We start from the raw sequence: 115,343 nt of genomic DNA on the forward strand, positions 1-115,343 counted from the left end.
GCTAATTGTTCGAATGAACCACTTAGTAAGAATAGAACTGTAATAATACCTGAAACGATAATGGCAACGAATGGAGCGCCTTTTTTATTTTGTTTAGCAATAATTTTTGGTAACAATCCTTCGTCAGAGATAGAAGCTCCATAACGAGGGATCATCAGTGAATCACCCATATTCAATCCAGCAATTGAGATCAATGCACCGATTGAAATAATCCACTTACCAGCAGGTCCTATCATTTCTACGAAAGCATCTTGAACAGGAGCGTTACTTTGTAAGATCCCTGTTCCTAGCATTGCGATGGTTCCGGCAATAATCATGAAGTAGAATAATGAAACGATACTGATCGATCCGATAATAGCCTTAGGAACATTTTTCTTTGGATTACGCATCTCACCAGCAACAACTGGCAAGGCTTCGAATCCGATAAATGCATAGAACACTGTCAACGCAGTTGAAGATGCAGCCTTAGAAATCGTCATTCCAGGACTCAATTGTACGAACGGTGTGAAGTGTCCAACTTTGATACCATGTTTAATGAAAAAGATTGTAACAAGAGTAAATGCAATAATTGGAATAATCTTAGCGATAGTAATTGTAATTGTAAAAACCTTTGAAGTTTTAATACCAGTACTATTGATAATTGATAAGAACGTTACTAATAAGATACTTATAATTGTGTTTTTTCCTTCTAACGAAGGGAATGTTTGAATCAATAATTTAGCAAAACCAGCTGCCATAGCAGCCCAAGCTACGATAGTAACGAACCAACCTAGGATACCAACGTTGAATCCAACGAAGTCACCAAATGCTGTTTTAGCATATTGGAAAGCTCCACCGTTCTTGTTGAAATATCCAGAAACTTCAGCGAAACAAACCGCTAGCATCAGAACCAGCAATACATCCAGTAACATGGCGACCAATGAAGCTGGTCCCAAGTCCTTGTAGATGTCCTTTGGTAGAAGGAAGATCCCTGATCCGATAACAGCATTGATACCATAGAGCGTGGCTCCATTAAGACTGAACTTTGCGTCTTCGCCGACCTTATCTAATTCCTCGATATCTTTGATATCTGAATCTTCAGGAATTTGGCTTTTACTTTTCATGTTTGATTCTCCTCTCAGTGTTAAACCTGTTCTTGAAGCGCAATTCTTATTTTGATTCCTTCTCACTTGTCCAAACTAAAATGGCCATAGGATTTATTGAAGAACCTGCCGCACTTGTCACAAACATTGTCGAGGTTGAATTTGTTTTAAAATATAATGATTCATTTTTACTAACGAATTTACTTTGCATTGATTCGTCGTCTTTAAAAATCACTGAGCATCCATGTAAGAAATAACAAATGTATTCTGTATCTTCCTTAAGCTTCAAAGATTTATTATCGATTAGAAAGTTTATATGTCCTTCAAGATCAGAACGATATATCAAATTAAAATCAACACATTTGCCATGACTAGTAATCTTGTCATCTCCTGCAAAATAATATTTTTGAAATGGATCCAGAGTAATCGTCTTAGTTCCATTCTCCAAAGTTAATTGATTTTGCAGCGGTAATATTATTCGGTTATAACCCGGCAAGGGTGTAAATTCTGTCGTATCTAATTCAACTGTCGCACTAGAAATCCGATAGTCAAAATTGCCTGGTCGATATTGTCCATTGGTTGGGGATAGATAAAATTGCTTTGTCTGACCCCCACTCCAATTTGAAACTTGGTAGTCATCCTCTGTTACTTTAAGTAATTTCATTTCTAGAATAGTCCAGAGATATTTCCATTCTCATCAACATCAATACGTTCTGCAGCTGGTGATTTTGGTAATCCTGGCATTGTCATAATTGCCCCAGTTTGAGCAACGATAAATCCGGCACCGGCAGAAACTTTCAAGTTACTGATCTTAACTGTGAAGCCTGTTGGTGCACCTAACTTCTTAGCATCGTCAGAGAATGAGTATTGTGTCTTAGCCATACAGATTGGATAGTCATTAAATCCTAATCTTTCTAATTCTGATAGTTGTTTACGTGCTCCGCGTGTTAATTCAACACCTTCACCGCCATAAACTTTTTGTACGATCTTGTTTAATTTCTCTTCAATTGAATCTTCCAAATCATAGACAAAGCTGAAGTTATTTGGTTGGTCAGCGGCTTCAACTACTGCATTAGCTAGTTCAACAGCACCTTCTCCACCTTTACCCCATACATCAGATAAGGCAACTTTGACACCAATATCTTCACATGCTTGTTGTACAACAGCTAATTCAGCATCGGTATCGTTAGGGAATTTGTTAATAGCCACAACTACTGGCATTCCATAAACATTTTGGATGTTATCAATGTGCTTCTTCATATTTGGTAATCCAGCTTCTACTGCTTCAACATTCTCTTCATTCAAGTCTGTCTTCTTGACGCCACCATGCATCTTTAAGGCACGAACTGTTGCTACAAGAACAACTGCATCTGGTTGCATATCAGCTAGACGACACTTGATATCGATGAACTTCTCAGCACCAAGGTCAGCACCAAATCCTGCTTCTGTAACTGCATAGTCTGAATACTTCAAAGCAAGTTTTGTAGCTAAGATACTGTTACATCCATGGGCAATATTAGCGAATGGTCCACCGTGAATGAATGCTGGTGTGTGTGCTAATGTTTGGACAATATTAGGATTGATAGCGTCTTTCAATAAGGCTGTCAATGCTCCTTCTGCCTTCAAGTCACCAGCTGTAACAGGATCACCATCCATGTTATAAGCAACGATCATCTTACGTAATTTTGATTTGAGTTCAGTAATATTATTTGATAGGCACAATACAGCCATAACTTCTGAAGCAACTGTAATATCATAACCATCTTCACGAGGAACACCGTTCACACGTCCTTGCAATCCATCCACAATATGACGTAATTGACGATCATTCATATCAACCACACGTTTCCATGTAATCTTACGAGTATCAATGTTCAAGGCATTTCCTTGATGAATATGATTATCTAATAAGGCAGCTAATAAGTTATTTGCGGCACCGATAGCGTGGAAATCGCCTGTAAAGTGAAGATTAATATCTTCCATAGGAACAACTTGAGAATGTCCACCACCAGCAGCTCCACCTTTGATACCAAAGACCGGTCCTAATGATGGTTCACGAACAGCAATCGCTGCTTTTTTACCAATATTTGATAATGCATCAACTAATCCAACTGATACAGTTGTCTTACCTTCTCCGGCAGGTGTTGGCGTGATGGCTGTAACTAGGATAAGTTTTCCACGTTGGCTAGCATCATCTAGGTCTTTCATGTTGTTAATATCGATCTTAGCTTTGTATTTTCCATACATTGATAAATCATCTTCAGGAATACCAACTGATTCAGCAATTTTTTGGATTGGTTCCATTTCAACTTGGTTTGCAATTTCAATATCAGATAAACTTGCCATAATATTTAATTCCGCCCTTCTCATCAGTATTAACAGCTATACAATTTTCAAAATTTCTTCGTAGATCTTATCTGCCAAAGGACATCCTTCTTCTAATAAGGCTGTTCCTTTTTCTTTGTAATCTTGTACGAATGCTTCGTCTTTGATGCCTGATAAGTTGATCAATACGTTCAGCCATGCGCCTTGAAGTGCTGACTTCAAATTCAAAGCAGCAACTCCTAAGTCACTGGCTGCATTAGTATTTGACTTACCAATAATCGATTCAGTAACTCGCAATGCTTCGACACATTTCTCCATAATGTCAAATGGTGCTTTAGTAGCGCCTTGAAGTGCTTGTTGCATGGCACTTCTACGTGCAGCTTTTTCTTCATCAGTCGACTTAGGCATGGAGAACACGGCTGACACTTCATTGAATGCTTCCGTATCCTTATCGATAGCGTCAAGCAATTCCAGTTGTAATTTTCCAGCTTCTTCACGAGTTTCTTTGGCAATATCTTCAAATTCTAAATATTTCTTCTTGCCAATCGTAAGTTCAGTCACCATCTTAGTTAACGAGATTCCCATTGAACCGGCAAGTGCAGATGCTGAGCCACCGCCTGGTGCTGGTTCATCCGAACCAAGAACAGTCATGAATTCACGTACTTGCATGTCAGTTAATTTCATTGGTCGTTCTCCTTAAATTAAGTGGTTTTCTAGAACTTGTTTGTTGTAGTCGAAGTCCTCAACTTGTAAGTAATATTCAGCAACATCTACGAGAGCTTTAGCAGGTGTTAATCCAATAACTTCACTACCAATAATATTTACTCCATAACGTTTAGCTTCGAATTTGATTGTTTCGAATGTACGATATAATGGTGTTCCTTCGTAATTGACCATGTTCATGGAGACTTGAGCAATATTACGATCTTCAAGCATTAATCCGATACCCTTGCAATACTTGAAACCGCCACTTGAACCACGAACGATCTTGGCAATCTTCTTGGCAATAGTTACATCATCTGTATCAAGGTTTACGTTGAATGCTACTAGCGGCATACGTGCACCAATAGCTGTAACTCCGGCTGTTGGGTGAATCTTTCTCTCACCATAATCAGGTGCCCATTCATCTTGGAGGAGCTTTTCAGGCATACCCTCAAATTGGCCTTTTCTTACTTTGGCAAGATTTCTACGTGCTGGTGTAGATGCTGAATCCTCGTACAAGAAGATTGGAATATCTAATTCATCATTAACACGTTTAGCAACTTTCTTTGAAATTTCAACACATTCATCTGCGGTAATGTTCTTGATTGGTACAAATGGCACTACATCAGTTGCGCCCATACGTGGATGACCACCTTCGTGCTTAGTCATATCAATATGTTCACTTGCATATTTAACGAGTTGGAATGCTACTTCTTGAATTCCATCTTCGTCACCAACTAATGTAAATACACTACGATTATGATTTGTATCTGAAGAATGATCTAATAGTGTGACACCTTGGACACCCTTGGCTGTCTCAACTAAACCATCAATTGTTTCTTGATTTCGGCCTTCGCTAAAATTTGGAATACATTCAATTAATTTGTCCATGATCAAACATCCTTTCAAATTTGTGTACTTGATTGCTTTAATAAAAGACAACAAATCCAGATTTCCATGGGTCACAATTGTGGATTTTCATCACCTCGATCTGTATAAAAATCATCCACGACTTCTGGATATCCCCCGAAATGTTTTTCAAAACCTGATTTATCTGTTATCGCTTTCATTAACCGCTATTAACTTATCATGGTAGTTAAAACCGGTCAATAGCGCCCGTAGCAAGGGTTTCAGCGATTTTAATATTTCAATCATATATAATTTTTTTAGTTTTATAAAATAATGTTTAAACACATTTTTATAAAATCCAAAATTTGACACTTTTTTGACAGTGGTTTTTTAAGCTGATATTTTCAAAAAAGTTATAGCTATCAGTGATTCAATTAATTTTATCGATACAAACTATTAGGATTACTAATAGAAATCAAGTTACGATAGGTTGGCTAAAAAAGTCAGAATATCCGCCTAAATATTTGTCAAGTGAACTATTTCTCAATATCACTTCTTTTGACGTTTAATAGATTCAAACATTAAAAAATATCAGCTAAAATTAATTTTTTCTAATCATTCAAAAAAACAGAAAAGGCGCTAAAAATAACTAATTTTGTCATTTTTAGCGCCTTACTCTATATTATTTTTTTAATTTATTAACCATTCTTGATCGAATCAGATCCGTCAAAAATTCCGTCTAAATATTGCAGTTCAAAACGATCACGATACTGACTCAAGTTCTCTTTGGCTTTTTCAAAGTAAAAAGCTTCATTTTGACTAAGTAACTCATGTAATGATGGATCATTGATCAAATGGTCATTGATCATTTTTTTAACAATTGCTTGAATAAAGTAAACTATTCCCATATCTCTGGGATTGGATAAATGCGTGTAGTATTCGTTAAAACTCAATAAAAATCTCAAAACTGATTCATAATCTCCATCGTGCAACTCATTCAAGGCTAGATACGCATTGAGTTGCGTCCGTTTCCATGGAGACGTCAAATTATCATATAATCCACGTGCCTTTTGAAGATATACTTTTGATCCTTCATAATCTTTCTTGGCGTACAGTGAAATCCCCATATCAACATAAAAAATAACCAAACTAGTTTTTAAGCCTGTTGCTTCGCATAACTCAATAGCTTTCTTCTCATAGTTGACGGCTTCGTCGTAATTTTCACGTAATCGTTCGATTTCAGCTAGATAATCGTACGCTGCCGCAATATTGCTTGAATATTTCTCTTTGACTTCATCGGAAATGGTAAATATTGTCACTGACTCGACTAATAGATGCTCAGCCTCCGTCAGATTACCGACCATTAAATAATAAAGTCCTTTGAGACGCAATAAAATACCAATAGATTGATGGTCATTTGATCTGATCGAAATATTCATCGCTAAATCTATGTAATGCACCATATCATCTGCATTGTCAGTTTGAATGTAGTAATAGATCATCTGACGATAACCACGAATCAAGAAGTCATCATGATGGAACTCTTTGGCCTTAACGATCACACGTTGAATGTTCTCAATTCCTTGATTGTAATTTCCATAATTAATGTAGTACCTACCTTCGAAGTATAGGTACTTCATCAACAACAGTTCATATGTCTGATTTCCTTCGTACTGATATTCGATTGCCTTGAGACGCTCACCAATTTGTTTGAACTTAGCCAGTTCGTCATGCCACTCGATACTTTCTAATTCTACTGATTCCTTGTTGTATTCAGTATAAATTGGAAATAATTCGTGTTGGAACTTCAGTGATATTTGGAGATGTGATAACTCATAATCCAGTGACTTCAATTCTTGATTAGCGTATTTGTAATGATAGGCAATCTGTGACAACAACGTTGACTCGTCGTCCACAGTTCGTAACTTCTGTTCTAACAATACAGCAATTTTTTCATGGATCACTCGTAACTTTGATGGTGCTTGTTGTGAATAAATAAATTCACGAAACTTGTTATGCGTGAAGCTCAGCTGAATCTCACCTTCAACCATATTCTCATTTAATAGTTGATGATCCTTGATCGTGGCAATATCACGAGCAATACTGTCCTCGGTACGATTCAACAATGTAGAAATGATTTTTACCGGTGCTTGCTTAGGAAAGTAAGAAGCCACTTCTAAGATTTCTTCTTCACCTGGTTCTAAATCTTGTAAGATAAACTTCAATTCTTTTTGAATCTTTGGTGTCATGTAATCTGGTCGCAAACCGAGTTTGATCTGTCTAACGTATTCCATCAAAAAGAACGGATTCCCTTCTGACTCAGAATACAATTCATTGACTGTCGCAAAATCTAACTCATTACAAGGCATTTGTTTGGCAAGAAAAGCTGTCATAGAATCACGATCAAAGGGCTTTAGATCAATAATATTGAGTTTTCCATAATGACTAACAGTATTGATAAAGTCATCGATACTCGTCTGATAATTAGATCTGAGCGTTAGTAAGAATAACGTCTGATCATCGTGCAACATCAGACTAGTTAATAGTCTCAGACTCCATTCATCCATCCACTGTAAATTATCAATATTGATTATTAGTTTATTATCTTTTTCGATTATTTTTAGAACTTCCAGAATAATCTGTGATAAGTAATTGATATCATCATCGGTCAAATTATCATCAAAGTTTCTTAAACTGTCATCTGAAAAATACGGAAAGAATTTTTGACACGTCTTCTCGAACGTATTCGAAGTTACGATCTCGTTATCTTTGATGATCATTTCGATTTTTTGAAGGATCTCTCGCCATGGTCGTAACGTAAAGAATCTTTCTGAGTGGAAACAAGTAAAGTTCAATAATATGTGTTTCTTACGTATGTTACTAATGACTAAATCGGACAATGCCGTCTTACCCATCCCGGCATCCCCTTGAATAATGATTGACTTGAAATTGTGATCATGAAAGAACCCGTCGAAGTTAGCTTCAAGCGTTTCGATTTCCTGTGTCCGTCCAAAAAACTTAAAACTCTCAACGTTCTCTTCATGATTCTTTTTACGATTAACTATTTCTAGAGTTTTTTCGTAAATCTTACGTGTTTCTTCGCTAGGTTCTATTCCTAGCTCTTCTTTTAAGGTACTAACTAATTCATAATACGCTTCGATGACCTTACCGTTGCGATGGCTATCTTGATAAAATCGCATCAACAATTGATAATTTCGTTCATCGTATTCATCGATCGCAATCAAACGTTGAATATTTCTCTCAACATCATCAAATTGATTGTTAGCAATGTCATTGGAAACTTTGTGGTAACAGTTTTGGACAAACTTCTGCTCATAAATATTGCGCATTCTTGTTGTCCACTGATCAAAGTTCTCAGAATCCTTCAAGAAAAATCCTTTTAAGAACTCTCCTTGATACTCACTTAAATATTCATTCGGATCTGAAACAAATTCTTCAACATCACTTTGAACAGGTAATTCATCATTTAACTGTAAAACAGACTTGTTTGGTGAAACGACATAATCGTCGCCAAGAACTTTATTAGCCTGATAAATCGTATTGCGGAGGTTTTTTCTAGCACTCTGTTCGGATTTATTCGGCCACAACAAACCAGCAATTTCATCTCTGCTGATAGATTGATTGACAGCTAAATAATACAAAAGAGCATTGATTTTGGAGAATGAGAAAAAAATCTGTTGGTCGGCTAAATAGATCTTGGGATTACCAAACAATTGAAATTTTAGTGTTTTCTTCATATTATGCTCACCCCACAATTACTATACGTCAAAAAAATGTCAAAAGACACAGTTTTGTGAAACCGATAACAAAAAAATCGGTTCTCAATCATATTTTGAGAACCGATTCATTAATTTTTTAATTAAACTCTTTGTCTATCTTGCACTACTAGATTACCGTTCTTATACACTTCACTAACTAGATTGCTGGCGAAGAAATAGAATGGATAGTCAATGTTTGGTGAGTCAAAAATAGTAATGTCCGCATTCTTGCCTTCGTCAAAACTACCGATACTTTCATTGCGACATACAGAATAGGCAGCATTGATCGTCACAGCATTAAGAACTTGGATCGGTGTCAACTTCATCATAAATGTCCCTAACTGCATAATGAATTGTAAGTTTGACGTTGGGCAACTACCTGGATTGCTGTCAGTTGTTAGAGTGATTGCCATACCACGTTCAATCATTTTTTTAGCTGGTGCATAAGTATCTTGCATCAAGCTGAAAGTTGTACCAGGAAGTAAATTACCAATAACATGTGCTTGGCTTAACTTATCGATACCTTCATCCGTTATGACCATTAAATGTTCTGCACTAACTGAGCCTAATTCTGCAGCTACATCAACCCCACCGATCGAATCGATTTCATCTGCATGAATTCGTAATTTGAAGCCTTGATCCTTGGCAGCTTGCAATAAACGTTTGGATTGTTCAGCTGTGAATACACCTGTTTCGCAGAAGATGTCGCAGAACTCTGAAAGATGTTCTTCTTTAACCTTTGGCAACATTTCATTGATAATCATATCAATGAATTCATCTGATCTACCTTTATATTCTGGAGGAACAGCGTGAGCTGCCATAAATGTCGATACTAGATCCATATCATGATCATCATTGATCTGTTTGATTACTTCTAGCTGTTTCTTCTCTGTTTCCCAGTTTAATCCATAACCACTCTTAGCCTCTACGGTAGTGACTCCGTGAATGATCATGTCGTCAACTAATTTTGATGTCTTATTGTATAACGTCTCAAAACTGGCATCACGAGTTGAATTAACGGTACTAAGAATTCCTCCACCAGCTGCTAAAATGTCCAAATATGGGACACCGTTTAATTTTTTGGAAAATTCATTTTCACGACTACCACCATAGACCAAATGCGTATGACAATCGATCAAGCCCGGGGTTGCCATCTTTCCAGTATAATCAACCACTTCAGTAGTAGGAGCAATGAGTTCAGAATCCGGTTGTCCTTCCCCGATTGCTAATATTTTGCCATCCTTAACAGCGATATATCCATGTTCAATGATCTTTGCATCGGACATTTCTTCACCTCTTAATGGATGACCAATGTCTGAGGGACAAAAAATCTGATTAAAATTCTTCAAAATCTTATCTGCTTTCATTTTGCACACTCCATCAATTATGACTTTTCTTCATTCTAAATACAGCCTGTCAAATTTGTGTCAAAAAAACCGTAAGCGTTTCATAGCTTGATACGACAATAATTATTTCCCAGTATAGACTCTCAATTGACACATTCTTAATATACTGAACGTGCAGTATTAAATAACACAGTCTAAGTCACAGAAATAGAGTACATAACTAGGAGGCTATTAAAATGATCGATTACAAAGAAATGGAAGCAGCAATGACAATCAAGTTAGACGATGAATTACCTGAAAAGACCGTCTTTCAAGAAGGAATCAGACGTGCTCCTGATCGTGGATTCCGTTTAACTAAAGAGCAAACCGAACTAGCTTTGAAGAATGCACTTCGCTATGTACATCCTAAGTATCACGATGTAGTTATCCCAGAATTTCTAGAAGAACTAAGAACTCGCGGACGTATCTATGGATATAGATGGTATCCAAAAGAAAAAATCTACGGCAAACCAATCGATGAATATGAGGGAAATTGTACAGCCGGTAAAGCCATTCAAGTTCAAATCGATAATAATTTGAACTTCGACGTTGCCCTATATCCATATGAACTAGTTACATATGGTGAAACCGGATCAGTTTGTCACAACTGGATGCAATATCGTTTGATCAAAAAATACTTACAAGCTATGACCGATGAACAAACATTAGTTGTAGAATCAGGACATCCTCTTGGTTTATTCAAATCAAAGAAGAGCGCACCTCGTGTAATCATCACAAACGGCTTAATGGTTGGTGAATATGACAACATCAACGACTGGGAAGTTGCTGAAGAAATGGGCGTTACTAACTACGGTCAAATGACTGCTGGTGGTTGGATGTACATTGGACCACAAGGTATCGTTCACGGAACATTCAATACTCTTCTCAATGCTGGTAGATTAAAACTTGGTATTCCCGATGACGGAGATTTAACTGGCAAATTATTTATTTCATCAGGATTAGGTGGAATGAGTGGTGCTCAAGGTAAGGCAGCTGAAATTGCTAAAGCTGTAGCCATCATTGCTGAAGTCGATCGTTCAAGAATCGAAACTCGTAAGAGCCAAGGTTGGATCAGTCAATTAGCTGAAACACCTGAAGAAGCTGTCAACATGGCCGAAGATTACATGAAACGTGGCGAAAGTACATCTATCGCCTTCCATGGTAATATCGTTGACTTACTAGAATACGTTAATGAACACAATATCCACGTAGATCTACTATCTGACCAAACATCTTGCCACAATGTTTACGAAGGTGGATACTGCCCTGTTGGCTTAACATTCGAAGAAAGAACAGCCATGCTAGCTGAAGACAAAGACAAATTCCACGGCTTAGTAGACAAGACTTTGAGACGCCACTTTGACGTAATCAAGTCATTAGTTGCTGACGGAACTTACTTCTTCGATTATGGTAACTCCTTCATGAAATCAGTTTATGACTCTGGTGTTACTGAAATTTCTAAGAATGGTCATGACGACAAGGACGGTTTCATCTGGCCTTCATACGTTGAAGATATTATGGGACCAATGTTATTCGACTACGGTTATGGACCATTCCGTTGGGTATGTCTAAGTGGCAAACACGAAGACCTCATCCAAACTGACCACGCAGCAATGGAAGTCATCGATCCTAACCGTCGTTATCAAGATCGTGATAACTATAACTGGATCCGTGACGCTGAAAAGAATGCTCTAGTTGTTGGTACACAAGCACGTATCCTCTATCAAGATTGCTACGGCCGTGTAAATATTGCCCTTAAGTTCAATGAATTAGTACGTGAGGGCAAGATTGGTCCAGTTATGCTAGGACGTGATCACCACGACGTTTCTGGTACAGACTCACCATTTAGAGAAACATCAAATATCAAAGATGGTAGTAACGTTTGTGCTGACATGGCTACACAATGCTACGCTGGTAATGCTGCCCGTGGTATGACACTCGTTGCCCTTCACAACGGTGGTGGTGTTGGTATTGGTAAAGCCATCAATGGTGGATTCGGATTAGTTCTAGATGGTTCCGAAGAAGTTGATGAAATCATCAAATCATCAATTGCTTGGGACACAATGGGTGGCGTTGCTCGTCGTAGTTGGGCACGTAATCCACATGCTATCGAAACATCAATTGAATACAACAAGATGAATGCAGGAACAGACCACATTACAATTCCTTATCTTGCTGATCAAAACGCAGTTGATGCTGCTGTAAATTCAATGTTCGAAGAATAAATTAAAAAATATATTTTAGCCATACAAAACAAATGGGGTTGTGACATAACTACCCTTTTGCATAAACGTGCAACAAAACATAACTTTTTCCGCTTAAACCAAAGGAGCCTAGCAATCCAAAATTGGATTACTAGGCTCCTTTGCCTTAATACTCGAAAGCTGACCATGTTTTGTCACACTCTTGTTTGTTTCTATCATTATTTAAAAATACGAACACCAAATGATGGTGCAAAACTAGAAGAGATCGAATCGATCTTGACATTTGTTCCGGGACGTAATGCATTTAGATATTGATTATTACCTAGATATAGTGCCACATGATAGCTAGCACCGGCTGGTCCCCAGAATACTAGGTCGCCACGTTGTAATGCATTTATCGAAACCTTTGTACCAGCAGTTTCCTGAGGTACTGTCCATGAACCGATATTTTGACCAGTTGCTTGACGAAATACATATTGCATCAAGCCTGAACAATCATAACTATCAGGACCCTTGGCATTCCATACGTATGGTTTACCCAATTGTGACTTAGCCGCAGAGATAACATCATCGATCATTTGATTCTTAGTCTTACCATTCAACGAAACCGGTGCACGATAACTAGTTATTTGTGTTGATACACCTGCTGGAATAAATCCACCGCTACTCAATTCATACCAAATTCCATCGCTCTCCTGCAAAGTAGATGAAACTTGAAGCAGAGCACCAGCAGACACACCGCCACGACTACCTGAACCGTAATTATCATTGTTGTAGACCAATGTATCTTTATTAACCCTTATTGCAGCAAAATTAGGATCCCATGTGTTGGCGGCATTTTGGTCAAAAACATCGTTAGTTATCTTCGTATAAGTACCTTCGATCCATTGATCGCCACCGATGCGATACCAAGAATCTCCATTACTATCAACTACTCTCTCAGAGAATTTCCACTCTGTACCATTAGTAAGCTTTTGTCCAGATGCTACTTTGTTAACGCCATATCCGTTCCACAAATCAATTCCACTGTTGGGCGCATAACTGATCGTGGCAGTACCAGTATTATCTCGTTGCAATGTAACATCACTAGTTTTTACAAATTCATGTGTTGCTACTCGATAAAATTCACCTTTATTACCAATCGTAACTTTTTTATCAGTTTGCCAAGGTGTGTTAGCAGCCAAAGCACGATTAGTAACTAACTTGCCATTATCATTATAAATTGATGTTATCTTACTAGTCATAACTACCTTATTAGTTGCAGCATCAACCGTAGTTTGATTCGTACCCACAGCAATTCCGACGATAATGCTTGCACTAATTAAAAGTGTCGTTAATAATTTTTTGTCCATAATATCTAATCCCCATAAGTTGTTTTGTTTACACCACTTAAGACTATCATCTAGCTTGTTTCTATTCAATTCAAAAAATGATTTAAACTAAAAAATCAGGCAAATTTGCCTGATTATTATTTATTCAAATATTTATCTTTTTCAGCTAAAATCTTTCTAACGTCATCAGTCGACTTCGTATCCATCATTGCGTTTCTCAAATCAGTTGCACCTAACTCCGGTCGTGCATAGATTTTGAAGAAACGCTTAAGCGATGGAAAACGTGGATAATCATAATGTTGTGAAAAATCATCAAATAAACTTAACTGCATTTGTAACAAATCTAATAACTCGTCTAAAGAATGCTTCTTAGGTCCTTTCTCGAATGCAAAGGGATTGGCGAACACCCCACGGCCGATCATGATTCCATCTAGTCCGGGATGCTCTTGATACAGCTGCATCCCTGCTTGGTAATCGGCAATATCACCGTTGATCTGAATCAAGGTTCGAGGTGCAATTTCATCACGCATCTTGATGATCTCATCTATAACCTCTAAATGTGCGGGAACCTTACTCATCTCCATCTTCGTACGCAAGTGAATTGTTAGCACTTCAACATTTTGATGCAACAAGAATGGAATCCAATCTCTGAACTCTTCAACTTTGCTATAACCAAGACGAGTCTTAGCGCTAACAGCAAGTCCTGACGTTTTTGCGGCCGCAATCACATCCTGTGCCCACTGATGATTTCTGATCAAATCACTGCCGCCATGATTCTTAATAACCGTCCCATCAGGACAACCCATATTAATATCTATTGCTTGGAATCCTCGTTCTGCTAAAGTAACTGCAGCAGTTTCGAAGTCAGCTGCACCGTTACCCCACAGTTGAACGACTGGTAAAGACTTCTCTCTTGGATCAACGTAGAGCCGTCCGTGAATTGGGAACTTAGTATTTGGATCAGTGATTGCCTTTGCGTACACAAATTCACTAAAGAACGTATCCGGTGGACACGCCTTAGTAATTACTTGACGAAAGACCGTATTACTAACAGCTTCCATTGGTGCCATAGTGAAAAATGGACGATTTTCTGATTTAGCTTTGGTTGAAATATCTTGCCAAAATGTTGATTCTGTCAAACTAGTTTACCTCTTTAATTGTGAAAATTTCATATCATTAATATATTACTAGTATATGACTTGAGAATCTAATAATGTGCTGGATTAATTTTCACAAAATAAAATGAGTTATAGATGCAGTTGCTGGTCAAGATATGGTCTTTGTTGCCGTGGTGGATCACGACAGTGATAATGCTATGACTCATAATATTATCGATGCTATGAAAAATAACAACGTCGATCGTGTAGCCTTCACCAATATTCTTGGACTCTACAATGAAGTTCCTGGTGAATTCGGTCGTTGGAATCATCAACAAGTCTCTGGAGGATTGCAGGCAGCTATCAACTCCGACAAACTCCTTGAAGCATCTGGATTAACTTACACTACCCTTCGCCTACCATGGTTGAATGACCGTGACGAAGTGAAGTATTCAGTTACCAACAAGAATGAACAATATGATGGTGTCTCAGGTTCACGTCAAAGTGTTGCCGATGTCGTATTGCATATTGTTAAGGATCCTAATTTTGGTGCCAATGATAGTCTTGGTATGGCTGATCCTGATACACAGGGATTGGATCGCCCAGTATATTAAAAAAAGTCATTCGTTAAATTTAACGGATGGCTTTTTTGTAATAATCAATTAAATATCGAAACATTTTCCATTAACTCTTTCAGCTTCAAAGCACTCCAAGGAAGATATTCAGCAATCGTCAATCCAACAATATCATTATCGGAACCAAGCCTATTAAGGATTTTAATTGCTTTGTCAGGATTTAACTTTCCACCGGATACTCCATAATCAGCCACTCCCGGTTTATCAAAATACTGATCAAAGAATAGATTCCGATCTAAAACATCGATATCAAAGTGAACTAAAATTTTTGAAAAATGATGCTGGTCGATCCATTTTTGAATTTTTTTAACATCAACTTGTTGATTATCCTCTAGTTGATAATCTAATCCTAATTTCGGCAATATTTTTTTCTCATCGTCAGTTGGTTTCTGTAATCCTACATACAAAATTGAGTCATTTAAGAATGGATGTTTAACTAATTTTGATAAATCAGGATCCCCCTTCCCCATCAAATTAGCCAAAACCATCGCATGTTCATTGGGAAATATTTCTGGATTAGAAATATCTGGATGAGCATCGATCCAAATTATCCCGACATCATCACCATATTTATCGTGCAAGTACGAGAACGGCACTTGGGAAACCATACAATTACCACCCAAAGTAATAATTCTATCTGGCTGTTCTGCATCGACAATTTTCTGTGCTTGATGAACATTGTCTAATACCGCTGACTGAGCTGTAACGCCATTTTCTATTTCTAATTTTGATTGATTTTTTTGTGGCGCAGCAACTGGAACCTGAATTGATTTTTGTTGTGAGTTTTTCGGAGCCAGCCAGTTGAGTAATTGCGCTCCGAAATAGTAAACCGGATTATCACCAGATTGCCAGTCTGGGTACATCATTCTTATTGTTTTGGTCATATGTATTACCTCTTTTTCGTTTATGAGATAATCATAAAGTCTATACTAACAATAGGGTCAAGGAGGTAATCATGAAAAAATTTTCTATTGGTGAAATGGCAAAAATTTGTAACGTCTCTATTCAAACTCTCAGATATTATGACAAGATCAATCTAATCAAACCAGCACAACGCAATCCTGAAAACAACTATCGTTATTACTTGATTCAACAAGTGTTTCAAATTAATATCATTAAATACTTGCAATATGCGGGATTATCAATTGAAGAAATACGTCGAGCTATCAATCTGAAAGGCGATCTCTTAGCGAATTTTTTAACTGATCAATCACATAATATTGACAATCAGATACAGCAACTTCGAAATAGTCAGCGACTGATCAATGGACAAATAACTCAATTACATGAGCTGAAAAGCATCACGCAGTATCCCTTAGAAACCGTTTATCAGCGCTACATCAACGAACAAAATATTATTCAAATCCCTACTCAACAAATCATCACGCCCTTAGATTATCCCGATAAAGAAACTAGCGAGCTGGATAAAATATTAATTAAAAATAAAACTATTGGAAATTTACAATACGGCTTCAGCTTTCCATTGAAGAATTATCAATCATTAGAAGATATCCACTATCAAGAAATACTGACTCAAGTATTCACTGACAGCAATCCAAAACTGAAGCAAGACATAAAAAAAATCCCTGAAGGAAATTATTTGTGTATCTCCTTTTACTGGGATCGTAGTAAGTACTTTGGTTATTATCAAAAACTTCAACAAGAATTTAATCAGCAATATCCAAATGCATCAGGGACTGTATACGAGATTTCATCAGTTGATTATTATGGTTACCACGATGAAAATGACTTTATTAATGAACTTAGGATTAAGTTACCTGAAAAATAAAATCTTTTGCAGTACAATGCGTTAGCTTTTTATTAAATGTATAGCTAGCTAAAATAATTTTTTATTCAAATTGAATACGTAAATCTCCTAATCCCGTACTGCTCCATTTATAACCCGCTAGTCGAGCAATTCTTGTTAACTCTGAAATATCTTGGCTAACTTCTTGTCCGAAATTTTCATCAATATGTGTCAAAATATATAAGCTAAAACCATTGACCGTTTTAGTGGCAACAATCTGTGGTGGAACACCATTATTCAATGCGGCGGCCGCTTTCAATAATATGTTCAATATTCGTTGATCCTTTTTATCTTTATATAGTCGATTATACATTGAATCAATTATTTGAAATGTTTCTGTTTCAAGATCTTCTCCCATGGTGTAACCCCCCTTTGAATTCAGAGTAATTATAAATGATTTGAATTTTTTAAACAATAAAATCCCCTAATTGTCCTTGGACAAAGTGATATTCTGAGTCGACTGTTTAGGAAATTATGGACTTCAGAGATAAAGGCATCTGTGTAATTCTTCATGGATTTTCCCTTTGGCATAAAGTTACACATGATTCGACAATTCGTTACATAAAAAAATCCATATTTTATTCGACACTTAAGCTGCATATTTAAAGACAATAGAGAATTATCGAATTTCTATCACTTATAAAATATTTATTTTTCTACGGACATTATTCTATTACTATGGACCGTTGCCATGACGAATCGAGCTAATGGCTGGGCAATGAAAACTTCCACAATTAAAGCAATTGTGAAATTGCGAGGTCAAGTGTATGGAAAGTTCCTAAAAGTTGCCATTGAAACATGGTTTGTTCCAATCCAAGCTCCTAAAATAGTCAATACCAACGACATTAAAAAGACATTACATACGGCTGTTATAAGCATAGCACTGCGAAAATTTAAAGATGAAAAGCTCGACGAAGTGCTCGCTGCAGCAACGATCAAACCAGCGATCATGCAAGTGGAACTGCGCCCATACTTCCAACAAGCGGATTTGAAGGCGCGGCTGGCACCTTATGGGACACGGCTTGAATCGTGGTATCCATTGGGACACGGTGATGCAGGAATCTTGAACGAACCACTGTTCACTGAACTTGCCGCCAAATACCAGAAGTCTAACGCCCAGATCATCTTACGCTGGCACGTTCAGTCTGGGCATATTGTCTTCCCAAAGACAACGAACCCGCTGCACATGGCCGATAACATCGCCCTGTTTGACTTTGAGCTCACCAATGAAGAGATGGCACAAGTGAGCGCCTTGAATAGCAACACCCGATATTACCAACGTGTCCTATGAAGAAGAAGCAGAGCACGTCAAATCCTGGCACCCAGCAGACTAAGCTTGTGCTTTATGAAAGCGTCGACTCAGTAGAAGACAATTTAACCAATCAATAAATTTAAGAAATGGATCACTTAATAAGTCATTGGCCAATGCTGGTGACTTTTTGTGTGACGTTTATTTGATAGCACCAACAAAATTCAAATCTATGTTCCTACACATGTTTACATCTGATTTGTATCTGTCAACGTCAACATCTACCACTAGGATCTAGCAAAACATGAAAAACAAATATAACCACCAAAGTATGCGCAGTTCTAATCATTGAGGTGACATATTCCAACAGCATTATATTTGATATTAGTACCGCAATAGATTACAGAAAGCGTGTTGGTACTGGATTCCCCGAGTTAGTCGAACGAATGGATGATTTCTCATGTGGGTCTCACTTTTTAATACTCCGATCTTATTCCACAATTTCCGGAATTGGTGACTTTCATGTGTGATATATTGTTGACATTGCAAACAATCTGTTTTAGTATTTAGTTTGCAATGCAAACTAAATGCGGAGGTTAGTTATGGAAACTACACAATTTATTAACAAATATCGTCTTTTTAACCGTTATTATGCGGATTTGCTTTCGGGGTTTGACCGAACGTTATACGGTGACCCTTTTACCCTGGTCGAAGATCGGGTTGTGACCGCAATCTGGAACGGTGAGCCGATCAGTCCGATTGAAATTAGCAATCAATTAAACCTGAATAAGAGCCAACTCAGCAAAATTCTGAGTAAGCTGGATAAGCAAGACGTAATCAAGCGCACTACTAACCCTTCAGATAAACGCTCAATGTTGATTAGTTTAACGAAATCTGGAAAAAAACGGCAAAGTCAACAAGTGAACACGGTCCAAACGGGATTAAGTCGCTTTGTGGCGACCTATACCGAAGGGCAGTTACAACGCGTTGATAATGCTATGACAGTCTTACAGCATACGTTAACCAATCAGCATGATATTCAAATTAAACGTACTGGGATAGCCGATATCGGTTATATCGCAGATTTACACGCCCGTGTTTACACCGACCGCGGTTATCATGCGATTTTCCAGTACTACGTGTTGTCCGCACTAGCAAAGTATGCCCAATCAGACATGGACGGGGTTTCGTTTATCGCGACCGTCGATGGTCAAAGAGCAGGTACCGTGAGCCTTGTCGAAGCGGAAGATGGTTATTGGCAAGTTCGATGGTTCGTCGTTGATCCAGCGTATCAAGGACACGGCCTTGGCAAGAAGTTAATCAAGACATTGATTGATTATGCTAAGCAACACCAGATTACTAAGATGTACTTATGGACAGTCAGTGAGTTAGAGGCAGCAAGAAGCATTTACAGACGCAACGGATTTAAGTTGATCGAATCAAAGCAGAATCACGAGTGGAAGGACGAACTGATAACAGAGGAACGTTGGAATTATCAAGATTAGCACGATGCGAAGAATGATTAGAAACATTGACTAGTGGTAACGCGTCCAGAGTTGCCGTGTCCTCTAAACAATAATGCGTCGGCAAGAGATAGTTTCTTCTAAAAGTGTAAGAAAAAACTGCCACGTATCGTAGCAGTCAACCAAGTATATTCGCGTACCACTTCATCCAAATTTGGCCAATTTCAACTGTTTCAAACGCATCAAGAATGCCATAAAATCAGCAATCCGACGTCATTCAAACCGTTCACTTACAACTCACGGTTAAGGCCGCGTGGAAATTTTCTGCGGATGGTATTTTAGTGAGTTACGTATGTCCCGGCGTCGTTGCAACACACCTAGCATCAAGTGACTTCGACCGCCCAATACCAGATGGCGCATGAAGCATTGCTGGGCAGCAACGTTACCAGACGACAGTCCTACGAATGGATTCTTCCGTGATGGTCAACCGAACCACGAAAAGCAAAACAAGCGCATGCCAAACAATGGTTTGCGCTTGTTTTGGTTATAGGGCCTGATGTGCTGAACTTGATACCACAGACCTACTGATTGGTGACTGATTAACTAGTTGAGGGTGGCAAATCTGTGGCACATTCCGTCAGTGCATTATATGCCGTTACTGCGGTAAAACGTCCGCAAACGCGCGTTACACCACAATTTTAAATTTTAGTCATTTGACTGATTTATTTCCCAAATATAAGCCGGCGTTACGTGATATGCGGCTCCAAAATACTTAAAAGCTTCTTCCGAGGTCACTAACAGACGTTGCTTCTCTGGTATTTGTAAGTATTTTGATTCAACCTCCTGATGTAATCTCTCTAATTTAGCAATATACTCGGTGGCATTGTCTTCATAAAAACTAGCATTCTGTGGATCTTTTTATTTCAAAACATTTGTAATCGTCCGCACGTATTTTATTCCATTAGCCAGATCTAACCATGCATGCGGATCTTCTTCAGTTTGATTAAAGGGCTGCCAAAATATTCTTTCCATTATACGAATATCCCAAAGCCGTTTCATTGTAGCGACGACCATTGCATTCTTCACAAATCACTTCCACAGAATCCGCAAAAGCCATATCATATTTAATTTTTCCCTTACCTTTACATACTGGGCAGGCTCCTTTTGAATTGAAGCTGAACCAAGAGGCTGCAAATTTATTTACCTTACTAAAGACTTCACGTATTTCATCCATTACTCCAGTGTATGTCGTCGGTGTTGAATGTATCGAGGTCCCGATTGGACTTTGATCAATAACAATTGATCCTGGATATTGTTCAGCAAAATCACCTCTGATAAGAGATGTTTTACCAGATCCAGCAACTCCCGAAACAGTTGTTAAAATATTTTTGGGAATAGTAATATTTAAACTTTTCAAATTATTTTTAGTGGGCAAATTTTATAATCAAGTTAGCTACTTGAAAAAGTTACACTTTATTTCTTGATACCCAAACCATCAATTTCCTTAGCATAATTACTCAGCAGACTGACTACCTCTTGCATGTTAATTCCATGATTAGCAAAAGGAATCTTGACGAGTTTTGCTTGCCCACCTGCCTGATTAAGCTTGCTGACAAATTTTTCAGATCCGGTAATACTTACCAAACTATCTTTTTGACCATGAATGATATAAACGGGAGGAAATTTATCGTTAATATAGTTTGTCGGTGACACTGCCCGCAGTCTATCTTTGTGTATTGTTAAATTCCCACCGAGATACTTTTCAACGATTCCAGGAATAACATTGCTACTTAAATAACGCCCATTTTTAGCTGTCCACGTCATATCAATAGCAGGGTACATTACACCGACTGCATCTGGAAGTGGTGCTTCTATCTTGCCACTTGAAACTAGGCCAGCATAAAGCAATGCAAGTTGACCACCCGCCGATTCACCCGAAAGGAAAATGTGTTCACCATCACCACCATACTCAGCAGCATGACTTTTTATCCATTTAATTGCATCGACTACATCATCAGTTGCAGTTCGCCAATTTGGATGGTTACCTGTTGCTAATCGATAGTTGATGCTAAAAGCGACATATCCTTTGTCAGCCATTGAACGATGAAGCCAAGCTGATGATTCTGAATCGCCAGAAGCCCAGCCACCACCATGAATATAGATATAGACTGGCTGTTTTTGTTTTTTCGCTATCCCTTTATTTTTATAGACAGACACTTTCAAATCTTTACCTTCCCGATGAGCAAAACTAACTTGTGTATCCGGTTTTGCACTTGTAGAAATACTTTTATCTCCCATTAAACTGATCTGACCGCCATTTTCACGAACAACATTTCTTTCTATCAGCCATTCGGTTCCACCAGTAAACAGTGCAATTATAGATACTAAAGTTAACGTGATTAAAAATTTTCCTGGCTTCCGTTTTTGTTTAATTATCCATCCAATGAATCCCAGCGACACTAAGGTTAAGAGAATCAACAAAACTAAAAGACGACCAGCAGCCAACGGGAAAAAAATACTACCAATTTGAGTTGTTAATAAGTGATTGGGACCTAAAACAAAGACAAACAATAAGAGGCACAATGAGGCCAATATGATCCCAAAAAATTTCACTACTGTAAACATAATTTTTTTCATTTTGATTTCTATCCCCTCCTCAAATTTTATCCAAGCAGCTTTGACACTGTTTAAAGTAATTTCGAATAAAGAGCATGCTACCTATCGTGAATATTAAATTCCCTTATTCGATGTTACTATCTGTTCATTCACGACTTTACAAGTGTAACATTACTTGGTAGTATTTTTAGAAAGTATCGCTCCAAATTGCTAAAATGAAACAATCAAAGGGGTTTTGTAAAGACATGAATAATGCAGAAAAGCAGACCTTTGCCAAAGATGAATTGACAAAGGCCCTTTTACAATTACTTAAAGAAAAGAAATTAGATCAAATTTCTGTCAGCGAATTATCCAGAGTATCACAGATAAGTCGAGTTTCCTTCTATCGAAACTTCCAAGACATGGAAGCAATCTTAGCCAATTATTGCAACAAAATCATGATGGATTGGTACCTTGAGAACGAGGCAAATTTCGATCAAGAGCGACGAGACTTTGGCCGAAATGACTCACTCTTGGCTGGCATATTTTGCCATTTAAACGATAATAAGGAATTTTATAATTTGCTAAATCGGCGCGGCTATTTACGGTTGATCGTCCCAGTTCTCAAAAAAATTCTCTTGAACAAACATGCTGACAACAATTATGAAATTTATTTAGAATCATTTTACCTATATGGAATGTATGGATGGATTAAGGAGTGGCTAGATAGAGGTTCAGTGGAGTCTCCTGAAGAAATAGAAACTTGGTTAAAAGTGAGAACAATCAAATTTTAACGAGTCATCTTTATATGACATGGATACTGAATCTAAACTTCCATTTTATGTACGAAAACAGCATATCGAAGTTTATTGCAAATTTATCGAGCAATTGCGGTAACCGCACCAACCAAAAGAAGATAAAGCTGAATTCGAATACCACGCAGATGAAAAAAACATTTATGTCGAAGATTTCAACAACAAACTTGATGATATCCTCGCCGATGCTGAAAACTCAGCAGTTGCTTACCTTGAAACTATTACTGTAGAACACTTGATAAATTCTGTGAAAATGATCTAAATTCACTTTTACGTATAGTTAAATATTTTTAAACTAACAAATTAAAAACAACACAAAAAATCCTCTTAGTTTTGATTTACATATCTTAACTAAGGGGATTTTTTTATCAAATTTTAGAGTCAAACAATAGTTATTAAATGTAAATTTGTCATTTCACAAAAATCATTTTCTGGACGTGATACCCAATACCTCATAAGGAGACAAATACAATGCTCTCATAATAATTTTAGACAATTCTTCTTCTGATAATGAGTCAGAATCATCCCCCAACCATGTTAATACCACTGACATTATTGCATTAGTCACGATACACAAGGCATAATTCTTGGGCAAATCACTCCGAAAAGTTGCTGTTCCTTTGACTCGTTTCAGTTCTCCTAAAATGGCCTTTTGCAATTTATCAGTGATAATCGATGCAAATGCAGGATCTCCGTTTGAACCAAAAAGAAAGCCAAGCAAGGCTTTATTGTCAGACACAAATGCAACAATTTTTTCAATCATTGGATAGAGCTGACCGCTGCTCAGTTCCTGATAATTCATGGTATCGTCGATTCCGGTATCTAATAATATCTGAAACTTAGAAGAAATACTGTTCTTCACCTTTGTCATCAAATCTTCTTTATCAAGATAGTGTAAGTAAAATGTTCCCCGACTAATGCCACTGATACGTGTCAAATCACTGACGGTAATTTGATCTAAAGACTTTTTTTTACCCACTGTAACTAGCGCATCCACAATAGATGTTTCAGTCTGAGTAATACGTTCCTGATGTGTTGCCATATTAACCTCCTGATTTAAATAGACACTTTTTTAAAAAATGTGCATAGAATTTGTTGCTGAATGTGCTTAAATGGATTTGTAATTTGATTAACACGTTGTCTATTATATTCTTTAGGAGGAGAAACGCAATGCCAAATTTCATCTCAGTTAAAAACGAAACTAAAACATATGGTAGTGGTGATCACGCTGTTACCGCCAACAAAGACATCAGCTTTAACATCAAACCTGGTGAACTGACTATTATTCTCGGAGCTTCTGGTGCTGGCAAATCCACTCTACTCAATGTCTTGGGAGGTATGGATAAACTGACCACTGGTTCTGTCAACGTCAATGGAGTTGAACTTGGGGGCCTTGACAAACGCGGACTAACAACATTCCGTCGTAAACAGATCGGCTTTGTTTTCCAGTTTTACAACTTGGTACAAAACTTAACCATTCAGGAAAATGTTGAATTAGCAGCCGAAATCGCAGATCAAGCTATGCCAGCAGAAGAAGCTCTTACCGCTGTTGGCCTTGGAAAAAGAACGCAAAACTTCCCGGCACAATTGTCAGGTGGTGAACAACAACGTGTCGCAATCGCCCGTGCAATTGCGAAAAATCCTGATCTGCTCTTGGCGGATGAACCTACTGGTGCGTTGGATTATAAAACTGGAAAGAAAATTTTACAGTTGTTTCAAGACTTCACTCGCCAATCTGGAAAAAACGTCATTATTGTCACTCACAATTCAATGATTCGATCGATGGCCGATCACGTAATTGAAATTGCCGATGGACAAGTTAAATCCGACACTCGTAATGAAAATCCAACACCGGTTGCAGAACTAGAATGGTAGGTGACAGAAAATGAAAACACTGAATAAAAATATCGCCCGCGAATTTAAAATGTCGCTTGCTCGTTACATCTCAGTCTCAGCTTTAATAATGCTCGGTGTATTTGTGTTAATTGGATTAAATGTTACAGGACCAAATATGCGTAAAACTGCTCAAACAGCTTATACTACCGAACACCTTGCTGATGCAAAGGTTTCCTCAACTGTTGCTTTAGACAAGAAAGATCAATCCACGATTCGCAATCTTTCTGGAATAAAAACTGTTGAATTTGGATATACAACCGATGCTTTAATCAAAAACACTAAAAATGCCATCCGGATTCAAAGTAATCCCCAATCACTATCTAAAATGACCATTACCAACGGTCATAAAGCAACTAACGCCTCACAAATTGTCTTAAGTAACAAATTACGTGGGAAATACCATCTAGGTGAAAGTATCACCCTCGAAGCTGGTAAAAGTGGTTCCAACATAGGATTGGAACATAAGAAATTTAAGATAGTTGGTTTTGCAACCTCAACTGAATATCTTAAAAAAGATAAAATTGGTTCTACCAGTTTGGGTAGCGGTACTCTGTATGGTTTTGCTTATACCACAAAAAATGCTTTTTCAAGTAACAATCCTAATGTTGCGCGGCTTTCATTCACTAATCCAAAAGGGGCTGCTTATTCATCATCTTATGAGCATCATGCCACCACTCTAGTAGACAGTCTCCAAGATAAACTTAATAAACGTAATCGTGCTCGGATCGTACAGTTACGTCAGGACTTAACGAAACAAATTAACACCGCCGAAACAACAATCGCACAAAATACTAGTGAAATTTCGAAAGCTAAAGAATCGTTGATTCAAGCTCAATCTCAACTAGATACACAAATGTCAGCAGCTAAAGCTGCCCAGTCGACAACAGCCATATCCGAACTAACTGATCAACAAAATACTCTAAATCAAAAGAAAAATGATTTGAAAATTCAGCAAGAAAAACTCAATTCAGCGAAAGAAAAATTAGCGACCGCTAAATCAACCAAGCGTCAGTTAAGTGATGTTACCCTCACAATTGCTAGTCGGAATGATTATAACGATGGCTACAATAACTACGGGGAAGACGCCGCTCGGATTGATGCTCTCGGTAAATCATTCCCTGCCTTCTTCTTCTTGATTGCCATTTTAGTCAGCTTTACAACTATGCAAAGAATGGTTGAAGAAAAACGGATTGAAATGGGAACTTTACGTGCACTCGGATATACCAAAGGCGAAGTAATGCGTGAATTCTTAGTTTACAGTGTCACTACAGCAGTCACTGGTACATTATTAGGTAGTGTGCTGGGATTAGTCGTACTACCAAAAATCATCTTCCGAGCCTACACGGCAAACTTCAATTTCTCCAATCTACAATTAGCTCTCCATCCAGAATTTATTGTCGCCAGCCTTGCATTAGCTTTATTCTCAACAGTCCTAGCTTCTTGGTTGGCAGCTCACTCATCATTGAAAATTAGACCAGCGGAGCTCATGCTTCCAAAACCACCGGCTAACGGTTCACGAATTCTTTTAGAACGAGTTACTCCACTATGGAAAAAAATGAGTTTCTCTCACAAAGTTACCGCACGTAACTTATTCCGGTATAAAGGACGCATGTTCATGACCATAATCGGTGTGGCTGGTGCTACAGCTCTAATGATTACTGGATTTGGTATTCGTGACTCCTTAAATACCATTGTTACCCGCCAGTTTAGTCAAATAAGCCAATATGATCTCGTTACCGTGTACAATCGTGATGCTGGCAAAAGTGAAGTTGCTGAAGCAAAAAACACCGTTAAAAATTCAGACTCTGTTAAAAGGTATACCGGTGCCTACTTTGCCAACATTTATTCGACTAATAGTAACTCGGATTCACATGAAAATATTTCATTGATGGTACCTAATTCAACCTCGCAACTTGATCAATATATAAAATTGAGAGATTACAAAACCCATCAAAAGATGACCTTGAGTAACGATGGTGCAATAGTTTCTCAAAAACTAGCTAAACTTCAAAACGTCGGTGTTGGGGACAGTTTCACTATCAAAGACAGTGATGGTACCAGTCATAAAATTAAGGTTGCTGGAATCACCACCATGTACGCTGGACATTACATTTACATGAACAAGACGTATTACAATCATGTTTACCATACCAAAGTTCATGCCAACGCCTATCTAGTCACTCTGAAACATGCAACCAAGAAATCCGTCAATAATTTCTCAGCAAAATTCAATAAAAAAGCTGCAGCGGTACAAACTGTTCAGTCTCAGGAAACTAAGTTAACCATCACTAATATCTTGAGTAATCTGAATAATCTGATCCTCGTTTTAGTATTAAGTGCTTCGTTACTATCATTAGTAGTGCTATACACATTGACGAACATCAATGTATCTGAAAGAGTACGAGAGCTATCCACTCTCAAAGTGCTAGGATTCTATCCAAACGAAGTCCTAATGTATATTTATCGTGAGACCAACATTCTTACCGGTGCAGGAATCATTGTAGGTATTGGTGTCGGTTATGCTTTCCACGCATACATCATGGATCTTCTCCCACCAGCAACAGCAATGGTCGCACCAGGATTGACATGGATGAATATTCTAATTTCAGTCGGCTTAACGATCATCTTCTCACTAATAGTAATGTTTATGATGAACCGTAAAATTCAAAGTGTCGATATGTTGGAAGCTCTAAAATCAGTTGATTAGATTGATTAAAGATGCAGATCAAAAAAAGGGGTTGTGACATAGCTACCTTTTTACATAAACATGCAGCATAAACGTGCAACAAAACATAGCTTTTTCCGCTTAAACCAAAGGAGCCTAGCAATCCAAAATCGGATTACTAGGCTCCTTTGCCTTAATGCTCGAAAGCTGACCATGTTTTGTCACACTCTCTATTTTTTTCAGTTTCCTTATATTTTACTATGATTCAGCGCTATCAGGATCAAACTGGAATCCGCCACTATATGGTGCATCGTCAATTGCGTTCATTTCAGTTTGTGTCAGTTCAAAATCAAAATCATCTAAATTAGCTTGCATGTGGTTAATGCTTGTAGACTTGGTTAATGGAATGATATCCTTTTGAATCAACCAACGAAGAATTACTTGTGAAGGTTGTTTCCCATATTTATCAGCAATTTCATTAACAGTAGCATCTTTTAAAACATCACTTCCGGGTCCACCAAAGGGACTCCATGCTTCGACTTGAACATTTTGAGATTGAGCATATTCAGCGGCTTCTGTTTGGGCAAAGCCAGGATGATATTCGATCTGATTAAGCATTGGTTTAATTTCACTATCTTCTATTAAAGCCTTTAAATGATGTGCCAAAAAGTTTGATACACCAATGGCTTTAATTTTTCCAGCTTTATATAAGTCCTCTAATGCTCTCCAAGTATCAGCATTCAATTCACGCCAGTCATCATGCCACTTAGCATTGGCAGGCCAGTGGATCAAGTAAATATCAACGTAATCTAATCCAAGTTTTCTTAATGATTCATTGAAAGCAGCAGTTGTTTTTTCATAGCCACGATGGGTATGCCATGCCTTAGTACTGACCAAGATATCTTCTCGTTTGAGATTGTTTTCGGCCATGGCTTCGCGGATTCCTTGACCAACGCTTGTTTCATTACCATATATCTCAGCAGTATCAATTAGACGGTAGCCACTCTTAATGGCATCTTTTACTGCTGAAATTGTCTGTTCTCCATCAGGAATAATTGTTCCAAAACCAACTACTGGAACTTTGTAGCCGTTATTTAATGTGTATGTTGAAGTTTTATCCATTTTTCTCACCTTTTACCTTTTCCTTATTCAACTGAAAATTGTTTTGACATATCTAACATATTTTGAAATCCTTTGGCATCTTCAGGCAGATTAAATCCATTGCCAGTATTTAAGGTCTTAATTTGTTCCATTTCTTGATCACTTAATTCGAAGTCAAAAATATCAAGATTTTCTTTTAAGCGATTGACATGAACTGTCTTTGGAATGGTAACAATATTTCTTTGTAGCAACCAACGCAAGATAACCTGTGCACTAGACTTACCATGCTTTTCAGCAATTTCATTTAAAAGCGGTATTTCGAAGACATTGTTATTACCTGAAGCAAATGGCGCCCAGGCTTCCATTTGGACATTGTAGTCGATCATTGCTTGCTGATCTTCTTCACGCTGATTAAAGACGTTTGTTTCAATCATATTGATAGCAGGACGAACGTCGGTAAAATTGATCAAGTCAACTAATTTTTGTTGTGTAAAATTGTCGACACCAATAGAACGAATCTTGCCATCCTTATATGCTTCACTGAGATAACGCCAAGCACCGTAATAATCACTTACGGGTTGGTGAATTAAGTACAAGTCTATATAATCCAAACCTAAATTGTTCAATGAACGTTCTAGCCCCGTCTTGGCTCCCTCATAAGAATTATCGGTAAGCCATAATTTAGAAGTAATGAATAATTCTGAACGATCAACACCACTTCTTTTAATTGCTCGGCCAACAGCTTTTTCATTACCATAAGCAGCTGCTGTATCAATCAAACGGTAACCTAACTTAATTGCTTGATAGACGGCCTCTTCAGCTTCATCTAAATTATCAACACGAAAAATTCCTAATCCTAATTTGGGCATCTTAATTCCATTATTTAAAGTAACGTATTCCATCTTTATAAATCTCCTTTTTTTATTTGAAATTTCAAATAGTCAATTGAAGCTATTTGTTTTTCAAAGTTATGAATTGCAGTTAATCTTTCACTTCTTTTTCTATTTAAAAGTTGTATCTGTTTGTTTGAAGTTTGCTTATCCTCTTGATTGGAATTAAAGTATTCCTCAATTTCCAAATGATTAAATCCGATAATATGTAATTGATTAATTAACCTTATAATTGGTAAATCAGCTTCAGAATAAACTTTGCTTCTTGTATTGCGATGTTGCAGTCGCCAACTATCGAAATCATCTAAAACCTGCTGACTAATTTGATATTTGATTTGCAGCTCATTTCGATTCACATATTTCACCTCGAGAAACAAATTTGATTGACATGTTGCTTGGCTAATCAATAACTGTAGTTTAGATGCTAAAGCGTGTTATGTAAAATACTTATTATATTCCATTAGTAATTCATTAAATGTATTTCTACTTTTGAATAAATTTTCTCAATTAAAAACAAATAAGGCCAACAATCAAATAATGATTGTTGACCTTATTTTGCGATAATATCTTAATTTTTTTCTTCACGTACAAAATCAATAAATGACTTTGTTACTTCTGAATGAGGTTGCTGTCCACGCCACGCTAATACAGAGCTTAATTCCAATTTGGGTTCTAATGGAATGTATTTTAAATCCTTGAAAGTTTGACTCGTTCTAAGACAAATGACGACTCCATGATTTTGTTGAGCCAACATAGCAGCGCTGTACAGTAAATTATAGCGAGCTTTGTTTTCCATCTGAACGGCATACTTTCCTGACCAATTAGCGAGTTCGTTTTGAACCACGCGATCCGAAATCGTAATTACCTTCGTCCCAACTAGTTCCCCTGGACGAATTGCATCGTAATCGGCGAACTTCGATTCTTTATGAGCCAGAATACCCCATTCTTCTTTGGTATTCATATGAACAAAATCATATTTATCGATACTAACTGGTTCAATTAGAAGTCCCATATCCAAAACTCCTTGTTCGATCCAACCTTTAATGTCGTTATTATTACCACTTCTTAAATTAAACTTTACTCCAGGATGCTGTTCTTGGAACTTGTCGATTAAATCCGCTAATTCTGCCATGCTCTGTAATTCACTACAGCCGATCTCAATAGTTCCGACTAGTTCTTCAGCTGATTGCAGTTCATCACGGGTATGTTCAAACATATTCACAATATCCTGAGCTCTTTGACGGAACAAAAGTCCCTTTTGAGTAAGATAAATACTGTGATTACTCCGTCGAAAAAGTTCAACATTTAATTCAGTCTCTAACCCTTTAAGCTGTCTTGACAGAGTTGGTTGAGTTAAATGTAATAATGCTGCTGCCTTAGTAATATTTTCCTCACGCGCCGTAATCAAAAAATAGTTTAAAACTCGAATGTCCATTTTCTTCACCAACTCATTAATAGTATTTTCTGACTAAAGTTTAACACAAATAGTAGTAATACATTAATAGCATAACTAATAATATAAAATAAGCATTTTAAATTACTAACCATTTAAATTATACTAACCATCGAAATGAAAAATAATTTAAATTTGAGGTGAATCAAAATGATCAGACATATCTTTATTGCAACTATCAAACCAAATGTTTCAGATAGTGATGTCGAAAAAACTATTCAAAACATGCGCAATCTGAAAAATCAAGTACCAGAAATAAAAGACATAACCGTGGGTCGTTCGTTAGGATGGCTTGGATCAAATAATACGGTAAGCATGATTGTTGACGTTGAAAATCAAGATGACTTTGATAACTTCATAAATAGTGAAGCACATCAAAAAATAAGCAGCACGGCTGGTGATGTTTTTCAAACAGACAATTTTGTAATATCACAAATTGAATTTTAATTTTAAGGAGAAAAATAAATGAAAATAGCTGTAATTGGAGCTTTCGGTAAAACTGGACAAGCAGTAATTAAGGAAGCACAACAAAGAGGTCACAGTATTGTTGGAATTGCTCATAAAAGCCATGAAGAAATCGATCTAGGTGTGGAACGATTAATAATCAAGGATATTATGGATCTGACTAGAAATGATTTGGAAGGTGTCGATGCCGTCGTTGATGCAATCAGTGCCTGGACACCGGAAACATTTTACGTTCATACTGATGGTATCTCCCACCTTGCCAACATCTTAAAAGACACCGACACTCGTTATCTAAAAGTAGGTGGTGCCGGAACATTATTTATAAATGCAGATCATACAAAGATGTTGAAAGATCGTCCTGACTACCCTAAAGATTGGATGCCTTTAGCTGATGCATTAGTCGAAAGTCTCGATCGATTACGTTCTTATTCAAATATTCGTTGGACATATGTAACACCTGCATTTAATTATGATCCTGAAGGTATTAGAACCGGTAATTACCAAATTGATGGCGAAGAATATCATGCTTCAGATGACAGCAAGCATTACATTAGTTATGCTGATTATGCTGTTGGAATGCTCGATATTATTGAAAAAGGGACATACGTGCGTCAGAGAATCACCTTAGTTAAAGGATAATTATTGGTGATGTTATAAATCGAGTACGAATTGTTGGCTTTTTAATTACATTAATTATTATTATCTCACTCCAAAAAAACCATCAACACTACAATTTGTAGTATCGATGGTTTTTTACTCAACAATGTCCTTATAAACTTGTTCGTCAGTATCACCCTCAGTATTAATCACTAGTACACGTGATGAAGAAGACAATTTTAATTTTTCTCGTAAATCATGATTCTGTAAAGAAGCATTAACAAATGCAAATGCTGCTACTCCTGATTCACCTGAAACTATTTTAGGATCATGCCCCCTTGGTCTAGCAAGAACTCTCATACCTTGTCGTGCAGCTTCGTCGGAAAGAGTCCCATAATAATTTGCTGTATCACGAATAACTGGGAATGAAATTAAACTTGGTGTTTGGCAATTCAATCCCGCCATAATAGTTTGAGGAGATCCTGGAACAGTATGACTTTTCCCATCCCCTTTTTTAGCAGAAAGGTAATAGCATGCTACTGTATCAGGTTCAACAATTGTTACCAGCGGTTGTTTTTCTTTGGGAATCGAGCTAAATAGTGCTTCAATTATTCCTGATGATAGTTGACCAACACCTGCCTGAAGAAATAAATGAGTTGGATATTCATCTTCAGGTAATTGATTAAGAATCTCATTGACGATAATTGAATAGCCACCAGAAATTTCTTGTGGAATTTCCGTATAATCCGGCCATGCCATATCTTGAATCAAAATTCCATCTGGATCTTGGTTGGCAAGTTCAGTAGCAAATTTCACGGTATCATCATAATTCTTAGAGGTTATCTCGACCTTCGTGTTATTAAAAGCGGCGATATGTTGCGCTCTTGTTTGGGTAGAATTAGCTGGCATTTTAACTACTGCATGGGTTCCTAATTGTTCAGCTGACCATGCAACACCACGACCGTGATTACCGTCCGTCGCAGTGTAAAAAGTAATTTTATCGGCGATTTTCTTAACTTCCGGTGCCTGTAATTGTGAATACCTAAGTTGATCAATTTCCAAACCAGCTTTTTTAGCAATGCAACATGCCATAGCATAAAGACCACCGGTAGCCTTAAATGATTTTAATCGATTATTAAACCGTTGAGATTCGTCCTTAACATATAATCCATCAATATTATAATCTTTGGCGTAATTGACTAATTTAGTTAATGGCGTCGGTTTGTAAAAAGGAACTGAATGATAAAATTGAGCGACTCGTTTAATCAAAGCTGAACTATCAAAAATTTTTCCCCCAATCACAAAGGGACTATTGATCAATTTAATTTCAGTCATAACGTAATGTCTCCTTTTTATAGTATTGACTATTTGTATAATAACTCAATCGATAAATAATCTCATACCAATTCAGTAATATAAACCTGATTCTTAAATGAAGTAGATACCAGCCACTGAGTACGAAATAGTTTCAATTTTTTAAACCCTTTATTATGACTGATTACAACATACGTAATCAGTCTTTTTTTATATTATAATTAATTTTTTCTCAAAATCTTAACAACAATTCTGCCAATATGTTTATTTTTAAATAATTATCAATTGGAAAATTTATAAAAGTGGGCTAAACTCTTAAGTTAGAAATATCAAGAGGGGTATCCTTATGAGTAAATTTTCAGTTTTAATAACGTTATTCGCTGCCTTGGCAACACCACTAATTATGGCCAAGTTTCGTATAACTAGAATTCCAGGTACTGTTGCCGAAATAATTATGGGTATTATTATCGGTAAGACTGGCTTCAACTTGATTCAGCCTAACTCGACTTTGACCTATTTAGCCAACCTAGGTGTTATTATGTTGATCTTCTTAGGTGGTATGGAAATCGACTTTTCCTTATTCGAAAAAAAGCCTAAAGGATCAGAAAAATCTCCATTAGGCTTGGCATTCGGAAGTTTCATATCAGTTCTAATCATGTCGGTTGTGTTAAGTGTTGCACTGTATTACACAGAGTTATTCGATAACATCATCTTAGCAACAATTTTAGTCAGCACGATTGCACTAGGAGTTATTATTTCATTGTTAACAGAGGTTGGTCTGCTTGATAACGAATACGGTCAGACAATGCTACTGATATCTGCCATGGGAGAATTCATCCCCTTAGTAGCATTAACAATTTATTCAGCTGTTCAACAAAAAAATTATTTTTCAGCCTTCTTGTTACCATTGATTTTTCTTGCTGCAATTTTCCTATTGAGACGTTTCAAAAGAATTTACGTCTTTTTCGAAAATATCGATAAGGCTACTACACAATTAGATATTCGTTTAGCCTTCTTCTTAATCTTCACCCTAGTTACCGTGGCTGAGCAGATTGGCGCTGAAAGTATCCTGGGAGCTTTCTTAGCCGGTGTCGTTATGAAATTATTGAATCCAAAAAAAGACACACAGGAAAAACTAAGTTCAATGGCATATGGATTCTTCGTGCCAATATTCTTCATTGTCACTGGTGTTAATTTGAATCTTAGAACTATGCTCAAAGATCAAAATGCTTTGATTCTTATTCCTGTCTTCTTCATTGCTTTCATCTTGGCTAAATCGATTATCTTCTTCGTACTTAGACACAAATTTGATAATAAGCATTCTTTTGGTGCATCTATTCTAATGTCAACAACGATTACATTGGTACTGCCTATTTTGCAAGTTGGACAAAACTTAAAAATAATCACTGAAGCCCAAAATGGTGCCATAACCTTAGCTGCCATTATCACTTGTATTGTCTGTCCGATGATATTTAATAAGATGTTAAGTTCTGAAGCGTAAAAAAACACGCCATCTCTGACGTGTTAAAATCAACCTAAAAATTGATCGATTATCTTGAGTGATTGATTGCGATAATTGCCAAGAAATTCATGTCCAGCACCCTTTAAGATTTTTAATTCTGCATTTGAAGATGATTCAAATGCTTTTTTTATACTCTCCAAAGGTACAGATCTATCCATGTCGCCATGGAGTACCAATATGGGGCCAGTAAATTTGCCAATATTTTTTGAATCGTTCAAACCTAACTCAGGATGTATTAATACTAACTTGCTTATTCTATCAGGGATACTATTGGCAGTATCAATTACAACTTTACCACCTATATTCTCACCCATTAAAACTATCTTATTCGTGTCAACGTCATCCAACTTTCTAGCAAATCTGACAACTAGCTCCAAATCTTCTTGTCGTGATGTAACATCTTCTTGATCGTTATCACGATAATCAAACACAATTCCAGTATGACCATGACTTGTCGCATACTCTGCATATGGAATCATATCTTTGTATGATTGATTCATTCCTTGCGAAAAAATCAAAGCTTGTGAATCACTTTTTTTACTAAGTGGTCGCAAGATCCAACCCCAAATAGTTTTATTACCATCATCTATTTCAAATTTTTCTGTTGAATATTTAGCCAGCAAATCGTGCCTCCTAAAATAATCTCATGATTACTTTGTACACTATACGTTGTACACCTTAAAATAAGCTTTAGTAAAATTTATTCAAAATAAATGTAAAAAGGCAACAAAAAAAGGATAAAAAATTTTATCCTTTCTACCTTAGTCAATATGTTGAATTAAAACTTTAACAAATTCAGCAAGCTCTGTTTCGTTATCTTCAGTAAATCTGTTCAGAGATGGTGAATCGATATCTAAGACTCCGATTTTTTTACCGTCTTTTGTAATTGGTACGACGATCTCTGAATTACTGGCACTATCACAGGCAATATGTCCTGGAAATTCATGGACATTAGCAACTCGATGAATCTGTTGATCATTAAAGGCTGTTCCAACTACTCCATTGCCATTTTTTATGTGCATGCAGGCGACCTTTCCTTGGAATGGTCCCAGATCAAGTTCATCTGTTTCTTCATTATATAAATAAAAACCAGACCAATTCAAATCCTCATAAGTATCGTTGATCAAAGCACTGGCATTGGCTAAATTAGTCACCAAGTTGGTTTCATTATATAGTAATGCATCGAGTTGTTGGTTCATTAATGATGTTGGTGCTTCTGGCATGTGTTTCCTCCTCAAAAAAATATTACTAAGTTCATGGTTTTCTAATTCCATTTTGTTTTACAAAATATCGACTGATAACACCTCGCATATCAAATTGGGCAATTAATGTGGCCAAAATAATCAAACTACCACCAATGATAAGATGTTGCGTCAACGGTTCGACATGGAATAAGACTGATACTAAACCAGCAAATAATGACTCTGTCATTAATACTAATCCAGCAGTGACCGTATCGGTATATTTTTGACTCGTTACTTGAACGACCTGTGCCGCAAATGTTGCAACGACTCCCAAGTAAATAACTGGACCGATGGCATTTGCCCAATTGATCTGTGGCAACTTACTATAATCGACCGTAAAGGCATAGAGTGTGCCACAAATTGCTTAGATAAAGCCTAATTGAAAAGCAATTATTTGAGGTCTGGCATTCTTTGTAGCATATCCATAATAAGTCATCTGAAAGGCATAAAAGATTGCATTTAAAAGTGTTAGAAAATCTCCTAAATGAAACTCAAATCCAGTAGAAATAATACCGGTTAAAAATACCATACCAAACATGCACAATATAATCGAAAGATAAATCTTCAATGGTGGAATTTTTTTAAAAAATAACCAAGCTATGAAGGGCAATAAGATAACATAGATTGAAGTTATGAACGAACTATTGCTCGGAGTAGTATATTTCAAACCAGTCGACTGCAACTGAACTACGATAAAATTAAATATTGCACAGACGGCTCCGATTTTAAATTCCTTCCAAGTCATCGTATTGACGACTTTCCGAAAAAATATATAAACAAGGATTGCCGAAATCAATCCCCTTAATGTGTTAGTCAACTACTCGTCACTAAAGTAACGAGCTTGTAAGAATACGCAATCCTAAGAATCGTACATTACAATTTACCTAGATACACCGTTGCCTAATTAGATTAGGTCTTACATGGTAATTACCAAGGTCTTTATAGTCCGCAAGTTGCCATACGGACTGTTAAATTACATTGGTTTAATCAGGCTATTTCTTTCAATCCTTTTGTCAAGATGTTCTTAGCAGCGTTGTGATCTCTGATATGGAATGCATGACAGTTTGGACACGTCCATTTTCTATCATTTAGAGTTAGGTGTTCCTCATCTTTCATTAAATAACCACAATCAAAGCACATCTGAGTAGTGTTATAAGGATTGATTTTTACAAAAGTTTTACCATATAGCATAGCTTTGTATTCCAGTTGTTGTAGGAATGTTCTCCAACCAACATCTGAGATACTTATGGCTAAGGCGTGATTCTTCAACATGTTCTTACTTGATAAGTCTTCGGCAACTACCAGATCGTGGCTCTTGATAAGTGTAGTTGAAAGATTATTTAAAAAGTTTGAACGTTGATTCATGACTGACTTTTGTAATTTGGATACTAGTAAACGTTGTTTCTGATAATTCTTAGAATCGATAAGTCTACGATGTTCTTTCTTAGCACGAACTTGTCTCAAAGATAGCTTACGTTGTGCTTTAGCTAGTTTACCTTTCATACGGCGATAATATCTTGGATTACCAATAGTATCACCATTTGAATCAGTTAAGAAATTATCAGTATTAAGATCAATTCCAATACTTGATTTAGTTTTAGCTGGTTTGTCAACGAATGATTGATTGGAACCCAATTGCATTGATATGTAGTAGTTACCGATTGAATCTTTCGAGACAGTCACGGTGCCAATACGAATATTTTGATTACGTTGAAGCAATCGCTTTTGAGAACCAGATACACGTATGGTACCAAGTGGAGCTATTTTGATGTGTTTGTTATCTAGAAACTTGATATTTCCATTAAACATATTAGGTGTAACTTTACTTGGGTATCTATTTGGTAATTGGAAACTACCACCATATCGTTTCTTGTGAAAGTTAGGTGTTCCATGAGAATGTACTTTACGGAACAGGTTCCACGATGCTTGATAGGTACGTTTAGACATATTTACCACATCGGTACCAACCTTATTAACACCAAGCCAAGTATGTAATCCGAAGATATACTTAGTAGACTTACGTTGTTTAAGATAGGCAATACGATCAGTCACTTGTTTTATCGGTAATTTACACTTAGACAACATGTACAGTTCTTTATCAATAGCGACCATTTCATTATATGCGAATCTAGAAGCATTGATATTGAGTTCAATTACTTGTTTTTGTTTGAAAGATGGATAACATTTCATCTTCAAACCATAGTGAAAAGGCAGTTCTGACATGGTTTTACTCATCCGGTCTAGTCCTTTCGTTAGGATAGATTCAGTATATCATTTACGATAAAAATAAGCTCTTAAATAAGCTCCTAATTAATCAAAAGGGCTAACGTAATAAATATTAAGAAAGGTGGTCGCTCAAGACGACAATTCCTCCTAGCACGGAAGTACTAGGTTTCCTTATCTAGCGACTTTTATGAAAGCAACCAGCAATAGATTTCTATTGGCTCGTGATTGCACCATCAAACCACCTGTTTCAATATGTAATTGCTGATAATACTAGCCTTTGTAGTCCTCAGGTGCAATGAAAATTTTTATATTTTTTCAGAAATTTTAATAATTGTTCTGCCAAGATGTTTTCCAGACTTCAATTGCTCTATGACTCCTGGTATTTCAGCCAATGTCACTTCATTGTATTGAAGTTTATCGAATACCTCCCAGTCGTCCGCAAATCTCTTCCAAATAGCTAATCTCTTCTCAATCGGATAATTTACTGAATCAATTCCATAGAGATCGACTCCTCTCAAAATAAATGGCAAGACGTTGGTTGATAATTTTATTCCGCCAGCATTGCCACACATGGTTATCCCACCACCATAGTGTATTTGCGGTATCAATTCGGCCGTTACATCTCCACCCACAGTATCGATCACATAGTTAAATCTTTGCTTACTCAACAGCTTGCCGTTACCTTTAATATCATCCGGCATAACGACTCGTGTAGCTCCCAAGTGCTTTGCGACTTCAACCTGATATTCCTTTCGTACCAAAGCATTGATATGTTTGAATCCCATAACTGATAATATTTGCACAGCAATACTGCCGACCCCGCCAGTCGATCCTGTTACTAAAATCTCTGGATCATCTGCCACCTTCATCCCATTATCAAGTAGTTTGATAACCGATAAAGCTGCCGTGAATCCAGCCGTGCCAATTATCATCGCTTGTTTCAATGACAATTTAGCTGGTAATTTTACAAGCCACTCTGCAGGTACTCTCGCGTATTGTGCCATGCCGCCAGTATACGACATCCCCAGTTGAAATCCTGTAGCGAGAACCTTATCGCCGGTAACAAAGTGACTGCTGCTTGACTCCACAACTACTCCACTTAAATCGATCCCCGGTATCATCGGATAATTCTTGATGACACCGCCGTTATTCTGAACTGCCAACATATCCTTGTAGTTCAACGAACTGTAACAAACCTCTATCAGTACTTCTCCGTCTGATAAATCATTTATTGAAATATTTTTGAGACCATATTCAACATTATCATTATTTTGATCTACAACAATTGCTTTAAACTTATCCATTGCAATACCTCAAATTATTCTACTAAGCATTCCCGATTACATCATTACTATTTAATAACTAAAGTATACAAAACGACCAAAGTTAATCCTATCAATAACATTCAGAGTCACAAATTCCACATAAAAAAATATCAGAAATCCAACTCAGGATTTCTGATATTTTATTTTGGTTCTATTTTAAAAACAACTGATTCTTATAAATTATAGTACTTCAACAGTAGCTGAAGTTACACCGTATGAAGGGATTGAAGCATTAGGCATAGCAACATCCAATTGTTGTGGGTTGCTGTATGCGAATGTTCCTGTATCATTAACTGTTCTGTACAATACTGTACCATCAGCCAATGTAATCTTCAATTGTGTACCCTTAGGGAAAACAGATAAGTTAGCAGCAACACCGCTGTAACCCATGTTTGAACCTAATACGGCTGGATCATAGAAACTGATCTTGAATGTCCCTTGTGATACACCTGAAGTACTTGTTGTACTTTGTGTTTGTGAAGCTGCTTGTGTTTGTGCAGGTTGTGCTGCAGCTTGTGTTTGTGTTTCTTGTACTGGAGTTGTTGTTTCTGTTTGTACTGCTGTATCAGCAGTAGCAGTTGCATTAGATGTAGCTGATGGAAGGTAAACTGTTTCTCCTGGGAAGATCAAGTCGAATCCACCAACCTCACGTCCGTTAGCTTGTTCTAATTCTGCAATTGTAATTCCATTATTAGCAGCAATACTCTTGTAAGTATCTCCTGCTTCAACTGTTACGCGAGTGCTGTCTACGGTGATCGCAGCTTCAGCAGTCTTTGCAGTTGCTCCCATTGCAGTTAGGGCTGTTGTACTTAGTAAGGCAATAGATAATACTTTTTTCATAAATTTAAAACATCCTCATAATTTTTTTAGCTCTCAACGCTATGAGTGATACTATAACAGGCTAATGTTACATAAAAGCCTAAATAACATTACAAAAAACAGTTTTTACGTAATATTGGTAACACAACTGAAACAATAGATAAGTAAAAACCTATCGTATCAATAAACACAGACTGCGAAAAATTTCAGAAAAATACTTATAATTTACAAGATTTTTTGAAATTTTTTTTAATAATTTTGAGGTTAAAAGTAAAAAAGCCTATATATTAGGCTTTTCATCAGATTTCAATTTATGAAAAATATTTCAACAATTCAAAACTCATTCTAACTAACTCAAATGAATGTTGATTTTGTAATTTATTCAAAGACAATCGATTGTTATTCATCTTCCTAAGCTCATTCAGATCCTGAAATGCCTTAGCAACCAAATTATACTCGAATAATTCACCTTTGAAGTAAGTGGTAAAATACTTATTTTGATCAATGAATGGCTGATCATAAGGTTTTTCGAGTAGTTTATCAAAGAATTCATTGTCAAACTGTTGCCAATCTTTGCCTGGATAATCTAAGACTAAGTCAGCTAATTTAGAACTTTGCGTTGCAATAAACGCTGTCATCAGGATCCAACTCATTTTTTGTGATACTTGCATCTTTTTGGCTAGAGCCGTGGCAAGATAAATCTCGAATGAATATTTGGAATCCTTGATGCCGTACTTGATCTCTAAATCATCTATCAAAGTAAAAGCATTATCAAGATAAACATCCCCGCAAGTCTTCTCATTCATAAAGTCGTCCATCGTCTCTTGATCATAGATACTTAATTTACCAACATCGATCAGATCATCTAATGAGTATTTAGAATCACCCTTCAAACTTATCAAGACACCTTTACTATCGCGTTTCAGCGTCTGAACCACTTCTCGGCTACTCTTGGTCCAGGACTGGATCAGTGAATCATTCTTCATAACTGAATAGTAAGTTACATTAGACATTTTCTGTTTGATTTTCTAATTCCTTTTCAAATTTAGCTAGATGCTCATCGTAGGTATCGATCTTCATCGAGATTCTATCATAGGTATTTTGCATGGCATCTAACTTGGACTTGATAACAGCTTGCTGCTCTTCCAGAATCTCTTTACGGCGAGCAACCGTGGAATCCCCTTGACCAAAGAGAGAAATATATTCAGCTAATGATTCGACCGACATACCAGACATGCGCATGCACTTAGCAAAATTGATCCAATTTTCGTCCTCCTGTGTGAAATCACGATAACCGACATCATTACGATGAACTGGTGGAATCAATCCAACCTTTTCGTAATAGCGAATCGTTGCCTCACTGAGTTCGTACTTTTTTGCGACTTCTTTTATATTCATATAGACACCTCTATTTATGCTCTACTGATTCCTAAGCTTTCATTTTCATACAAAGTTGGTTCATTGATTATACGCGTTACTAAGTCAGCAACACTTCTTCTGGAAACATTCCTACCTACAAAAGTTTCACCCTTGAATGTGATCTGATAATTTAAATCAGTATTATTATCGAACCAGCTAGGACGAATAACAGTGGAATCCAAATCAGACTCTTCTACTATGTCTGCCGCTTTACGGTAAGGGATCAATACCGATTCAACATTGTCGCTGTTACCGTCTGAGTTGACTTCATTATAAATTCCCATTGAACTGATCAAGATAACTCGCTTAACTTCATTGTTGTGCATCGCGTCAACAACGTTTTGAGTAATAAGTGGCAACTCACCAGTAACACTAATGAAGATAACATCTTGGTTCTCCACAGCCGCATTCACATCATCAATATTGGTAGCATCCCCCGCAAAAACCGTTTCACGTTCATCGTCAACTTCGCCCAATCGTTCTGGATCTCTCACAAACAATGTCAAATGGTTCTCACTCGTATCCAACAAATTCTTTCTAACTACTGAACCGATCGACCCACTGGCACCAATCAATAATACATTTTCCATTTAAATCACCTCATGCTTCCTTATCTAACATCTTTCCTTTGTGGAGAGAAGATCCCTCTCACTCTCTGATATTAATATAAACCTTAAACTATACTTTAATGCAAGATATTTATATATTAATTTTTTTATAGACAAATCCTTGCTATGAAGTTTACTTGAAGGTCTATTATAGGTTTGTAGTTATAGGAGGAAAACAATGAAATCAATCGTTATTTATTTTTCTGAATCAGGAAATACCAAAAAAGCTGCTGAATATATTGCTGAACAAACAAAATCGGACATAGAAAGACTATCTCCCGTAAAACCTTATCCCAAAGATTATGATAAGTTGGTCGAGGTGTCTGGTGACGAGCTAGATAATGATGTATATCCAGAAATCAAAAATCAAATTTCATTCGATAATTACGATACTATTTACTTAGGTTACCCTACTTGGTACCACCAAGCACCAATGATCATTCATAGTTTCTTCGACAAGTTCGACTTAAAGAACAAAACAGTCATTCCTTTCACCACTACATACAGTAGTCCCTTTAGTGAGAGCGAACCCTTCATCAAAAAAATGGTCATTAATAAAGGAATTGAATTAAAACGTGGCTTCCGAGCTAACTCTAATTCAGAGATCAATAAATATTTTTCTAAATAATTTAATGAATGTGAAAAAAATCACCCTTTTATAAATTTAATGGTTTAAAATATAAATATAGTTAAAAAGGAGCAGCTTATGACTAATGTTTTAATTTTAGGAACTCTAGTGAATGAGGACTCAGAAGTTAATAATTTAATCGATCGTCAATCACGCACTACTATAATAGGTAGAAACTTCACTGACAGAAATGTTTTAGATGCTGCAATGAAGGACCAAGATACCGTGATCGTAACGATTGACGAGACTTCTTCGATTGACTTAATGCCGACATTGGTAGAATCTATGAAAGTCTCTGATGTGCACAATATAATTGTCATTGATAAATTATCTACGGCAAAATCTGAGGTAGAGCGGGTCTCTACAAAGTTTCTAAAACTATCTGGATTAAATTACAAAATATTAGATCCCATTGATTGATAATCTGCTCCTATAAAAGGGAGGAGTTATTTTGAAGTCTATTGTTATTTATTTTTCAACATCTGGAAATACTAAAAATGCCGCAGAATCAATTGCTAAAAAAACTGGTTCTGACATTGAAGAACTAAAGGCAACACAAACTTGGCCTGACAATTTTGATGATCTAGCTGCACTAGCACAGAAACAACGTGATGATAACGTGCATCCACAAATTGCTAGCCAAATAAATTTGGATAATTACGACAAGATATATTTGGGTTATCCAACCTGGTATGAACAACCACCAATGATCATCAACAGTTTCTTCGACAATTTTAATTTGAATAATAAGACAGTGATACCATTCTCAACTAGTGGATCAAGTACTTTTGAAATAACTGCTCCTTATGTTCAAAAAATGGCTAATGCCAAAAATGTTCACTTAGTAAATGGATTCAGAGCTAATTCTGAAGCTGAAATCACTGATGGTCTGAAATAAAAAAAGTTGTGCAAAATTTTGCACAACTTTTTTATTTGTTCTGGAACTTAGCAATTTGTTTATATTCAGGTTCTAACGCTTCTGTAACTCTCTGCCAAATCGGGAATAACTCTTGATAGACTTTTACATTATCGACATTAGGATGATGGACATCTGTCACACCGACCATATCCTTTACAACTGATAAATCGTCAACGTACCCTTGCGCATACATACCCAGCACCACAGCTCCCAAACAGGAACTCTCGAAACTTTCAGGGACAACAACGTCTTGATCAAAGACATCAGCTAACATTTGACGCCACATAGTTGATCTGGCGAAACCGCCGGTTGCTTGAATGCTAGTAGGTTTACCAGTGATTTTTTCGATCAAACACATAACTGAGTACAAATTAAACACAATCCCTTCAAGTGCTGAACGGATCATTTCATCACGGCCATGTTGCCGCGTTAAGCCAAAGAACGAGCCTCTAGCATAGGCATTCCAAATTGGTGCTCGCTCTCCGCCCAAGTATGGTTGAAATAATAGACCTTTTGAGCCAGCCGGAACTTTATCCGCCTTCTCGGTCAATTCCTCATAACTCAGCTTAGAATCAAACAATTGGTCTCGGACCCAGCGAAAGACGATTCCACCGTTATTAACTGGTCCCCCAACGACCCATTTATTCTTGGTCAACGCATAACAAAATAATTTACCTTCAGGATCAACGATCGGTTTGTCGACCACCACACGTACAGCTCCACTAGTACCGATAGTTACTGCCACAACTCCCGGGTCAATGGCATTAACACCTAGATTAGACAAGACCCCATCACTAGCACCAAATACAAATGGTACATCTGCATCGATACCCAGCATCTTACCGTACTTTGGAACAATTTCTTTCACACTATCAGTTGTAGATACAACTTCAGGTAAACGTGTTTCTTCTATATTAAGTAGTTTCAGAACTTGTGGTTCCCACTTCAAGTCGAATATATTAAACATTCCGGTTGCTGAAGCAATGGAGTAGTCAACTTTGTAAATACCAAATAGCTTGAAAAATATATACGACTTAATATCAATAAACTTCTTAGCTTGATCAAATAGATCTGGATGCTCTTTTTGTAGCCACAGCATTTTAGATAATGGTGCCATCGGATGAATCGGCGTACCGGTTTTGGAATAAATTTCAGCTCCCAAACCATTGGTAATCAATTCATCAGAATAACTTACAGCACGATTATCTGCCCATGTAATAGCTCTAGTTAAAGGTTCATCCTGTTGATCCATCAAGATCAAACTGTGCATAGCAGTCGAGAATGAGACAAATTTCAAATCGTGCGAATCTATATCAGTTAAAACTTGCTTCATAGTCGCAATTACCGCTGAAAAAATCTCATCCGGATCCTCTTCAGCCATCCCCGGTTCCGTTTGATACAAACGATATCCGCGGTTAGCATGTGCAATCACCTTGCCCTTTAAATCGTACAAAACACATTTCGTACTAGTCGTTCCAATATCAATCCCAATTGTGTAATCCATATTTTTGTCTCCTACTTAACAATGTATCTTAATCTTAAGACTAATAGTGGTTTAACACAAAAAATCTATTGCGTTAGTTAAAACGTAATAGATTTTTGATTAATTACTTTTATAAAACAATTCAGTATTAATACCATTATTCTTATGTGCAACAAGAATTGATGAAAATACATCTGAATCAACATTCAAAATAGTTCTCAACATACCGACAAACCAATCAACTCCAGCAAATAATGCAATGCTTTCAACTGGTAATCCCATTTGAGGAATCACGATTGCCAAAGATACTAACGCTGCTCCAGGAACAACTGCATTGGCAAGTGAAGCTAAAGTGGCTAATAAAACTATATACATATATGTTTGAAGATTATATTGAATTCCATATATCTGTGCAATTGTAATAATCGTAATAGACATATGCATTGCTGAACCGTTAGAATTCAAGGACATTCCTAGACTAAGAACAATTTGAGCAATTTTATCTTTAATACCTATTTTTTCTTTAGCATCTTTTAATTCTGTCGGGAATGTAACAGCTGAAGACGTTGTAGCTAAGGCCATTAAGGACATATCCCACATATTCTTAATTAAATTAACAAAGCTTAGTTTTGTTACCAAAGTAATACATAAAATCCAAAAAATTAAATAAGTTAAGGTAGAAAAACCATATACGACTAAATACTTCATCATAGGAATAATAACTTTGATACCTAATTTTCCAATAGCTGAGGCAATTAAAGCAAATATACCTATTGGTGCTATCTTCATAATAAGTGAAATCATTTTAAGAATAACCTGGTTAAATTGCTTAATAATATCCAACAATTGAAATTCATTAGTCGAATGACAAAATGCTGATAATGCAATGCCAAAAATAATAGAAAATACTATTACTTGAACAATTGATCCTTTAGACATCGATTCAAAAATATTACTTGGGAAGAAATCACTTATGACTTTAGAAAACGACATTGATTGCCCTGCTTTAATACCACTATTAGACAATCCTTTCAATGAAATACCCAAACCTGGTTTAAAAATGATAACCATTATGGCACCCCATAAAGCCGCTAATATTGAAGAAGTAAAAAATACAATTACCGTTTGTCTGATCATTCTTCCAAATTGTCCAAGATCTATATTACCAACAGCTTCAATTACTTGTCCCATAACCAATAATATTATTCCCATTTGAATCAACTTAATGAAAATATCACCAACTATTTTTAAATTGCTCGAAAACGATTTAAAAGTTAATCCTATTATTATTCCTAATATCATGGCAATCAATATTTGTCCTGACATTGAAATTTTTATTTTTTTAGTCATGATTTTCACCTCTCATGGCGCCAACATCTAAACACTATATCTTGATTAAAGTTTTTAATACTCCAAATAATCGTGTCGGGAACAATTATTTATTCATCGAAATACCTATCATACTAGTGAAGCATGATAGGCATTTTCAAATTATACTATGCAGCATTAACGTTATTTTTATCACTTGTGAAACTGAATAAAATCATTCCAACAAGTAGCAAAGCTGCAGCTAGATAGAAACCAATCTTCATAGAACCAAAACTATCAGAAATCCAACCTGTAATATAAGGTGCCAAAATTGAACCTGACATACCGATGAAATTATATGCACTTAAAGCTGTTGATAATGATGCCTTAGGTGCATTCTTAGTTACAAAGGCAACTAGAATTGGATCAATAGCCAATTTACCAGTCAATCCATAAACAATAAGAACTAAAATCAATAGTGTTTTATTAGTAACAAATGCGATACCAAATACAGAGATTAATGACAATGGTACTAAGAAGAACATCAACGCTTTAGTTTTTTTAGTTTTATCATAAATGTGTGCAAATAAGATTGCTCCAGGAATTGAAGCCCATGGCACTAATGATGCTATGAAACCAACGCTTGTACCTTTAAATCCTCGTTCAACTTGAAGAAATTGTGGTAACCAAGTAATGATAACGAAATTAGCATAAATAGAACAGAAGCACATAATGTATGCAAAAACCAAATTACGATTTTTGAATAATGAACCTACACTAACCTTTTCAGTAGGTGTTTCAACCTCTTTCTTTTCTTGTTTCTTTCCTTGATCCTCAGGTCTAATAACACGTTCCTTTAATATGAAATAGAACAAAATACCAACGATTACTGTTGGAACTGACATAATATAAAATGGTGTTTGCCAAGACATACCATGTTGTAAAACTAAATTACTTGATAACAAGTAACCACCTGATGTACCAAATGCCATACCACTGTTAATTATGGCGGTACCTAACGTAAGATCCTTCGTTGGAATTGCTTCAGTTGATAAGGCATATTGTGGTCCATAATATGATCCTTGACCAATACCAGCAATAGCTCTGACTATTAAGAAAACCGCAAAGCCAGTAACAATACCACTAACAAATGTCATTATTCCAAATAGAACAAATCCAATCATAATAACCAAACGTCTACCAAACTTATCACCCAACATACCAAATGGTATTTGAGTAATCGCGTATGTTAGAAAGAAAATACTATTAACAATACCCAATTGTGTATTACTAATATGAAATTGTGCTGCTAATTGTGTCTGAACAGGATTTAAAATTGTTCTGTCAGCATACATCAATATCCAACCAAAGAAACAAAGTGCCACTACTTTCCACCAATATCTCTGTGAAACGTTCATTGCTTTATAACGATCCGTAATGCTTAAAGGTCTTGTTGCTTCACTATCCATTATTGCTCCCTCCAATTATTTCATTAATTGCTAAACTAACTCCAAATAAAGTATCCGCTCCCGAAGTATGTCCCATCTGCAATACCTGCTGCATCTTATGAATAATTATTTGTTTATTTTGATTCATATTCAGCATCAATTCTTTTAAATCTTTGCTTATGTATCCGTACTGAACCGCCCTAATATATGCAGTACTTACTTTAGTAGTATTTAATTGTGAAAAATCACTTAGCAAATTCATCCATCTGTTAATCATCGAATTATTACTACATATAATCATTGAGGTAAATCCTACCAACATGTCATCCCCACTTGGAGTCAAACCTTTCCCTCTTCCAAGCATATATTTAATTAATTTAGATAAATCCACATCGTCTAAATCTTTAATAGAAACAAAATTTGATTCGATATGATCTAAGGACTTTTTTTCCAAACCAATCTTAGTATTTAATTTCAATTCTTTAAGAGATGATTCAATAATCTTATATTGCTCAATTGAGAGATTCACTTTAGGAATGGTTAGATCAACCTCATGTAAATTACTCAAATTTATCTCAAATATTTTATTTGAAGCATAAATTTTTAAAATATCATGTTGATAAATAACCAAATCATCAAGTGAAATATTCTGTAATATCTCATTTAAATATGATGATTCGATAGTTATACCAAGTACTGATAGTCCACCTGCATAATTGCCAACATGAAAATACAAATTTTTAAATTGAATATTGAAACTGTGTCGAAAAATACTATCAACAATACCGGATTGTCCATTCTCCACAAAAGAGCGAAGCATATTACTTCGCTCACCAGTTAGTTCTTTATGCTTCTGTAGCAAACTCTTTTTCATCATCAACCAAGCCCATCTTCTTACCATAAGCAACTAATGCTTTTTCGAAGCAAGCTAATGGAGCATGAACAGTACCAGCACCAACTTGTCCAGTACCAGCTATCTTACCTGCAATACCTGTATTAATAATTGGTGTAATACCTGTCTCAACTACTTTGCAGATATCAATGCCAAGTGGGGTACCTTTGAAGTCCCATGTAGGAATTGTGAAATTAGGATTATGTTCTGTACAAATCTTCATCATTTCATTTGAAACACGTTGTGCATCTTCAAAACCACCAGCACCAACAAATCTTGTAACACCAGGTGCAGCAATCATTGACATGCCACCGAATCCAACTGTTTCAGCAATAGCACTATCACCGATATCTGGATTAGCATCATCTTGACTGAATCCTGTAAAGAATAATCCTTCAGGTGTATTAACAGGTGCTTCAAACCATTCATTACCTAAGCCACTAACTTTAATTCCAAAGTTGACACCATTTCTAGACATTGTTGTAACAATAGTTCCTTCTTCTTGAACACGTGCTGCATCAACAATTGATTTACCTGTTGCCATCATAATATTTAAGAAGAATTGATCTGTATCAGCTAAGAATTTAATAACTTGTTGTTTAATATCATCACTAATAGATAATTTAATGATCAAAGGAGCCACTTCTTTAAGGAATACCAAACTAGCTGCTATATTACGTTGATGGAATTCATCCCCCATTGTGATAGCTTTAGCCATCATTACAGTAATATTTAATCCACCTTCTGTTTGTTTGATAGCTTTGCTCAAAGTTGGTCCAAGTACATCACGCATCCAAATCAATCTATCAACAACTTCTTGTGAATAAGCTCCAAAACGTAATACTTTTCCAATACCTTCATTCAAGGTACAGAAAGCTTGATTATTTTTAAGACGATTTTCGATTACAAGAACTGGCATATTGGCTGAAGTAATACCACCCATTGGTCCAACTGCGCGTACTGAATGACATGGCATAAATCTTACTTCACCAGAATTTAGTAGTTCTTTTGCTTCGTCTTCATCCTTTGCCCAACCTTCAAACAATGCTGCACCAATACATGATCCTTGCATTGGTTCCGTCATATCTTCAAAGGCGATTGGGGGACCAGCATGTAGCAATGTCTTATGATTAACATCATTCAATTCTTTAATTACATTTTTGGCAGGAACAACATCTACTAGATATGGTTCAGATTTCTTAAATGAATTTAGAATTTCTTCATTTTGTTTCTTTAATCCTTCCAATTGACGAACTTGCTTTAGAAGCTTAATCATCTTTGGATTTCCACCAGCAACTGGTTTCCAGTCAAATTGAACTGATTTTCCGTTATATTTATTAATAGGTTCGTTAAAGCTTTCAACACCAACGTTAACGACACGTGGCTTTGTGTATAACAAATCTAAAATAGCTTCACTAGATTCAGGAACTTCATCATGTGATTTAGTATATGGAACTACTTCCTTATCTGGTTCATCGATATCCATACCAACTAAATTAAGTCCATATCTGACTGCTTCAGCATTAGTATCACAAACGGTTACTCCTGCTTCTTCTAAAATACGGTGTTGTTCATCGTAATCTTGTGGATCCTCATTTGTACCAACGATTGTTGCTACAAATGCTAATTCACGATTGTCTTTATGTGCTGTTTCAATGGCTGCCTTGATAGAAGGTGCAAGTGCAGATGCCATATCATCAGTCGTACCGTAACCCAAAACATCGTCTAATAGAATTACACCAGTTTGCTTGTCATGTGATAGTTTTTCGATTTGTTGAATTCTGATACTTGGATCAATCATTGGATGTGGACGGCCTTGAGTATAAATATCATCTCCAAGATCAATAACATCGTAACCATCAGATTTCAAAACATAACCGTTGTCAGTAATGATGCCACCTAAGTTCAATGATTCTGAAATCAACATTCCGGCTTCATATGCTAATGTTCCACCTGAATACAATCCCTTAATCTTTTTACCTTTAAGTTTCTCATCAACATCTGTTATTGGAGTTGCTGTATAATAATTCTTCTTTACTTCTTTATTCAATGAAAGATCCATAGCAATTTTTGCTGTTTCTTCCAATGTATGAGCAAGATATACGCCCTCTTCATGATGATCTGGTTTTTCACCTAAGAAAATGGCTACAACTGGCTTATCAATGTCATGCAATAATTTAACAACTTCATCACGAACTTCTTTTGCTGGTGGCTTAGAGATAATTCCCAACACCTCAGAAGGATCATGATGAGCCAAACCAATAAGAGCATCAATCATAGTACGTGCTCCAACTTTATCTGATAAGTCACGACCACCAGTACCAATTGCATGGATAACACCACCACCCATACGTTCAATAGCAGCTGTAACTTCTTGAATACCTGTTCCAGAAGCTCCAACTAAACTGATATTTCCAGATCTAATTACATTAGCAAATGCCATTGGAACACCACTAATAATTCCAGTTCCACAATCAGGTCCCATAACTAATAGACCTTTCTTGTGAGCCTTATTTTTAAGTCTGGCTTCATCTTCGATCGAGACATTATCACTAAAAACAAATGCATTAAGATTATGATCCAAAGCATTATCAATTTCATCTGCAGCGTAAACACCTGGTACTGAAATCAATGCAGTATTAGCATCTGGTAATTTATCCATTGCTTCATCCCAAGATGTAGCATGAGCCGATGTACTTGCTTGACTTGTTTTTTTATTCGAAAGATCATCAATAAACTTATCAATTGCCTTTAAAACATCGTCCATAATAGATTTATCATCCGTATCAAGAACAATCATCATATCACTTGGCTTAGCTTCTTTTGCCTCGTCAGTGAGTAAACCGGCACTATTAAAAATATCCTTATTAGCGTCAGTTCCCATCATAACTTGAACCTTATTAACGCCATCCATTTTGCTAATTTCTGTTGTTAATAACATCAAATTGATAGAATCTTGATAACTATTATTCTTTAAAACCGTGTATAACATTTATGTCACCCTTTCTCGATTACAGTTACAATAGTAACCGCTGTCATAAATATATTCATTTACCAAAAAAGTAAAAAGAATGCCAGCTCATTTATCCACTATGGATAAAGAAACTGGCATTCTATGGTTTTATAATATATATACTGGATAAGGAGATATCTATATGAACACTTCACTAGAAGAAATTTTAGATTTAGATGCTCTATCTACAGCAAAAATAATTGCTGGTAAGAATGACACTCAAAAAGATGTCACAAATATAATGATTATGGAAGGACATGATGTTGAAAAATGGGTTAAACCCGGATATATAATTTTGACTAGTCTTTATGGTTACAAACAAAGTAACCAAATGGAATTCATTGAACTTTTCAACAAATTATCAGCACTTAAATGTAGTGCTATTATTGTTAAACTCAACCGAGCCATTACAACGGTTCCACAAATATTAGTTGATCTGTGTGATAAATTAAAATTACCATTAATTACAATTGATGACACAATTGGTTATAAAGATATAATTCTTCCAGTTATGCAGCAATTGTTCAATCAAAATAATCTACTACTTAATCATTATAAGAATGTAAATCAAAAATACATCAAACTTGCTGCATCTGATGCATCAATAGAAAATCTTATTCAACAGCTTGACGTTACTATTAATAACCCTGTAGATATTGTTTCAAGTATGAATTCAATAGACTACATTATTTCCAGTCGCACTTACTCATCGAAAATATTGGGAGCAAGTGCGACTAAAGTATTAAATTCAGATCAATTTCAAAATTACGAATATTATTCTCGTAATATCACACAATATGATCAACTTCATCCTAATGTTAGACAAATACTTGTTAAGTTGGATAACAACGACACAAATAAACAATACTTATGTATAACCGAAAGCAATCATCAATTAAAAAGTGAAGACTACATTGCCATTGAAATTGCGGTAAATTTCATTAATTTAGAAATTTTAAAATCTAGTGCACTTAAAAATGCAAAAAAAGATTCTGTAAATGAACAGTTTGATGAATTTTTAGCTGGTAATTTACCGTTAGATGGTATTCTTCCAGAAATATTTGAAGAAAAAAATTTTAAAATGAATAAGAAATATCGTTCATTTTACTGTAAGATAATAAATTCCAGTGACAATAAAAAAAACTTGTTAAATCAGAAAATAACAATTTCTAACTTACAAAATAGATGCAAAATTTACTGGCCCAAAATTGTTTATCGGAGTTGGATAGATCAAATTTATATATTAGTAGAAAGTGATGATACGATTGTCGAATTTAAAAAAAAGATCAATACAATCGTTAATTATATTCAAAAGACTTCAGAAAGTAAGTTGATCATTCAAATTTCAATTGGTAATAAAGAAACCCTTCAATTTATTCCAGAGATTTCAAAAAAATGTCTCAATAATTTACAAATAGAATCGAAATTAGAAAAAAATGATTTTATTATATCTGAAGACGATTTAGGAATTCTTCAACTATTATCATTTCCAATAAATAAGGCTGAAATAATAAGTATGCTACCTAATGAACTTCTTCATATGTATAGAAAAGAACCTGAATTAATCAATACACTCGATGCATACGTAAAAAATCAAACAAACATAACACAAAGCGCTGAATATTTATACATACATCCCAAGACAATGCGATATAGACTTAAAAAAATAAAATCAAAATATGCAGTTGATCTAGATAATCCCAACAATATTATGAATATGGGAATTAATATAAAACTGCTCAAATTATTATAAGGAGATAAAATGAAACAATTTTTAATTAATGAAAATCAAAAAATAAATTTCTATAAAGCAAACGACAACCCGGAAGCAAAAACAATAATATATATACACGGTGGTGGTCTATTATATGGAGATTTAGATGACTTGCCACACGACTATATAAATTTATTTATCAATAATGGTTATAACTTTTTAGCAATAGATTATTTACTTGCACCAGAATCAAAACTAATAGATATCAGAAAAAGCGTCTTTGATGCATTTGTATGGTTTCAAAAAAACTATTCCTCCAAATTAAATCTAAACAATTCCAAATACATTTTATTTGGCAGATCAGCTGGATCCTATCTTTGTTACCAATTAATGGCTCAAATAGAAAATGAACAATTAGACATGCCTGCAGCAGTGCTTGATTTTTATGGCTTTTATGATTTAAACTCATCTAAATTAAAGGTATTAAGCAATTACTATAAACAGTACCCTACCCCATCAAATAAAATTCTAAATTCATTAATCGAAAATAAAAAAATATATGAAGCTGATATTCAAAAAAGATTTTTACTATATGTAGCAAGTCGTCAAAAAGGAAAATGGCAACAATACTTATTGAATTTCCCAACTGATCAAATTCAACTTGACTTTAAACAAGTTCCACCAACTTACATTGTTCATTGTACTGATGACTTTGATGTTCCATTTTCAATTTCTTTAAATAAAAAATTTAAAATTAGCAAATCAAATCTTATTTCAATAAATAAAAAAAGTCATGATTTTGACAGAGATGTTACTCCTGAAAACCTTAAAATCTATAAAAATATGATTGATTGGTTAGATAAAATCTAAAAAAGTACCCTAGAGAAATGATTTATTCTCTAGGGTACTTTTCACATTATAATCAATCAGTCAACCCAGTCGGAGGTAAAAAATGAAAAAATCGAGTCTGGAGATATTAGCTCCAGACGGTCCCACTTCAGGATTTTTCATTTTTTCCCGGAGACGGCATCACAAACTCAAAATATACTTATGCATAGTAGCAACTGCCATCCACAAAATATCTTCATCAATATCAAACCTACCATTATGCAATGAATAATTGATTTGCCCTTTTTTCTCAGCAGTAAAAACAAAGAAAATACCTCGAGCATAATTAAAATAAGCTGCCGCACTATCGCCAGATAAATATTCACTCGTAACCAATCTTGATTGATCAGCAAAAACCTCTTTACCAGCTTCTAATCCAATATCCACCAACTCAGGATCACTTACGATCGGTTCAATTGGTGTCTCACTAATATCGATATTGATTTTCGCCTTAGTTTGAATTCCAGCAAACTTACTCAATAACAACTTGCGCAGTTCATGATAATCAGACAATTTGACCGCTCTTAAAGTTCCTTCTAACAAGGTTCTATCGGCGATCACATTGGAAGTACTGCCGCCGCTGATCTTACCGATACCAACTATAAACTGTGACGAAGAAGAATATTGCTTGTTCAAATCATAGATACAGTTCAAGACTTGACCTGCAGCTTCAATCGTATCTACTCCGCTATCAGGCAGTGCCCAATGACTTGCCACGCCAGTGATCTCAATCTTCACTGAACCAATTGCGGCTGACGATGCTCCCTTGCTCAACTCCACTCCTAACGGTGCATCATTAGCAAAATGAAGCATGGTAAAATAATCCACTTTAGGATCATTCATCACACCTCCATCCAACATAATGTCAGTTCCCTTGCCATTTTCTTCAGCTGGTTGGAAAAACACTTTGACATTATTAGTTAACAAATCCCGATTTTGAAAACACAACTTGGCCGTAACAAGAACTGTTGCCATGATTGCATCATGACCGCAAGCATGCATCACTTCGTCATTTTGAGATCTAAAACTGCAAGTATTCTGTTCTTGAATTGGCATAGCGTCCATTTCTGCACGTAACCCTATTGTCTTGGCATCCGGATCATTCGACCAAATCATTGCAACAATACCATTGTCACCAATTCTAGTAGTTTTCAAACCTAGATCATTGAGATACTTTTCCACAAAGGCGGCTGTTTCATTCTCTTGCAAACTCAATTCTGGATTACTGTGCAACTGTCTTCTCAAAGAAACCACTTCATTTTGAAATTCTCGATACTGTATCTTTTGCAATATTTTTCTCCATTTCAAATCAATTTACTCTACCTTGATACCAAACAATCCAATTATTGTGGCAGCTTGATACTGATTAACAATTAACCCCCGTGCCAATTCTGGACTGATTACCAATGTCTCAAACTCCGAATCCTTCAAATCAAAGCCCTTTAACTTAGTCTCACTGAAATTAGCCTCAGTAAGTATCGAGCCTGTATAAGAAATACTCTTTTTAACTTTCAAAGCCTGGAAGAAACTGCCAGTTAAATCACAGTCTTTAAATTCCATTGTTTCGAATCGGCTCTCTGTAAAATTGGCATATGGCATCTTACAATCCTTAAAACTCGTATTTTTAAAATAAGAATTATTGAAGTCAGCCCCTGACAGCTGCATACTGCTGATTTTGCAGTTATACCAATTGCTACGACTGAAATCACTTCCAGCTAATTGACTGCGATGCCATTCAACGTTCCCAAAACTAACGCGGCTAAAATCTGTCTGTTCAAAGTCACAATGATCGAAGACTATATCAGTATAATTGAGTGAATCTCCATATGATGTGAAGTGACATCTCTGATAATAATATCCATCTTCGATTTGATTCATCGTTAAAGTCTGATCAGTGATTGTTTCGATTGGTTCTGTCATTTACTATTGTTGTTTACACGATATATCATATCAAACTCATATTGCCAATGCTCAACAAAAAACGGCATCTGCTTTTGCAGATACCGCTTTTCAATATTTAAATTAACTATTTTTAACTGCGGGTTCACGACTACCTAATCTTACTTTACCTACTTCGTGAACATTTTCTTCTAGGTCTTGTTCCTTAAATCCGAACAAGTATGTACATGTGAATGAAACCACGATAGTAACGGCTGAAGCAATTAAGTAACCTGTGAAGCTTCCATCCATCCCTTTAGGATTGATGAATGAAGCAAATCCGATAAGTGATCCAGCGAAGCCCCACATATCAACGTGGAACAAGCCTGTCAGTAATCCTCCGACGGCCCCACCAATATTGGCAGTCCAGAAGATTCTTCCGTACTTCAAGTTAATACCATACATTGCAGGTTCTGTGATTCCAGCAAAGGCTGAAATAGTAGCAGCACCAGCGATTTGTTTCATGCCGATATTCTTCTTAGTCTTGAAGAATACTGCCATAACTGCGGCACCTTGAGCGACCATTGTTGCGGAAACAATAGCGTTCAATGCACTGTGTCCGGTTGTAGCAATCTGACTGGCAACAACTGGGATAACTGCCCAGTGTAATCCGAAGATAACCAAGCATTGATAGAATCCACCAATGATCAATCCTGATAAAGCTGGACTGAGCTTGAGTAAGGCAACGATACCCATTGCTAGATATGAACTCAAGAGAGTAATAACTGGTCCGACAACAACTAAGATAACGGCACTGACTACGAATACTTCAACTAATGGGCTAACGATCATTCTTATTGTAGCTGGAATGTGTTTTTTCAGCCATGGTTCAACGATTGAAGCTAGCCATGCAGCGGCGATCATTGGAAAAATTGAATATGTATAGTTTGCAACATGAATTGGTAATCCAAAGAAATTAGCATTCATATTCATTTGAACGGAACTAGTCTTGGAAGCTAATTGTACTAAGGTTGGATATGCCAAGACACCACCGATAACTGCAACGATTATTTGGTTAGCACCAAGACGTCTGGCAGCAGTGAAGCCAACTAAGATCGGTAAGAAGTAGAAGACTGAATCTCCCATTGCGTTAACGATCATGTAAGTAGAACTAGTATCAGATAATAATTTTGCGGAAACGATCAGAGACAATAGTCCCTTTAAGATACCGGCAGCTGCTAGTAGTCCGATAATTGGCATCATGCTGGCAGTGATTACACCGATCAATGAACTGAAATAATACTTAGTCTTAGGCCAGACACCCTTAGGTGCTGGTTCTTTTTTAGCTTTGGCTTCATTATCATTTGTCCCAAATCCAGGTCCCAAATGATTTACAACTGCATCAAAAACATCTTCGACCGCTGGTCCAATAACTACTTGATATTGTCCACCAGCTTTAGCGACATCCAAGACACCATTTAAATTCTTAATCACTTCGTCGTTTGCCTTAGATTCATCTTTTAAATAGAAACGAACACGCGTAATACAATGAATAACATTATCAACATTGCTTGGTCCACCGACATTTTTAACAATTTCTTTTGCCAGTTCATCAAAGTCAACTTTCTTATTGTGAGAATCATCGGGAATTTCTTTCTCACCCTTTGCGAACTTGCTAATAGTTGCAACGCTGTCGCCACTATCAACATTACCAACTTGGACATTGATCTCTTTGAGAACATCAGCGGTATTAGTAATAGCAACAATAACATCTGTTACTTTACCAGCTGCCTTGACCATCTCTATATCCATTGTGGCAATTTTTTGACCAGCTTTAACAGTATCCCCTTCTTTAACACAAACATCAAAAGGCTTACCGTCCATCTCAACTGTATCAACACCCATGTGAACCAGAACTTCTAATCCATCATCTGTATCGATCCCAATTGCGTGTTTAGTACTTGCTACAAGTACTATCTTACCGGATACTGGTGAGACAATATTTGTATCACTCGGAACAACTCCAAACCCTTCACCCATCGCCTTTTCGGAGAACATAGGATCGTGAACATCTTTCATTTTCACAAGAACTCCAGTGACAGGAGAGAGCATATTCATAGTGTTTTCCATGGTAGGACACCCTCCTAATTCTTATTTGTAAAAAGTAACATCCTATTGCTTATAGATACCTTGTCACTTTTATTTACACGTATAAGATACAATATTTTAAACATGTTTAAACATCATATTTGGATAATTATTTTTATGAAAACTGTACCATTTGTTTAAACAAATAGGAATATAATACAAGTAAGATTATATATGTTTAAACATGTATAAATATTTTCTTTGGAGGGTAATTATGACACCTTTATATCTAACCGTTACCGATAAACATATTAAATATTCATATGAGGATCAAAACACTACTGCCACGGTTCAACAGGATTACAATATTAATTCTAAGTTGCCATTGAATGATAATTTTTTGAATTTCAAATCCAAACTTCCTGAATATTTCGATGTTATCGTTATTCTTAATCCCATCGATGTTGAGGCCAAGGATACGATTGTCAGTTGCCAAAACCAACCTATTGATATTGGCTTATATATGGAAAATATTTTTCACATTCCTACCGTAGGAATTCATCAAGTTGCTAAATTGGGCTTGAAACAAGCTGCATCGATCGAGGAAGAATATGCCGGATGGCACTTGGATTACTATGGATATGAAAAGGGAAAAACTCAATATTCTCAAGAAGCTATGCAGACATTAGGCAATGGCTACTTCGGCCTTCGTGGAGCTTACGTTGAATCCAAGGATGACGAGAATAATTATCCAGGGACCTACGTTGCCGGTGTCTACAATCAACTGACTACTAGTATCAATAACAAAGATATCGTCAATGAAGATTTAGTTAATCTGCCTAACGCTCAATACACTACCTTTAGTATCGATGACACTGAGAAATTCCAACTAAATATTACTGAATTAGAAAGTGTCTTCCGCTCACTAGATATGAGAACTGGTTTATTGACAACTACTAAGTTGCTAAAACTCAAAAATGGTAAGCGGCTCAAGGTGATCAGCCGTAAAGTAGCTGATATGAAGAACTATCACAGTTACTCCTTGCAATACACCGTTCAACCACTGAATTTTTCTGGTGAAATGACGATCTACACCGAAATCGACGGACAAGTCGTTAACGCTAATGTGGAGCGTTACAAAAATCTCGATAATCATCATCTAGTTACCGATGAGACCATCAGTGATGGCAATACTGCTATACTTCTGACACATACTCGTCATTCCAAAATAAATATTTCCGTAGGTTCAAGATTGGATTCACCAAATATCAAAGAATTAAACGTCCACACTGACAAAGCTCATGACAAAATCACTCAATCAGTTAAGTTTGATGTCGTTGAAGGTAATTCTTACACACTTGAAAAGACTGTCAGTATCTATACATCCCTAGAAACAAAAGGTGATCTGGCAGAAGCGGTTAAGTCACATTCATATCACAAGACCTTTGCTGATGCTGTCGCCAATTCAATAAACTGTTGGCAAAACATCTGGAGCAATGAATACCTTGAGATCGACGGTGATTTAACATCACAAAAATTGCTACACCTGAATGCCTTCCATGCCACAGTCTCAGCTCAACAAAATGTCAATCGTGATCTCGACGTATCCGTCGGTGCCCGTGGATTACACGGTGAAGCTTACCGTGGACATGTCTTCTGGGATGAATTATTCATTCTGCCATACTACAACTTGCACTATCCTGAACTAACCAAGTCACTCTTAATGTATCGTTACAATCGCCTCGGTGCTGCCAAAGAATACGCCAAAGAAAACGGCAAAGTTGGTGCCATGTATCCTTGGCAAAGTGGGATGACTGGTGATGAACAATCACAAATAACACATTTAAACCCCATAACTAACCAATGGGATCCTGATAATTCCCGCAAACAACGCCACGTCTCACTAGCGATTGCTTATAATATTTGGAACTACTTCAGCATGACTAATGATGAAGAATTCATCCGCAAATATGGCTTAGAAATGCTCTTGAACATTACCAAGTTCTGGATCAGCATGACCGATTACGATGAAAAAACTGGTAAATATTCCATCTCGAATGTCATGGGACCAGACGAATTCCATGAAGGCTATCCTGGCAAAGAAAACAGTGGCCTAACTAACAATGCTTACACCAATATCATGACTAGTTGGGTCTTCAAAAAAGTTGATTACTTCTCCAGCCACGAACCACAAGAAATTCTAGAAGAAAATTACAAACGAGCAAACTTCTCTAAGGAAGACTTAGAACTGACGAAAAAAATCAGACATAATCTCAAACTAGAATTCAATGAAGACGGAATACTAGCTCAATTCGATGGCTACTTCGATCTCAAGCCGATCGACTTCAATTACTATCGTCGTCAATATGGCGATATTTCTAGAATGGATCGTATCCTCAAAGCTGAAGGCGATAATCCAGATGAATATCAAGTAGCAAAGCAAGCTGACACATTGATGGCACTATACGCCTTGAGAGAACCAACTTTCTTCCATATAATGTCTGATCTTGGTTATGACATTAAGGACAAACACGACTTTATAACTAAGAACATCAAATACTACTTGAGTCGGACTACTCATGGCTCTACTCTTTCAAGAATTGTCTATGCTATGTTAGCTTTGAAAGTTAATAATAAAGAATTAGCTTGGAAATTGTTCTCGCAAGCATTGACCTCTGATTACTACGATATTCAAGGTGGAACTACTGCTGAAGGAATTCACTTGGGAGTTATGGGAGCAACGCTGAACGTTGTCACTTGCTTCTTTGCCGGCATAGATTATCGTGGACCAGAACTCGAGATCGACCCGCATCTACCAGATGCTTGGCAGAGTATCAAATTCAGTATGATATTCAAAGGAATTCACTTTTATTTCACAGTTACACATGATCAAGTTCGTGTCATTCCTGATGACGACATCGTAGTTGTTTTCAAGGGAAAAAAGGTAAAATTAAATGCCCACAAAGAAAAAATGTTAGATTATTAAAACAAATTTATTGAATAACCTCCACAAAAGTATATGATAGAGTGACTGTGATTACTTTTGAGGGGGTTATTTTTATGACTGATTTAACAACTGGAAGACCCATCAAAGTTATCTTTCTATATACAATTCCATTGTTATTAGGTAACTTCTTCCAACAATTTTATAATTTTATCGACACACTGATCGTTGGTAAAACCATTAGTGTCAATGCTTTAGCTAGTGTTGGTGCTACTGGTGGACTAACTAGTTTAGTCATTGGTTTTGCGATGGGCATGACCAGTGGTCTAACAATTTTAACAGCACGACGATATGGTGCTGGTGATGAACGTGGCGTAACGAAGAGTTTTGCATCAGGGATCTTGATCTCACTATTTATTACAGTTATCTTCACGGCCATCGCTATGTTAGTCGCCTATCCATTACTAGTCATCATGCAGACGCCCAAGGTACTCTTGCACAATGCCTTTGTTTTCTTGGAAATAATTTTTGCAGGAATATTTGCCTTCGTTGGCTTTGACTTCCTAGGCAATACCATGCGTGCCTTAGGAAATTCTCGTGTACCACTATTCTTCTTAATGGTAAGTACCGTTTTGAACATTCTACTAGAACTAGTTTTCATCCTTTACTTACACATGGGCGTTGCTGGTGCCGGACTAGCAACTGTGCTCGCTCAAACCATTACTATGGTGATTCTGTGGTTCTACATCAGACGCAAGATTCCCTATCTGGTTATCGGCTTCTCGGATTTCAAAATTGACAAAGCAGAACTTAAAGAATTGTTGAGAATGAGTTTGCCGATGGGATTCCAATCTTCAATCATCGCTATCGGTTCAATAATCTTACAATTCATGCTCAATACTTTGGGAGCCCAAGCTGTTGCGGCATATACTGTTGCTGGACGTGTTGAACAAATTGCCACCTTACCTGCCATGAGTTTCGGAATTGCTTTGGTAAACTATACCGCACAGAATCTTGGTGCGAAGCACTATTCCCGAATCTTGGAAGGTGTGAAGAAGGGCTTGATAATGTCGATCACTTCTAGTGTGATCATTGGGGCATTATTAGTGATCTTTGGTAGAAATATTTCTCATCTATTCATGAACGGACCTGAAACCCACGTATTGAACTTGATCCAAATCTACTATTGGTTCAACGGTACAATGTACTTCATGCTATCAATATTATTTATCGTCAGATACACTCTGCAAGGCCTGGGCAATCAAAAAGCACCAACAATTGCCGGTATTGCGGAATTGTTGATGCGAATATTTGCTAGTGTGGTTATGATCAGATTCTTCGGATTCTATGGTGCAGCAATGGCCAGTCCCCTTGCTTGGATCGGCTCAGTCCTTGTACTAGTAAGTACTTGGAATATTGAATTACGCCGTCTTAGAAAATTACAAGCAGAATCTGAACAGTTAGATTCTCAAATCGAATAAATTAAAAGACTACTGAAAAAATTTTCAGTAGTCTTTTTTTATAATCTCTTAGCGCATTCATAAATTGCATCTTCACTAGCTGCAGCCTTGCCAACTAGATTCAAGAAGGCATGCGACATACCACCATAACGAATATATGTTGCATCGCAACCTGCCATACCTAGTTTCTCAATGAAGGCTTCATCTTGAAGACGGAACGGATCATACTCACCAGTAAGAACTGTTACTTTCTTATACAATGATGGATCAGAATACATTGGTGAAAGAATTGGTGATGTTAAATCAATGTCTTGCTCTGGCAAATACAGCTCCGTCATCTTCTTATCCAATTGTTTGAATACTTCATAGCTTGCGTGAAGAACATCACGTTGTTCATCGATAATCGGAATTCGTGAATCATCCCACAAACTACCATTGAGATCCGAACCATGAATTACAGTTGGGTAAAAGAGTAATTGGCTGGATACATCACAGATACCCATATAGTGGCTCAATTGACTCAATCCTAATGCCATTGATCCACCAGCTGAATCACCTGCCAGTGTGATATCGTGATGATCTTTTACAACGAGTGATAATACCGATAGACAGTCCCAGAGTCCGAATGGATATGGATTTTCAGGAGCTAATCCATAGTCAACAGTATAGATCACACCATTGAATTTAGTTGCCAAGAGTCGTAGTGGAATCAACGAATCTTCTGCACTACCTCCATAATAGGCACCACCGTGAATGTAGATCAATGCTCGGTCGTCCTTTTCATGACCTTTTTTATAAATTCTCAAGTAGCGAACCTTGCGTCCTAACTCATACGAATAACGAGAATCTACACAAATATCGGGATATTGCATCTCAGGAATTGGTGCCGGTTCAGTTCCAGCACGCAATACAGTTAAATCATTGGATAGAACGGGATTGTCTTCAATCCCCTTCAGATCATTCCAAGTATTTGTCTCATAAGAATGAGCATCGACACGATCTTTGATAACAATGTTTACATCTTCGAGTCTCGGAACCTCAACTGGTTCCACACGTTTAAGACGATTTAATTCTGTCAAATAATTATTTGTGAGCATATTTTCCTCCCTGATAATTTATTAAGCATGTGCAACATCGGCATTATGTTTCTTTGCTTCTGCTTCAGCCATTTCTTTTTTTTCATTCAAGTTATAAAAGACGAGAATTGCAATAATCACAGCAGCTAATAATATTGGAAGCCAGACAAAGTTAATATTGATCGCCAATTGAGCTTTGGCAGCTTGAGTCTTGGCAGTTGATTGGAAGCCACCCCATGTTAGGATCCAGCCTGATAGAGCACCACCAATACCCATACCGATTTTGGCACCAACGACAGGAACTGATGATAAGAATCCTGGTTCTTCGATGTGCAAATGAGTTCTTGCATATTCAACTGTATCGGCAATCATAACGAAGGCAATCGTAAATACTGAACCCATGGCGATCATGGCAATACCATTACCGATAAACAATAGTGGTAAGTTTTGTGACTTCTGGCCAATAGGCATTAATACTTCACCGATTATGAAGATGATCAATGACATATCCATAACGTCACGGTTCTTGAATTTCTTAGAAAGAATTGGAGCAATCAAGTTACCAGGAACAGCGAAGATCGTCATTCCTAAGAATAAACCGACAATTGCTGGGCTCTTGTAAACATAATTAATATAGAAGACACCTGAAGCCATTCTTACAACCCAGAATGTCTGAATGCAGATAAAACTCAATGTCAGAACTACCCACGGACGATTCTTAAAAGCACCCTTAAAGGAATCCATAACTGATAAATGTCCTTGAATTTCCGAACCTTCTTCTGCCTTGATGTCTCTTTCTCTCAAATTCAAGAACGCGAGGAAGAAGCAGGCAGCGATTACTAATCCAACAATAGCTCCCCAAATTGCGAAACCTGTTTGTTGATTCTTACCACCAAAGAAGCTAACCATTGGCAGTGTGATAGCACCGATGACAGCTGTACCAGTATTTGTTAGAACCATTCTGGCAGATGCTAGATTAGCACGCTCGTCAGCGTCATCCGTCAAACTAGGCAAGATTGCAGTAATAGGTGTATTAGATCCTGAATAAATTAAACTAAAGACCGTGTAAATAACACTGATCCAAATCATCTGAATGGTCTTATTACCACCAAATGACGGATTAAAGAATAAGAGAAATGCGAGAATTCCCAGTGGAATACCAAACCACAAGAAGTATGGTCTTGCCTTACCATATTTCGAATGCGTATGATCAATTAAAAATCCAAAAAACATTCCATCGAAGGCATCAACGAAACGGACTAATAGGAATAATGTCCCAACGAAAGCCGCTGAAATTCCAAGAACGGTGGTGTAGTAAAACAATAGATACAAACCGACCATCTGCCAGATAAGGTTCCCAGCCATATCAGTCATTCCATAGAATACACGTTGTTTCCATAGCTGTAACTTGTTCATAGTATTTCCTCCTTCTGATAGCAAAATAATAACAATTAATTTTTCAAATTATCAATATTTTGATATCTTTTTCACTTACAGTATACAGCCTGTTTAAACATATAACCAACAAAATTTGTAATTTATTTTTACTAAATTTGAGGTTATGCCTATATACTGGCATTTGTAAACTTATTTTAAGTGAGCAAAAAAATTGCATCTATAACATGAAATGATCTAAATCAAACTTTCTTCATATTTTATTAAAAATAACAACTCATTTATTCAATATTTTTTTCATATTTCAAGGCTATTATATAACCATAATCAAATACGAAAGATATTTGGTTATCCTCCCCCGTAACACAAAAATTATTTTTGATTCAGTAAAGGTTGATGCTAATGAAAATAGACATAAAAAATAACTCCCAGTGGAATAGCTGTCCACTGGGAGTTTTTATGTCTAAGCAAAAACAAATTTATTCATTGCTTTTGAGATTCCATCATTAATATTAGTATCGGTAATATAGTCGGCGTATTTCTTAGCGTGGTCAGTTCCATTTTTCATACAAATGGCATTCCCCACATACTTGAACATTGCAATATCATTTCTCTCATCACCGAATGCCATAATTTCATCCGGATCGATCTTCAAGTGATCTGCTAGTGTTTGCAGCCCTGCGCCTTTATTTGCATTGGAATTCAAGACCGCTAGAAATACTGTCCCTTCACGAATTACACTATGATCATCATTCAGATCTTGTACAACTTGTGGTTCGTTAAGATTTAGAACATCTTCTTCACCAACGAAATCAAATTTGGCAATTGCAATATCATCAGGCAATTCTTCAGGCGTTCTAATAAAAATTCCCGAACGATTCTCCCAGGCTTGCAAGGCTACTACTCGACTGACATCGTGATTACCAGTATAAATATTACTATCAGTATCCAAAGCATAATACTGCAAATTATTTTTATCGGCATAATCAACTAATATTTGGTATTCATTTTTGTTTATTAATTGTTTATTAATTGTTTACTAATAGTTTTACCAGAAACTGACTCTACGACTGCTCCGTTGTAAGTCACTACATATTGTTCATCACCGGAAATTCCCAATTCATTCAGGTAATTCGTAACTCCAGCAAGAGGTCTACCTGTACAGATCACTATCTTAATTCCCATTTTCAAAGCACGTCGAATGGCCACTTTACTAGATTCCAAAATCATTTTGTTGGAATCTAACAAAGTATTGTCCAAATCGAATGCAATCAATTTGATACTCATTTATTTCAAAACCTTCCTAATATAATTCATTACGCCGTTATTATCATTGTCATCTGTTTGATGATTGGCACTATAGATAACATCCTTGGTTGCATTCCCCATTGCTACACCATCACCAACGTACTTCAACATTTCTATATCATTGCCACCATCACCGAAAGCACACATTACTTCAGGTTTAATATCAAGTAGTTGACTTAGTTTGCTCAGCCCAGTTGCCTTATTTATTCCAGGCTTAATAATATCAATTGACCCATGACCACTTGAAACTGGAATGGCAATACCGTCCAGTGCTACCATCAATTCAACAACTAACTTGTCAGTTAACTCATCCGGACAACTAGAAGCAAATTTCAAGATTTCATCATCAACATCCTCAAAATGGGTAACCTTTTTTAATTTGAAATAGTATTGATGGATATCTTCAAATAATTCATCAGAAATTGTATCCAAAACATAAGCACTTTCTTTACCGCAAGCTACAAGTTCTAAGTCAGGTATCCGCTTCGCAATTTCAACCACATTTAAATAATTATTATAGGAAAAGCTAGATGACCAATACTCTTTGTCTTGATACATAATCAATGCGCCATTTTCTGAGATATAAATCGTTTCAGGATATTTTTTAAAAAAAGAACGCAATTGATAATACTGGTTCCCACTAGCAACGACAAACTTAATGTTATTAATATCCATTAGTTGATGTACTTCAGAAAATAACTCAGTATCGTATTTACCTCGGCTGTTTAGAAAAGTACCATCCATATCAGTAGCAATCAATTTTAAATGTGTCATATTCATCCTCTAATTTTCAAAATATTTTTCTTTTTCCAGTTCCCAAGTCTTATGATCTGACTCAGTTATTTCTCGTAAAACTCGGCAAGGATTACCAACTGCGATTACATTATCGGGAATATCTTTAGTCACGACTGATCCCGAACCGATTACCACATTGCTGCCGATAGTTACTCCGGGATTAATAATTACTCCAGCACCGATCCAGACATCATTTCCTATTGTAATTGGTTTTCCATATTCATACTGCTGATTTCTAATAACTGCATCGATAGGATGACCGGCCGTGTATAAACCTACGCGCGGACCAAACATAACATTGTTACCAATACTGATTGGAGCTATATCCAAAAATATACAGTCGTAATTGGCATAGAAATCCTCACCAATGGTCGTATTCACACCATAGTCAATATGAAACGGCGGTTCAAAATAAATATTCTTGCCAGTCTTACTAAATAGCTTCTTCAGTAGATCTTGACGTATATCGTTATCTTCTTCTGTCGTTTGATTGTACAATCGTGTAATATTCTTAGCACGATGTGACTCCTTGGCCAACTCCGGATCACTGGCAATATACAAGTCTCCAGCCAACATTTTCTCTTTTTGTGAACGCATAAAGTATTTACCCCTCAAATTTGTAAATCGGTTACATTTTAAATTCTATCATTCTTTAGCAAAGAAAAAACACTCACGAACGTGAGTGTTCTGTTAAATTATTCAACTATGCGATCAGGCATCATGCCTGTTAAGAAATCCCAAGTACCATTACTGATTTGATAAGTATCTTGATCAATTCTTGATAACTTGCGGTTGATCATATTTTCTTGTCCAGATAATACTTTACCTACAAAATGAGGATCTAATAGCATTTGACGACCCACACCAACTAATTCAGCATTTGCCAAAACCTCGTCAGCTTGTTGTTTGCCACGAACATCACCAATTCCAATCAATGGAATTCGACCATTGATACGATCATGAACATACTCAAGAATCGTCTTATCTTTGTAATCATCACTAACGGATACACGCTTGTAACTATTCTCTGATAAGTGCAAGTAATCTAATGGCTTCTCTGATAACTTATCCATCAAATACATCGTATCCGACATTCTAATACCAGGGTTCTCATACTCTTCAGGTGAAAATCTATATCCGACGATAAAGTTCTTGGCATCAGATTTATCGACAACATCCAATACGCCGTCTACGAGTTCATCAATAAAATGATAACGTTCCTCAAGACTGCCGCCCCACTCATCATCACGACGATTTGAATGTGGTGAGAAGAATTGCTGGATCAGATAAGTATTGGCACCGTGAAGTTCAACACCATCAAACCCGGCTTTGATTGCACGTTCAGTAGCCTTCTTAAAATTATCGATCACCTCAGTTACTTCCGAAGCTTCCATAGCACGTGGAGTTTCAGCACCAGGACGCTCCGCAGCAACAGCACTAGCTGATACTGGTTGAGTTCCATGCAAAACACCTGAATCAGTCATACGACCAGCATGAAAAATTTGAAGAATAGCTTTAGTCCCATTTTTCTTAATTCCAGCAGCCAATTTAGCAAGACCAGGTATAAACTTGTCATCGGCAACGCTAAGTTCACCATCCCAACCTTTACCATTATCTTGAACATTGGCAGCACCAGTAATGATAGCACCGACTTCTCCAGCACGTGAACTGTAATAATTTACCTCATCATTAGTAACAGTTCCATCGAAGAAGCTCATTTTAGTAGTCATTGGTGGCATAATAAAACGATTCTTCAATGTTAAACCACGTCTAAATGTTAATTCATCAGTAATTTTAGTCATTTTCATACCTTCTCCATTTTATAGTTGCATGCACATGCATATAATATATTAAAGAAAATCGTAATGCAAATATTGAGGTCTTTGTGGTTTGAGGGGTGTGGTGGTCTGCCGCTGAGGATGGTCAATAATTCCATCTGTCCTGGGACCGGCCTCAGTCTTCGTCTTCGGCCTCGCTTGGAAGCCTGTAGTCTTCCAAGTCGTCCAGTTTACTAATCGATAAATCGCTAAGTAAACTATCAGGACGGATTCCATTGTTGACCACCCTCAGCTAGATTGAATTAGTATTCTATTAGTTTTCTAATTAAGAATAATACTCCTTAAATTATTAGAAATAAAAAACCTTCTAGTTTCAAGTAATTTAAGGAAGTACTGATTCCTATTTTTCACGCTTTTAAAATGAAAATAGATAGTTCTCATACATAAAACATTACAGCACAGCATTATATGAAACCAAGAAAATTAGCTGGAGGTCAGCAGTAATGGAATCAGTAAGCGAAAGTGGTGTTAATGCGGTAGTTTCCCCGCATTTACAGCACGGACGTCTTTCTTGATTTGCGGTTTGTGCAAAGCAAGAAAGTGAGATCTTAGACCGACTTTTGGCTAAGATCGGTCCCGCAACTGATGGAATTACTGCTGGCCGGAAGCGGAATAGAAATCCAAATCTAAACCCCTCTATTCAAAGTATCAACCACCACCGGCTCATACTTCTTTAAAGTAATCTCACCCTTAGAAGCTAAATGAATATAAACACCGCGCTTATCTTGGTCACAAGTACTGCGCTCGATCACACCACAATCCTTAGCCTCAAGTCTAGAGATCAACCTCGACATTGCACTCTGACTCAATCCCACTAACTCTTGTAAATCTTGTAATCTTAATTTTTTACTATCCTTCTGATCTAAGAAATATAAAACATAAAATTCATTCAACGATAAAGTTCCGCCATTAGACGCTAATCCTTGGATCAATGAATTTTCAATTTGTTTCTGTTTGCGAACAAATTCAAACCAGCGTTCAATCGTATCATTCGTCATAACTACCACACTCCTGCTCTCAGAATTACATTATTATATTAAAAAAGCGCCACCGTCAAGTGACACCTCCTGAAATTATTAATCTTTAACCAATAGTGATATAAATGCTCCGGATAACAATGAGATAGCCATAAAAATAAAGGCATTCGCAAAATTGCCACCTGATTGTTGGACAATACTACCAATTAACATTGGTGCAATGAAACCACCCAAGGTTCCACCAGTACCAACAATTCCTGAAGCAGATCCAATGATCTCTTCTGGAAAAATCTTCTGTGGCCAAGATGCCGTCGCTGCAAAGGTCGAAACAATAAACATCCCACTGACGGCAACACTAATAATCGCTACGATAAGATTCTTGGCTAGAATCAAACCGATAATTCCAATTACCGCAATAATTGCACTACCAATAATGAATTGTTTCTGTTTACCAATAAGTACTCTCGTCAGAATAATACCAGTACCTAAGCTACCAATGATCTGCATAATAGCACTGACAGCCATAATTGCTCCCGCTTGAGCAACAGTCAGGTTAAATGTATGTGTCAAATAACTTGGCATCCATGACATTGCACCGTATGTAACAATATTCTCTAAGAGTAAGATTACAAAAATCAAAATCACGCTGCGATTCTTGATAGTTTGACTGAATGGCATTTTATCTTGAACTTTGACCTCAGTCTTTACTTCTTTTTCATCATTAGGCAACATGAATAGAACACAGAGAAATGCTACTAAGAATAAAGTTCCCAACATGTAATAACCGTATCTCCAGTTTGCAGAGATAACATTAGCACCCAACGTATAAGCTAGAATTCCACCAATACCAGTCGTCGTTAAAATACCTGATTGAGCGAGAACTCTCTTATGCGGCTCAAAATTTTCAGCGATTGCCTTTGAAGTAGAAGGTGGATAGCCTCCGTGACCTAATCCTGCTAGGAATCTAATTCCAATAAATAATGCCAAACTGCTGACGATACCAAAGAAATACGAAGTTACCGCAATACTTGCCAACGATATAAGTAAAATTCTTTTAGCACCGACTTTATCAGCTAACCAGCCACCTGGAATCTGCATACATGAATACGCTAAGAAGAACGCACTCATGATCAATCCCGTTTGCGTAGTTGAAAGGTTGAAGTCTTTTGCAATAGGAATTACAGCTGTTGAAATCATAGTCTTGTCCATATAGACCATCGTATAACCGATCATCAACGCTATAATTACTTTCATGTTATTCCCCGACATCTTCGGTTTAGTTGATTCTTTTCCCATAACGTCACCGCCCTTCAAACATTTTTTGATTAAAGAAAATCATGTTTAACTTATCTAAACACTGGTTTACTGTTACGATACAACACATCATCAACGCCTTCAAGAACATTGGCATATCTGGCCGCCGCAAAGAAATAATCCGATAAACGGTTGATAAATTTCAATACTTCACCATTGATCGATTCATCTTGCATCAATGCAACTATCTCACGTTCAGCTCGTCGAGTTACTGTTCTAGCAACGTGAAGATACGATGCAGCAACTGATCCACCTGGCAGGATAAACTTCTTAACTTGTGGGGCAGCCGCCATGTACTTATCGATTTTCTTTTCCAACCAATCAATAGTTTCGTCATTTTTAAAAATATATTCATGCTTAGCATCATCAGCTGGTGTGGCCAAATCAGTTCCACAGTCAAATAGTAACTGTTGGATCTCTTGTAATTCATCTTTTAATTCAGCCGTCTTGTCAGTCAAGCTGGCCGCAACTAAACCAACTAACGAGTTGAGTTCGTCCACTGTCCCATAAGCATCGATTCGCTTATCAGATTTGTACAAAACATCATTTCCAATAATCCGTGTCTGACCTTTATCACCTGTTCTTGTATAGATCCTCATTAGTTACTCCTTTGTAATAAATAAATTGTATTTTTCTTTGTAGTTATTGAATATTTTAATCCAACGTTTGCCGACTAACAATAACAAAACAGCAGTAAATATAGCGTGTATCAAATCAAAATAAAAACTGCCGGCAAGTGAAATGCCGACACTCTTCCATGTAATCGGACTTACAAAACCGATAATATAGTATATATCCATGATCCATCCCATAATGAAGCCTGATGCAAATCCCCATGATGTCAATATCCAACGAGGAATCGATCTACTCGACATCAAACCGGATATGAGGCCAATTATTCCTAAGGCAAACATCTGCCAAGGAGTCCAGGCACCTTGACCAAAATACATGTTAGACGTCAATGCGATAATCGTCCCCATCAAAAAACCCGTTTCCGGACCACTGACGATTGCCCCCATGATCAAGATAAATAGCTCTGGTTTGACCGATGGCAAAGCCGCAAATAAAACTCGCCCTCCTACTGCTAAAGCACATATAATAGCGATAAAAACAATTTCACGAGAATTTTTATGGGAATTTTCAAATTTCAAAAAATAAATTCCAATCGTCAATACTAATAATATGAATGAAAACAACAAATAGTTTTTGCTACCAAAAACTGCCATCAATATCAAAATCACAATTGATAGAGCAACTAACAAAGCTGATTTTTTACTCAAAAAGTCTCCTCCTCTAATTATTAATGAATAATAGTTCAATTTAAATAATCGATAAATCTTAGTTTTTTTTAAAATAACTCTTAAAAATGGTAATTCCCTTGTCAACTATGTATAATATTTGTAAACGATGACATTGCCAATTAAATGGCAATTATGTCGATTTTTAATATATTTTTATGCAATTATTTGCACAAAGGGGTGTATTTTATGCAAGATAGTTTAACTTTACAATTATTGGGTGAATTTATAGGGACATTGATCCTTATTTTACTCGGTGATGGTGTAGTTGCTGCTGTTACTTTGAAAAAATCAAAAGCTGAGGGTGCTGGTTGGATTGCCATTGCCCTAGGTTGGGGCCTTGCAGTAACACTTGGGGTTTACTGTTCAGGATTCTTAAGTCCAGCCCACCTTAATCCAGCCGTTACACTAGGAATGGCAATTGCCGGATTATTCCCATGGTCATCAGTTGTACCTTATATTATTGCTCAAACACTAGGTGGTATCGTTGGTGCCGCATTAGTATGGGTCAACTACTACCCACATTGGGAAGAAACAAAAGACCCTGATGCGATCCGTGGTGTATTCGCTACTGGACCAGCAATTCGTAATTACCCAATGAACTTTATCAGTGAATTCATTGGTACCTTCGTTCTAGTATTCGCATTGCTAGCATTCACACGTGGTAAATTTACTGACGGACTTAATCCAATGGTCGTTGGTGTACTGATCACATCGATCGGTTTCTCGCTTGGTGGTACAACAGGTTATGCTATTAACCCTGCCAGAGATTTGGGACCAAGAATCGCTCACCAGATCTTACCTATTGCTAACAAAGGAGACTCCGATTGGGCATACAGCTGGGTTCCTATCTTAGGACCTATGGCTGGTGGTGCCGTCGGTGCATTAATTTACTTATTGATTCCTTAAATTATTCCAAGTCAAAGCATCCGGGAAACTATCCCTGGATGCTTTATTTATTTCTGTCGTATAAAAAAATTTATCCCTAAAAAATTCCACTGGTCGCTTGAAATTACTGAGTTTGCCGTCAAACATCATTGATACATAATCAAAATTTGTCGCAAAGACTAAATCATGACTATTAGCAAATACTATTCCACCGGTATCGAGATAATCTTTTAACAATTCTTTCAACTTCAAGATCATATTTGGATCTAAACCTTTAGTCGGTTCATCTAAGAATAAAATTTCTGGTTCCTTGATCAATCCAATGATCAGGGCTAAGAATTCCTGCTGCCCTCCGCTCAAATCATATGGATTGGTATTTTTAAAACTCAATAGATCATACTGTTCCAAGATTAATTCTACTTGCTGCGTAGTGATTTGAGGGTCATGCTGTTTCAGCTGAAATTCAATCTCCCCAAAGACAGTATCTGTAACGAATAACAATGCCGGATTCTGTGGCAAGATAAATAATTTATCATAGATGTCACTATCTTTATTTTTTACAGTTTTACCATCCAAGATGATTTTTCCAGTTTGTTGTCGCAACTGTTGCGAAAGCACCCTGATCAAAGTCGACTTACCTACTCCATTTGCTCCTACTAAGCAATACGAGGCTCCCTGACACAACTCAAAATTAACTTTATCGAGAATTTTTTTAGATGTGAAATCAAATCTGAAGCTCAGATTTTTTACTGCCATTATTGTTTTTCGATCAGTTATATTCGTTGCATCACTTAAGTAATCTATTTTATCTTTGTTCTCAACTAAAAACTTACTAAATTGCTGATTATTTAATGGTAAGTTTGCTTCATTATCAAGAGATAATTCGAGATATGATCTATCGATCTGCGACAAATAATTTTTGTAAAAATCATCATCAAACATCGTTCTCAATCCCGCATCAACATTCTTGTCGATTAATATTGAACCGTCCTCAATAATTGCCAATCTATTCGCATAAAATGTGTTTCGCTCCAAGGAATGTTCTACTAAGATAATGGTTATATTCAATTCAGAATTGATTTTATGAATCATTTGAAGCAATTTTTCCGCTGCAATAGGATCCAATTGTGACGTTGGCTCATCCAGTAATAAAATATCCGGATTCGTAATTAGGGCTGCTGCAAGATTGATTAGCTGTTTTTGACCACCCGATAGTTCCTGTTCACGCAAATCTAATAAATCAATAATTCCAAAATAATTCGAGATTTCCGCAATTCTCATGTGACGCTTATCATCTGAGAATCCCATATTTTCCAATATAAAATTAAATTCATCTCGTGCACACTCAGTTATCATCTGATTATCAACAAATTGGGAGATATAGGCGATGTCTTGATCGTCTGTTTGACAATCCAAATTTCCATTAACAATGTCCCCCACTACGAGATCTGGCTTTAACTGCTTTAAAAGGGTACTTTTTCCACTACCAGTCTTACCAACTAATAGTAAAAAATCCCCTTTATTTATTTTCAAATCAACATTCTTCAACGAAAGTTTTTGGCTGTTGGCATATTTGAAGCTGTAATTTTTGAAACGTACCATTTCCACCATAAGTATTGAGACACTCCTATTAAAATTGGCATCAAAATCATAACTAAATTTATCGTCATAACGATAAAAATATTTTTATCAGTAAACATCTGTACATTTGCAGATCCCAAATCAACTTTTCCCACTTTAAAAAACAGCATGACAAAATTAAAAATGGTTACTAAGACACTGGTTAACAACAGAATATAATCAGAAACCGTACCATTAAAACGTTTGGTAATCTTTTGGCGATTACTGTACCCTTTGGTTATCAATACATCTGAAACATTCATAAAACTAGCCATAGCTTTATTTAAAATAATTTCGATCAAATCCATTTGACTAGTTAATTTGCTCTTACCAGAATTATCATTACTACGAAATTTATACAAGAAACCCGTCTCTTTAAATATCTCAATAATTTTAGGAATGAACTTGATCGTCAAAATAAAAACTATGGCGATACTGCGAAATCCCTTCGACATCAAATCAAAAATAGTCTTAACATTGGTAAACGCATCATAAATATAAAATGCTAATAATAAATTTACGAATGAGAATGCCAAAATACTAGCATTCATTAATGATTCAGTAGTAACTTTCAAAAAAGGAATTTGAAAAATAACGTTGGTTCCCCGTTGATTGACTAACAAATTAAATGCCATTGTTGTAACAAAAATAATTATTGAAAATTTGAAATAACCGGAAGATTTTTCTTTTTTAGCAAAAGATGCAACTAGTAGTAGAGAGATAAAAATTGTTAAAACTATTATTGGATCGTTAAAAAGCAGTGCAGAGATAATGATTGCTACCAAATAAAATATTATCGAGAAATTATTCGTAGCTTGTTGAAAACCAGAATAAATTTTTTTCAATCCTCAATTACCTCCCATCTACTAATCTAGTACATTTAAGAATAACACAATTCAAAAGTATAATTATTCACATAGAATCCTTATATATTGATAAACAAATTATCTGATATAATTAGAAATCGTTGAACAAATTTTATTCACGAGGGAGTATTCATTATGAAGAAAAGAATCACTGTTTTACTGATGTCATTGTTATTATTAGTCGGTGTCATCGCACCCGCTGCCACAACAACCGCTGATGCCAAGACTAATAATATTAAGGTTACTTATGTTTTGAAGAAGAACAAGAAACGAATTGCTAAGAAGACTGTTACTTTAAAGAAAAACGCTTCTGTTATGACTGGTGTTAAAAAAGCTTGGACTGTTAAAGAGAAGAGTGGCTTTATCACTGCCATCGATGGTAAGAAACAAAATGACAAGAAAAAAATGTATTGGACATTTACTGTTAACGGCAAGAAAGTTAACGTTGCTGCCAACAAGAAGAAGCTAAAGAACAAAGACAAAGTGACATTTACACTTGCTAAATACAATGGTTAGTTTGTTGTTCTATTGCCGCTGATGGTGGACAGCAATTCTACATTTTGCAAAAGAAAAACCGTATATCACGACAAAGGGATAAAATAATCCAAATTGCCGTGATATACGGTTTTTTTGTGTAATAACTAAAAACGATCCTAACTATGTGGCAAAACATTAATAATATAAAGTAACAACGCAAAGACAAAGAACAAACCATACATAATACCATTAACTTCTTTTCTTCTACCTGCTGCCATCATTGTCAATGGATAAGCTAAGAATCCAAAGGCAATACCATAAGTAATGTTATAAGTAAGTGGCATTGCTAGTACCGTTAAGAAAGCTGGCAAAGCAATTTCGAATTTTTCCCAATGAATCCCCTTCATTGATTGAGCCATCAAAGCACCGACGATGATCAAAACTGGTGCCGTAACGTTTGAAGTAACAACCGTCAATAATGGTGAGAAGAACATCGAAATAGCGAAGAATACCCCAACTACAACTGAAGTCAAGCCAGTTCTACCACCGACGGCGATACCGGCACTTGATTCAACGTATGCTGTTGGAGGAGTCGTACCAAAGACCGCTCCACTGACCATAGAAATTGAATCGGCCATCAAAGCACGACCAATTCTAGGCATCTTACCATTTTTCATAATACTTGCTTGTTCAGCTAAACCGATCAAGGTTCCTGCTGTATCGAAGAATGCTACTAATAGGAAAATAATTACAACCGCCCACATTTGTGGTTGATTGATAATTTCTCCAACGTGTGAAATACCAACACCAAATGTTGGTTTCAAACTAGGAATACCGGAAACAATGTGCTTAGGCATTGGAATTAATCCTGTAATTAAACCAGCAATTGTTGTAAATACCATTCCAATAAAGATGGCACCGGGAACTTTTCGACACATAAGTCCAGCAGTAACGATCAAACCGGCGATCGTCAATAATGTTGTTGGATTAGTAAAAGAACCAATCTCAACTAATGATGATTTGCTGGCTTCGATCAAGCCACCACCCTGTAATCCAACAAAGGCAATGAATAGACCTAATCCCGCTGAAACCGCTAGTTTCAAATCCTGCGGAATGGAATTAATAACTAGTTCACGTAACTTCAATAATGAAACAATTAAGAAAATAATACTAGCAACGAAAACACCTGCCATGGCAGTTTGCCAAGGAATACCCATGGCAATAACAACTGAATAACTGAAAAAGGCATTGTCACCCAGACCTGGTGCAATCGCAATCGGATAATTAGCTAGAATCCCCATCAAGACAGATCCAACAATCGCAGTCAAAGCCGTAGCAGTGAATAGTGAACCTTTATCCATCCCTGAATCCCCTAATACTTGCGGATTGACGAACAAAATATATGCCATCGATACAAATGTCGTTAAGCCCGCTAAAATCTCACGTCTAACAGTCGTGTTAGCTTCTTTGAGATGAAATAATCGTTCTAAAAAACTTAAATTCTTTCCATCGTTTAATGATTCCAATATAAACGCCCCTAATCAATACTTTTTTCACGAACTTATATAGTATTACAAAGTTTAATTATTTTTTCAATACAAATAGAAACATTTTTTTGAATAATTTATTTATAGTTCGTGTTTTGATAGGATTTTTTATTTATTATCGCTTTATTTTAAATTCAATCCACATTACATTGATAATTACAACCGTCAGATGATTTTTTTTGATCAAATAAGTTCATAATTATTTTTATGTGTAACAGCAAAACACGAACAAATCATTTTATTGAAAAATATATTTATATTTTAATTTCTGAAAATAAATATATTAGTTCTAACTCTATCTCATTTGGTGTACTGTTTAGATATAAGCATCTTTATATTTACTTGATTAGGAGATTTATAAAGCAATGGGCATAACTAGAAAGAAAAAAATTATCTACGTATTATCGATAGTTTTATCAGTGATTTATTTGTTATGGCGTGTATTCTTCACCATCCCTTGGCATGCCCATATTTTCACGCTTATTTTCGCACTGATGCTTGTTGGTAGTGAATTGATTTCTAACTTTACAGCCTTCGTTATTATTATCTTTCGAATGATGGAAGCTAAACGAGGAACTAGTTTGAAAATACCTGCCTTTGATCTCACTAGACCGATACCCGATATCGACATCCTAATAGTTACCCATAATGAGGATGTAAAATTACTGAGAAAAACCGTCAACGCTGCGACTTTCATGAAATATCCTGATAAGAAAAAAGTTCACATCGTTATTTGTGATGACGGCTGCCGTTCTGAAGTTGCTGACCTAGCGTCGGAATATCATGTTGGATATATTCAAATGGAAAACAACAAAAAAGCCAAAGCCGGTAATATCAACCATGCTTTGGAACAACTGCATTCGCCATTATTTGCCATATTTGATACTGATATGATTCCTTTCTCTAACTTCCTATATAGTAGCGTCCCCTTCTTCACTAAAAATTTTGCTGATTTGGAGAATGATCCTGACCATACCAAAGCACTGGGATTTGTACAGACGCCGCAGAGTTTTTATAATGCTGATATTTTTCAATTTAATTTATTTGCCGAGAACTATGTTGCTAATGAGCAAGACTTCTTCTCACGTGATATTAACGTCTTAAATGGCTACAACCAGACTGCCTTATTCACTGGTTCTAATGCAGTCTTCTTGAGAAAAGCGGTTGATGAAGTTGGCGAGTTCCCAACTGATACGATCACTGAGGATTTCGAATTAGGTACTGAAATAAATATGCAAGGTTACATCAGCCTTGCGACGACCCAACCAGTTTCAAGCGGTGTTACTCCGATCGACATTAAAGGTGTCATCAAGCAAAGGACTCGCTGGGCTCGTGGTGTCGTTCAGAGTTGCCGCAATTTGCACATCTTCACCAATCCGAACTTATCCATGACTAATCGTATTATTCTGATCAATACCTACTTGTACTGGTGGACCTTTACTCGTCGGTTGATCTATATCATTGCTCCCTTGCTCTATGCCATCTTCAAAGTTCAAGTCGTTAATGCTAACTTCTGGATTTTGATGATCGTTTGGGCACCTGGTTACTTCCTATTACACTATGTTCTTGGTGACGCCTCCAGCAAAATCAGAAATGAGCGTTGGGGTGAGATCCAAGAGACCTTCTTCGCCCCGTACTTATTCATTCCAGTTTTCTTGGAAACAATCGGTATCCGTGCTAAAAAGTTCAAGGTCACAGAAAAAAATGTCACTTTTTCACTCAAAGACAGATTGTATATTCTGCCATATTTATTTTTATGGACGCTGACTTTATACGCCATTATCAAGTTCAATTATGGCAAATGGGGTTCAGAAATAATCGTCGGTAGTGTCATTACGTTTTGGCTAGTTACCCACTTCATCAACTTGAGTTTTTGTTTATTTGTCTCTATGAAACGTAATATTTATCGCAAGAGTGAACGTTTCGCTAGAGAGGCTATTGGCAAAATCAATATTCCTAATACTAATAAATGGGCAAGCTTTAAAACCAAAGATGTCTCAGAAGGTGGTTTCTCATTTTTGTTCGATGATCCAAAAATAAAACTTAGTCCAAATCAGCATTTTACAGGAATCATCTATCATGAAGATACGCCAATAGAGTTTCAAAGCCGCGTCGTTCGTGTAATTGAGGATGAACCAGTTTGGTACGCCGTCACGATTCAAGTGAAGTCGGTCAAGAATCAAAATCATTATATTGAATTGATCCATGATGGGGACAATTCCTTATTACCTAAGGCTCAAGATAATTGGATCACACCTTTGGACGAGCTTCATTTGAATTTTGTCACACATCTGCGAAATATTGAACGTTCCTTAATGCGCTTAATGCGCAATTAATTATTAGATTGTGAGTGATCCAAATTGTCGATTTTCGGTTTATTAATTTTTTCAATAGCACAACTTGGTTACGGTGGCTTGGTACGTGAATTCGGTATAAACAAGCATTTGTCGTGGATCACTTCAATGATCATTCAGACATTGCTGTTATACACACTAGCAATGCTTGGCTATTTAAAAATCGGTCTAAGTGCCGTGGTAATTACCGGCTGTGTAATTGAAGCAGTAAGAATTATATTAGCTTTTTTTCATAAAGGAAAAATAAAACTTGAGGGTATGCATTATTTTGACTTTTGGATGTTGAGTATTGGTCTGATACTTGCCCATACGTTATTTCATAGTACTCTGCTACACTATGACAATTATTCTCACTGGGCAATTATCGTGAAATATTTGTTATATCAAGGTCACTTGCCGATTGCTTCTGATTCGATCATTTCATTTACTTCTTACCCTCCAGCAACTGCACTATTCATTACGCAATTCGTTAAATGGGTCGGTTTCAATGATGGAACCATGCTGCTAGGACAGTTCATGCTGATCTGGGCTAGTTTCTACGCTATCTTCTCAGTTTTAAGAGATCGGACTCGGGCTTTAAATGCCTTCATACTCTGCTTCATGATCTCCATTACCAACGTCTTCAATATTGCTATTCGAATGAACAACTTACTAGTAGATTTTGTCTTACCAGTGGTGACTGCAGCTGCAATTGCCGGTATTTACACTTATCGAAAAAAGTTCAAGACTGCCTGTTTTTTGGCAATTATATTCAGTGCCGAATTATTGTTGATCAAAAACTCCGGAACAATGTACGTCGTCATGATCGGTTGCTACCTCTGGTATACCTTGATGAAAAATGCTAAGGGAATTTTATTAAAACGTTGCAGCATTAGTACGATAATGACAGCAATAAGTATGACATTAGGCTACTTGCCCTTTTATTGGTGGGATCAGCACGTCAAAGCTACTTTCTCAGCGGTTTCCAAGCATCAAATCAGTACACAAGCTTATAAGAGCCAATTGTCTAGCGAAGGATCAACAGTGATCATCAAGATTGGTCACAAGTTCTTGCACCAAATACTTAGTTTGAATTCTTTGTCCACTAAAGGTGTAATTCTGATCAACGTGGGATTGATTGTTGCCTGGCTAATTACACGGATCTTCTTGGACAAAAAGAACAATCTCTTCGCCACACTGATTGCCCTTGATCTAAGTTTCATCGCCTACTACATCAGCGTCTTTGCAATGTATATCGTCTCAATGCCTTATGCAGAAGCCATTCAATTGGATGGATCGGAGCGTTACCTATCAAGTATGGTCATTCTGAATCTGCTGCTAGGCTCGATGTCACTCGTGGTAGCAATGGATAAAGCATATTACGAGCAGAATATTTCCAAACGTTCTTTACGTTCATTCAGTTCGATCATCACCAAGAACATGTACCAAATCAGTGCTTTAGTTTTGATGATTTTTTCAATTATCATGATGTTCTCAGAAATAAACGGAATCGAGTATAACGATACGTTGGGTAAAGAGCTATTGCCGGTTCAATTGGAAAAGATGGCGCCACAAATAACTAAGATGAATAAAACTAAAATTCTATTGGTTGACCCGCACCCAGTTGATGTAGGTGATTATTACACCGGGTACGTTGGCAGATACTACTTCTTCTCCACCAAAGTCATTGGACAAGAAAACTTCACCATGTCACAGCAACAATTCAAGACAACTTTGAATGCTTATCAATACGTCGTAATTCCTGAATGGCATCGAACCTTCACCGTTATGACGGAAAAGGTTTATCACCAACATCTAAAAACAGGCATATTCAAAGTTACTAAGAACAAACTTATTCGCGTTAAAAATATTAAACCAACTAATTAACTTACATATTCGAGGGGGAATGATGTATGACAAAAATTAGTGTATTGATTCCGGCACTTAATCCGGATGACAAATTAATTGCTCTGATCAACCAACTGAAAGAATCGACTTTCTTTGAGGATGAGATAATAAATATCGTAATCGTTGATGATGGTAGTGATACTGATCATCAACATATCTTTGAACAATTACTGGAATTGAAAATCAAGAATCTACACATTTTGCATCATGATGTAAATCGTGGAAAAGGTGCTGCACTCAAAACTGGCTTCAAATACATTATGAAAAATTTCCCAGAAGTATCTGGTATTGCAACAATGGATTCCGACGGCCAACATACTGTGAAGGCATTGGAACACTGTATTGAAAAGTTCAATCTCGATTCGAGTAAATTGGTTTTGGGCGTTCGTAAATTTACCGAAGACATCCCTTTGAGAAGTAGCTTCGGTAATATTCTTACCAGTAGATTAGTCAAATTACTGACCCATCAAAATATTTCGGATACACAAACTGGACTGCGTATCATCCCTATAAGTTATGTAAAAAATGCCGTTAACTTCCCTGGTGATCGTTTCGAATACGAATTTGACATGCTCTTAGAAGCACACAAATACGATATTGAAGTAGTTGAGCAACCGATTCCTACGATTTATCTAGACGGCAACAAGTCCTCACATTTCCGAGTTATTCGTGATTCAATCGCTATTTACTCTAGATTTTTAAAATTTGCAACCAGCGGTCTAATTTCTTTTTTCATCGATATAACGCTCTTTTCAGTCGTCATATCTATCATTGGAAATCATATTCTCAACAGTATTTTAATTGCGACGGTCGTATCCAGAGTACTATCCTCTATTGCTAATTACTTGATCAATCATCATTTAGTCTTCAATCATGCTGGCAATCAAACGATGATCAAATACGGTACGCTGTTCATCGTGCAGATGTTTGCTTCTGGTTATCTGACTAATTTTGTTACCTGGTTATTACCTAACAGTTCTAGTCAGATAGTTCCAACAATTGCCAAAATGATGGTAGATTTCATGTTGTTCATTATCAGCTATCAAATCCAACGTGATTTTATCTTTAAGGATACTGTGCATGTTAATTAGTATGCTGAATGGATGATGAATGGATGATGAATGGATGATGAATGGATGATGAATGGATGATGAATGGATGCCGCTGAGGGTGGTCAACAATTCCATCTGCCGAAGGACCGGCTTAAGTCTTCGTCTTAAGCCTCGCTTTGAAGCCTGTAGTCTTCAAAGTCGCCCAGTGTACTAAGCGATAAATCGCTAAGTACACTATTACGGCGAATTCCATTGTTGACCATCCTCAGCTAGGTACTTCTCCTAAACTAAATTAATATCTTCTAGATTGAAAAGCGATAGTTAAATCATTTTTAATTACTAACAAAAAAGACAGTATATCACGGCAATTGTCGTCATACACTGTCTTTTTGTAATCAATATATATTTGCTGGAGGTCAGCAGTAATGGAATCCGTGGCGATTGTGCTGTTAATGTGGGCGATTTTTCCACATTTACAGCACGGACGTCTTTCTTGATTTGCGGTTTATGCAAAGCAAGAAAGCGAGATCTTAGACCGCCTTTTGGCTAAGATCGGTCCCGCTACCGATGGAATTACTGCTGACCGGAAGCGGACCACACCTCACACTACTTATTCTCAGTAATCTTAATAGTTCCATCTACCAAGTCTGCCTTTAGATTTTTAACATCCAAATTATCCAAGTAGAATTCAGCGACCTTGTCTCTGATTTGTTGTTCGATAACCCGACGAAGTGGTCTTGCACCCATAGCTTCATCGTAGCCTTCATCGATCAACCATTCCTTAGCTTCAGGTGTTACTTCAAGAGTAATACCTTTCTTTGCCAAGTTCTTATTAACATCGTTCAACAATAGATCGACGATTTGATTTAAGTCATCTTTTGATAGATGAGTAAATTCAACGATACCATTGAATCTATTCAAGAACTCGGGACGGAAGTATGGTGCTAACTTGTCCATTAGTTTTTCGTCTTTAGTTGCCTTGTCACCGAAGCCGGCGTTTGAAGTTGCGATAATGATCGTATTCTTGAAGTCAACAACATTACCTTGTCCATCAGTCAAACGACCGTCATCCATAACTTGCAATAGTAAAGTTAAAACTTGTGGATTTGCCTTTTCGATTTCATCAAGTAGAACAATTGAATAAGGATTACGTCTTACACGTTCTGTCAATGTATTACCGTTATCCTCATAGCCAACATATCCAGCGGATGTACCGATCAACTTAGAAACAGCTGTTAAGTCTGAATATTCACTCATATCCAAACGTACGATAGCATCCTTACTACCAAACATATCACTGGCTAGTTGCTTTACTAATTCAGTCTTACCAACACCAGTTGGACCAACAAATAAGAAGCTACCAATTGGACGGTTGCCTTCATCAAATCCAGCACGATTACGACGTATAGCACGAACAACCATATCAACGGCTTCATCTTGGCCAATTACATGTCCCTTAAGACGTTTGCCCATGTCCTTTAATCTTTCGATGTCACTAGCACCCATTTGTGATACTGGAACACCGGTCAATCTCTGGACGGATTCAGCAATGTCATTAACAGTAGCGATCGGTTCAGCTTCACTGCCCTTATCATTGTTCAACTTAGTATTTAAGTCTTCGATCTTCTTCTTCAAATCAGCAGCTTTTTCAAAGTCTTCTTTTTGAGCAGCGGCGTCTTTTTGAACTTCAGCTTCTTTTAAGGATTTCTCCAGACTGACTTTGTCAGTTACTGGATTCTTAGCTGCCAAGTGAGCGGCAGTCATATCGATCAAGTCGATTGCCTTATCTGGAAGTGATCTCTGTGGAATGTATTGAACTGAATAATCCACAGCAGCCTTCAAAACATCATCAGGCAACTTAACATTATGATGATCTTCATAAGCCTTACGCAATCCTTTCAAGATAGCTACGGTAGCGTCCTTACTTGGTTCGTTGATAGTTACATCATTGAATCTTCTTGCTAAAGCAGCATCCTTCATGATTGTATTACGATATTCATCTTGTGTTGTTGCACCGATAATTGAAATCTCGCCACGACTCAATGCTGGTTTGATAATATCTGACAATCCCTTACTACCAGCATCGCCACCAGCAGCACCTGTTCCGATGATTTGATGGATCTCATCAAAGAATAAGACTACATTTCCCGCTTTCTTAACTTCTTTGAGTAAGTTTTGGATATTCTCTTCAAAGGAACCACGATATTGAGTACCGGCTTCAAGTGAAGATATATCAACTGAGATGATCTGCTTATCTTTAATTGCGGCTGGAACATCGCCCTTAACGATTGCTTGTGCCAAACCTTCAACAACCGCTGTCTTACCGACACCAGCGTCACCAACTAAGATCGGGTTGTTTTTAGTACGACGACTCAAGATCTCAGCTGTTTCTTGAATTTCTTTATCACGCCCAATAACGGGGTCAAGTAAACCGTCACGAGCTTCTTGTGTTAAATTACGTCCTAATTTGTCTAGTAGTTTGCCATTATTTCCAGAACTAGCTTGTTGCTCTTGTTCTACTGGTATTTGCTTGCCAGCTGTACGCATCTCTTGATATCTAGCTAATTCCTCGGGTGTTAATTCATGACCATTGACATAGTACTTAGTGCCATTGCCATTGTTGCTCTCACCCATTAATCTGTTAAAAATATCGTCCATATCGTTATTTGAAAATAAATCGTCATCCCAAAATGATCTTGCCATAAAATATTACCTCCTCATTTTAGATAATGTAATTCCAAGTCACGTAGAACACGCCACATCTCAATATCTTGCGCTTTCGCTAATGCTTCAATATCACGCAAATTAAGCGGCGTTGCGGAAGATTGTTCTTTATTAAAGGATTTGTGCAGCGTTGTATACCCATAGCCACTCTTCTTGGCTATGAAGTATATCGTTAAATGCTTGTCCTCTAAATAAGTCTTAATATCTATTTCCATATCTCCAACCTCCACAAATACATTATAGCACATCTGTGATATAGCACAAATGTGAAGCATCACAGATGTGTCATATTTTGTAATAATTATACTTTCAGATCGTTATTTTGGTAAACTGGAGATAGAGACCTCGAGGTGATTTTATGAAAGAACTACTCAAATCTTTAGACAGATTAAATAAGATTTATGAACAGTTTGACCTGTTGAACTTTCGAGCACATAAGGCCATGCCATTGACCTTCAACAAAAAAGACAGTAAAGAACTATTGCGCCAAAATAAACGAATGTACTTCAGTTATTCATACTTAAATAAAGAAAAAACTAGACTTACCAATTTGATACTGTCTCAGACAGTCAATCTAAAAGATCCACTTTTTAAACAAAAAAGAATGCTGCATCCTGAACTTATCGACAAAGCATTAAAACTAAAAAATATTGACGAAACTCATACCAAAGAAATGGAAGACATCCCGAATCGTAATCGAAAGATCAACAAATTGAAACGTCTCATTGCTATGATTCAGGATGAAAATATCGGTTTATGCCGTGGTTACTTGACCCAAATGAAAGTCTTAATCTACCAAAATAAAGCCCATATTTTTGAAGCAAGAGCTCAAAAATACCAACCACAAGAATTATTGGCAGATCTAGACTTCAGAACTAGGATCATGCAATTCGATTATGATCGATATATGTTTGAAGAATTCACTCCTGAGAGTTTCTTAGACTATTTGATTTTTGAAAAGGTACAACGACACGCTACTTACATTCGTTCGTACGATGCTAGAGTTCTCATTCCCGAGGCTGCCGACTGTGGCTTCTCAGGAATTGCTTATGAGATCGAAGTTGACGGTATCCGCGAATGTTACGTTACCTTCAAGGGTACCGAAGCCGACATGGATTATACTGAACGCTCCCGCCGTAAGCGACTCGACAAGTTTCTGATCGAAGGATACAAAGATTGGAATTACAACGTCAACGCCATCCTGATTGGTAATGACACTGAGAATCGTCAAATGCTAGTCGCCAGAGATTTCATCCATTATCTGCAAAGCAACATTCAAAATAATTGTGCCCTGTACGGCTTAGGACACTCTCTAGGCGGGCATTTTGTTCAGACCTTACAACTTACTGACGACTGCTTCAGTGCCGGTTATACGCTCAATTCTGCCCCAGTAAACCTTAAACAAGTTCAACTGATCGAACCAGATTTGTTTGACGAAGCTACTTGGAACAAGTTATTTCAATTGACTAGTGACAAAACTAATAGCAATATCCGCAATCAAGATGTTCAAAAGTTATTACCACGACTTTATCCAGAAATAATCAATCAAAGTTTCGAACAGGACTTAACTCAAGTTTTCTACGAGATTCCTTATACCATTTGGATCGGACAAAAGTGGGAATACAATCTGAGCAATTGGAAGTACCCTTTCCAAAGCCACTTGGCTTCATACTTGAATGCGGGAGAGATCCACTCATACCAGCACTTTTTTGAACAATTATTTGCCTATCTACAAGATTCAGAAACTGGTGCTCAATTGATGCGCAACTCGCTAGGCTTCATTCGCGCACGCGTTAAAATTTTGCATGACGACATTGATAAGCCTGAAACAACTGAGTTCTTTTATGCTTACTCCAATTACCTGTTCAAATCTGGCATTTTCTTGGACCGCCCACAAAAAGTAACAGAAGATTTCAGCAAGTCACAACCAACAATGTGGAAATCGTCTCGTCGAGAATGGCCATTTTTAAAGAGTTTGAATATGGATATGTTGGAATTATCAGTGTACTTCCATATCATCAATGGCGTTAAATACTTCTTAAGTCGTAAACCAAACAAAATTGTATAGCAAAAGAGCCCATCAAATTTGATGAGCTCTTTTTATTTAAGCAACGGTTATCTGCATCCGACCGTTGCGCTTTGAATGATACAGATTTTGATCGACACGATTGTAAAAATCGATCGGCGACTTATCATCCTCAATTGCTTCAGAAACACCTACTGAAACAGAAATTTTAATTTCTTGTCCGCCAGTCTTAACTGACAGATGATTAATTGCCTCAAAGATTTGATAAATAATCGTTTCGGTTTCTTTGATTTTATAATTGGGAAATATAATATTGAATTCTTCCCCGCCAGTACGATAAAACTTAACATTTTGGTCATTCTCGTCAATTACAGTCTGAACTACCATGGATACATGTTGCAAAACCGCATCCCCAGCAAGGTGACCATAAGTATCATTAACGCGCTTGAAATGATCGATGTCGAACATCATCATCGAGAGAGGTTCACTGTCTTCTGAATATTGCTCAAATAAGTATTTGATCTCATTAGTATAAGCTGTGAAGTTTTCGGTCTTAGTCAAAGTATCGTGACTAGCCAAATTAGCTAGTCTCAACCTTAACGCACTATCGTGAGACAGCATCGTTATATACGCATACAGCAAAATTTCAAATATAACTAAATAGATCCACTCCTCCGCAAAAGTGCTCCACGGAAAGGCAAACTTCCACTTCATCCAAATCCAAAGCATACCGCCAAACGGAATACCAACTAATAAGTAGCTAGTCAGTGAATACTTCCGATTGCGGAATTTTACTCGAACAATATTCATAACCCAGAAGAATGTTATCAGCGTTATTGCATGTCCCCAAGATTGCCAATATCCGATCGATTGATCGAAAACCATATAAACAAGTATGATTGGAAAGAAAAAATAGTATGGAATGTGAATATTCAAAAAATACGCACAAAAAATTATTGCTATTAACTGAAAATTCATAAACTCCCAAGCATTGCTTTGCCCAACAACTGAATATTGAATACCGAAGACAAATATCAGCATGTAGATCACGCCGTAACAATTCCGAACCAGATCTTCATCAATCTTCAAATGTCGTGAACGTATCCACGTAGCTAACCAATTAAAAGTTACCCAGTAAAGTGTAATAACACCTAAGACAAAGAATACACTCGTAATAAATGGTGAAATTAGCCATTGTGACCAGGTCATCGATGCACCTTCTCCAAGATAAATAATTATATATGATTTTATATACATGATATATATTAATATAATTATTGGATTAATAAAAGTTTTGATTATTTCGATAAAAAAGAAGCCATCTCTGACTTCTTACTTAGAAATTAATTTTATAAACAAGTGAACTTGTGCAATTGTGGCTTCTTTTACATCAAGCCCAATTGTCTTTTTATTTTTGATCAACAACTCTTCATAGATTGACCGTTGTAATATGGCAATTATTAAGTCAGCCAAGGTCGAAACATCATCTGCGGATATTCGAATTTGACTTTTGATTGTATCAATACTAGTCATCAATAACTGTTTGATACGTGTTAATACTTGTGATATCCACTTGGACTGTTCATTAGATAGGATGGCACGTTCACGGATCGTAATCATGAATGCCCGATAACCATCCTCATCTGAGAAGATCTCACAAATACTGTCATAAATATCCATAATTTGTTGTTCCAAATCAGCCAAACTTTCCACTTTGATGGTTACTTGAGAAATACTCTTTTCACGATGGACCATCCCTTTTTCAACGATCATATCCAAGATTTGTTTTTTTCCATCGGGGAAATAATAATACAAAGAACCGTCAGAAATTCCAACGGTTCGGTTTATTTCTCGAGTGGTCGTTGCTTCAAAGCCTTTTTCGGCAAATAGATCTTGAGCGGCTTTTAATATTTTTTCTTTCTGAATGTCACTCTTCTTCACTATTTTCACTCCCTTAGGCTTCCGCGATAGTTTGGACAATTAAGTAAATGTTCAAAATTATCAAGACGATCGTTGCGAACCAAGCGCAATACTTGACCCACTTCTTATTCTTGAATTGTCCCATTATTTTTTCATCACTAGTGAAAAGAACTAATGGGATAATAGCGAACGGTAAGGCAACACTTAAGAATACTTGTGAAAATGTCAGTAGGTTTTCGATTTTGGCTTCATTATCATGATAATAAAAAGCAAAGATCAAAACTGGTGTAACTGACAAAAGTCTTGTTAACAAACGTTGTGCCCATAGTGGCATCTTTAATCTGATAAAACCTTCCATGATGATCTGACCAGACAAAGTACCAGTGATGGTCGAACTTTGACCAGATGACAACAAGGCAACAGCGAATAGCATACTTAGGATTGGACTAGCGATTGCTCCAACTACTTGCTTGTTACTCAAAGCATTGAACAGATCAACGAAACGTCCTAATTCACTGTTTGTACCATAGAACAATGCGGCACCTAAGATCAAAAGCAAACTGTTAACGATGAAAGCTAAGAATAATTGAATATTAGAATCAATTGTTGAGAACTTGATTGCCTTAGCAATATCCTTCTTATCTTCACGATTAACTTTTCTAGTTTGTGAAATTGATGAACCTAAGTACAAATCGTGAGGCATAACTGTAGCCCCAACGATACCAAGCGATAGATACAACATACCATTATTAGTAATGATACTGCTCTGTGGGAAATATCCATTGATAATTCCTGTCACACTTGGCTTAGCCAAGAATACTTCATATAAGAACACCAACAAAATAACTGAAACTAATGTTGCGACAATTGCTTCGATCTTACGAAATCCTAACTTCATAAGTAACAGTAAGATCAAAACATCGGCGGCTGTGATCAAAATACCAATTATCAACGGTATATTGAATAATAACTTAATAGCAATACCAGAACCAATGATCTCGGCAATATCAGTTGCCATGATTGCTAGTTCGGCAATGACCCAAAGAATCAATCCACCAGCCTTGGAAGTTCGTTCCCGAGTTAACTGAGCCAAATCTTTACCAGTAACAATACCTAACTTAGCTGCCATTGATTGTAACAGCATAGCAATCAAGCTTGAGATCAGTACGACTGACAAGAGTGTGTACTTGTACTGAGCACCACCGGCAATTGATGTGATCCAGTTACCAGGATCCATATAACCTACGGCGATCAAAATACCAGGACCTGTGTAAGTCATCAAAGTTCTCCAGAATCCAGCACCTTCCGGCACTTCGATACTGCCGTTGATTTCGTCCAAACTCTTATTATCCGCAGAGCTGGCACTTACAAACTTGCCACGTGTTGCGGCTGTTTCGTTTGTTTCTACTTCACCACTATCTTTCATAGTAGTACCTCTTTTCTATTGGTTTAGAAATTCGGCGATAGATTATCATTTATAACTTATGATGTTATCTCCGTATTTTTCATAGCTATTGAGCACACGATTAAGTCATACAGCACTTATAATTACATGAATATTGAATAATTTGAGCGTGCGCTCAATTGACCATTGATATAATATCATGATTTACAGAAAAAAACATGATTTTTTTGGAAAAACTAAAAATATTTCTGAATATTAAAAATAAATATTTATATTCAGGCAAAATTAAGAAGCAATCAGATCTCTAACCATCAGAGATCCAATTGCTTCTTTTTAAATGATTTTGGTGCGGCTAACTAATAGATATTATTCAACAATAACTTTCATGCCTTCCGGAACTGAAGTGTTGATCCACTTAGCATCAGGAATAGTTAATCTGACACAACCATGGCTTGAACGTTGTCCCAACTTGTGTGCTTCGCTTTCAACATACTTACCATCCTTATCAGTCGGAACTGAATGGAATAGATAAACTCCCCAATCCTTGAAGGAAGTCCAATAATTGGCACCTTCTTTAGATTCCGTATTGTAAAACGAGTCTCCTCGATTTTGAATGTGGAAGGTTCCCTTAGGTGTTGGCGAATCCTTTTCACCAGTGGCTGCCTTCATCGTATATAACGTATCTTTGCCATCTTTGATATACACTTTCTGATCAGCAATCGATACTTGGATATAAGCATCTGGATACTTACTTAAATCTGGATAATCTTTAGATTCAGATGGGTGCTTCCACTCATCTAAATCTTTCTTTGGACTTGGTTTAGCTTTAGCAGCCTTTTTAGTATTTTTAGATACCACTTTAGATGCTTTTTGATCTGCCTCTACTGATTGAGTTTTACTGTTATTAAGTGAAAACGCAAAAAAAACAATAGCGACCAAACCAACTATTGCAAGTACTGCTGTAATTAGTTTTTTATTCTTTATCATAAAATCCCCCGTGCTCTAATAGTAATACATCTGGTCTTATGGCACAACTGACTTTTTATTATTATAAATAAAGCAAAATAAAACTAATTTTAGACAAATATATTTATCGATTTATAAAAAAATAGTAGCTAAATTAGCTACTATCCCAATAGTATCCTATTCAAAAGTTACATCACTAGCTTTGACCCACTCATCTGTTGCGACACGATACATCGTTTCGCCATCAATTGATTTTGAAACCTTATCTGTCACGAACTCAGAATTCTTAGCTAAAGCTCGATTAGACTTTTCTCCGGTATCTTTATAGACTTGTGCTTGAACATTGGCCTTAACGACACCGTTTATCTTGTTATACAAAACAACATCATTGGCACTGACCCATTCGTCAGTTGCGACACGATAATACTTTGTCCCATCAAACTCGGCTGAACCATCATAAACCCAATCAGTTGTCTCTTTTAATGCACGATTCAATCTAATCCCATTAGAGTCCAAGATGAACTTATTGGAATTTGATTCCGTTTGTAGAACTCCTGATTCTTTAGTATAGTCTCTTACATCACTAGATTTGATCCAATTGCCATCGGAAATTTCATAATAAGTTTCACCATCAACTACGTTCTTTTGAGTAACGTTGAATTTCGTTAACTTATTCAAGTTTTGATTTGATACTTTTTCACCATTTTGATTGTAGATTGGAATTGAATTTGATTTTTTGGTTATTAATGTTAGTTTATCGATACTTGAAATATCGGAATCGTCAGAAGAATCTGAATGATTCGATGACTTAGATGGTTTTGACGAATTAGAGGTTCCACTACCAGAATTATTATTAGTGTTAGGAGTATCCGGCCCCTTCAGCGTTACTTGAGCTGTAACGGGTAGCCAAGTAGTTGACCCATTATAAGTGACAGTATATGTTCCTGGTTTGGTCATCACCGGATGACTGATTTTTAACTTCCTTCCATTTACAATAAGCTCACTAAGATCATCCTTGGTCAAATTAGTAGTAGTTCCCGTAACATATTTACTATCAATTGCGGATTTTAAGGAGTTATCCAACAAATCATCTGTACCTGATTGAGAATGCCATTCGTCATAATTCAAAGTTATATTGTGTACATTATAGTGAGAAGTACGACTTTCATATATATATGGTTGATTAACGTAAATTGTCACTGGGACCGGGTCCGTCATGCCAGCAAATTTAATTCTCTCTTCAAAAGACGTTTCTAAAACTGAAGGAGAATCAGCTGTACTATTTTCGAGATAAGATGAATCCACTTTGATATCTGATGGATTGGTATGATCAATTCCTGGAGACAAAAAACCAGCATTTTCATTTGCAACTTGTGCACCTCTAACGTTAAACATGGTAGCAGAACTGTCCTTATACTTAGTTAAATCAAGTGAAGTACTTTGTCCATCTTTTAGAACGATAATATTATTATTTAATGTCTGCGTCCCTAATGTTACATTTTTTAAGCTTTTAAGCGATGTTATTGCTGAAAAATCATAAACGTTATTACCATCTATAGATAGTGTCTGTAAATTACTTAATCCAGATAAAGGACTCAAATTAGCTAACGAAATACGGTTCAAATTCAAGGATTCAAGCTTCGTTAGTCCAGAAAGTGGCGATATATCACTAACAGGGCTATCAGATAAATTTATCTTTTTCAGATTAGTTCCGTAATTCAAACCCGAAATATCGGTCAAAAAAATTGAATGATTAGAATCAAACTCAGTGAGTTGACCTATAGTTGAAGCAGTAACAGATTGGGGATCATCTGGTGATAATTGATTCCTTAAAGCATCTGATATACCACTATTACTCGTATCATCAGAATCATCAGCTTGAACAATGTTCATAGTAGGCGGATTGGCGGGAACATTCGATCCTACAATTACCATTCCTGCAGCTAAGCTCAAAGCTATTAGTGTTTTTCTTTTATTCATCATAAATATTCCCCCTCATTACTAATAACTACGCCTCCATTGTAGTTCTTGAAAAATATTTGGATTAAAAAAATAGTAGCCGTTTTGGCTACTATTTTTCACTTAAAAGTTACATCACTAGCTTTGACCCACTCATCAGTTGCGACACGATACATCGTTTCGCCATCGATTGACTTTGAAATTTTATCTGTCACGAACTCAGAGTTCTTAGCTAAAGCCCGATTAGATTTTTCTCCGGTATCTTTATAGACTTGCGCTTGAACATTGGCCTTAACAACACCGTTTATTTTGTTGTACAAAACAACATCATTGGCACTGACCCATTCGTCAGTTGCGACACGATAATACTTTGTCCCATCGAACTCGGCTGAACCATCATAAATCCAATCAGTTGTCTCTTTTAACGCACGATTCAATCTAATCCCATTACAGTTCAAGATGAACTTATTGGAATTTGATTCTGTTTGTAGGACACCTGATTCTTTAGTGTAGTCTCTTACATCACTAGCTTTGATCCAATTTCCATCGGAAATTTCATAATAAGTTTCACCATCAACTACGTTCTTTTGAGTAACGTTAAATTTCGTTAACTTATTCAAAGTCTGATCAGATATTTTCTCACCATTTTGATTGTAGATTGGAATTGAATCTGATTTTTTGGTTATTAATGTTAGTTTATCGATACTTGAAATATCGGAATCGTTAGAAAACTCTGAATGATTCGATGACTTAGATGGTTTTGAGGATTGAGGACCATGGACGTAAACATTAGCTGTAGCATAAACCGGATTACCCTCAGAGAAACAGTATGTTACATAATATTTCCCGGGAATCTTAGTATTAACATTACTATCTTTTACAAAGAGAATTGACCCATCCATCTTAAGAGCTTGTTCAATTTGATCATTTGCTGAGATACTTGATCCACCAATGTGAACCTCTTTGATACCCTTAGATTGCGCTGATACATCCCAGCTATCATTCTGATTCAAATTAATATCTTGTACGATTATTCCTGGTTTATTTTTTATATCATCAAAAGAAAAAAGTACAAAAACAGTAACGGGACATTCCTTACCATTAATTAAAATATCTTCCTTAATGCCAACAATCAAATTTGATGATGTTTTCTTAAAGTTTGAAACATCAACTTTTTCCGTATCAGGATTATATGTTGCTTTCAAATCACCAGGTGCTATGTCCTCTATTGTAATTTTAGGAGTGTCATCAGATTGAATATATTTACTAATATCAAATGAGAAGGAATCACCCTTGATATACATTTCGTTAGCATCAATATTTTGTACTCCTAGATTAACATCATTTAACTTTGAAAGATTCTTGGATTTCAATGAAGAAAAATCATATATCTCATTTCCATCAATATTTAAGGATTGCAAATTATTTAAATTCGAAACACCCGAAATATCTTTAAGTGCAGAGGTTCCTTTGACGCTTAATGTGGAAAGTGATTTTAAATTGGATAAATCATTTAAATTAGTAATGCGAGTCCCATCGAGATTCAAATAATTCAATTTACTCATATTCTTTAAGGCACTTACATCAGAAATACTACCAATATTTTCTCCTAAGTTTAGATATGTCAATTTATTGAGTTTGCTCAAATCATTGATATTTTTACTAATTCTAGCATATTCACTGAAGTATAAATTCAAACTTTGCAGATTTGTTAAATTTGATACTGGCGATATATCTTCAGACCCACAATAACTTAAATCCAATTTTTTTAAGTTTGTTAAATTTGATATCGGTGTCAAATCCAAATCGCCTGTATTTATCAAACTTATTGATTCCATTTGTGTTCCATAGTTAAGTCCAGATATATTCTTTAAATCACTAGAATCTTCTTTTGCTCCATGACTATAACTTTTCATATTTCTAATATAATCAGGCGTTACTGTATCAGGTGATGAAGGTAAAATACTCTTTTTTAAATCATTCGAAATGCCATTAGAATCAACAACACTTGAACCATCACCTACAATATCTGATGCATACACGTCTGATTTATTAACAAATATAACTAAAAATAATCCAAAAATGGCGCACATAAGATATAACCATTTTTTACGACTTATCATAAATATTCCCCCTCATTACTAATAACTACGCCTCCATTGTAGTTCTTGAAAAATATTTAGATTAAAAAAATAGTAGCCGTTTTGGCTACTATTTTTCACTTAAGAGTTACATCACTAGCTTTGACCCATTCATCAGTTGCGACACGATACATCGTTTCACCATCGATTGATTTTGAAACCTTATCTGTCACGAACTCAGAGTTCTTAGCTAAAGCCCGATTAGATTTTTCTCCAGTATCTTTATAGACTTGCGCTTGAACATTAGCCTTAACAACACCGTTTATTTTGTTGTACAAAACAACATCATTGGCACTGACCCATTCGTCAGTTGCGACACGATAATACTTTGTCCCATCGAACTCAGCTGAACCATTATACAACCAGCTGGTTGTCTTCTTTAATGCACGATTCAATCTCGTACCGTTAGAGTTCAAAATGAACTTATTAGAATCTGATTTTGTTTGTAGGACTCCTGATCCTTTAGTGTAGTCTCTTACATCACTAGCTTTGATCCAATTTCCATCAGAGATTTCATAATAAGTTTCACCATTAACTACGTTCTTTTGAGTAACGTTGAATTTCGTTAACCTATTCAAAGTCTGATCGGATATTTTCTCACCATTTTGATTATAGATTGGAATTAAGCCTGAACTTCTAGTGATCAACATTAGACTCTGAATACTGGAAATATCTGAATGATTGGAATTAGAACTATTTGTGGAGGAATGATGATTACCGGAAGAATTGCCACCGGAAGAACCATTGTCTGGTCCTTTAATTGTTACCGTAATAGTCGTTGTCTGTAATCCGGTTACAGAATAAGTTACTTGAATAGAACCAGGTTTACTAGTATCTATTTCACTCGGATCAATATCAAGGCCGGATTGCATTAATGAATCAATTAATTCTTGACTTTTAGGTATTTCTCTACCATCATAATAAAGTCCTTCAATAGCATCTCTAGGATTCCATTCTGCTCCAGACTCCAAGGTTACATCATGAGCAATTATTTTGGGAGCGAGATTCATATTCCGGTAGGTCATTGCTAAATTAACTGTCACTGGATAGTAATTTCCATTTATTGGTATGTTCTCATTAAAACTGATATTTAAATCAGATAATTGTTCTTCAATATTACTGATCTTAATATCAGACAAATCATGGTCATCCACAGTAGCGGAAGTTTGAGTTTCACCATTGTACATTCCTATTTTGGTTATTTTAATGTCTTTTGCATTCGGAGAAATGTACTTGCTCAAGTCAAATGAGAACGAATCAGAATTATCACTTTTTTCATCAAGTGTAATGTTCTGAGTTCCCAAAATCACATTATCATTTCCTTGTAAATCTTTTAGTGATGACAGCGAACTAAAGTCAACAATACCATCATTATCAAGATTTATTTTTTGTAATTTTGTCAAATTTTTTAAACCAGAAATATCACTCAATTTTTCATTGTATGATGCACTTAATGACGTTAAATTACTAAGATTGGATAGATCGTTCAGAGATGTTTCTTTGGCGTTATCTATATTCAAATCTTGTAAATTAGTCAGATTTTTTAGACCTGATAAATCACTTATAGATCCTATATTGTTCTCGTCCGATTCACCACCATTTCCCAAATTTAGTGTGGTTAAACCCGTTAAGTTCTTTAATACATTGACATCTTTAGATTGATAATTTCTAGTAAATGTTGAGTCTGAAAGATCAAGCTCTTTAAGATTAGTTAAATTTGAAATTGGGCTCAAATTTATAGTATTAGATTTTGATAAATTCATGCTTACTAAGCTAGTTGCATATTGTAAGCCTCTCAAATCGTAGAGCGATGTCGTTGGATCTCCTCTATATTCAAATTGAGTCATACTGCTTAAATAATTTTTATCAACAACCAACGATTTATCATAAAAATTAATTGCTTGTTTCAAATTATCTGAAATACCATCGGCATCAACAGAATTACTAATATTATCATTATCCATCGCATGAACCTCTGGCTGTGTAAATGAACTTGCTCCTAGTATTAATGCACCAGCCACTATGACTCCAGTTGCTATACTCGCTTTATTCATCAAATCATCCCTTTATAATAAAGATGTTTATACACTATTTGTCTATACACCTTTATTATAAGTCCATAAATATATAAATAAAATAGCTTTTTTTAAAATAAAAAAATAGCAGCCTTTCGGCTGCTATCAATCATCTAAATATTATAGACGTTCGTTTAATTCTTTACCAAGTTCTTCAAAGCCTGGTTTGCCAAGCAATGCGAACATGTTCTTCTTGTATGCTTCAACACCTGGTTGGTTGAATGGGTTGATACCATTCAAGTAACCTGAAATACCAACAGCAATTTCGAAGAAGTAGATCAAGTATCCTAATGTGTAGGCATTTTGTTCTGGAATGTGAACGCTCATTACAGGAACGCCACCGTCAGTATGAGCAAGTACAACACCTTCGTAAGCACGTTTGTTTACGTAGTCCATTGACTTACCTTCAAGATAACCTAAGCCATCAAGATCTTCCTTTTCACTAGGAATTTGCATTTCAAAACGAGGTTTGTCGATGACAACAACTGTTTCCATCAAGTTACGACGTCCTTCTTGGATATATTGACCTAATGAGTGAAGATCAGTTGAGAAGTTAGCTGATGATGGGTAGATACCCTTTTGATCTTTACCTTCTGATTCACCCATCAATTGCTTCCACCATTCACCGAAGTATTGTAGGTTTGGTTCGTAGTTTTCAAGCAATTCTGTTGTGTAACCTTTGCGGTATAAGATGTTTCTCAATGCAGCATACTTGTATGCATCATTCTTCGATAGATCAGCATCTGAGAAGTCTTCACGTGCTTTAGCAGCACCTTCCATCAACTTGTCAATGTCGATACCAGCAACGGCGATTGGTAACAAACCAACAGCTGTAAGAACTGAGAAACGACCACCGATGTCATCAGGAACAACGAATTCTTCGTAGCCTTCAGCATCTGATTCTGTCTTCAAAGCACCCTTAGCACGGTCAGTTGTAGCATAGATACGTTCCTTAGCACCCTTTTCACCGTACTTTTCAACCAACTTAGCCTTCAAAATACGGAAAGCAATTGAAGGTTCTGTTGTTGTACCAGATTTAGAAATAACGTTAATACTGAAGTCACGGTCGCCAATAACTTCAATAAGATCAGCAAGGTAGTTAGGAGAAATTGAGTTACCTGCAAAGTAAACTTCTGGAACATCCTTGTCGTTCTTAACGTTGTAGAATGATGAACTTAGAAAATCAACAGCAGCACGAGCACCTAAGTATGATCCACCGATACCGATTCCAACAAATACTTCTGAATCAGATTGGATCTTCTTAGCAGCTTTCTTAATACGGGCGAATTCATCCTTGTCGTAATCAACTGGTAAGTCGATGAAACCACGGAAGTCAGCACCGGCACCGGTACCCTTACGTAATTCTTCGTCAGCAGCAGTTACAAGGTTTTGCATCTCGCCTAGTTCATTTTCATGAACGAACTTGCTTAATTTTGAATCATCAAATTTAATATGTGTCATTTTTTCTCCTCCATTTATCCTAAAACTAGATTATCATTTTCATTGAAAATTTCAAATCTTTATGCGATTTTTCAGCCAATTTCCCACAAAATAAATAAAATATCCGATTGCGGTACCAATTGTATTCAAAATCACATCATCAATATCCGTTACACCGGTATTTAAAATGAATTGCAGACCCTCGATAGAGGTGGAAACTAAGGCACCGATCAAAACTACCTTAAAAAATTTCCGGTCTTTCTTGCCCAAAGCAGGAATAAAAAATCCCATTGGAACGAACCATACAATATTACCATATAAATTATAAAAGAAATCCACTAAAGACTTACCATTTAATAATTTAAACGTTTGTACCAGCGGAATCGTATTTATTTCTGAAAGCGACCGGTGGAAAAAGAACTTGAATTCCCACAAAAAATAGCCATCTCTAAAGACAGTCAACGCAAAAAGCAGGAACACGTAAAAGGCAAAGACAGTCACCCAAAACTCATGGGCAAAATTAGTCTTCTTATGTTTCCACTTAATCCAAATAAATCTTAATATAATGAAGAAAAGCGTATATAATATAGCTTTATCAGCAGCATAGAAAGATAGGCGAATCAACGGAAAATGATTAATTCTAGTGGCATACATATTAGATACATAATTATACAAAGGTCCTAAAAATATCATTTTTCTCATTCTTTCCCACTTTTTACTTAATACGTATTATACTAACAATTAAGTCTTTTATTTAAAATAATATAAATTTATTAAAGAAATTTTACAAACAAGGGATATTTTATGAACAAAATTAAATCATTTTTGAATAAACGCATCGGCTTCGTTAGCCTGTTGGTCTTTTTTTTGTGGCTAAAAACAGTTATTGCCTACTACGCTGAATTTTCGTTAGGATTAAATGATCCGTTACAACATTTTATTCTGATCATCAATCCTATCGCCACCGCAATCGTTTTGTTGAGTGTAGCGTTGTACATCAACAAGGCTATTGTATCCTACATTGTGATGGGTGTTATCTATGTTTTAGAAAATATTTTACTTTATGCAAACATCTTGTATTATCGTGAATTTTCAGATTTTATTTCGTTCAATACGATTGCTGGGGCTTCCAAAGTTACCAAGGGTTTGGGAACAAGTAGTGCCAGTTTGATGCAAGGTCACGATTTTTTATATTTTTTAGATTTTATCATTATTGTTGTTTTATTTACTAGTCATTTTATAAAAATAGATAAAACTAAAATACGTAAGTTGACAGCTTTTGCGACTACTATGCTTGGTGTATTTTTATTTTCACTCAACTTAATGTTAGCTGAGACAAATCGTCCACAATTATTAGGTCGAACTTTTGACAATAGTTACATCGTCAAGTACTTAGGATTCAATACTTTCTTAGGATACGATGCTATTAAATCTGCTCAAAACAACCAAGTTAGATCAACCGCCGTTGGTACTGACATGGACAACGTCTTAGACTATGTCAATCAACATTACGCCGCACCAAATAAGAGTTATTTTGGTAAAGCTAGAGGTAAAAACATTATTATCATCCATTTGGAAAGTTTCCAGCAATTTCTAATTGGCATGAAAGTCAATGATCAAGAAGTTACACCATTTTTGAACAGCTTATACAACGACAAGAACACAATGTCATTTAACAATTTCTTCCATGAAGTCGGTAGCGGTCGAACTAGTGACGCTGAGAACATGATGGAAACAAGTCTTTACGGATTACCAGAAGGATCCCTCTTTTCTAAACTAGGATCAGACAATACTTTCCAAGCAGCTCCGGCAATTCTTAAGCAAAAAGAAAACTACACTAGTGCCGTTTTCCACGGTAACGTTGGTAGTTTTTGGAACCGTGACGATGTCTATAAGAACATGGGATACGACTACTTCTTCGATTTGAATTACTTCAATCAAAGCGATGATTCTAGTATTGGTTATGGTATGAAGGACAAATTAATGCTGTCTGAAAGTGTTAAATACCTCGAACAATTGCAACAACCTTTCTATACCAAGTTCATCACTGTTACTAACCACACCCCATACGATCTTGGTGATGAAGATCAAGTACCTGACTTCCCTAAACCAGATACTGGTAATAGTGTGGTAGACAATTATTTTGTTACAGCTCATTACTTGGACAGTGCTCTAAAGGAATTCTTCACTTATCTGAAGGATAGCGGCATCTACGATAACTCCATGATCGTGCTTTATGGTGACCACTACGGCTTAAACGCCACTCAAGACAAAGTAGTGGCCCCAATGCTCGGCTACGATACTAACAACAGTGACTTCAATGAAGTACAAATGCAACGTGTTCCTTTCATGATTCACATGAAGGGATTAAAGGGTGGTATCAATAGCACCTACGGTGGCGAAATTGATGCCCTACCAACGATTCTTCACTTGGCTGGTGTCAATACTAAAGGCTACGTACAACTCGGTACAGACCTATTATCAAAGAAACACAGCGATATTGTGGCCTTCCGTGACAAAGAATTCATTACTACTAAGTACACAGTGATCCGCGGTAACGACGGTGATCACATTGTCTACGACAATAATACCGGTGCAGAAGTTAACCTTAATGACAACGAACAATTAGCCAAGACGGTTGATAAATGGCAAGAGGAAGTTAACCAGAAGCTGAAGATCTCTGATACGACTAATAATAAGAATCTCTTGAGATTCTATACGCCAACTGGCTTCACTCCGGTTGATCCATCTGAATACAGTTACCAAAATGAAATTCAAAGATTAGTCAAAACTCGTGATGAGTTGGGTCTTAAATCAACTAGTGTTTATTCCAAGAACAACGACAAGTCGACCACTCCGTTATACAATACTGACGCTCCGGAATTGAATGGGGATAGAACCTATATCGACAGTTGGTCTAGTGTTTTGAAAGGAACAAATGACAACGAGTAGTTTTTTGGTTTGTTGTTCTATGCCGCTGAGGGTGGACAACAATTCCATCTGCCGTTGGACCGGCTTAAGTCTTCGTCTTAAGCCTCGCTTGGAAGCCTGTAGTCTTCCAAGTCGTCCAGTGTTCTAAGCGATAAATCGCTAAGAACACTTTTACGGCGGATTCCATTGTTGTCCACCCTCAGCTGGGTTTTGTATTACTTCTGAATTACATATATTTTACAAATTAAAATAGCATATCACGACAACTTGGAAATATTAATCATCCGGTTATCACGATATGCTATTTTTAATTGATATATATATTTAGCTGGAGGTCAGCAGTAATGGAATCCGTGGCAAAAGTGGTGTTAATGTGGTGGTTTCCCACATTTACAGCACTGGATGTCTTTCTTGATTTGCGTAAACCACGCAAATCAAGAAAGCAAGATTGGAGACCGCTTTATGGCTCCAATCGGTCCCGCCACAGATGGAATTACTGCTGACCGGAAGCGGAACCTCCCCCTCACCAATATTATATATTTTTAAATTCTATAACTGATATAATAAAATTAACGACATAATCAAAAGGATCAATATGAATAATCTAACAAAAAAATTTAAATCATTAGTCAACAGACGTTTGGGATTCGTCTGTTTTTTAGTTTTTTTACTGTGGACAAAAACTGTTATTGCCTATTACTCAGATTTTTCACTAGGTTTGAACGATCCATTACAGCATCTAATCATGATTATCAATCCTATTGCCACGGCGCTAATACTACTGAGTATTCCTCTTTACATCAAACGCACACAAATCTCGTATATTATCATGAGTCTGATTTATTTAATCGAACCCATCTTTTTGTATGCGAATATTTTGTATTATCGTGAATTCTCTGACTTCTTAACCTCTTCGGTAATTTTTGGAGTGGGAAAAGTATCCAAAGGCTTAGGTTCCAGCACTTTCTCGCTCATGCAGATACACGACTTTATTTATTTTGTAGACCTAATTATTTTAATTTTATTATTCAGTTTTAAATACATCAAATTAGACCACAAACCTGTCTCAAAGCTTACTTCAGCAGCTACAACTTCGGTTGGTATTTTGATTTTTTCTTTTAATTTAATGATAGCTGAAGGTAATCGGCCGCAACTATTATCGAGAACTTTTGATCATGCCTATGTTGTTAAGTACCTAGGATTAAATAGTTTTCTCGGTTACGATATGATCAAATCAGCTATGACGGATCAGGCGCGTTCTACTGCTGTCGGCACCGACATGGACGATGTTTTGAATTACGTTGATAACAATTATGCCAAACCAAATCCAAAGTACTTCGGCGAAGCTAATAAAAAGAACATCATCATCATCCATCTAGAAAGTTTTCAACAATTTCTGATTGGAATGAAGGTAAATGATCAAGAAGTTACACCATTTTTGAACAGTCTTTACAACGATGATCATACAATGTCATTTGACAACTTCTATCACGAAGTTGGTCAAGGTCGAACCAGTGATGCTGAAACAATGTTGGAATCGGGATTATTCGGTTTGAGTAGCGGCTCCTTCTTCTCCAATATGGGATCATCAAATACTTTCCAGGCTGCTCCGGCGATCCTAGAACAGAAGAAAAACTATACCAGTGCTGTTTTTCATGGCAATATTGGTAGCTTTTGGAATAGGAACGAAGTGTACAAAAACATGGGCTATAACTATTTCTTCGATCAATCATACTTCGACAACTCAATCGAAAATGCCAATATGAGATATGGAACTAAAGACAAGTTGATGTTGTCTGAGAGTGCTAAATACCTAGAACAATTGCAACAACCCTTCTATGCCAAATTCATCACTGTAACCAATCATTATCCTTATCCAATAAACGATGCAGACAACGATGGTTTCACCGCTCCCGATACAACTGAACACAGCGTTGGCAATTACTTCTTAACCGCTCATTATCTTGACGCCTCACTAAAAGAGTTCTTCGATTACTTAAAGAGTAGCGGATTATACGATGATTCCTTAATTATTTTGTACGGCGATCACTACGGAATTTCTGATGACAAAAACAAAGCACTAGCACCGATTATTGGTATTGATCCCGACAACTTCAATAAGTATGATAATTCGCAATTACAAAAAGTACCATTTATGATTCACATGAACGGACTTAAAGGTGGAATTAATCATACTTATGGCGGTGAAATTGACGTTTTACCAACTATCTTGCATCTAGCAGGGATCAACACGAGAAATTACGTTCAAATGGGATCAGACTTGTTATCTAAACAACACCAAGGTCTAGTAGCATTTAGAAACAAGGACTTTGTAACAACCAAATACACTGTTGTTAACAAGAATGGCAAGCCACAAGTTTACAGTAATGAAACTGGTGAATTGATCGATTTACAAACCAATCCTGATTTAGAGGACAAAGTGACCCAGTGGCAAGAACAAGTTAATAACAAATTAAAAATTTCTGATGCTGTGAATAGTAAGGATCTATTGAGATTTTATGTCCCTAATGGCTTCACACCGGTGGATCCTAATAGTGATTCATATGATTATTTAAATCAGATTCAAAGGTTGATCAAGACTCGTGACGACTTAGGTGCAGGTGCAACTAGTCTCTATTCAAAAAATGATAACAAGTCAACGACTCATCTCTATAATACTGATGCTCCAGAGTTAAACGGTGATCGAACACCGATCGATGATTGGTCATACGCATTAAAAGAGAATGCTGAAAATTGATTGGTTGGTTGGTTATTTATTGCCGCTGAGGGTGGAAAACAATTCCATCTGCCGTTGGACCGGCTTAAGTCTTCGTCTTAAGCCTCGCTTGGAAGCCTGTAGTCTTCCAAGTCGTCCAGTGTTCTAAGCGATAAATCGCTAAGAACACTTTTACGGCGGATTCCATTGTTTTCCACTCTCAGCTGAATTTGTGATAGTACTAAGTTTGTTTCCTACTTAACAGTAATTTGTCTTAATATCTAATTGCAAATAAGAAAAAATAGCACATAACGATAAATGGATAGAGTAATATCCAAAATATCATTACGTGCTATTATTTTTACCATCAATAAATCAGCTGGAGGTCAGCAGTAATAGAATCAGTAGCGACAGTGGTGTTAATGCGGTGGTTTTCCGCATTTACAGCACGGACGTCTTTCTTGATTTGCGGTTTGTGCAAAGCAAGAAAGCGAGATCTTAGACCGCTTTTTGGCTAAGATCGGTCCCGCTACAGATGGAATTACTGCTGACCGGAAGCGACAATCCAGACTAACTACTTGTTATCAGAACCAGCACTCTTATCACGATTATCTTTTTCAGTTTCGCTGGCACCGTGCTCGTAACCTTCATCGAATAAGGTTACTGTGAATGCCGTCCCCTCATTCAACTTACTCTTAACGTGAATTTCGCCACCGTGATTTTCAATCAACTGATGAACGATCGACAATCCTAGCCCTGATTCACCATACTTACGATTCTTACGTGACGGATCAGCTTTGTAATATCTGTCCCAAATATTCTTCACTTGATCTTCCGACATCCCAATACCAGTATCTTCTATCTTAAAAATTGAGGCATGACGGTCATCGGCACGATACCCAGTAACGGTAATATCTCCGCCGTTGGTAAATTGAATCGAATTTTGAATAATATTGAACATGACTTGAACGAATCTATCATAATCAGCATACGTCTCAAGTTGATCCTCTGGCGTCTCCAGAATCAATTTATCCTTTGATTCAGCGGCTTTTTTCTCCAATTGAGAAACGATATCTTTCAATGGTGTATTGGCATCAAAGACACGTTTTGCCAAAGTTATTTGATTAGTCCTGATCTTCTCGTAATCAAGATTCTCATTGACCAAACGAATCAATCGATTGGTTTCATTACGCATTAACTGAATACTCTGGCCTTTGGATTCTTCCGGAATAGCATCATATGCCAATCCTTCTAGTAAACCGTTAATTGTCGTCAGCGGCGTTCTCATTTCATGTGATGCATCAGCCATGAACTCCTTACGACGTTGTTCTTGACGCTTTATTTCTTTATCTGAAGCCTCTAGTGACTTGACCATGGTATTAAAGTCATCGGCTAAGTCATCGAGTTCATCCTTGTTCTTACTTTCAATACGAACTGAGAAATCATTGTTAGCAACTTTTCGAGTTGCACCACGAAGTCGGTTGATCCGATTGACTTGATAACGTGATAGCAAGAAACTCAAAATAATTGCAGCTAGTAATGAGATCAGCAGCGCAAAGTACAAACGTTTATTCAATTCACCAATATTAGTTTGTAGTTGCGAAACATCTGAACCAGCCCAAACGGCTGCAATCAACTTACCATTTTGGAACCACGGTGTTAGGACGTAAACATAACTCAAATTATCCTTCTTGTTGCTGAGTCGAGGGTTACCCTCAGAACTCTCAGGTTTTTGGATATTGCGAATTGTCTTACCTTGCTTCAATTTATTCCAATATGATTGTTTCAAGTGCAATTTGACATTAGTCGGTGGTGTTGGATAAACTTGGTCATTTTGATAATCAAAAATCGCAAATTGAACATTTTTATCTGATAGAACTTGCTCGACAGTCTTAATATTATCCCCTGTAATATTGTGGATCTGTCCCGTCTTTGAATCAGTCTTGAGTGCTATCTGTTCTAAATTACCAGCGTAACTCTCAAGATCCTTATACGTCCGGTTATATTCTGAAGTTGTAGAAGTACTCGTAACTGAGTACAGAATAATTCCCAGAGTTGTAAGGATAACGATCAAAAAACTAAGCATATTTTGATAAATTAATTTCATAGGTTAATCAACCTTACGTCCAGAATCATCAAACTTGTAGCCCACTCCCCAGACAGTCTCAATGACCTGTGGACCAACTTTTTCAATCTTTTGACGTAATTTTTTGATGTGAGCATCAACTGTTCTTTCTTCCCCGAAATAGTCATAGTCCCAAACTTGTTCCAATAGTTGTTCACGTGAGAAAACTTGTTTAGGTTTACTTGCCAAAGTTTTCAAGAGATCGAATTCTTTTGGTGTTAAGTCAGGTATTTCTTTATCTCCCAAGAAGGCCTCACGAGTATTGGAATTCAATTTGAAGTACCCAGTGTTAACATCAAATCCATCATTTTCATCCTTCGTCTCAGACTCAGCACTGGCACTGCTCTTCGAAGCTTCCTCTGCAACACTTTCATTACGACGGTGAATAGCCTTCATCCTAGCAATCAGAGTGATAGGGCTGAATGGCTTAGTAACGTAATCATCAGCACCAAATTCCAATCCCAGAACTTGATCGCTCTCAGTATCACGCGCAGTAAGCATGATAATAGGGACAGTCTTCGAAACCTTTCTGATTTCCTTAGCGACTTCCATACCATCTTTGCCAGGAAGATTAAGGTCAAGCGTGATCATATCCCACTCATCAGGAGTTTCATTGAACATATCAACGGCTTCATTACCATCATAGGCAAAGTGAGCATCCCAGCTCTCTTTTTGAAAAAACATACTCATCATTTCTGATACAGATTTATTATCTTCTATCATTAAAATTTTCATTTATTATTCACTCCATCTACTTTCGATTTAAGACTATAACAATTTGTCAAAACTTGCTACTATATATATTAGTATAAAAATATAAATTAAGTTGGTGATTTTTTGAATAAAGATTATAAAGGTACAGTCTTCTTTGATCTTGACGGTACACTAATGAACGAACATTCCAAAATCGATCCTGATGTAGCTTCTGCTGTTCACAAATTGCGTGACAATGGATATTTACCTGCAATCAGTACTGGTCGTGCGCCAAGTGAATTAGTTGACGTCACCGGTCCCACAGGAATCGATACCTACGTATCATTCAATGGTGCTTACGTCGAATCAGCCGGGCAAACTATTTACAAAAAAAATATTTCTCCTGAGACTGTTGCCAAGGTCATTGAAGAAGCTAAACAATACAATGATATTATCACAATGCATTCTCTCGACAAAACCTACACAACTGAGAATACACAATTCGTGAATGACTTCTATCAATCGGTCAAAATACCTGTTCCTGGTGTTGATCCCAAATTCTATGAAAAAGAAGAATTACCAATGATCTTGGTCGTTACACCAGACGGTCCGGAAAGATACTCAAAAGTCTTCGGCAACGAACTGACCTTTTACAAGACTGGTCCTTACGCAATCGATACAATTGCCAAAGGTGTCTCCAAGATGAACGGAATCAAGCACTTGTTAAGTGGACTAGAACTTGATAAGAAGCCCGTATATGCATTCGGAGATGGCCCAAACGACTTACCAATGATCAAAGAGATCAAGCACAGTGTTGCCATGGGTAATGGCATCGACAGTGTCAAAAAAGCTGCTGAATTTGTAACTACCGCTAACACTGATAATGGTATCGTTAATGGTTTGAAACACTATAATTTAATTTAATAATTCACGAAAAGCTGGGAAAATTCCCAGCTTTTTTTATTTGATAACAACTACTTTTCCCATCATGTGACCAGCTTCGACCAATTTTGTCGCTTTAGTTAAAGTTTCAACATTTAATCCATGCAAAACTTTGGTTGTTGTTGACTTGATCGTGCTGTCATCTAATCCATTCGCTAATTGAGCTAGATATTCGCCTTGTGTAGACATGGAATCCAAATTATAAAATGCTTTTGTAAACATCCATTCCCAAGCAAAATCTACTGACTTTTGTTTCAAATCACCGATTTGAGAATTACGAAGATTAGTGATCGTCGCAAAAATACCAAAAGGTTTGATCAGTTCCACGATCTCATTCCAATGTGGATCGTTGTCACTTAGGCCTAGAATATAATCGACATTTTCAATTCCTAACGCTCTCACTTGTTGAATCAAGTCTTGATGGTGGTTAACTACTAAGTCAGCACCAAGATCCTTGACCCATTTGACTTTTTCATCCGTTGAAGCAGTAGCAATAACCTTCAAGCCAGCTAAATGTGCCAACTGAATGGCAATTGAGCCGACACCGCCAGCACCATTGATCACTAGAACAGTTTGATTACTATTATCGGCTTTAGGATCAATATGAAGCTTCTCATACAACAATTCACTAGCTGTTAACGTAACTAGTGGCATAGACACACTATTCTCAATCGAAGTCTTAGCTGGGGCTAGTGCAATTATCCTTTGATCGATCAATTCATACTCTTGATAGCTTCCTGCTCGAGTATGGTCACCGGCGAAGAATACTTTGTCACCAAGCTTGAACTTGTCGGCTTTATCACCCATGGCAACCACTTCACCATAACCATCGAATCCTAAGATCAATGGTTCATTATCGTTACCCTCAAAACTTTTTCTAGTAGCAATATCTACTGGGTTGATCGACAGTCCTTCAACCTTTACCAAAATGTCAGTTCCAGTAGGAGTTGGCATTTCTTTTTCAAATTCTTTTAAGCTGCTTAATTGATTATTTGTCATGCCGTATGCTTTCATATGATCACCTCGTGACTATTATTTTACAACAAAAAAGAGCGTAGACCTAATCTACCCCCTTAGTTAAAATAAGTCCCCAAGACTTATTTATTATTAACTGTTTTCAATGTTTATTTTATAAAACTAAACGATCTCAACAGTTGCACTAGTAATTCCATATGATGGAATCATGCTATTTGGCATTGCGACGTCGATCTGATAAGGATTGTCATATGCGAATGTACCTGTATCGTTAACTGTTCGATACCAAACATCACCTTGTGCAGTTGTAATTTTCAAGCGTGATCCACGTGGGATAACGCCTAGATTTGTAGCGACACCACTGTAACCCATGTTTGATCCTAATACAGCTGGATCATAAAAACTAATCTTAAAAGTACCAATCGTTCTTGATACTGATTGTTGAGCAGCTTGCGTTGTTGCTACGGTAGTAGCAGTTTGTGCTTGCTGTTGAGCCTGAGTTTGTACTGATGCTTGTTCTTGCTCAGCCTTTATTGCTTCATTCTCTAATGTTACTGCATCTACTTCAGCTTTAGCTGGTTCAGCAGCAGTAACATCTCCCATTTCATAGTCTCTTTCGCTATTTTCAATTCCAGGAATAAATTCTTTACTTCCTGGTAAGGAAACTTTTTTGTTAAAACTATCTTTCTTATCTTTTGCTGAAGCTGATAAGTTAGATACATTTACAAAGTCTCCCGCATCACTTAATTTTTGATTATTGTTTTGAGCGTCGGCTTGAACAGTAGCTGTATACCCCATAAATCCGACTAGCACTAATCCCATAAAAAATAATGCATATAATTTAAATTGCTTTATCAACTAATCCCCCCGGTTTTCTTAATCACAAGAGAGAACTATACAAGATAATTGTTTCAATTGTATTACGCTAAGAATAAAAAAATTGCTTCGAATCATTTTTTCGTAACATCCCTGTAACATGTTTCATATTATCAATTATAATTTAGCTTTTTTTGATATTTTCTAAATAATTGCCGATATTGTGATTTTTTTACAATATGTCAGATTGCCTAAATGGAAAAATTATTGTCTTATGCGAGAACAAATATTTGTTGAAAAAATCGCAATATGATAATTTGGATATATAAGGAATGGGAGGAAGTAGAATATGTCAAAAAAAATTGCTGTAATCGTAGGTAGCTTACGTAAGGGTTCTTATTCACGTCAAGTTGCTAATAACTTAGTAGGAATGTTTCCAAGTGACTATGAACCAGAATTCGTAGAAATTGGCAACTTACCTCTATACAATGAGGATCTCGATACACCAGGCAATGTCCCTGCTGCTTGGACAGAGTTCAGAAATACTATGAAAGATGTCAGCGGTGTATTGTTTGTAACACCTGAATACAATCGTTCAGTACCTGGTGGTTTGAAGAATGCCATCGATGTTGGTTCACGTCCATATGGCGAAAGCATTTGGGACAAGAAACCAGCCGCAGTTGTTTCAGTTTCACCTGGTGCAATCAGTGGTTTCGGTGCAAACCATCACTTACGTCAATCACTAGTATTCTTAAATATGCCAACTCTACAACAACCAGAGGCATATCTAGGTAACGTTACAAATATGCTTGATGAAAATGGCAAAGTTTCAGAGAAGTCAGTTGGCTTCTTACAAAGCATTGTTGATGCTTACGTAGAATTACTAAATAGATACTAATATTAAATAAAGAATGGGACCGCGATTCGAATTCGCAGTCCCATTTTTTATTTGCTTTCAAAATACTTATGTAAACTCATATTTTCGTTATATATTTTTTCCTTCAAACCGTACTTTTTAGCGAATCGATCAGATTTCATAACAACTTTCAAAATATTCATGGCTGATTTTTGTAAATCGCCAATGTATAAATCATTGTTATCTTTCCATTTACCCTTTAACAATATGGTTTCAGAATCAATCACTTGAGCAGAACCGTCATATAACATTGACTTTAAATTTTCATTCAACTGTCCAGAAATGTGGATCTTAATGTAATTTTCACCATCTTCACTCGGTTCAAAATCATTCCATAATTCTTCACTGGTTTCTTCAAACTTAGCAATATCGAATGATTTCTTGATTGCAATACTGCCGTCGTCATTAAATTCTGGCTTAAGGTCATCCACTGCCGCAAATAGCTTATCCTGTGAACCACCAGGCATGATCAGATCATTACCCGCATGCATACTGTGTCTAGGATCAGCCAAGCTAAACCAATCAGTCATGACTAATCCTTGGAAGTTCCATTCATCACGCAAAATATTTGTCAATGAATCATAATTCTCACCAGAAAATGTACCATTTATTAAATTGTATGAAGACATGACTGCCATTGGTTGAGCAGTCTTGATAACAATTTCAAAATTCTTCAAGTAGATTTCACGCAATGCTTGTTCACCGACAATGCTATTACCAGTATTACGATCTGTTTCTTGATTATTACCTAAGAAATGCTTAACAACTACACCAATACCAGTGTGACTCTGAACACCACTAGTTTCCGCTGCTGCAATCGTTCCTGAAAGCACTGGATCCTCAGAGAAATATTCAAAATTACGTCCCCCCAGCGGATTACGATGAATATTCATCCCTGGTGCTAACCACATGGTAATGCCAAATTCTTTCATTTCAGTACCAATAGCGTATCCAACTTCTTGGACCAGATCTTGATTCCAAGTTTGTGCTAATAAAGTTCCAATAGGCCAAGCAGTTGCGTATTGATGCTTAGTTTCGCCATCTTGGGTATAAGTCTGATCCAATCTCAAACCAGCTGGACCATCAGCATTAATGGTTGCTGGAATACCTAAACGGTCATTACTAATCGTTTGACCAGCCGCACCCGGAACCAAATCAGCGGCATTACCAACCATACTGCCTTCAGTATTAGGTTGCAAAGAACCCTCTACTAAGTCAATCAATTCAGAACTACTCATATTAGCCACGAAGTCACTCAGTGACAATTTATTATTGTAAACATCTAACAAACTAGGAGCATTCACCGACTTTGCCTTATGAACTGCTTCTTGATAGCCCCTACCAGATAATTTCTTATCAAGATCCGTTGTATAAGTATCAACGGTATTTTTATCAGAATAATGAATGGAGTCAGCTGATTCAAAGTTTTCAGCTTTCAAAATAAAAAATGGTACTCCAGCAACTTGTTCCAAACTAACTTGGTTTTTGTTCAATTCTGTTGGATCATTCTCTACTACTAGCTTGTGTTGTAATTGTTCAATTACTACTAATTTGTCAAGCTTCAATTCCCCAACAACTTGCGTATTACGAGAACTGTTACCTACCCTCAACAAATAAATTCCTGGAGTCATTACCCAACTGGCAGTCTGTTGATCATAGACTGCTAAATTTTTAGTATCGAAACTTAAGTCAATTGTTTGTGTTTCATCAGTCTTCAATTTTTTAGTTTTGGCATATGCTTGTAAATTCTGGAACGGCGTTGGAATATCTGACTGTGGATTCGATACGTATAGTTGCACAACTTCCTTACCACCAAATGTCTCACCAATATTCTGTACGTCAACTTTTACATGGACCCGTTGTTCATTGGCTGATACTTTGGGATTATCAATCATGAATCTCGTATAACTTAACCCATAGCCAAATTCATATCTCGGTTGAACATCAAAACTATCGAAATAGCGATATCCCACATAAATTCCATCGTTATAACGGGGATTAGGTTCACCAAAGTATTTAGAAGATGGGTAATTTTCATAGCTCTTAGCCCACGTATCTGTTAACTTACCCGAAGGCGTGACGGTTCCATCTAAGATTTCAGCAATCGCATCTCCTGAATCCATCCCCGCTTGGGAAACTAAAAGAATACTATCCAGTAGTGGACACTTATCAATAAAACTTGTATCGATCACTCCACCAACATTCAATAACAAGATGCTCTTTTGATAATATTCACTCATACGGCGAATATTCGATAACTCATTGTCAGTTAATTGATAGTCACCTTTTTCATTCTTACGATCATGACCTTCTCCTGAACTTCTGGAAATAACATACACTCCAGTTGGTGCATCCT

Annotated in this window: 96 protein-coding genes and 2 pseudogenes (2 of these 98 cut by a window edge); 29 read left to right on the forward strand and 69 right to left on the reverse strand. The window is 36.6% G+C overall.

The annotated features are described in order from the left end of the window. The 7 genes from U8519_RS08755 to hutI all read right to left on the reverse strand — a co-directional run. A protein-coding gene (locus U8519_RS08755; protein ID WP_334329947.1) for an APC family permease crosses the window boundary here: on the reverse strand, positions 1-1,103 show its 5' portion. It extends 301 nt beyond the left edge of the window; 1,103 of the gene's 1,404 nt are visible here — the first part of the coding sequence; it begins with the start codon at positions 1,101-1,103; the stop codon falls past the left edge of the window. A gap of 46 nt (positions 1,104-1,149) precedes the next feature. Continuing rightward, the gene (locus U8519_RS08760) at positions 1,150-1,746 is read right to left on the reverse strand and encodes a HutD family protein (RefSeq protein WP_334329948.1); all 597 of its coding nucleotides are present in this window, start codon (positions 1,744-1,746) and stop codon (positions 1,150-1,152) included. Positions 1,747-1,748: 2 nt separating this feature from the next. Continuing rightward, positions 1,749-3,428, reverse strand: a complete 1,680-nt coding sequence (locus tag U8519_RS08765; protein WP_334329949.1) for a formate--tetrahydrofolate ligase — start codon at positions 3,426-3,428, stop codon at positions 1,749-1,751. Positions 3,429-3,464: 36 nt separating this feature from the next. Beyond that, positions 3,465-4,091 (reverse strand): cyclodeaminase/cyclohydrolase family protein, encoded by a 627-nt coding sequence (locus tag U8519_RS08770; RefSeq protein ID WP_334329950.1) that lies wholly within the window; start codon positions 4,089-4,091, stop codon positions 3,465-3,467. A gap of 12 nt (positions 4,092-4,103) precedes the next feature. After that, positions 4,104-5,000, reverse strand: a complete 897-nt coding sequence (gene ftcD, locus U8519_RS08775; RefSeq protein WP_334329951.1) for a glutamate formimidoyltransferase — start codon at positions 4,998-5,000, stop codon at positions 4,104-4,106. 656 nt (positions 5,001-5,656) lie between these two features. Further along, complete coding sequence (locus tag U8519_RS08780) at positions 5,657-8,716, reverse strand: BTAD domain-containing putative transcriptional regulator (RefSeq protein ID WP_334329952.1); 3,060 nt, start codon at positions 8,714-8,716, stop codon at positions 5,657-5,659. Between the two features lie 122 nt (positions 8,717-8,838). Beyond that, complete coding sequence (gene hutI, locus U8519_RS08785) at positions 8,839-10,104, reverse strand: imidazolonepropionase (protein WP_334329953.1); 1,266 nt, start codon at positions 10,102-10,104, stop codon at positions 8,839-8,841. 215 nt (positions 10,105-10,319) lie between these two features. Between hutI and U8519_RS08790 the strand changes: the two genes are divergently transcribed. Next, the gene (locus U8519_RS08790; RefSeq protein ID WP_334329954.1) at positions 10,320-12,347 is read left to right on the forward strand and encodes a urocanate hydratase; all 2,028 of its coding nucleotides are present in this window, start codon (positions 10,320-10,322) and stop codon (positions 12,345-12,347) included. Between the two features lie 197 nt (positions 12,348-12,544). Here U8519_RS08790 and U8519_RS08795 read toward each other — a convergent pair whose 3' ends face one another. Further along, a complete protein-coding gene (locus U8519_RS08795) occupies positions 12,545-13,678 on the reverse strand; it encodes a C40 family peptidase (protein WP_334329955.1) in 1,134 nt (377 codons plus the stop codon). Positions 13,679-13,794: 116 nt separating this feature from the next. Further along, positions 13,795-14,796, reverse strand: a complete 1,002-nt coding sequence (locus U8519_RS08800; protein WP_334329956.1) for a tRNA dihydrouridine synthase — start codon at positions 14,794-14,796, stop codon at positions 13,795-13,797. Between the two features lie 107 nt (positions 14,797-14,903). Here U8519_RS08800 and U8519_RS08805 point away from each other — a divergent pair. After that, positions 14,904-15,368: pseudogene (locus U8519_RS08805) on the forward strand (NAD(P)H-binding protein); the annotation flags it as partial. A gap of 44 nt (positions 15,369-15,412) precedes the next feature. Here U8519_RS08805 and U8519_RS08810 read toward each other — a convergent pair. Next, entirely contained in the window at positions 15,413-16,273 is an 861-nt protein-coding gene (locus U8519_RS08810) for an arginase family protein (protein WP_334329957.1), read from the reverse strand. Between the two features lie 71 nt (positions 16,274-16,344). Here U8519_RS08810 and U8519_RS08815 point away from each other — a divergent pair, with 71 nt between their 5' ends. Beyond that, positions 16,345-17,178 (forward strand): MerR family transcriptional regulator, encoded by an 834-nt coding sequence (locus U8519_RS08815; protein ID WP_334329958.1) that lies wholly within the window; start codon positions 16,345-16,347, stop codon positions 17,176-17,178. A gap of 61 nt (positions 17,179-17,239) precedes the next feature. Here U8519_RS08815 and U8519_RS08820 read toward each other — a convergent pair whose 3' ends face one another. Then, a complete protein-coding gene (locus tag U8519_RS08820; RefSeq protein WP_334329959.1) occupies positions 17,240-17,554 on the reverse strand; it encodes a bacteriocin immunity protein in 315 nt (104 codons plus the stop codon). Between the two features lie 333 nt (positions 17,555-17,887). Between U8519_RS08820 and U8519_RS08825 the strand changes: the two genes are divergently transcribed. The 3 genes from U8519_RS08825 (at position 17,888) to U8519_RS08835 (ending at position 20,458) form a co-directional block, all read left to right on the forward strand. Next, entirely contained in the window at positions 17,888-18,487 is a 600-nt protein-coding gene (locus U8519_RS08825; protein ID WP_334329960.1) for an aldo/keto reductase, read from the forward strand. Between the two features lie 560 nt (positions 18,488-19,047). Next, positions 19,048-19,950: a bifunctional helix-turn-helix transcriptional regulator/GNAT family N-acetyltransferase gene (locus U8519_RS08830; RefSeq protein ID WP_334329961.1), complete on the forward strand. Its 903-nt coding sequence runs from the start codon at positions 19,048-19,050 to the stop codon at positions 19,948-19,950. Between the two features lie 376 nt (positions 19,951-20,326). Continuing rightward, positions 20,327-20,458, forward strand: coding sequence for a hypothetical protein (locus tag U8519_RS08835; RefSeq protein WP_334329962.1), 132 nt, complete (start codon positions 20,327-20,329; stop codon positions 20,456-20,458). A 170-nt stretch (positions 20,459-20,628) separates the two neighbouring features. On the opposite strand, the pseudogene U8519_RS08840 reads toward U8519_RS08835, so the two are convergent. The 3 genes and pseudogenes from U8519_RS08840 to U8519_RS08850 all read right to left on the reverse strand — a co-directional run. After that, positions 20,629-20,913 (reverse strand): annotated as a pseudogene (locus U8519_RS08840) (metal ABC transporter solute-binding protein, Zn/Mn family); the annotation flags it as partial. Beyond that, the gene (locus U8519_RS08845; RefSeq protein WP_334329963.1) at positions 20,912-21,325 is read right to left on the reverse strand and encodes a hypothetical protein; all 414 of its coding nucleotides are present in this window, start codon (positions 21,323-21,325) and stop codon (positions 20,912-20,914) included. The gene U8519_RS08845 and the pseudogene U8519_RS08840, both read right to left, overlap by 2 nt. A 56-nt stretch (positions 21,326-21,381) precedes the next feature. Beyond that, on the reverse strand, positions 21,382-22,545 hold the full coding sequence (locus tag U8519_RS08850; protein ID WP_334329964.1) for an alpha/beta hydrolase: 1,164 nt from the start codon (positions 22,543-22,545) through the stop codon (positions 21,382-21,384). Positions 22,546-22,769: 224 nt separating this feature from the next. Here U8519_RS08850 and U8519_RS08855 point away from each other — a divergent pair, with 224 nt between their 5' ends. Beyond that, on the forward strand, positions 22,770-23,297 hold the full coding sequence (locus U8519_RS08855; RefSeq protein WP_334329965.1) for a TetR-like C-terminal domain-containing protein: 528 nt from the start codon (positions 22,770-22,772) through the stop codon (positions 23,295-23,297). Positions 23,298-23,742: 445 nt separating this feature from the next. Here the strand turns inward: U8519_RS08855 and U8519_RS08860 are convergent, their stop codons facing one another. Continuing rightward, a complete protein-coding gene (locus U8519_RS08860) occupies positions 23,743-24,360 on the reverse strand; it encodes a TetR/AcrR family transcriptional regulator (RefSeq protein ID WP_334329966.1) in 618 nt (205 codons plus the stop codon). A 128-nt stretch (positions 24,361-24,488) separates the two neighbouring features. Between U8519_RS08860 and U8519_RS08865 the strand changes: the two genes are divergently transcribed. Beyond that, entirely contained in the window at positions 24,489-25,193 is a 705-nt protein-coding gene (locus U8519_RS08865) for an ABC transporter ATP-binding protein (RefSeq protein ID WP_334329967.1), read from the forward strand. A 10-nt stretch (positions 25,194-25,203) separates the two neighbouring features. Continuing rightward, positions 25,204-27,921, forward strand: a complete 2,718-nt coding sequence (locus tag U8519_RS08870; protein ID WP_334329968.1) for an FtsX-like permease family protein — start codon at positions 25,204-25,206, stop codon at positions 27,919-27,921. A 216-nt stretch (positions 27,922-28,137) separates the two neighbouring features. Here the strand turns inward: U8519_RS08870 and U8519_RS08875 are convergent, their stop codons facing one another. From U8519_RS08875 to U8519_RS08890, 4 genes are all read right to left on the reverse strand, one after another. Continuing rightward, the gene (locus U8519_RS08875; protein ID WP_334329969.1) at positions 28,138-29,001 is read right to left on the reverse strand and encodes an aldo/keto reductase; all 864 of its coding nucleotides are present in this window, start codon (positions 28,999-29,001) and stop codon (positions 28,138-28,140) included. A 23-nt stretch (positions 29,002-29,024) separates the two neighbouring features. Next, entirely contained in the window at positions 29,025-29,882 is an 858-nt protein-coding gene (locus U8519_RS08880) for an aldo/keto reductase (protein WP_334329970.1), read from the reverse strand. 2 nt (positions 29,883-29,884) lie between these two features. Then, positions 29,885-30,226 (reverse strand): hypothetical protein, encoded by a 342-nt coding sequence (locus tag U8519_RS08885; RefSeq protein ID WP_334329971.1) that lies wholly within the window; start codon positions 30,224-30,226, stop codon positions 29,885-29,887. A 212-nt stretch (positions 30,227-30,438) separates the two neighbouring features. Beyond that, positions 30,439-31,305, reverse strand: a complete 867-nt coding sequence (locus U8519_RS08890) for a LysR family transcriptional regulator (protein ID WP_334329972.1) — start codon at positions 31,303-31,305, stop codon at positions 30,439-30,441. Between the two features lie 168 nt (positions 31,306-31,473). Between U8519_RS08890 and U8519_RS08895 the strand changes: the two genes are divergently transcribed. Continuing rightward, positions 31,474-31,770, forward strand: a complete 297-nt coding sequence (locus tag U8519_RS08895) for a Dabb family protein (RefSeq protein ID WP_334329973.1) — start codon at positions 31,474-31,476, stop codon at positions 31,768-31,770. 18 nt (positions 31,771-31,788) lie between these two features. Further along, the gene (locus U8519_RS08900) at positions 31,789-32,427 is read left to right on the forward strand and encodes an NAD(P)-dependent oxidoreductase (RefSeq protein WP_334329974.1); all 639 of its coding nucleotides are present in this window, start codon (positions 31,789-31,791) and stop codon (positions 32,425-32,427) included. A gap of 114 nt (positions 32,428-32,541) precedes the next feature. On the opposite strand, the gene U8519_RS08905 is transcribed toward U8519_RS08900, so the two are convergent. Beyond that, a complete protein-coding gene (locus tag U8519_RS08905; protein ID WP_334329975.1) occupies positions 32,542-33,720 on the reverse strand; it encodes a diaminopropionate ammonia-lyase in 1,179 nt (392 codons plus the stop codon). Positions 33,721-34,045: 325 nt separating this feature from the next. On the opposite strand from U8519_RS08905, the gene U8519_RS08910 reads away from it, so the two are divergent. Then, positions 34,046-35,200 (forward strand): cation:proton antiporter, encoded by a 1,155-nt coding sequence (locus tag U8519_RS08910; RefSeq protein ID WP_334329976.1) that lies wholly within the window; start codon positions 34,046-34,048, stop codon positions 35,198-35,200. A 29-nt stretch (positions 35,201-35,229) separates the two neighbouring features. Here the strand turns inward: U8519_RS08910 and U8519_RS08915 are convergent, their stop codons facing one another. The 10 genes from U8519_RS08915 to U8519_RS08960 form a co-directional block, all read right to left on the reverse strand. Further along, complete coding sequence (locus tag U8519_RS08915) at positions 35,230-35,844, reverse strand: alpha/beta hydrolase (protein WP_334329977.1); 615 nt, start codon at positions 35,842-35,844, stop codon at positions 35,230-35,232. 138 nt (positions 35,845-35,982) lie between these two features. Beyond that, positions 35,983-36,444: a GAF domain-containing protein gene (locus tag U8519_RS08920; protein WP_334329978.1), complete on the reverse strand. Its 462-nt coding sequence runs from the start codon at positions 36,442-36,444 to the stop codon at positions 35,983-35,985. A 31-nt stretch (positions 36,445-36,475) separates the two neighbouring features. Further along, on the reverse strand, positions 36,476-36,826 hold the full coding sequence (locus U8519_RS08925; protein WP_442892142.1) for an EamA family transporter: 351 nt from the start codon (positions 36,824-36,826) through the stop codon (positions 36,476-36,478). A gap of 3 nt (positions 36,827-36,829) precedes the next feature. Next, positions 36,830-37,282, reverse strand: coding sequence for a DMT family transporter (locus U8519_RS08930; RefSeq protein WP_334329980.1), 453 nt, complete (start codon positions 37,280-37,282; stop codon positions 36,830-36,832). Between the two features lie 170 nt (positions 37,283-37,452). Continuing rightward, a complete protein-coding gene (locus tag U8519_RS08935; RefSeq protein ID WP_334329981.1) occupies positions 37,453-38,700 on the reverse strand; it encodes an RNA-guided endonuclease InsQ/TnpB family protein in 1,248 nt (415 codons plus the stop codon). Between the two features lie 296 nt (positions 38,701-38,996). Then, entirely contained in the window at positions 38,997-39,995 is a 999-nt protein-coding gene (locus tag U8519_RS08940) for a YhdH/YhfP family quinone oxidoreductase (RefSeq protein WP_334329982.1), read from the reverse strand. A gap of 201 nt (positions 39,996-40,196) precedes the next feature. Next, positions 40,197-40,856: a DPBB and LysM peptidoglycan-binding domain-containing protein gene (locus U8519_RS08945; RefSeq protein WP_334329983.1), complete on the reverse strand. Its 660-nt coding sequence runs from the start codon at positions 40,854-40,856 to the stop codon at positions 40,197-40,199. A gap of 290 nt (positions 40,857-41,146) precedes the next feature. Beyond that, on the reverse strand, positions 41,147-41,848 hold the full coding sequence (locus U8519_RS08950) for a hypothetical protein (RefSeq protein WP_334329984.1): 702 nt from the start codon (positions 41,846-41,848) through the stop codon (positions 41,147-41,149). Next, complete coding sequence (locus U8519_RS08955) at positions 41,841-42,233, reverse strand: MerR family transcriptional regulator (protein WP_334329985.1); 393 nt, start codon at positions 42,231-42,233, stop codon at positions 41,841-41,843. The genes U8519_RS08950 and U8519_RS08955 overlap by 8 nt, the downstream gene beginning before the upstream one ends. A gap of 14 nt (positions 42,234-42,247) precedes the next feature. Continuing rightward, the gene (locus U8519_RS08960; RefSeq protein ID WP_334329986.1) at positions 42,248-42,844 is read right to left on the reverse strand and encodes an NAD(P)H-binding protein; all 597 of its coding nucleotides are present in this window, start codon (positions 42,842-42,844) and stop codon (positions 42,248-42,250) included. 196 nt (positions 42,845-43,040) lie between these two features. Here U8519_RS08960 and U8519_RS08965 point away from each other — a divergent pair, with 196 nt between their 5' ends. The 3 genes from U8519_RS08965 (at position 43,041) to U8519_RS08975 (ending at position 44,388) form a co-directional block, all read left to right on the forward strand. Beyond that, on the forward strand, positions 43,041-43,490 hold the full coding sequence (locus tag U8519_RS08965; RefSeq protein WP_334329987.1) for a flavodoxin: 450 nt from the start codon (positions 43,041-43,043) through the stop codon (positions 43,488-43,490). Between the two features lie 78 nt (positions 43,491-43,568). Beyond that, complete coding sequence (locus U8519_RS08970; RefSeq protein ID WP_334329988.1) at positions 43,569-43,910, forward strand: hypothetical protein; 342 nt, start codon at positions 43,569-43,571, stop codon at positions 43,908-43,910. Positions 43,911-43,941: 31 nt separating this feature from the next. After that, positions 43,942-44,388, forward strand: a complete 447-nt coding sequence (locus U8519_RS08975) for a flavodoxin (protein ID WP_334329989.1) — start codon at positions 43,942-43,944, stop codon at positions 44,386-44,388. 31 nt (positions 44,389-44,419) lie between these two features. Here the strand turns inward: U8519_RS08975 and gntK are convergent, their stop codons facing one another. From gntK to fdrA, 5 genes are all read right to left on the reverse strand, one after another. Then, positions 44,420-45,913 (reverse strand): gluconokinase, encoded by a 1,494-nt coding sequence (gene gntK / locus U8519_RS08980; RefSeq protein WP_334329990.1) that lies wholly within the window; start codon positions 45,911-45,913, stop codon positions 44,420-44,422. Between the two features lie 99 nt (positions 45,914-46,012). Beyond that, entirely contained in the window at positions 46,013-47,242 is a 1,230-nt protein-coding gene (locus U8519_RS08985) for a dicarboxylate/amino acid:cation symporter (protein ID WP_334329991.1), read from the reverse strand. A 146-nt stretch (positions 47,243-47,388) separates the two neighbouring features. Next, positions 47,389-48,669 carry an MFS transporter gene (locus U8519_RS08990; RefSeq protein WP_334329992.1) on the reverse strand — a complete coding sequence of 427 codons (1,281 nt, stop codon included), beginning with the start codon at positions 48,667-48,669 and terminating at the stop codon, positions 47,389-47,391. Further along, positions 48,662-49,525, reverse strand: a complete 864-nt coding sequence (locus U8519_RS08995) for a DUF2877 domain-containing protein (RefSeq protein WP_334329993.1) — start codon at positions 49,523-49,525, stop codon at positions 48,662-48,664. The genes U8519_RS08990 and U8519_RS08995 overlap by 8 nt, the downstream gene beginning before the upstream one ends. Further along, a complete protein-coding gene (gene fdrA, locus U8519_RS09000; RefSeq protein WP_334329994.1) occupies positions 49,494-52,532 on the reverse strand; it encodes a DUF1116 domain-containing protein in 3,039 nt (1,012 codons plus the stop codon). The genes U8519_RS08995 and fdrA overlap by 32 nt, the downstream gene beginning before the upstream one ends. A gap of 163 nt (positions 52,533-52,695) precedes the next feature. Between fdrA and U8519_RS09005 the strand changes: the two genes are divergently transcribed. After that, complete coding sequence (locus U8519_RS09005) at positions 52,696-54,306, forward strand: PucR family transcriptional regulator (RefSeq protein WP_334329995.1); 1,611 nt, start codon at positions 52,696-52,698, stop codon at positions 54,304-54,306. A gap of 9 nt (positions 54,307-54,315) precedes the next feature. Then, entirely contained in the window at positions 54,316-55,137 is an 822-nt protein-coding gene (locus tag U8519_RS09010) for an alpha/beta hydrolase (RefSeq protein WP_334329996.1), read from the forward strand. Between the two features lie 159 nt (positions 55,138-55,296). Here U8519_RS09010 and U8519_RS09015 read toward each other — a convergent pair whose 3' ends face one another. From U8519_RS09015 to U8519_RS09025, 3 genes are all read right to left on the reverse strand, one after another. Next, complete coding sequence (locus U8519_RS09015; protein ID WP_334329997.1) at positions 55,297-56,445, reverse strand: M20 metallopeptidase family protein; 1,149 nt, start codon at positions 56,443-56,445, stop codon at positions 55,297-55,299. A 24-nt stretch (positions 56,446-56,469) separates the two neighbouring features. Next, entirely contained in the window at positions 56,470-57,075 is a 606-nt protein-coding gene (locus U8519_RS09020; protein WP_334329998.1) for a pentapeptide repeat-containing protein, read from the reverse strand. A 102-nt stretch (positions 57,076-57,177) separates the two neighbouring features. Continuing rightward, positions 57,178-59,163 carry a glucose PTS transporter subunit IIA gene (locus U8519_RS09025; RefSeq protein ID WP_334329999.1) on the reverse strand — a complete coding sequence of 662 codons (1,986 nt, stop codon included), beginning with the start codon at positions 59,161-59,163 and terminating at the stop codon, positions 57,178-57,180. A gap of 232 nt (positions 59,164-59,395) precedes the next feature. Between U8519_RS09025 and U8519_RS09030 the strand changes: the two genes are divergently transcribed. Then, positions 59,396-62,107 carry a glycoside hydrolase family 65 protein gene (locus tag U8519_RS09030; protein ID WP_334330000.1) on the forward strand — a complete coding sequence of 904 codons (2,712 nt, stop codon included), beginning with the start codon at positions 59,396-59,398 and terminating at the stop codon, positions 62,105-62,107. A 74-nt stretch (positions 62,108-62,181) separates the two neighbouring features. After that, positions 62,182-63,546 (forward strand): MATE family efflux transporter, encoded by a 1,365-nt coding sequence (locus U8519_RS09035; RefSeq protein ID WP_334330001.1) that lies wholly within the window; start codon positions 62,182-62,184, stop codon positions 63,544-63,546. Positions 63,547-63,584: 38 nt separating this feature from the next. Here the strand turns inward: U8519_RS09035 and U8519_RS09040 are convergent, their stop codons facing one another. The 12 genes from U8519_RS09040 to U8519_RS09095 form a co-directional block, all read right to left on the reverse strand. Continuing rightward, a complete protein-coding gene (locus U8519_RS09040; protein ID WP_334330002.1) occupies positions 63,585-64,622 on the reverse strand; it encodes an alpha/beta hydrolase fold domain-containing protein in 1,038 nt (345 codons plus the stop codon). A 21-nt stretch (positions 64,623-64,643) separates the two neighbouring features. After that, positions 64,644-66,017 carry an MFS transporter gene (locus U8519_RS09045; RefSeq protein ID WP_334330003.1) on the reverse strand — a complete coding sequence of 458 codons (1,374 nt, stop codon included), beginning with the start codon at positions 66,015-66,017 and terminating at the stop codon, positions 64,644-64,646. 442 nt (positions 66,018-66,459) lie between these two features. After that, positions 66,460-67,029, reverse strand: a complete 570-nt coding sequence (locus tag U8519_RS09050; RefSeq protein WP_334330126.1) for an HAD-IIB family hydrolase — start codon at positions 67,027-67,029, stop codon at positions 66,460-66,462. Beyond that, entirely contained in the window at positions 67,014-67,283 is a 270-nt protein-coding gene (locus tag U8519_RS09055) for an HAD-IIB family hydrolase (RefSeq protein ID WP_334330004.1), read from the reverse strand. Before U8519_RS09055 ends, U8519_RS09050 begins: the two co-directional genes overlap by 16 nt. Continuing rightward, on the reverse strand, positions 67,284-68,078 hold the full coding sequence (locus U8519_RS09060) for a Cof-type HAD-IIB family hydrolase (protein ID WP_334330005.1): 795 nt from the start codon (positions 68,076-68,078) through the stop codon (positions 67,284-67,286). It lies immediately after the preceding gene. A 9-nt stretch (positions 68,079-68,087) separates the two neighbouring features. After that, complete coding sequence (locus U8519_RS09065; protein WP_334330006.1) at positions 68,088-68,696, reverse strand: sugar O-acetyltransferase; 609 nt, start codon at positions 68,694-68,696, stop codon at positions 68,088-68,090. A 98-nt stretch (positions 68,697-68,794) separates the two neighbouring features. Further along, positions 68,795-69,901, reverse strand: a complete 1,107-nt coding sequence (locus U8519_RS09070) for an NADH-dependent flavin oxidoreductase (RefSeq protein ID WP_334330007.1) — start codon at positions 69,899-69,901, stop codon at positions 68,795-68,797. Positions 69,902-69,949: 48 nt separating this feature from the next. Continuing rightward, positions 69,950-70,153, reverse strand: a complete 204-nt coding sequence (locus U8519_RS09075) for a hypothetical protein (protein WP_334330008.1) — start codon at positions 70,151-70,153, stop codon at positions 69,950-69,952. A 410-nt stretch (positions 70,154-70,563) separates the two neighbouring features. Then, the gene (locus U8519_RS09080) at positions 70,564-70,935 is read right to left on the reverse strand and encodes a MarR family winged helix-turn-helix transcriptional regulator (RefSeq protein WP_334330009.1); all 372 of its coding nucleotides are present in this window, start codon (positions 70,933-70,935) and stop codon (positions 70,564-70,566) included. A 78-nt stretch (positions 70,936-71,013) separates the two neighbouring features. Beyond that, complete coding sequence (locus U8519_RS09085) at positions 71,014-72,210, reverse strand: MFS transporter (RefSeq protein WP_334330010.1); 1,197 nt, start codon at positions 72,208-72,210, stop codon at positions 71,014-71,016. Positions 72,211-72,260: 50 nt separating this feature from the next. Beyond that, positions 72,261-72,827: a cob(I)yrinic acid a,c-diamide adenosyltransferase gene (locus U8519_RS09090; protein ID WP_334330011.1), complete on the reverse strand. Its 567-nt coding sequence runs from the start codon at positions 72,825-72,827 to the stop codon at positions 72,261-72,263. 3 nt (positions 72,828-72,830) lie between these two features. Beyond that, positions 72,831-73,508 carry an ECF transporter S component gene (locus tag U8519_RS09095; RefSeq protein WP_334330012.1) on the reverse strand — a complete coding sequence of 226 codons (678 nt, stop codon included), beginning with the start codon at positions 73,506-73,508 and terminating at the stop codon, positions 72,831-72,833. Between the two features lie 207 nt (positions 73,509-73,715). Here U8519_RS09095 and U8519_RS09100 point away from each other — a divergent pair, with 207 nt between their 5' ends. Continuing rightward, entirely contained in the window at positions 73,716-74,435 is a 720-nt protein-coding gene (locus tag U8519_RS09100) for an MIP/aquaporin family protein (protein WP_334330013.1), read from the forward strand. On the opposite strand, the gene U8519_RS09105 is transcribed toward U8519_RS09100, so the two are convergent. Further along, positions 74,421-76,025, reverse strand: coding sequence for an ABC transporter ATP-binding protein (locus U8519_RS09105; protein WP_334330014.1), 1,605 nt, complete (start codon positions 76,023-76,025; stop codon positions 74,421-74,423). The two genes, U8519_RS09100 and U8519_RS09105, sit on opposite strands and share 15 nt — an antisense overlap. Continuing rightward, positions 75,959-76,879 carry an energy-coupling factor transporter transmembrane component T gene (locus tag U8519_RS09110; protein WP_334330015.1) on the reverse strand — a complete coding sequence of 307 codons (921 nt, stop codon included), beginning with the start codon at positions 76,877-76,879 and terminating at the stop codon, positions 75,959-75,961. The genes U8519_RS09105 and U8519_RS09110 overlap by 67 nt, the downstream gene beginning before the upstream one ends. A 156-nt stretch (positions 76,880-77,035) precedes the next feature. Between U8519_RS09110 and U8519_RS09115 the strand changes: the two genes are divergently transcribed. Then, complete coding sequence (locus U8519_RS09115; protein ID WP_442892141.1) at positions 77,036-77,416, forward strand: DUF4430 domain-containing protein; 381 nt, start codon at positions 77,036-77,038, stop codon at positions 77,414-77,416. Between the two features lie 137 nt (positions 77,417-77,553). Here U8519_RS09115 and U8519_RS09120 read toward each other — a convergent pair whose 3' ends face one another. Further along, on the reverse strand, positions 77,554-78,903 hold the full coding sequence (locus U8519_RS09120; protein ID WP_334330016.1) for an NCS2 family permease: 1,350 nt from the start codon (positions 78,901-78,903) through the stop codon (positions 77,554-77,556). A 392-nt stretch (positions 78,904-79,295) separates the two neighbouring features. Here U8519_RS09120 and U8519_RS09125 point away from each other — a divergent pair, with 392 nt between their 5' ends. From U8519_RS09125 to U8519_RS09135, 3 genes are read left to right on the forward strand one after another with little or no spacing between them, the layout of a single operon-like run. Further along, a complete protein-coding gene (locus tag U8519_RS09125) occupies positions 79,296-81,260 on the forward strand; it encodes a glycosyltransferase family 2 protein (RefSeq protein WP_442892143.1) in 1,965 nt (654 codons plus the stop codon). Positions 81,261-81,284: 24 nt separating this feature from the next. Then, entirely contained in the window at positions 81,285-83,144 is a 1,860-nt protein-coding gene (locus U8519_RS09130) for an ABC transporter permease (protein ID WP_334330018.1), read from the forward strand. Between the two features lie 26 nt (positions 83,145-83,170). Next, positions 83,171-84,256, forward strand: coding sequence for a bifunctional glycosyltransferase family 2/GtrA family protein (locus U8519_RS09135; RefSeq protein WP_334330019.1), 1,086 nt, complete (start codon positions 83,171-83,173; stop codon positions 84,254-84,256). Between the two features lie 567 nt (positions 84,257-84,823). On the opposite strand, the gene U8519_RS09140 is transcribed toward U8519_RS09135, so the two are convergent. After that, the gene (locus U8519_RS09140) at positions 84,824-86,920 is read right to left on the reverse strand and encodes an ATP-dependent Clp protease ATP-binding subunit (RefSeq protein ID WP_334330020.1); all 2,097 of its coding nucleotides are present in this window, start codon (positions 86,918-86,920) and stop codon (positions 84,824-84,826) included. Between the two features lie 14 nt (positions 86,921-86,934). Beyond that, positions 86,935-87,156: a transcriptional regulator gene (locus tag U8519_RS09145; RefSeq protein ID WP_125565439.1), complete on the reverse strand. Its 222-nt coding sequence runs from the start codon at positions 87,154-87,156 to the stop codon at positions 86,935-86,937. Between the two features lie 143 nt (positions 87,157-87,299). Between U8519_RS09145 and U8519_RS09150 the strand changes: the two genes are divergently transcribed. Then, complete coding sequence (locus U8519_RS09150) at positions 87,300-89,009, forward strand: DUF6792 domain-containing protein (protein ID WP_334330021.1); 1,710 nt, start codon at positions 87,300-87,302, stop codon at positions 89,007-89,009. Between the two features lie 36 nt (positions 89,010-89,045). On the opposite strand, the gene U8519_RS09155 is transcribed toward U8519_RS09150, so the two are convergent. The 9 genes from U8519_RS09155 to U8519_RS09195 form a co-directional block, all read right to left on the reverse strand. Continuing rightward, the gene (locus tag U8519_RS09155; RefSeq protein WP_334330022.1) at positions 89,046-90,176 is read right to left on the reverse strand and encodes a GGDEF domain-containing protein; all 1,131 of its coding nucleotides are present in this window, start codon (positions 90,174-90,176) and stop codon (positions 89,046-89,048) included. Between the two features lie 123 nt (positions 90,177-90,299). Next, positions 90,300-90,908 (reverse strand): TetR/AcrR family transcriptional regulator, encoded by a 609-nt coding sequence (locus tag U8519_RS09160; RefSeq protein ID WP_334330023.1) that lies wholly within the window; start codon positions 90,906-90,908, stop codon positions 90,300-90,302. Positions 90,909-90,921: 13 nt separating this feature from the next. Next, positions 90,922-92,313, reverse strand: coding sequence for an Nramp family divalent metal transporter (locus U8519_RS09165; protein ID WP_334330024.1), 1,392 nt, complete (start codon positions 92,311-92,313; stop codon positions 90,922-90,924). Positions 92,314-92,658: 345 nt separating this feature from the next. Next, entirely contained in the window at positions 92,659-93,279 is a 621-nt protein-coding gene (locus tag U8519_RS09170) for a L,D-transpeptidase (RefSeq protein WP_334330025.1), read from the reverse strand. Between the two features lie 156 nt (positions 93,280-93,435). Next, entirely contained in the window at positions 93,436-95,241 is a 1,806-nt protein-coding gene (locus tag U8519_RS09175; RefSeq protein WP_334330026.1) for a leucine-rich repeat domain-containing protein, read from the reverse strand. Positions 95,242-95,336: 95 nt separating this feature from the next. Beyond that, positions 95,337-97,340: a leucine-rich repeat domain-containing protein gene (locus tag U8519_RS09180; protein ID WP_334330027.1), complete on the reverse strand. Its 2,004-nt coding sequence runs from the start codon at positions 97,338-97,340 to the stop codon at positions 95,337-95,339. A gap of 95 nt (positions 97,341-97,435) precedes the next feature. Further along, positions 97,436-99,412, reverse strand: coding sequence for a leucine-rich repeat domain-containing protein (locus tag U8519_RS09185; protein WP_334330028.1), 1,977 nt, complete (start codon positions 99,410-99,412; stop codon positions 97,436-97,438). A gap of 141 nt (positions 99,413-99,553) precedes the next feature. After that, complete coding sequence (locus tag U8519_RS09190; protein ID WP_334330029.1) at positions 99,554-100,894, reverse strand: glucose-6-phosphate isomerase; 1,341 nt, start codon at positions 100,892-100,894, stop codon at positions 99,554-99,556. A gap of 51 nt (positions 100,895-100,945) precedes the next feature. Continuing rightward, positions 100,946-101,575 carry a VanZ family protein gene (locus tag U8519_RS09195; RefSeq protein WP_334330030.1) on the reverse strand — a complete coding sequence of 210 codons (630 nt, stop codon included), beginning with the start codon at positions 101,573-101,575 and terminating at the stop codon, positions 100,946-100,948. Between the two features lie 102 nt (positions 101,576-101,677). On the opposite strand from U8519_RS09195, the gene U8519_RS09200 reads away from it, so the two are divergent. Further along, on the forward strand, positions 101,678-103,825 hold the full coding sequence (locus tag U8519_RS09200; protein ID WP_334330031.1) for an LTA synthase family protein: 2,148 nt from the start codon (positions 101,678-101,680) through the stop codon (positions 103,823-103,825). 574 nt (positions 103,826-104,399) lie between these two features. Continuing rightward, the gene (locus U8519_RS09205) at positions 104,400-106,562 is read left to right on the forward strand and encodes an LTA synthase family protein (protein WP_334330032.1); all 2,163 of its coding nucleotides are present in this window, start codon (positions 104,400-104,402) and stop codon (positions 106,560-106,562) included. Between the two features lie 532 nt (positions 106,563-107,094). On the opposite strand, the gene U8519_RS09210 is transcribed toward U8519_RS09205, so the two are convergent. Beyond that, the gene (locus U8519_RS09210; RefSeq protein ID WP_334330033.1) at positions 107,095-108,627 is read right to left on the reverse strand and encodes a HAMP domain-containing sensor histidine kinase; all 1,533 of its coding nucleotides are present in this window, start codon (positions 108,625-108,627) and stop codon (positions 107,095-107,097) included. A 3-nt stretch (positions 108,628-108,630) separates the two neighbouring features. Further along, positions 108,631-109,380, reverse strand: a complete 750-nt coding sequence (locus U8519_RS09215; protein ID WP_334330034.1) for a response regulator transcription factor — start codon at positions 109,378-109,380, stop codon at positions 108,631-108,633. Between the two features lie 102 nt (positions 109,381-109,482). Here U8519_RS09215 and U8519_RS09220 point away from each other — a divergent pair, with 102 nt between their 5' ends. Beyond that, positions 109,483-110,262, forward strand: a complete 780-nt coding sequence (locus U8519_RS09220; RefSeq protein ID WP_334330035.1) for an HAD family hydrolase — start codon at positions 109,483-109,485, stop codon at positions 110,260-110,262. A 36-nt stretch (positions 110,263-110,298) separates the two neighbouring features. On the opposite strand, the gene U8519_RS09225 is transcribed toward U8519_RS09220, so the two are convergent. Next, entirely contained in the window at positions 110,299-111,294 is a 996-nt protein-coding gene (locus tag U8519_RS09225; protein ID WP_334330036.1) for a zinc-binding alcohol dehydrogenase family protein, read from the reverse strand. A 123-nt stretch (positions 111,295-111,417) separates the two neighbouring features. Continuing rightward, on the reverse strand, positions 111,418-112,113 hold the full coding sequence (locus tag U8519_RS09230) for a hydrolase (protein WP_334330037.1): 696 nt from the start codon (positions 112,111-112,113) through the stop codon (positions 111,418-111,420). A gap of 307 nt (positions 112,114-112,420) precedes the next feature. Between U8519_RS09230 and U8519_RS09235 the strand changes: the two genes are divergently transcribed. Further along, a complete protein-coding gene (locus U8519_RS09235; protein WP_334330038.1) occupies positions 112,421-112,969 on the forward strand; it encodes an NADPH-dependent FMN reductase in 549 nt (182 codons plus the stop codon). Between the two features lie 47 nt (positions 112,970-113,016). Here the strand turns inward: U8519_RS09235 and U8519_RS09240 are convergent, their stop codons facing one another. Next, positions 113,017-115,343, reverse strand: partial view of a glycoside hydrolase family 3 protein gene (locus U8519_RS09240; RefSeq protein WP_334330128.1) — the 3' portion only. Its footprint extends 379 nt past the window's final position; the window shows 2,327 of its 2,706 coding nt (coding positions 380-2,706); its start codon lies off the right edge, out of view; its stop codon occupies positions 113,017-113,019.

This window comes from Companilactobacillus sp. HBUAS59699, from assembly GCF_036913575.1.
GTDB lineage: Bacteria > Bacillota > Bacilli > Lactobacillales > Lactobacillaceae > Companilactobacillus.

What these genes read in the sequence shown, in the direction of transcription:
- U8519_RS08935 (WP_334329981.1), bottom strand. Translation starts at nt 38,700, where the DNA reads ATGAGTAAAACCATGTCAGAACTGCCTTTTCACTATGGTTTGAAGATG.
- U8519_RS08960 (WP_334329986.1), bottom strand. Translation starts at nt 42,844, where the DNA reads ATGGAAAATGTATTATTGATTGGTGCCAGTGGGTCGATCGGTTCAGTA.
- U8519_RS09135 (WP_334330019.1), top strand. Translation starts at nt 83,171, where the DNA reads ATGACAAAAATTAGTGTATTGATTCCGGCACTTAATCCGGATGACAAA.
- U8519_RS08970 (WP_334329988.1), top strand. Translation starts at nt 43,569, where the DNA reads ATGACTAATGTTTTAATTTTAGGAACTCTAGTGAATGAGGACTCAGAA.
- U8519_RS08965 (WP_334329987.1), top strand. Translation starts at nt 43,041, where the DNA reads ATGAAATCAATCGTTATTTATTTTTCTGAATCAGGAAATACCAAAAAA.
- U8519_RS09185 (WP_334330028.1), bottom strand. Translation starts at nt 99,412, where the DNA reads ATGAATAAAGCGAGTATAGCAACTGGAGTCATAGTGGCTGGTGCATTA.
- U8519_RS09190 (WP_334330029.1), bottom strand. Translation starts at nt 100,894, where the DNA reads ATGACACATATTAAATTTGATGATTCAAAATTAAGCAAGTTCGTTCAT.
- U8519_RS08765 (WP_334329949.1), bottom strand. Translation starts at nt 3,428, where the DNA reads ATGGCAAGTTTATCTGATATTGAAATTGCAAACCAAGTTGAAATGGAA.
- U8519_RS09210 (WP_334330033.1), bottom strand. Translation starts at nt 108,627, where the DNA reads ATGAAATTAATTTATCAAAATATGCTTAGTTTTTTGATCGTTATCCTT.
- U8519_RS09145 (WP_125565439.1), bottom strand. Translation starts at nt 87,156, where the DNA reads ATGGAAATAGATATTAAGACTTATTTAGAGGACAAGCATTTAACGATA.
- U8519_RS09200 (WP_334330031.1), top strand. Translation starts at nt 101,678, where the DNA reads ATGAACAAAATTAAATCATTTTTGAATAAACGCATCGGCTTCGTTAGC.
- U8519_RS08825 (WP_334329960.1), top strand. Translation starts at nt 17,888, where the DNA reads ATGACGAATCGAGCTAATGGCTGGGCAATGAAAACTTCCACAATTAAA.
- U8519_RS09180 (WP_334330027.1), bottom strand. Translation starts at nt 97,340, where the DNA reads ATGATAAGTCGTAAAAAATGGTTATATCTTATGTGCGCCATTTTTGGA.
- U8519_RS08895 (WP_334329973.1), top strand. Translation starts at nt 31,474, where the DNA reads ATGATCAGACATATCTTTATTGCAACTATCAAACCAAATGTTTCAGAT.
- U8519_RS08905 (WP_334329975.1), bottom strand. Translation starts at nt 33,720, where the DNA reads ATGACTGAAATTAAATTGATCAATAGTCCCTTTGTGATTGGGGGAAAA.
- U8519_RS09020 (WP_334329998.1), bottom strand. Translation starts at nt 57,075, where the DNA reads ATGACAGAACCAATCGAAACAATCACTGATCAGACTTTAACGATGAAT.
- U8519_RS08850 (WP_334329964.1), bottom strand. Translation starts at nt 22,545, where the DNA reads ATGAAAAAAATTATGTTTACAGTAGTGAAATTTTTTGGGATCATATTG.
- U8519_RS08945 (WP_334329983.1), bottom strand. Translation starts at nt 40,856, where the DNA reads ATGAAAAAAGTATTATCTATTGCCTTACTAAGTACAACAGCCCTAACT.
- U8519_RS09165 (WP_334330024.1), bottom strand. Translation starts at nt 92,313, where the DNA reads ATGAAAGATAGTGGTGAAGTAGAAACAAACGAAACAGCCGCAACACGT.
- U8519_RS08875 (WP_334329969.1), bottom strand. Translation starts at nt 29,001, where the DNA reads ATGGATAAAACTTCAACATACACATTAAATAACGGCTACAAAGTTCCA.
- U8519_RS08890 (WP_334329972.1), bottom strand. Translation starts at nt 31,305, where the DNA reads ATGGACATTCGAGTTTTAAACTATTTTTTGATTACGGCGCGTGAGGAA.
- U8519_RS09150 (WP_334330021.1), top strand. Translation starts at nt 87,300, where the DNA reads ATGAAAGAACTACTCAAATCTTTAGACAGATTAAATAAGATTTATGAA.
- U8519_RS08770 (WP_334329950.1), bottom strand. Translation starts at nt 4,091, where the DNA reads ATGAAATTAACTGACATGCAAGTACGTGAATTCATGACTGTTCTTGGT.
- U8519_RS09030 (WP_334330000.1), top strand. Translation starts at nt 59,396, where the DNA reads ATGACACCTTTATATCTAACCGTTACCGATAAACATATTAAATATTCA.
- U8519_RS08985 (WP_334329991.1), bottom strand. Translation starts at nt 47,242, where the DNA reads ATGACTAAAAAAATAAAAATTTCAATGTCAGGACAAATATTGATTGCC.
- U8519_RS09205 (WP_334330032.1), top strand. Translation starts at nt 104,400, where the DNA reads ATGAATAATCTAACAAAAAAATTTAAATCATTAGTCAACAGACGTTTG.
- U8519_RS09080 (WP_334330009.1), bottom strand. Translation starts at nt 70,935, where the DNA reads ATGACGAATGATACGATTGAACGCTGGTTTGAATTTGTTCGCAAACAG.
- U8519_RS08880 (WP_334329970.1), bottom strand. Translation starts at nt 29,882, where the DNA reads ATGGAATACGTTACTTTAAATAATGGAATTAAGATGCCCAAATTAGGA.
- U8519_RS08865 (WP_334329967.1), top strand. Translation starts at nt 24,489, where the DNA reads ATGCCAAATTTCATCTCAGTTAAAAACGAAACTAAAACATATGGTAGT.
- hutI (WP_334329953.1), bottom strand. Translation starts at nt 10,104, where the DNA reads ATGAAAGCAGATAAGATTTTGAAGAATTTTAATCAGATTTTTTGTCCC.
- U8519_RS09115 (WP_442892141.1), top strand. Translation starts at nt 77,036, where the DNA reads ATGAAGAAAAGAATCACTGTTTTACTGATGTCATTGTTATTATTAGTC.
- fdrA (WP_334329994.1), bottom strand. Translation starts at nt 52,532, where the DNA reads ATGTTATACACGGTTTTAAAGAATAATAGTTATCAAGATTCTATCAAT.
- U8519_RS09045 (WP_334330003.1), bottom strand. Translation starts at nt 66,017, where the DNA reads ATGAACAAGTTACAGCTATGGAAACAACGTGTATTCTATGGAATGACT.
- U8519_RS08900 (WP_334329974.1), top strand. Translation starts at nt 31,789, where the DNA reads ATGAAAATAGCTGTAATTGGAGCTTTCGGTAAAACTGGACAAGCAGTA.
- U8519_RS08790 (WP_334329954.1), top strand. Translation starts at nt 10,320, where the DNA reads ATGATCGATTACAAAGAAATGGAAGCAGCAATGACAATCAAGTTAGAC.
- U8519_RS08820 (WP_334329959.1), bottom strand. Translation starts at nt 17,554, where the DNA reads ATGGGAGAAGATCTTGAAACAGAAACATTTCAAATAATTGATTCAATG.
- U8519_RS09085 (WP_334330010.1), bottom strand. Translation starts at nt 72,210, where the DNA reads ATGGGAAAAGAATCAACTAAACCGAAGATGTCGGGGAATAACATGAAA.
- U8519_RS09075 (WP_334330008.1), bottom strand. Translation starts at nt 70,153, where the DNA reads ATGGAATCCGTCCTGATAGTTTACTTAGCGATTTATCGATTAGTAAAC.
- U8519_RS09010 (WP_334329996.1), top strand. Translation starts at nt 54,316, where the DNA reads ATGAAACAATTTTTAATTAATGAAAATCAAAAAATAAATTTCTATAAA.
- U8519_RS08815 (WP_334329958.1), top strand. Translation starts at nt 16,345, where the DNA reads ATGAAAAAATTTTCTATTGGTGAAATGGCAAAAATTTGTAACGTCTCT.
- U8519_RS08830 (WP_334329961.1), top strand. Translation starts at nt 19,048, where the DNA reads ATGGAAACTACACAATTTATTAACAAATATCGTCTTTTTAACCGTTAT.
- U8519_RS09055 (WP_334330004.1), bottom strand. Translation starts at nt 67,283, where the DNA reads ATGAGTATCAAATTGATTGCATTCGATTTGGACAATACTTTGTTAGAT.
- U8519_RS08955 (WP_334329985.1), bottom strand. Translation starts at nt 42,233, where the DNA reads ATGAATATAAAAGAAGTCGCAAAAAAGTACGAACTCAGTGAGGCAACG.
- U8519_RS09035 (WP_334330001.1), top strand. Translation starts at nt 62,182, where the DNA reads ATGACTGATTTAACAACTGGAAGACCCATCAAAGTTATCTTTCTATAT.
- U8519_RS08940 (WP_334329982.1), bottom strand. Translation starts at nt 39,995, where the DNA reads ATGGATAAGTTTAAAGCAATTGTTGTAGATCAAAATAATGATAATGTT.
- gntK (WP_334329990.1), bottom strand. Translation starts at nt 45,913, where the DNA reads ATGGATTACACAATTGGGATTGATATTGGAACGACTAGTACGAAATGT.
- U8519_RS09060 (WP_334330005.1), bottom strand. Translation starts at nt 68,078, where the DNA reads ATGACACATTTAAAATTGATTGCTACTGATATGGATGGTACTTTTCTA.
- U8519_RS08860 (WP_334329966.1), bottom strand. Translation starts at nt 24,360, where the DNA reads ATGGCAACACATCAGGAACGTATTACTCAGACTGAAACATCTATTGTG.
- U8519_RS08810 (WP_334329957.1), bottom strand. Translation starts at nt 16,273, where the DNA reads ATGACCAAAACAATAAGAATGATGTACCCAGACTGGCAATCTGGTGAT.
- U8519_RS09090 (WP_334330011.1), bottom strand. Translation starts at nt 72,827, where the DNA reads ATGAGGATCTATACAAGAACAGGTGATAAAGGTCAGACACGGATTATT.
- U8519_RS09025 (WP_334329999.1), bottom strand. Translation starts at nt 59,163, where the DNA reads ATGGAAAACACTATGAATATGCTCTCTCCTGTCACTGGAGTTCTTGTG.
- U8519_RS08760 (WP_334329948.1), bottom strand. Translation starts at nt 1,746, where the DNA reads ATGAAATTACTTAAAGTAACAGAGGATGACTACCAAGTTTCAAATTGG.
- U8519_RS09070 (WP_334330007.1), bottom strand. Translation starts at nt 69,901, where the DNA reads ATGACTAAAATTACTGATGAATTAACATTTAGACGTGGTTTAACATTG.
- U8519_RS09140 (WP_334330020.1), bottom strand. Translation starts at nt 86,920, where the DNA reads ATGGCAAGATCATTTTGGGATGACGATTTATTTTCAAATAACGATATG.
- U8519_RS08835 (WP_334329962.1), top strand. Translation starts at nt 20,327, where the DNA reads ATGAAGCATTGCTGGGCAGCAACGTTACCAGACGACAGTCCTACGAAT.
- U8519_RS09155 (WP_334330022.1), bottom strand. Translation starts at nt 90,176, where the DNA reads ATGACCTGGTCACAATGGCTAATTTCACCATTTATTACGAGTGTATTC.
- U8519_RS08920 (WP_334329978.1), bottom strand. Translation starts at nt 36,444, where the DNA reads ATGCCAGAAGCACCAACATCATTAATGAACCAACAACTCGATGCATTA.
- U8519_RS09005 (WP_334329995.1), top strand. Translation starts at nt 52,696, where the DNA reads ATGAACACTTCACTAGAAGAAATTTTAGATTTAGATGCTCTATCTACA.
- U8519_RS08995 (WP_334329993.1), bottom strand. Translation starts at nt 49,525, where the DNA reads ATGATGAAAAAGAGTTTGCTACAGAAGCATAAAGAACTAACTGGTGAG.
- U8519_RS09225 (WP_334330036.1), bottom strand. Translation starts at nt 111,294, where the DNA reads ATGAAAGCATACGGCATGACAAATAATCAATTAAGCAGCTTAAAAGAA.
- U8519_RS09235 (WP_334330038.1), top strand. Translation starts at nt 112,421, where the DNA reads ATGTCAAAAAAAATTGCTGTAATCGTAGGTAGCTTACGTAAGGGTTCT.
- U8519_RS08855 (WP_334329965.1), top strand. Translation starts at nt 22,770, where the DNA reads ATGAATAATGCAGAAAAGCAGACCTTTGCCAAAGATGAATTGACAAAG.
- U8519_RS09065 (WP_334330006.1), bottom strand. Translation starts at nt 68,696, where the DNA reads ATGCGTTCACAAAAAGAGAAAATGTTGGCTGGAGACTTGTATATTGCC.
- U8519_RS08870 (WP_334329968.1), top strand. Translation starts at nt 25,204, where the DNA reads ATGAAAACACTGAATAAAAATATCGCCCGCGAATTTAAAATGTCGCTT.
- U8519_RS08910 (WP_334329976.1), top strand. Translation starts at nt 34,046, where the DNA reads ATGAGTAAATTTTCAGTTTTAATAACGTTATTCGCTGCCTTGGCAACA.
- U8519_RS09170 (WP_334330025.1), bottom strand. Translation starts at nt 93,279, where the DNA reads ATGATAAAGAATAAAAAACTAATTACAGCAGTACTTGCAATAGTTGGT.
- U8519_RS09105 (WP_334330014.1), bottom strand. Translation starts at nt 76,025, where the DNA reads ATGGTGGAAATGGTACGTTTCAAAAATTACAGCTTCAAATATGCCAAC.
- U8519_RS09175 (WP_334330026.1), bottom strand. Translation starts at nt 95,241, where the DNA reads ATGATGAATAAAAGAAAAACACTAATAGCTTTGAGCTTAGCTGCAGGA.
- U8519_RS08795 (WP_334329955.1), bottom strand. Translation starts at nt 13,678, where the DNA reads ATGGACAAAAAATTATTAACGACACTTTTAATTAGTGCAAGCATTATC.
- U8519_RS09195 (WP_334330030.1), bottom strand. Translation starts at nt 101,575, where the DNA reads ATGAGAAAAATGATATTTTTAGGACCTTTGTATAATTATGTATCTAAT.
- ftcD (WP_334329951.1), bottom strand. Translation starts at nt 5,000, where the DNA reads ATGGACAAATTAATTGAATGTATTCCAAATTTTAGCGAAGGCCGAAAT.
- U8519_RS09100 (WP_334330013.1), top strand. Translation starts at nt 73,716, where the DNA reads ATGCAAGATAGTTTAACTTTACAATTATTGGGTGAATTTATAGGGACA.
- U8519_RS08950 (WP_334329984.1), bottom strand. Translation starts at nt 41,848, where the DNA reads ATGTCTAATGTAACTTACTATTCAGTTATGAAGAATGATTCACTGATC.
- U8519_RS08990 (WP_334329992.1), bottom strand. Translation starts at nt 48,669, where the DNA reads ATGGATAGTGAAGCAACAAGACCTTTAAGCATTACGGATCGTTATAAA.
- U8519_RS08780 (WP_334329952.1), bottom strand. Translation starts at nt 8,716, where the DNA reads ATGAAGAAAACACTAAAATTTCAATTGTTTGGTAATCCCAAGATCTAT.
- U8519_RS09215 (WP_334330034.1), bottom strand. Translation starts at nt 109,380, where the DNA reads ATGAAAATTTTAATGATAGAAGATAATAAATCTGTATCAGAAATGATG.
- U8519_RS09040 (WP_334330002.1), bottom strand. Translation starts at nt 64,622, where the DNA reads ATGCTCACAAATAATTATTTGACAGAATTAAATCGTCTTAAACGTGTG.